General features: G+C 68.4%; 115 protein-coding genes and 2 tRNA genes (2 of these 117 running past the window's edge). 55 read left to right on the top strand and 62 right to left on the bottom strand.

Features of this window, described 5'->3' with window-relative positions; genetic code table 11:
* A protein-coding gene (locus tag LT972_RS00885) for a GNAT family N-acetyltransferase (protein ID WP_232571309.1) crosses the window boundary here: on the top strand, positions 1–357 show its 3' portion. 120 nt of this gene lie to the left of the window's left edge; 357 of the gene's 477 nt are visible here — the last part of the coding sequence; its start codon lies beyond the left edge, outside the window; its stop codon occupies positions 355–357.
* Between the two features lie 221 nt (positions 358–578).
* On the opposite strand, the gene LT972_RS00880 is transcribed toward LT972_RS00885, so the two are convergent.
* Positions 579–1,124 (bottom strand): CDP-2,3-bis-(O-geranylgeranyl)-sn-glycerol synthase, encoded by a 546-nt coding sequence (locus tag LT972_RS00880; protein ID WP_232571308.1) that lies wholly within the window; start codon positions 1,122–1,124, stop codon positions 579–581.
* A gap of 86 nt (positions 1,125–1,210) precedes the next feature.
* Between LT972_RS00880 and LT972_RS00875 the strand changes: the two genes are divergently transcribed.
* The 3 genes from LT972_RS00875 (at position 1,211) to LT972_RS00865 (ending at position 4,305) form a co-directional block, all read left to right on the top strand.
* The gene (locus LT972_RS00875) at positions 1,211–2,050 is read left to right on the top strand and encodes a proline dehydrogenase family protein (protein WP_232571307.1); all 840 of its coding nucleotides are present in this window, start codon (positions 1,211–1,213) and stop codon (positions 2,048–2,050) included.
* Positions 2,051–2,097: 47 nt separating this feature from the next.
* Complete coding sequence (locus LT972_RS00870) at positions 2,098–2,694, top strand: DUF502 domain-containing protein (RefSeq protein WP_232571306.1); 597 nt, start codon at positions 2,098–2,100, stop codon at positions 2,692–2,694.
* A 270-nt stretch (positions 2,695–2,964) separates the two neighbouring features.
* Positions 2,965–4,305 (top strand): glycerate kinase type-2 family protein, encoded by a 1,341-nt coding sequence (locus tag LT972_RS00865; RefSeq protein ID WP_232571305.1) that lies wholly within the window; start codon positions 2,965–2,967, stop codon positions 4,303–4,305.
* On the opposite strand, the gene LT972_RS00860 is transcribed toward LT972_RS00865, so the two are convergent.
* Positions 4,302–5,663 (bottom strand): GntP family permease, encoded by a 1,362-nt coding sequence (locus LT972_RS00860; protein WP_232571304.1) that lies wholly within the window; start codon positions 5,661–5,663, stop codon positions 4,302–4,304. The genes LT972_RS00865 and LT972_RS00860 overlap by 4 nt on opposite strands.
* A gap of 174 nt (positions 5,664–5,837) precedes the next feature.
* Entirely contained in the window at positions 5,838–6,764 is a 927-nt protein-coding gene (locus LT972_RS00855; protein WP_232571303.1) for a branched-chain amino acid transaminase, read from the bottom strand.
* 95 nt (positions 6,765–6,859) lie between these two features.
* Between LT972_RS00855 and LT972_RS00850 the strand changes: the two genes are divergently transcribed.
* Positions 6,860–7,282, top strand: a complete 423-nt coding sequence (locus tag LT972_RS00850) for an OsmC family protein (RefSeq protein WP_232571302.1) — start codon at positions 6,860–6,862, stop codon at positions 7,280–7,282.
* Between the two features lie 109 nt (positions 7,283–7,391).
* Positions 7,392–8,846: an arginine/ornithine antiporter ArcD gene (gene arcD, locus LT972_RS00845; RefSeq protein ID WP_232571301.1), complete on the top strand. Its 1,455-nt coding sequence runs from the start codon at positions 7,392–7,394 to the stop codon at positions 8,844–8,846.
* A 3-nt stretch (positions 8,847–8,849) separates the two neighbouring features.
* Here arcD and LT972_RS00840 read toward each other — a convergent pair whose 3' ends face one another.
* From LT972_RS00840 to LT972_RS00820, 5 genes are all read right to left on the bottom strand, one after another.
* Positions 8,850–9,752, bottom strand: a complete 903-nt coding sequence (locus tag LT972_RS00840; RefSeq protein WP_232571300.1) for a nuclear transport factor 2 family protein — start codon at positions 9,750–9,752, stop codon at positions 8,850–8,852.
* 65 nt (positions 9,753–9,817) lie between these two features.
* On the bottom strand, positions 9,818–10,480 hold the full coding sequence (ribB, locus tag LT972_RS00835) for a 3,4-dihydroxy-2-butanone-4-phosphate synthase (protein WP_232571299.1): 663 nt from the start codon (positions 10,478–10,480) through the stop codon (positions 9,818–9,820).
* Positions 10,464–11,168, bottom strand: coding sequence for a CTP-dependent riboflavin kinase (locus tag LT972_RS00830; RefSeq protein ID WP_232571298.1), 705 nt, complete (start codon positions 11,166–11,168; stop codon positions 10,464–10,466). The genes ribB and LT972_RS00830 overlap by 17 nt, the downstream gene beginning before the upstream one ends.
* Positions 11,169–11,235: 67 nt before the next feature.
* Positions 11,236–12,210 carry a 4-demethylwyosine synthase TYW1 gene (twy1, locus tag LT972_RS00825; RefSeq protein ID WP_232571297.1) on the bottom strand — a complete coding sequence of 325 codons (975 nt, stop codon included), beginning with the start codon at positions 12,208–12,210 and terminating at the stop codon, positions 11,236–11,238.
* 49 nt (positions 12,211–12,259) lie between these two features.
* Positions 12,260–13,318, bottom strand: coding sequence for a GNAT family N-acetyltransferase (locus LT972_RS00820; protein WP_232571296.1), 1,059 nt, complete (start codon positions 13,316–13,318; stop codon positions 12,260–12,262).
* Between the two features lie 229 nt (positions 13,319–13,547).
* On the opposite strand from LT972_RS00820, the gene argS reads away from it, so the two are divergent.
* Positions 13,548–15,296: an arginine--tRNA ligase gene (gene argS, locus LT972_RS00815; protein ID WP_232571295.1), complete on the top strand. Its 1,749-nt coding sequence runs from the start codon at positions 13,548–13,550 to the stop codon at positions 15,294–15,296.
* A 129-nt stretch (positions 15,297–15,425) separates the two neighbouring features.
* Here the strand turns inward: argS and minD are convergent, their stop codons facing one another.
* Positions 15,426–16,283: a cell division ATPase MinD gene (gene minD, locus LT972_RS00810; protein ID WP_232571294.1), complete on the bottom strand. Its 858-nt coding sequence runs from the start codon at positions 16,281–16,283 to the stop codon at positions 15,426–15,428.
* Between the two features lie 154 nt (positions 16,284–16,437).
* Here minD and prf1 point away from each other — a divergent pair, with 154 nt between their 5' ends.
* Positions 16,438–17,688: a peptide chain release factor aRF-1 gene (gene prf1, locus LT972_RS00805; RefSeq protein ID WP_232571293.1), complete on the top strand. Its 1,251-nt coding sequence runs from the start codon at positions 16,438–16,440 to the stop codon at positions 17,686–17,688.
* Positions 17,689–17,869: 181 nt separating this feature from the next.
* On the opposite strand, the gene LT972_RS00800 is transcribed toward prf1, so the two are convergent.
* The 16 genes from LT972_RS00800 to ahaH form a co-directional block, all read right to left on the bottom strand.
* Positions 17,870–18,634: a pirin family protein gene (locus LT972_RS00800; RefSeq protein ID WP_232571292.1), complete on the bottom strand. Its 765-nt coding sequence runs from the start codon at positions 18,632–18,634 to the stop codon at positions 17,870–17,872.
* Between the two features lie 82 nt (positions 18,635–18,716).
* Positions 18,717–19,373 carry a ferredoxin Fer gene (gene fer, locus LT972_RS00795; RefSeq protein WP_232571291.1) on the bottom strand — a complete coding sequence of 219 codons (657 nt, stop codon included), beginning with the start codon at positions 19,371–19,373 and terminating at the stop codon, positions 18,717–18,719.
* A 41-nt stretch (positions 19,374–19,414) separates the two neighbouring features.
* On the bottom strand, positions 19,415–20,488 hold the full coding sequence (locus tag LT972_RS00790) for an SDR family oxidoreductase (protein ID WP_232571290.1): 1,074 nt from the start codon (positions 20,486–20,488) through the stop codon (positions 19,415–19,417).
* On the bottom strand, positions 20,485–22,041 hold the full coding sequence (locus LT972_RS00785; protein WP_232571289.1) for a succinic semialdehyde dehydrogenase: 1,557 nt from the start codon (positions 22,039–22,041) through the stop codon (positions 20,485–20,487). The genes LT972_RS00790 and LT972_RS00785 overlap by 4 nt, the downstream gene beginning before the upstream one ends.
* A gap of 37 nt (positions 22,042–22,078) precedes the next feature.
* Positions 22,079–22,471, bottom strand: a complete 393-nt coding sequence (locus tag LT972_RS00780; RefSeq protein WP_232571288.1) for a DUF6276 family protein — start codon at positions 22,469–22,471, stop codon at positions 22,079–22,081.
* A 38-nt stretch (positions 22,472–22,509) separates the two neighbouring features.
* Positions 22,510–23,208: a V-type ATP synthase subunit D gene (locus tag LT972_RS00775; RefSeq protein ID WP_232571287.1), complete on the bottom strand. Its 699-nt coding sequence runs from the start codon at positions 23,206–23,208 to the stop codon at positions 22,510–22,512.
* A gap of 62 nt (positions 23,209–23,270) precedes the next feature.
* Positions 23,271–24,278, bottom strand: coding sequence for a Brp/Blh family beta-carotene 15,15'-dioxygenase (locus LT972_RS00770; protein WP_232571286.1), 1,008 nt, complete (start codon positions 24,276–24,278; stop codon positions 23,271–23,273).
* The gene (locus LT972_RS00765; protein ID WP_232571285.1) at positions 24,269–24,982 is read right to left on the bottom strand and encodes a lycopene cyclase domain-containing protein; all 714 of its coding nucleotides are present in this window, start codon (positions 24,980–24,982) and stop codon (positions 24,269–24,271) included. Before LT972_RS00765 ends, LT972_RS00770 begins: the two co-directional genes overlap by 10 nt.
* Positions 24,983–25,161: 179 nt before the next feature.
* Entirely contained in the window at positions 25,162–26,577 is a 1,416-nt protein-coding gene (locus LT972_RS00760) for an ATP synthase subunit B (RefSeq protein ID WP_232571284.1), read from the bottom strand.
* Positions 26,577–28,328 (bottom strand): ATP synthase subunit A, encoded by a 1,752-nt coding sequence (locus tag LT972_RS00755; protein ID WP_232571283.1) that lies wholly within the window; start codon positions 28,326–28,328, stop codon positions 26,577–26,579. Before LT972_RS00755 ends, LT972_RS00760 begins: the two co-directional genes overlap by 1 nt.
* Positions 28,325–28,672: a V-type ATP synthase subunit F gene (locus LT972_RS00750; RefSeq protein ID WP_232571282.1), complete on the bottom strand. Its 348-nt coding sequence runs from the start codon at positions 28,670–28,672 to the stop codon at positions 28,325–28,327. The genes LT972_RS00755 and LT972_RS00750 overlap by 4 nt, the downstream gene beginning before the upstream one ends.
* Positions 28,669–29,721 carry a V-type ATP synthase subunit C gene (locus tag LT972_RS00745; protein WP_232571281.1) on the bottom strand — a complete coding sequence of 351 codons (1,053 nt, stop codon included), beginning with the start codon at positions 29,719–29,721 and terminating at the stop codon, positions 28,669–28,671. Before LT972_RS00745 ends, LT972_RS00750 begins: the two co-directional genes overlap by 4 nt.
* Positions 29,718–30,305: a V-type ATP synthase subunit E gene (locus tag LT972_RS00740; RefSeq protein WP_232571280.1), complete on the bottom strand. Its 588-nt coding sequence runs from the start codon at positions 30,303–30,305 to the stop codon at positions 29,718–29,720. The genes LT972_RS00745 and LT972_RS00740 overlap by 4 nt, the downstream gene beginning before the upstream one ends.
* Positions 30,306–30,328: 23 nt before the next feature.
* Positions 30,329–30,601: a F0F1 ATP synthase subunit C gene (locus LT972_RS00735; protein ID WP_232571279.1), complete on the bottom strand. Its 273-nt coding sequence runs from the start codon at positions 30,599–30,601 to the stop codon at positions 30,329–30,331.
* Positions 30,602–30,606: 5 nt separating this feature from the next.
* Entirely contained in the window at positions 30,607–32,778 is a 2,172-nt protein-coding gene (locus LT972_RS00730) for a V-type ATP synthase subunit I (RefSeq protein WP_232571278.1), read from the bottom strand.
* Positions 32,765–33,097, bottom strand: a complete 333-nt coding sequence (gene ahaH / locus LT972_RS00725; RefSeq protein ID WP_232571277.1) for an ATP synthase archaeal subunit H — start codon at positions 33,095–33,097, stop codon at positions 32,765–32,767. The genes LT972_RS00730 and ahaH overlap by 14 nt, the downstream gene beginning before the upstream one ends.
* Positions 33,098–33,199: 102 nt before the next feature.
* Between ahaH and LT972_RS00720 the strand changes: the two genes are divergently transcribed.
* Complete coding sequence (locus tag LT972_RS00720; RefSeq protein WP_232571276.1) at positions 33,200–33,838, top strand: methyltransferase domain-containing protein; 639 nt, start codon at positions 33,200–33,202, stop codon at positions 33,836–33,838.
* 47 nt (positions 33,839–33,885) lie between these two features.
* Here the strand turns inward: LT972_RS00720 and LT972_RS00715 are convergent, their stop codons facing one another.
* Entirely contained in the window at positions 33,886–34,353 is a 468-nt protein-coding gene (locus tag LT972_RS00715) for a type IV pilin (protein WP_232571275.1), read from the bottom strand.
* A gap of 43 nt (positions 34,354–34,396) precedes the next feature.
* Entirely contained in the window at positions 34,397–35,599 is a 1,203-nt protein-coding gene (locus LT972_RS00710) for a DUF7096 domain-containing protein (RefSeq protein ID WP_232571274.1), read from the bottom strand.
* Positions 35,600–35,709: 110 nt separating this feature from the next.
* Here LT972_RS00710 and LT972_RS00705 point away from each other — a divergent pair, with 110 nt between their 5' ends.
* The 3 genes from LT972_RS00705 (at position 35,710) to LT972_RS00695 (ending at position 38,663) form a co-directional block, all read left to right on the top strand.
* On the top strand, positions 35,710–36,831 hold the full coding sequence (locus LT972_RS00705; RefSeq protein WP_232571273.1) for a helix-turn-helix transcriptional regulator: 1,122 nt from the start codon (positions 35,710–35,712) through the stop codon (positions 36,829–36,831).
* Between the two features lie 66 nt (positions 36,832–36,897).
* Positions 36,898–37,698, top strand: coding sequence for an electron transfer flavoprotein subunit beta/FixA family protein (locus LT972_RS00700; RefSeq protein WP_232571272.1), 801 nt, complete (start codon positions 36,898–36,900; stop codon positions 37,696–37,698).
* Positions 37,695–38,663, top strand: coding sequence for an electron transfer flavoprotein subunit alpha/FixB family protein (locus LT972_RS00695; RefSeq protein WP_232571271.1), 969 nt, complete (start codon positions 37,695–37,697; stop codon positions 38,661–38,663). Before LT972_RS00700 ends, LT972_RS00695 begins: the two co-directional genes overlap by 4 nt.
* Before the next feature lie 95 nt (positions 38,664–38,758).
* Here the strand turns inward: LT972_RS00695 and LT972_RS00690 are convergent, their stop codons facing one another.
* Positions 38,759–39,559: a DNA polymerase sliding clamp gene (locus tag LT972_RS00690; RefSeq protein ID WP_232571270.1), complete on the bottom strand. Its 801-nt coding sequence runs from the start codon at positions 39,557–39,559 to the stop codon at positions 38,759–38,761.
* A 179-nt stretch (positions 39,560–39,738) separates the two neighbouring features.
* Between LT972_RS00690 and LT972_RS00685 the strand changes: the two genes are divergently transcribed.
* Together LT972_RS00685 and LT972_RS00680 are read left to right on the top strand one after the other, a co-directional pair.
* Entirely contained in the window at positions 39,739–40,305 is a 567-nt protein-coding gene (locus tag LT972_RS00685; RefSeq protein ID WP_232571269.1) for a hypothetical protein, read from the top strand.
* A gap of 88 nt (positions 40,306–40,393) precedes the next feature.
* Positions 40,394–41,293: a polyprenyl synthetase family protein gene (locus LT972_RS00680; RefSeq protein ID WP_232571268.1), complete on the top strand. Its 900-nt coding sequence runs from the start codon at positions 40,394–40,396 to the stop codon at positions 41,291–41,293.
* Here LT972_RS00680 and LT972_RS00675 read toward each other — a convergent pair.
* Positions 41,290–42,375, bottom strand: a complete 1,086-nt coding sequence (locus LT972_RS00675; protein ID WP_232571267.1) for a DUF373 family protein — start codon at positions 42,373–42,375, stop codon at positions 41,290–41,292. The genes LT972_RS00680 and LT972_RS00675 overlap by 4 nt on opposite strands.
* 78 nt (positions 42,376–42,453) lie before the next feature.
* Entirely contained in the window at positions 42,454–43,758 is a 1,305-nt protein-coding gene (locus tag LT972_RS00670) for an MFS transporter (protein WP_232571266.1), read from the bottom strand.
* Positions 43,759–44,196: 438 nt separating this feature from the next.
* On the opposite strand from LT972_RS00670, the gene LT972_RS00665 reads away from it, so the two are divergent.
* Positions 44,197–45,192, top strand: coding sequence for a radical SAM protein (locus tag LT972_RS00665; RefSeq protein ID WP_232571265.1), 996 nt, complete (start codon positions 44,197–44,199; stop codon positions 45,190–45,192).
* 70 nt (positions 45,193–45,262) lie between these two features.
* Here LT972_RS00665 and LT972_RS00660 read toward each other — a convergent pair whose 3' ends face one another.
* The 3 genes from LT972_RS00660 to LT972_RS00650 all read right to left on the bottom strand — a co-directional run bounded on the left by LT972_RS00660 (position 45,263) and on the right by LT972_RS00650 (position 48,129).
* Entirely contained in the window at positions 45,263–45,454 is a 192-nt protein-coding gene (locus LT972_RS00660) for a hypothetical protein (RefSeq protein ID WP_232571264.1), read from the bottom strand.
* 30 nt (positions 45,455–45,484) lie between these two features.
* Positions 45,485–45,748, bottom strand: coding sequence for a hypothetical protein (locus tag LT972_RS00655; protein ID WP_232571263.1), 264 nt, complete (start codon positions 45,746–45,748; stop codon positions 45,485–45,487).
* An 89-nt stretch (positions 45,749–45,837) separates the two neighbouring features.
* Positions 45,838–48,129 carry a DUF2298 domain-containing protein gene (locus LT972_RS00650; RefSeq protein WP_232571262.1) on the bottom strand — a complete coding sequence of 764 codons (2,292 nt, stop codon included), beginning with the start codon at positions 48,127–48,129 and terminating at the stop codon, positions 45,838–45,840.
* A 141-nt stretch (positions 48,130–48,270) separates the two neighbouring features.
* Here LT972_RS00650 and LT972_RS00645 point away from each other — a divergent pair, with 141 nt between their 5' ends.
* Entirely contained in the window at positions 48,271–48,726 is a 456-nt protein-coding gene (locus tag LT972_RS00645) for a TRAM domain-containing protein (protein WP_232571261.1), read from the top strand.
* On the opposite strand, the gene LT972_RS00640 is transcribed toward LT972_RS00645, so the two are convergent.
* On the bottom strand, positions 48,723–50,783 hold the full coding sequence (locus LT972_RS00640) for a hypothetical protein (protein ID WP_232571260.1): 2,061 nt from the start codon (positions 50,781–50,783) through the stop codon (positions 48,723–48,725). The genes LT972_RS00645 and LT972_RS00640 overlap by 4 nt on opposite strands.
* Before the next feature lie 120 nt (positions 50,784–50,903).
* On the opposite strand from LT972_RS00640, the gene LT972_RS00635 reads away from it, so the two are divergent.
* Positions 50,904–51,380, top strand: coding sequence for a Tfx family DNA-binding protein (locus tag LT972_RS00635; RefSeq protein WP_232571259.1), 477 nt, complete (start codon positions 50,904–50,906; stop codon positions 51,378–51,380).
* Positions 51,377–52,036, top strand: coding sequence for a Dph6-related ATP pyrophosphatase (locus LT972_RS00630; RefSeq protein WP_232571258.1), 660 nt, complete (start codon positions 51,377–51,379; stop codon positions 52,034–52,036). The genes LT972_RS00635 and LT972_RS00630 overlap by 4 nt, the downstream gene beginning before the upstream one ends.
* Here LT972_RS00630 and LT972_RS00625 read toward each other — a convergent pair.
* Positions 52,028–53,020, bottom strand: coding sequence for a mannose-1-phosphate guanylyltransferase (locus LT972_RS00625; protein ID WP_232571257.1), 993 nt, complete (start codon positions 53,018–53,020; stop codon positions 52,028–52,030). The genes LT972_RS00630 and LT972_RS00625 overlap by 9 nt on opposite strands.
* Positions 53,021–53,191: 171 nt before the next feature.
* Between LT972_RS00625 and LT972_RS00620 the strand changes: the two genes are divergently transcribed.
* The 4 genes from LT972_RS00620 (at position 53,192) to LT972_RS00605 (ending at position 56,626) form a co-directional block, all read left to right on the top strand.
* Entirely contained in the window at positions 53,192–54,121 is a 930-nt protein-coding gene (locus LT972_RS00620) for a replication factor A (protein ID WP_232571256.1), read from the top strand.
* Position 54,122: 1 nt separating this feature from the next.
* A complete protein-coding gene (locus tag LT972_RS00615; RefSeq protein ID WP_232571255.1) occupies positions 54,123–54,716 on the top strand; it encodes an RPA family protein in 594 nt (197 codons plus the stop codon).
* A 50-nt stretch (positions 54,717–54,766) separates the two neighbouring features.
* Positions 54,767–55,171, top strand: a complete 405-nt coding sequence (locus tag LT972_RS00610) for a CopG family transcriptional regulator (protein WP_232571254.1) — start codon at positions 54,767–54,769, stop codon at positions 55,169–55,171.
* A 186-nt stretch (positions 55,172–55,357) separates the two neighbouring features.
* Complete coding sequence (locus LT972_RS00605; protein WP_232571253.1) at positions 55,358–56,626, top strand: aminoacyl--tRNA ligase-related protein; 1,269 nt, start codon at positions 55,358–55,360, stop codon at positions 56,624–56,626.
* On the opposite strand, the gene LT972_RS00600 is transcribed toward LT972_RS00605, so the two are convergent.
* The 4 genes from LT972_RS00600 to LT972_RS00585 form a co-directional block, all read right to left on the bottom strand.
* Positions 56,616–57,068 (bottom strand): DUF5814 domain-containing protein, encoded by a 453-nt coding sequence (locus LT972_RS00600; RefSeq protein ID WP_232571252.1) that lies wholly within the window; start codon positions 57,066–57,068, stop codon positions 56,616–56,618. The two genes, LT972_RS00605 and LT972_RS00600, sit on opposite strands and share 11 nt — an antisense overlap.
* Before the next feature lie 42 nt (positions 57,069–57,110).
* The gene (locus LT972_RS00595) at positions 57,111–57,518 is read right to left on the bottom strand and encodes an arsenate-mycothiol transferase ArsC (protein WP_232571251.1); all 408 of its coding nucleotides are present in this window, start codon (positions 57,516–57,518) and stop codon (positions 57,111–57,113) included.
* Between the two features lie 137 nt (positions 57,519–57,655).
* Entirely contained in the window at positions 57,656–58,708 is a 1,053-nt protein-coding gene (gene arsB / locus LT972_RS00590) for an ACR3 family arsenite efflux transporter (protein ID WP_232571250.1), read from the bottom strand.
* Positions 58,705–59,094: an ArsR/SmtB family transcription factor gene (locus LT972_RS00585; RefSeq protein ID WP_232571249.1), complete on the bottom strand. Its 390-nt coding sequence runs from the start codon at positions 59,092–59,094 to the stop codon at positions 58,705–58,707. The genes arsB and LT972_RS00585 overlap by 4 nt, the downstream gene beginning before the upstream one ends.
* A 122-nt stretch (positions 59,095–59,216) precedes the next feature.
* Between LT972_RS00585 and LT972_RS00580 the strand changes: the two genes are divergently transcribed.
* Together LT972_RS00580 and LT972_RS00575 are read left to right on the top strand one after the other, a co-directional pair.
* Positions 59,217–59,289 (top strand) — tRNA-His (locus LT972_RS00580).
* Positions 59,290–59,665: 376 nt separating this feature from the next.
* Complete coding sequence (locus tag LT972_RS00575) at positions 59,666–60,418, top strand: DUF4097 family beta strand repeat-containing protein (RefSeq protein ID WP_232571248.1); 753 nt, start codon at positions 59,666–59,668, stop codon at positions 60,416–60,418.
* Here LT972_RS00575 and LT972_RS00570 read toward each other — a convergent pair.
* Positions 60,415–61,455, bottom strand: a complete 1,041-nt coding sequence (locus LT972_RS00570) for a saccharopine dehydrogenase family protein (RefSeq protein ID WP_232571247.1) — start codon at positions 61,453–61,455, stop codon at positions 60,415–60,417. The two genes, LT972_RS00575 and LT972_RS00570, sit on opposite strands and share 4 nt — an antisense overlap.
* A 25-nt stretch (positions 61,456–61,480) precedes the next feature.
* Positions 61,481–63,730, bottom strand: coding sequence for an AAA domain-containing protein (locus LT972_RS00565; protein ID WP_232571246.1), 2,250 nt, complete (start codon positions 63,728–63,730; stop codon positions 61,481–61,483).
* A gap of 102 nt (positions 63,731–63,832) precedes the next feature.
* On the opposite strand from LT972_RS00565, the gene LT972_RS00560 reads away from it, so the two are divergent.
* Positions 63,833–65,863, top strand: a complete 2,031-nt coding sequence (locus LT972_RS00560; protein WP_232571245.1) for a hypothetical protein — start codon at positions 63,833–63,835, stop codon at positions 65,861–65,863.
* A 25-nt stretch (positions 65,864–65,888) separates the two neighbouring features.
* On the opposite strand, the gene LT972_RS00555 is transcribed toward LT972_RS00560, so the two are convergent.
* Together LT972_RS00555 and LT972_RS00550 are read right to left on the bottom strand one after the other, a co-directional pair.
* Entirely contained in the window at positions 65,889–67,058 is a 1,170-nt protein-coding gene (locus tag LT972_RS00555) for a site-2 protease family protein (RefSeq protein ID WP_232571244.1), read from the bottom strand.
* Positions 67,059–67,117: 59 nt separating this feature from the next.
* Entirely contained in the window at positions 67,118–68,077 is a 960-nt protein-coding gene (locus LT972_RS00550) for a ring-cleaving dioxygenase (RefSeq protein WP_232571243.1), read from the bottom strand.
* A gap of 125 nt (positions 68,078–68,202) precedes the next feature.
* Between LT972_RS00550 and LT972_RS00545 the strand changes: the two genes are divergently transcribed.
* The 4 genes from LT972_RS00545 to LT972_RS00530 all read left to right on the top strand — a co-directional run bounded on the left by LT972_RS00545 (position 68,203) and on the right by LT972_RS00530 (position 71,845).
* Positions 68,203–68,391 (top strand): hypothetical protein, encoded by a 189-nt coding sequence (locus LT972_RS00545; RefSeq protein ID WP_232571242.1) that lies wholly within the window; start codon positions 68,203–68,205, stop codon positions 68,389–68,391.
* Positions 68,388–69,245, top strand: a complete 858-nt coding sequence (locus tag LT972_RS00540; RefSeq protein WP_232571241.1) for a BKACE family enzyme — start codon at positions 68,388–68,390, stop codon at positions 69,243–69,245. The genes LT972_RS00545 and LT972_RS00540 overlap by 4 nt, the downstream gene beginning before the upstream one ends.
* A 31-nt stretch (positions 69,246–69,276) precedes the next feature.
* On the top strand, positions 69,277–69,642 hold the full coding sequence (locus LT972_RS00535; protein WP_232571240.1) for a cupin domain-containing protein: 366 nt from the start codon (positions 69,277–69,279) through the stop codon (positions 69,640–69,642).
* 148 nt (positions 69,643–69,790) lie between these two features.
* Positions 69,791–71,845 carry a DEAD/DEAH box helicase gene (locus LT972_RS00530; protein WP_232571239.1) on the top strand — a complete coding sequence of 685 codons (2,055 nt, stop codon included), beginning with the start codon at positions 69,791–69,793 and terminating at the stop codon, positions 71,843–71,845.
* Here LT972_RS00530 and LT972_RS00525 read toward each other — a convergent pair.
* Positions 71,842–72,111 carry a pro-sigmaK processing inhibitor BofA family protein gene (locus LT972_RS00525; protein WP_232571238.1) on the bottom strand — a complete coding sequence of 90 codons (270 nt, stop codon included), beginning with the start codon at positions 72,109–72,111 and terminating at the stop codon, positions 71,842–71,844. The two genes, LT972_RS00530 and LT972_RS00525, sit on opposite strands and share 4 nt — an antisense overlap.
* Positions 72,112–72,197: 86 nt before the next feature.
* Between LT972_RS00525 and LT972_RS00520 the strand changes: the two genes are divergently transcribed.
* Both LT972_RS00520 and LT972_RS00515 read left to right on the top strand, forming a co-directional pair.
* Positions 72,198–72,270, top strand: a tRNA-Pro gene (locus LT972_RS00520).
* A gap of 192 nt (positions 72,271–72,462) precedes the next feature.
* Positions 72,463–73,470: an ATP-binding protein gene (locus LT972_RS00515; protein ID WP_232571237.1), complete on the top strand. Its 1,008-nt coding sequence runs from the start codon at positions 72,463–72,465 to the stop codon at positions 73,468–73,470.
* A 54-nt stretch (positions 73,471–73,524) separates the two neighbouring features.
* Here LT972_RS00515 and LT972_RS00510 read toward each other — a convergent pair whose 3' ends face one another.
* Together LT972_RS00510 and LT972_RS00505 are read right to left on the bottom strand one after the other, a co-directional pair.
* Positions 73,525–75,270 (bottom strand): PGF-CTERM sorting domain-containing protein, encoded by a 1,746-nt coding sequence (locus LT972_RS00510; protein WP_232571236.1) that lies wholly within the window; start codon positions 75,268–75,270, stop codon positions 73,525–73,527.
* Positions 75,271–75,347: 77 nt separating this feature from the next.
* A complete protein-coding gene (locus tag LT972_RS00505) occupies positions 75,348–75,959 on the bottom strand; it encodes a cupredoxin domain-containing protein (RefSeq protein WP_232571235.1) in 612 nt (203 codons plus the stop codon).
* Between the two features lie 111 nt (positions 75,960–76,070).
* Here LT972_RS00505 and LT972_RS00500 point away from each other — a divergent pair, with 111 nt between their 5' ends.
* Entirely contained in the window at positions 76,071–76,451 is a 381-nt protein-coding gene (locus LT972_RS00500) for an archaellin/type IV pilin N-terminal domain-containing protein (RefSeq protein WP_232571234.1), read from the top strand.
* On the opposite strand, the gene LT972_RS00495 is transcribed toward LT972_RS00500, so the two are convergent.
* Together LT972_RS00495 and LT972_RS00490 are read right to left on the bottom strand one after the other, a co-directional pair.
* Entirely contained in the window at positions 76,452–76,745 is a 294-nt protein-coding gene (locus LT972_RS00495) for a DUF7526 family protein (protein WP_232571233.1), read from the bottom strand.
* A gap of 112 nt (positions 76,746–76,857) precedes the next feature.
* Complete coding sequence (locus tag LT972_RS00490; RefSeq protein ID WP_232571232.1) at positions 76,858–77,265, bottom strand: DUF7522 family protein; 408 nt, start codon at positions 77,263–77,265, stop codon at positions 76,858–76,860.
* A 120-nt stretch (positions 77,266–77,385) separates the two neighbouring features.
* Between LT972_RS00490 and LT972_RS00485 the strand changes: the two genes are divergently transcribed.
* Genes LT972_RS00485 through LT972_RS00460 form a run of 6 tightly spaced genes read left to right on the top strand, consistent with a single transcriptional unit; the run spans position 77,386 to position 83,734 of the window.
* Entirely contained in the window at positions 77,386–81,066 is a 3,681-nt protein-coding gene (locus LT972_RS00485) for an LAGLIDADG family homing endonuclease (protein ID WP_232571231.1), read from the top strand.
* Positions 81,066–81,344 carry a DUF7854 family protein gene (locus LT972_RS00480; protein ID WP_232571230.1) on the top strand — a complete coding sequence of 93 codons (279 nt, stop codon included), beginning with the start codon at positions 81,066–81,068 and terminating at the stop codon, positions 81,342–81,344. Before LT972_RS00485 ends, LT972_RS00480 begins: the two co-directional genes overlap by 1 nt.
* A gap of 47 nt (positions 81,345–81,391) precedes the next feature.
* The gene (locus LT972_RS00475) at positions 81,392–81,730 is read left to right on the top strand and encodes a DUF7855 family protein (RefSeq protein WP_232571229.1); all 339 of its coding nucleotides are present in this window, start codon (positions 81,392–81,394) and stop codon (positions 81,728–81,730) included.
* On the top strand, positions 81,727–82,554 hold the full coding sequence (locus tag LT972_RS00470; protein ID WP_232571228.1) for a DUF7856 family protein: 828 nt from the start codon (positions 81,727–81,729) through the stop codon (positions 82,552–82,554). The genes LT972_RS00475 and LT972_RS00470 overlap by 4 nt, the downstream gene beginning before the upstream one ends.
* 26 nt (positions 82,555–82,580) lie before the next feature.
* On the top strand, positions 82,581–83,081 hold the full coding sequence (locus LT972_RS00465; protein WP_232571227.1) for a DUF7857 domain-containing protein: 501 nt from the start codon (positions 82,581–82,583) through the stop codon (positions 83,079–83,081).
* The gene (locus tag LT972_RS00460; RefSeq protein WP_232571226.1) at positions 83,078–83,734 is read left to right on the top strand and encodes a MinD/ParA family ATP-binding protein; all 657 of its coding nucleotides are present in this window, start codon (positions 83,078–83,080) and stop codon (positions 83,732–83,734) included. Before LT972_RS00465 ends, LT972_RS00460 begins: the two co-directional genes overlap by 4 nt.
* Here LT972_RS00460 and LT972_RS00455 read toward each other — a convergent pair.
* Complete coding sequence (locus LT972_RS00455; RefSeq protein WP_390226288.1) at positions 83,716–84,444, bottom strand: transcription initiation factor IIB; 729 nt, start codon at positions 84,442–84,444, stop codon at positions 83,716–83,718. The two genes, LT972_RS00460 and LT972_RS00455, sit on opposite strands and share 19 nt — an antisense overlap.
* 183 nt (positions 84,445–84,627) lie before the next feature.
* On the opposite strand from LT972_RS00455, the gene LT972_RS00450 reads away from it, so the two are divergent.
* Positions 84,628–85,644, top strand: a complete 1,017-nt coding sequence (locus LT972_RS00450; protein WP_232571224.1) for a tyrosine-type recombinase/integrase — start codon at positions 84,628–84,630, stop codon at positions 85,642–85,644.
* Positions 85,645–85,715: 71 nt separating this feature from the next.
* Positions 85,716–85,949: a hypothetical protein gene (locus LT972_RS00445; RefSeq protein ID WP_232571223.1), complete on the top strand. Its 234-nt coding sequence runs from the start codon at positions 85,716–85,718 to the stop codon at positions 85,947–85,949.
* A gap of 4 nt (positions 85,950–85,953) precedes the next feature.
* Here the strand turns inward: LT972_RS00445 and LT972_RS00440 are convergent, their stop codons facing one another.
* Positions 85,954–86,508 carry a hypothetical protein gene (locus LT972_RS00440; RefSeq protein WP_232571222.1) on the bottom strand — a complete coding sequence of 185 codons (555 nt, stop codon included), beginning with the start codon at positions 86,506–86,508 and terminating at the stop codon, positions 85,954–85,956.
* Positions 86,509–86,851: 343 nt separating this feature from the next.
* Positions 86,852–87,553 (bottom strand): hypothetical protein, encoded by a 702-nt coding sequence (locus LT972_RS00435; protein WP_232571221.1) that lies wholly within the window; start codon positions 87,551–87,553, stop codon positions 86,852–86,854.
* 559 nt (positions 87,554–88,112) lie between these two features.
* Between LT972_RS00435 and LT972_RS00430 the strand changes: the two genes are divergently transcribed.
* The 6 genes from LT972_RS00430 (at position 88,113) to LT972_RS00405 (ending at position 90,719) form a co-directional block, all read left to right on the top strand.
* Positions 88,113–88,334: a helix-turn-helix domain-containing protein gene (locus LT972_RS00430; protein ID WP_232571220.1), complete on the top strand. Its 222-nt coding sequence runs from the start codon at positions 88,113–88,115 to the stop codon at positions 88,332–88,334.
* Positions 88,334–88,624 (top strand): hypothetical protein, encoded by a 291-nt coding sequence (locus LT972_RS00425; protein WP_232571219.1) that lies wholly within the window; start codon positions 88,334–88,336, stop codon positions 88,622–88,624. Before LT972_RS00430 ends, LT972_RS00425 begins: the two co-directional genes overlap by 1 nt.
* Positions 88,621–88,872: a hypothetical protein gene (locus LT972_RS00420; protein WP_232571218.1), complete on the top strand. Its 252-nt coding sequence runs from the start codon at positions 88,621–88,623 to the stop codon at positions 88,870–88,872. The genes LT972_RS00425 and LT972_RS00420 overlap by 4 nt, the downstream gene beginning before the upstream one ends.
* Before the next feature lie 2 nt (positions 88,873–88,874).
* Entirely contained in the window at positions 88,875–89,591 is a 717-nt protein-coding gene (locus LT972_RS00415) for a hypothetical protein (RefSeq protein WP_232571217.1), read from the top strand.
* An 86-nt stretch (positions 89,592–89,677) separates the two neighbouring features.
* Positions 89,678–90,406, top strand: coding sequence for a hypothetical protein (locus LT972_RS00410; RefSeq protein ID WP_232571216.1), 729 nt, complete (start codon positions 89,678–89,680; stop codon positions 90,404–90,406).
* Positions 90,399–90,719 carry a MarR family transcriptional regulator gene (locus LT972_RS00405; protein WP_232571215.1) on the top strand — a complete coding sequence of 107 codons (321 nt, stop codon included), beginning with the start codon at positions 90,399–90,401 and terminating at the stop codon, positions 90,717–90,719. The genes LT972_RS00410 and LT972_RS00405 overlap by 8 nt, the downstream gene beginning before the upstream one ends.
* A gap of 400 nt (positions 90,720–91,119) precedes the next feature.
* Here the strand turns inward: LT972_RS00405 and LT972_RS00400 are convergent, their stop codons facing one another.
* Together LT972_RS00400 and LT972_RS00395 are read right to left on the bottom strand one after the other, a co-directional pair.
* Complete coding sequence (locus tag LT972_RS00400; protein WP_232571214.1) at positions 91,120–91,920, bottom strand: HEPN domain-containing protein; 801 nt, start codon at positions 91,918–91,920, stop codon at positions 91,120–91,122.
* 293 nt (positions 91,921–92,213) lie between these two features.
* A complete protein-coding gene (locus LT972_RS00395; RefSeq protein WP_232571213.1) occupies positions 92,214–92,507 on the bottom strand; it encodes a TFIIB-type zinc ribbon-containing protein in 294 nt (97 codons plus the stop codon).
* A 172-nt stretch (positions 92,508–92,679) separates the two neighbouring features.
* Between LT972_RS00395 and LT972_RS00390 the strand changes: the two genes are divergently transcribed.
* Complete coding sequence (locus tag LT972_RS00390; RefSeq protein ID WP_232571212.1) at positions 92,680–93,186, top strand: DUF7858 family protein; 507 nt, start codon at positions 92,680–92,682, stop codon at positions 93,184–93,186.
* Here the strand turns inward: LT972_RS00390 and LT972_RS00385 are convergent.
* From LT972_RS00385 to LT972_RS00365, 5 genes are all read right to left on the bottom strand, one after another.
* Entirely contained in the window at positions 93,183–93,923 is a 741-nt protein-coding gene (locus LT972_RS00385; RefSeq protein ID WP_232571211.1) for a ParA family protein, read from the bottom strand. The two genes, LT972_RS00390 and LT972_RS00385, sit on opposite strands and share 4 nt — an antisense overlap.
* A gap of 33 nt (positions 93,924–93,956) precedes the next feature.
* Positions 93,957–95,606 carry a sensor histidine kinase gene (locus tag LT972_RS00380; RefSeq protein WP_232571210.1) on the bottom strand — a complete coding sequence of 550 codons (1,650 nt, stop codon included), beginning with the start codon at positions 95,604–95,606 and terminating at the stop codon, positions 93,957–93,959.
* Positions 95,607–95,704: 98 nt separating this feature from the next.
* Positions 95,705–96,133 carry an HIT family protein gene (locus tag LT972_RS00375; protein ID WP_232571209.1) on the bottom strand — a complete coding sequence of 143 codons (429 nt, stop codon included), beginning with the start codon at positions 96,131–96,133 and terminating at the stop codon, positions 95,705–95,707.
* 31 nt (positions 96,134–96,164) lie between these two features.
* A complete protein-coding gene (locus tag LT972_RS00370) occupies positions 96,165–96,623 on the bottom strand; it encodes a thioesterase family protein (protein ID WP_232571208.1) in 459 nt (152 codons plus the stop codon).
* Positions 96,624–96,677: 54 nt separating this feature from the next.
* A complete protein-coding gene (locus LT972_RS00365; protein ID WP_232571207.1) occupies positions 96,678–96,896 on the bottom strand; it encodes a DUF7860 family protein in 219 nt (72 codons plus the stop codon).
* Positions 96,897–96,975: 79 nt separating this feature from the next.
* On the opposite strand from LT972_RS00365, the gene LT972_RS00360 reads away from it, so the two are divergent.
* Together LT972_RS00360 and ileS are read left to right on the top strand one after the other, a co-directional pair.
* Positions 96,976–97,203 carry a hypothetical protein gene (locus LT972_RS00360; RefSeq protein WP_232571206.1) on the top strand — a complete coding sequence of 76 codons (228 nt, stop codon included), beginning with the start codon at positions 96,976–96,978 and terminating at the stop codon, positions 97,201–97,203.
* A gap of 79 nt (positions 97,204–97,282) precedes the next feature.
* Positions 97,283–100,477: an isoleucine--tRNA ligase gene (gene ileS, locus LT972_RS00355; protein WP_232571205.1), complete on the top strand. Its 3,195-nt coding sequence runs from the start codon at positions 97,283–97,285 to the stop codon at positions 100,475–100,477.
* A gap of 49 nt (positions 100,478–100,526) precedes the next feature.
* Here ileS and prs read toward each other — a convergent pair whose 3' ends face one another.
* Both prs and LT972_RS00345 read right to left on the bottom strand, forming a co-directional pair.
* A complete protein-coding gene (gene prs, locus LT972_RS00350; protein WP_232571204.1) occupies positions 100,527–101,366 on the bottom strand; it encodes a ribose-phosphate diphosphokinase in 840 nt (279 codons plus the stop codon).
* Between the two features lie 365 nt (positions 101,367–101,731).
* Complete coding sequence (locus tag LT972_RS00345) at positions 101,732–102,556, bottom strand: HVO_0234 family beta-propeller protein (protein WP_232571203.1); 825 nt, start codon at positions 102,554–102,556, stop codon at positions 101,732–101,734.
* Between the two features lie 80 nt (positions 102,557–102,636).
* Between LT972_RS00345 and LT972_RS00340 the strand changes: the two genes are divergently transcribed.
* Positions 102,637–103,062 carry a hypothetical protein gene (locus LT972_RS00340; RefSeq protein WP_232571202.1) on the top strand — a complete coding sequence of 142 codons (426 nt, stop codon included), beginning with the start codon at positions 102,637–102,639 and terminating at the stop codon, positions 103,060–103,062.
* Positions 103,059–104,423 carry a phosphoglucosamine mutase gene (glmM, locus tag LT972_RS00335; RefSeq protein WP_232571201.1) on the top strand — a complete coding sequence of 455 codons (1,365 nt, stop codon included), beginning with the start codon at positions 103,059–103,061 and terminating at the stop codon, positions 104,421–104,423. The genes LT972_RS00340 and glmM overlap by 4 nt, the downstream gene beginning before the upstream one ends.
* Here the strand turns inward: glmM and LT972_RS00330 are convergent.
* A complete protein-coding gene (locus tag LT972_RS00330; RefSeq protein WP_232571200.1) occupies positions 104,420–105,541 on the bottom strand; it encodes a DUF7118 family protein in 1,122 nt (373 codons plus the stop codon). The genes glmM and LT972_RS00330 overlap by 4 nt on opposite strands.
* Positions 105,542–105,604: 63 nt before the next feature.
* Positions 105,605–105,964 (bottom strand): phosphoribosyl-AMP cyclohydrolase, encoded by a 360-nt coding sequence (gene hisI, locus LT972_RS00325; protein ID WP_232571199.1) that lies wholly within the window; start codon positions 105,962–105,964, stop codon positions 105,605–105,607.
* A gap of 261 nt (positions 105,965–106,225) precedes the next feature.
* Here hisI and LT972_RS00320 point away from each other — a divergent pair, with 261 nt between their 5' ends.
* The 4 genes in view from LT972_RS00320 to LT972_RS00305 are tightly spaced (at most 3 nt apart) and all read left to right on the top strand, a layout consistent with a single transcriptional unit that may run on beyond the window.
* Positions 106,226–106,768: a CoxG family protein gene (locus LT972_RS00320; protein ID WP_232571198.1), complete on the top strand. Its 543-nt coding sequence runs from the start codon at positions 106,226–106,228 to the stop codon at positions 106,766–106,768.
* The gene (locus LT972_RS00315) at positions 106,765–107,679 is read left to right on the top strand and encodes an FAD binding domain-containing protein (RefSeq protein ID WP_232571197.1); all 915 of its coding nucleotides are present in this window, start codon (positions 106,765–106,767) and stop codon (positions 107,677–107,679) included. The genes LT972_RS00320 and LT972_RS00315 overlap by 4 nt, the downstream gene beginning before the upstream one ends.
* Positions 107,680–107,682: 3 nt before the next feature.
* Positions 107,683–108,321, top strand: a complete 639-nt coding sequence (locus tag LT972_RS00310; RefSeq protein ID WP_269780536.1) for a (2Fe-2S)-binding protein — start codon at positions 107,683–107,685, stop codon at positions 108,319–108,321.
* Positions 108,314–110,663, top strand: the 5' portion of a protein-coding gene (locus LT972_RS00305; RefSeq protein ID WP_232571196.1) for an aerobic carbon-monoxide dehydrogenase large subunit. The gene runs 146 nt beyond the window's last position; only the first 2,350 of its 2,496 coding nucleotides appear in the window; it begins with the start codon at positions 108,314–108,316; its stop codon lies off the right edge, out of view. The genes LT972_RS00310 and LT972_RS00305 overlap by 8 nt, the downstream gene beginning before the upstream one ends.

Genomic DNA, 110,663 nt, shown 5'->3' with positions numbered 1-110,663 from the left:
ACGTACTACGACCCCGAGGACCTCCGCGAGCGATTCGGTACCGGCGACAGCGTGACGTTCGTCGCCGAGGACGACGATGTGGTCGCGTACGCCAGCGGCGTCCCGAGCGACGACGGCTACACGCTCGGGTCGCTGTACGTCCACCCCGACCGGCAGGGCGAGGGCGTCGGGAGCCGACTGCTCGCGCGCGTCGAGGACGCGGCCCGCGACGCCGGCTACGACGCACTCGACCTCGTGGTGATGGCCGAGAACGACGACACCATCGCGTTCTACGAGGCGAAGGGCTACGAGCGGGCCGGCGACCACCACGACGAACTGCTCGACGTGGACGGCTACGTGTACGAGAAACCACTCTGAGACCTCGAATTTCGGCTTTCCGCGTGTCTCGTAAAAGGTGAGATTCTATCGCGAGCATCCGCAAGCGAGCGGCTTGAAAAGCCCGAGCGAAGCAGTTCACTGCGCGAGCGTAGCGAGCGCAGGCGGCGAGGACCCCCGATAGGGGGTCCGATGCCGCTTTTTCCCCAAGTTTTTGCCGAATCGGGGGCGCTGTGCGCCCCCGATGCAGCGCAAAAAGTGGGCTAGTATGGCTCGTTTTTCAGGCCGAGGAGGTACGCAGCCACGTTGGTGGCGACGTGGAGGACGGGGGTGAGGACGAGGACGGCGAGGAGGACGTCGAGAGTGAAGGTGTCGCCGAACCACGCGGGGGCGGCGAGCGCGGCGAGCGTGAGGGAGACGACGACGAAGTCGAGTTGGTCGACGAGGGGGAAGGCGGCGCCGCGTTCGCGGCCCGTCCGTCGCTTCAGGAAGGACGCGAGGATGTCGCCGAGCATCGCGCCGAACGCGAGCGCGACCATGGCGGCGGGCGGGAACTCGGGGAGCGCGACGCCGAGTGCGTCGCTTGCGGCGGGTTCGACGGCGTTGAGGGCGACGGCGAGCGCGACGCCGGCGAGCGTGCCGACGAGCGTGCCGCGCCACGTCTTGCCGTCGCCGAGGACGCGTCGGCCGCCGAGCGTGCGGCCGCCGTCGATGGGGCGGCCGCCGCCGGCGAGCACCGCGGCGTTGTTCGGGACGTACGCGGGGAGCATCGCCCAGAACGCGACGGCGACGGTGGCTGCGAGGTTCATGGGCGTCGGTGCACGCGGGCGACGCAAATAAGCCGCGGATTCCCGGGAGCGGGTCGTTTAAGGGAAGTCGCACCTCAGTCTGAGGTATGATTCCCCCCATCGCGAGCCGGTTCGTGGCCGGCGAGTCGCCGGCGGAGGCCCTCGAACACGTCGAGGACTTGAACGACCGGGACGTGAACGCGATTCTGAATCTGCTCGGCGAGCACTACGAGCAGCGCCCGCCGGCCGACGACGACGCGAAGGCGTACCGCGACCTCGTGGCCGACATCGGGCACAGCGGTGTGGACGCCTGCATCTCGGTGAAGCCGTCCCAAATCGGGCTGGACGTGGGCGACGAGGTGTTCGCCGAGAACCTCGAAGGCATCGTGGAGGTCGCCGACGAGCACGGCGTGTTCACGTGGATAGACATGGAGGACCACGAGACGACGGACGCCACGCTGGACGCGTTCGAGGACCTCACGACGGAGTACGGGGGCGGCGTCGGCGTGTGCATTCAGGCGAATCTCAAGCGCACCGAGGACGACCTCGAACGCCTCGCGGACCTTCCGGGGAAGGTCCGCCTCGTGAAGGGCGCGTACGACGAACCGAAGGACATCGCGTACAAGCAAAAGGAGCGCGTGAACGAGGCGTACCGCGACTACCTCGAGTACATGTTCCGGGAGTTCGAGGACGGCGTGGCGGTGGGGAGTCACGACCCCGAGATGATTTCGTACGCCGAGGAACTCCACGACGAGTACGGCACCGACTACGAGGTCCAGATGCTGATGGGGGTGCGCGACGACGCGCAGTACAACCTCGCGGCGGAGGGCGTGGAGGTCTGGCAGTACGTGCCCTACGGCGGGAAGTGGTTCTCGTACTTCTACCGGCGCGCGATGGAGCGAAAGGAGAACATGCTGTTCGCGCTGCGGGCGGTTCTCGGGCGGTAGCGCGAGACCTCGAAATCCCTATACGTTCTGCGTCAGTGGGTGAGCGTATGACTTCGTGGAAGCGGGACTTCGCGAGCGGGCTCGTCGTGCTCGTGCCGATTCTGGTCACGCTGTACGTCATCTACTGGCTGTTCGGGTTCGTCGCGGAGTTCGCGTTGCTCGCGACGAACATCGACGACCCCGCGGTCGCGGTCGCGCTGTCGCTTCTGGTGTTCGTGTTGCTGGTGTTCTCGGTGGGCTACCTGATGCGGACCGCGGTCGGCGGCATCGTCGAGGGCCTCATCGACGACCTCATCAACCGCCTGCCGATTCTGCGCGTCATCTACAACGCCTCGAAGATGGCCGTCGAGACCGTCCTGTCGAGTAGCACCGAGGAGTTCCAGAAGCCGGTGAAAATCGAGCCGTGGGAGGGGATGCGGATGACGGCGTTCAAGACCGGGAAGACGACCGACGACGGCCGCGAGGTCGTGTTCATGCCGACCGCGCCGAACATCACCACCGGGTTCGTCATCGAACTCGAACCCGAGGACATCGTCGACGAGGACGAGAGCGTGGAGAGCGCGCTCACGCGAGTGTTGAGCGCCGGGTTCGGGAAGGAGGAGACAGACATGGACGACATCGACGAGTACGTCGGCGACGAGTGAGGCGTCGGCACCGCGTGTCGTACGCGATTTCGTCGCCGTTCGCGCATCCCCCGTGGGCGCTGTGAAACCGCTCACGTCTCGTGTCGATTCGGCGAGACCGTGCCTATTACTAGTTCCAGCGGATAGTTCGGCTATGGACGTGACAGGGCACCGCGGCCGAACTGTCGGCTCGATTGCGACCGGGTTAGTGACGCGAGGCCGGGTGTCTGTCTCCGGCCAGAGTGTCGCCAGTGACGCTACGGAAACGCCCGACTCGGTGGGGGCGGACGCGTGATCGAGGACGACGACCGCCTCGCCTCGAGCGAGGCGCGCGAAACCGCACTCGCGTGCGTCGAAGCCGGCATCGAGGCGGGGCACCCTCGGACGGTGGTCCGGGACGCCGTCGCACTCGACGGGGACACGCTCCGAATCGACGGCGCGACCTACGACCTCGGGGAGTACGAGGAACTGGTCGTTCTCGGCGGCGGCAACGCCGCGGCGCACGTCGCCGCCGCGCTCGAGGGGGTCCTCGGCGACAGGCTCGACGGCGGCGTCGTCGTCACGGACGACCCCGCGGACACGGAGCGCGTGACGGTCCGCGAGGGGGACCATCCGGTGCCGAGCGAGCGCGGCGTCGACGGGACCCGAGCGTTGCTCGCGGCGGCGGACGCGGCGGACGAGAACACGCTCGTCCTCGCGGCGATTACCGGCGGCGGCAGCGCGCTCATGGCTGCGCCGGCGGGGGACGTCTCGCTCGCCGACCTCCAGGACGCGACCGACGCCTTGCTCGCGAGCGGGGCCGACATCCACGAAATCAACGCGGTCCGTAAACACCTCTCTGCGCTGAAGGGCGGCCAGTTGGCTCGTCGCGCCGCCCCCGCGACGGTCGTCTCCCTCGTCCTCAGCGACGTCGTCGGGAACGACCTGAGCGTAATCGCGAGCGGACCCGTCGCTCCCGACGAGTCGACGTTCGACGACGCCCTCGCGGTCCTCAGTCGCTATGGAATCGACGCGCCCGACGCCGTCACGGCCCGCCTCGAGCGCGGCGCCGCCGGCGAAATCGACGAGACGCCGAGCGCGGACGACGCGGCGCTCGCGGCCGCCTCGAACCACGTCGTCGCCGACGGGATGACCGTACTCGAGGCGGCGCGGGAGACGGCGGCCGAGCGCGGCTACGAGACGCTCGTGCTCTCCTCGCGGGTTCGCGGTGAGGCCCGCGAAGCGGCGACGACACACGTCGCCGTCGCGGAGGAAATGCGGGCGACCGGCACGCCGGTTTCGCCGCCGGCTGTACTGCTGTCCGGCGGTGAGACGACGGTGACGATTCGCGGGGACGGGTCGGGCGGCCCGAACCAGGAGTTCGCGACGAGCGCGGCGCTCGGTCTCCGTGACAGCGGCGAGGACAGCGACGTCGAAGTCACGGTCGCGGCCGTCGACACCGACGGAATCGACGGTGCGACCGACGCGGCGGGCGCACTGGTCGACGGGACGACCGTCGAGGACCCCGAGGTGGCACGGGATGCGCTCGCGGCGAACGACGTGTATCCGTACCTCGAATCTCGGGACGCGCTCGTGCTGACGGGCCCGACCGGCACGAATCTGAACGACCTGCGGGTGCTGGTCGTCGCCTAGAAGACCAGGCCCGCCGCGTTCCGGAGGACGACGATCCAGAGGATACTCGAGACGCCGAGCACCAGCGTCGCGAGCGTCCAGACCTGGTAGGCCGTCGCCGTCTCCATGTCGGAGAACTCCGTGATGATCCAGAAGTAGGAGTCGTTGGCGTGGCTGACGGTCATGCTACCCGCACCGATTGCGAGGACGGCGAACACTTGGCCGAGTTCGGTGTTCAGGCCGAGCGACCCGAGCAGCGGCGCGACGAGGCTGGCCGTGGTCAGAATCGCGACCGTCGAGGAGCCGAGTGCGGACTTCATCGCGGCGGCGATGACGAACGCGGCGAACAGCCCGATTCCGAGGCCGCCCAGCGTGTCGGTGATGAAACTCTCGAGTGGCAGCGCGGCGAGCACTTCGCCGAACGCGCCGCCCGCGCCGGTCACCGCGAGGATGACTGCGGCGTTCTCGATGCCGTCGGAGACCCACTCGTCCGTGACGCTGCTGTCGAAGTCGGGCACGATACCGAAGGCGACGAACGCGCCGACGAGCAGCGCGACCGCGGGGTCACCGAGGAACAGCAGCCAGCGCTGGAGCGTCCCGGTGATGATTTCGGGGTTCTGCGCTTCGGGGTAGGCGGCGACGGAGCCGAGCGCGATGAGCGCAATCGGGACGACCAGCGGAGCGAACGACGCGGCGCGCGACGGCATCGTCCCGTACTCGTCTTTGATTTCGTCGATCGTCATCTCCGGATTGGGGTCGATGTGGTAGTTCGACGCGACTCTGTCGGCCCAGATTGCGGCGACGAAGACGATCGGTGCGCTGACGATGATGCCCGCGAGCATGACGAGGCCGATGTCCGCGCCGATGATCCCGGCAGCGGCGATGGGACCGGGCGTCGGCGGGACGAACACGTGCGTGACGTAGAGTCCGCCGGCGAGCGCGACGGCGAGCGTCGACAGCGAGAGCCCGGAGCGCTCGGCGAGCGACCGGTTCAGTCCGGAGAGAATGACGAACCCGGAGTCACAGAACACCGGGATGGAGACGAAACTCCCCGTAATAGCCATCACTTTCGTCGTGTGCTCTTCGCCGACGTAGTCGAGAATCGTCTCCGCGATGACGATCGCGGCGCCGGAGCGTTCGAGACAGGTGCCGATGATCGTCCCGGCGATGATGACGATGCCGATGTAGCCGAGGATGCCGCCGAATCCGTCTGTCACCAGCGTGGCTGCCCGCGCCGGGTCGAGTCCCGCGGCGAGCCCGGTCACGTAGGCGGCGATGAGAAGTGCGAGAAATGCGTGCAGATCCAGTTTCGCAGTGGCGACGATGATGAACGCCACCGCTGCGACGAGTAGCAGTACTAGTGGGAGTCCTTGTAGCATGCAAACGGAACACAACCATGCCAGTAAATGGCCTTTACGGCACTGTCCAGTTCTGCGCCGTCTCGGCTGGCGTTTCCACCGAGAGCGCGGCGCGACTGGCAGAGAAGAACAGACCGCGAGAGCGAACAATCCGGAACTACCGGCCGGCGCTGAGCCGGCGTCGAGACCGCCGTCTCAGACGTAGTGGAACCACTCTTCGCGGTCGCCGGCTTCCACCATGTCGAAGAACGCGGACTGGAGTTCCTCGGTGACCGGGCCGCGGGTGCCGGAGCCGATTTCGACGTTGTCGACCTTGCGGATGGGCGTGACTTCGGCGGCGGAGCCGGTGAAGAACAGTTCGTCGGCGGTGTGGAGTTCGCCCCGCGAGATGGAGACGTCGTCGTGGACGGTGTAGCCGCGCTCCTCGGCGAGCGTGATGACGGTGTCGCGGGTGATGCCGTCGAGGATGCTCTCGGAGAGGCCGGGCGTGTAAATCTCGTCGTCGCGCACGAGGAAGATGTTCTCGCCGGGGCCTTCCGCGACGTTGCCTTCCTTGTTGAGGACGATGGCCTCGGTGAAGCCGTTGCGGCGGGCTTCCTCGCCGGCGAGCATGCTGTTGACGTAGAGGCCGGTGGTCTTGGCGTTCGTGGGAATCTGGCTGGAGGCGTGCTTGCGCCACGAGGACACCATCACTTCGACGCCGTTCTGGAGGGCGTCCTCGCCGAGGTAGGCGCCCCACGGCCACGCGGCGATGGTGACGTCGGTCGGGCAGTCGCCGGGGGAGACGCCGAGGCTCTCGTAGCCGTAGTACGCGATGGGGCGGATGTAACAGGACGCGAGGTCCTGGCGGTCGAGGAGTTCCTCGGTGGCCTCGGTGAGTTCCTCGGGCGTGTACTCGATTTCGAGGTCGTAGGGCTTGCAGGACTCGTAGAGGCGGTCGAGGTGTTCCTCCCAGCGGAAGATGGCGGGGCCGTTGTCGGTGTCGTACGCGCGGACGCCCTCGAAGACGCCGCTGCCGTAGTGGAGCGCGTGAGTGAGTACGTGGACTTGGGCGTCCTCCCAGTCGCGGAATTCGCCGTCCATCCAGATGGTGTCGACGTCCATCTCGCTGAAGCTAGCCATGTGGGGGGCAATGCGGGCCCGGTTAATCAGTTTTCCCAGTCCGACCCGAACACCGATGTGGTTAGACAGCCAACAGTAAACCGGTGTGTCCACCGATGGTCGAACGAACGGCACGAGCGACGTGGAACGGCGCGCTCCCGTCCGGCGACGGGAGTCTGGCACTCGGTAGCGGCGCGTTCGAGGGCCCCTACGACTTCCGGTCGCGGTTCGAGGAGGGCGAGGCGACGAACCCCGAGGAACTGTTGGGCGCGGCCCACGCGGGCTGTTTCTCGATGGCGCTGGCCGGGGAGTTGGACCGCGCGGACTACGACCCCGACTCGGTCGAGACGGAGGCGACGGTCCACCTCGAAGAGGGCGAGGACGGCTGGACGATTACGCGCAGTCACCTCGATACGGTCGTCGAGGTCGAGGGAATCGACGACGAGGAGTTCCAATCTCTCGCCGAGGAGGCCAAGGAGAACTGTCCGGTGTCGCGAGCGCTCGGCGTGGAGAAGACGCTGGACGCGGAACTGCGCTGAGCGCGCGCCGAAACTGGCGAGCGTCGCCGGTATCTCCAACACCCGGCGAAAATTCCCTGCGATAATCTAACCGAGTGGCTTAATTACTAGAGAGAATTAGCAGGCGTCGATGAGCGAGTTCACGCCTCTCACCTACGACGACATCGACGACGCCCACCGGCCGAGTCTGCGGGAAGCGCTCGCGCCGGTGCTCGCCGTCGTCGTCTTCCTCGGCGTCGGCTCCGGCTACCTCGGGCTGGCGCCCCACGGACCGCTGCTGTGGAGCATCGCGTTCGCCGGGCTGTTCGCGCGCTACCGCCTCGGCTACGACTGGGACTCGGTGTACGACGCCGCGGCCAGCGGCCTCCGCATGGGCTTACAGGCGATTCTCATCCTGTTCGTCATCTACGGCCTCATCGCGACGTGGACCAGCGCCGGCACCATCCCCGGCCTGATGTACTACGGCCTCGGCGCGCTCACGCCCGCCACCTTCCTCCCCGTCACCGCCGTCCTCTCCGCAATCGTCGCGTTCGCCATCGGCTCCTCGTGGACCACCGTCGGCACGCTCGGCGTCGCGTTCGTCGGCATCGGCAACGGCCTCGGCGTCCCGCTGGCGATGACCGCCGGCGCCATCGTCTCCGGCGCGTACGCCGGCGACAAACAGAGTCCGCTCTCGGACACCACGAACCTCGCGGCCGCCGTCACCAACGCCGACCTCTACGACCACATCAACGGCATGCGCCTCGGCACCGCCATCGCGTTCGGGCTCTCGGTCGTCGCGTACGCCGTCCTCGGCGTCCTCGCCGTCGACGGCGGCGCCACGAACGTCGCCGCCGTCAGCGGCCCGCTCGCCGACACGTACGCGCTCGGCCCGCTCGTGTTCCTGCCGCTGGTCGTCACGTTCGGCCTCGCAATCCGGGGCTACCCCGCGCTCCCCGCGCTCCTCGCCGGCGTCTTCGCCGGCGCGTTCACGTCCGTCCTCGCGCAGGGCGTCTCCTTCACCGCGTCGTGGAACGCCTTCCTCAACGGCACCAGCCCCGCGACCGGGAGCGAACTCGTCAACGGCCTCCTGACCACGGGCGGCGTCTCCGGCTCCGCGTGGACCATCGCCGTCGTCGTCGCCGCGCTCGCCCTCGGCGGCCTGCTCGAACGCACCGGCGTCCTCCCGACGCTCGCCCACCACCTCACCGAGGCCGTCTGGTCGCCCGGCTCGCTCGTCGCCGGCACCGGCCTCGCCGCCGTCACCACGAACGCCTTCTCCGCCCAGCAGTACATGAGCATCGTCGTCCCCGGCGTCAGCCTCCGGAACCTCTACGACGAGTACGGCCTCGACGAGCGCGACCTCTCGCGGGCCGTCGAAGCCGCCGGCACCCCCACCGGGCCGTTCTTCCCGTGGCACGCCGGCGCCGTCTTCATGACCGGCGTCCTCTACACCAGCCAGTCGGCCGCCATCTCGTGGTGGTGGGCGCCGTACTACTTCTTCGGCATTCTCTCCCCGCTCGTGCTGTTCGCGATGGCGCTGTCCGGCCACGGCTACAATCAGGACCGCCAGAGCGCCGACTCGGCAGTTGTCGCGGACGACTGACGGCTACACCGCCAGCATCCGCCACTCGCCGTTCTCGTTCTTCTGTAGGTCGACCACGGCCTCCTCGGTGTACCGACCGTTCACGCGAATCGTTATCCGGAACTTCGCGGTGTCCGCGCGGTCGGTCTCCACGCGCTCCAGAGAGACGATTTCGACGCTCGTCTCCCGGATGTTCGCGGCGTCGATGGACTCGCCGTCCTCGTGAATCAGTTCGCGGGCCCGCGCCACGTTACCGGCGTCGACGGCACCGTAGAACGCCCGGACCACGTCCGCGGGACCGTCGATGCCGGAGTCGAAAACCCGGTCGTAGACGAACCAGCCGCCCGCCGCGAGCGCCGCGACGCCGCCGAGTTTCAAGGCGTCCCGGCGCCCCCACTCGGCGTCTCGGTCGGTCACGTCGGTGGCAGCGCCCGCCGCGCGCTGCGCTCGCTCGCGGCCCGCGTCCGCTTCGCCGTCGCTCTCGTCGGTCCACTGGAAGCCGGCCTCGTCGCTGCTGTCGTCGGCCGTCCCGCCCGCGCCGGCGGTCGCGTCGTCCCCGGCAGCGTCGTCGCTCGAATCGGCGGCAGACGCCTCGACCGGCTCGAACGGGACGTCGTCGCGGTCGACGACCGGGACGCCGTACTCGTCGGCGAGCGCGGACGCGGCGTCCGTGAGTCCGGCGGGCGCCGTCACGAACACCTCGTCGGGCCGTCGGTCGCTCGCGGTCGAGAGCAGGTACTTCACGTGCGGTTCGGCGACTCGGGCGCCGTCGCCGGTGACGACGACGCCGAGGAGCGTGTCGGTGCCGTCCGCCGTCTCGCGGCGTCCGGTGACGACTACCGTGTCCTCGCGGACGCGACTCGTCGCGGCCTCCCAACCGCGGTCGGCGACGTACGTCGCGACTGCGTCCGGATACGCGTCCCCCATGACGTGAGGGACGAGTCACCAAACCTACTTATCAATTTCTCTGAAAATGGTGGCGGGCGGAGCCGTCACTCCGCGAGCGCCGCCACCAACTCGCTGCCTTCGACGTAGACGAGGTCGTGGCGGTCGGCGTACGCCTTCGCGTCGGCGACCGAGCGCGCGTCCCCGGTCTCGTCGTCGAGCATCTCGCAGACGACGGCGGCGGGCGCGACGCCGGCTTCGTCGGCGAGCGCGACGCCGAGTTCGGTGTGGCCGAGGCGGTCGGCGAGCGACGGCGCGGCGCGCAGGACGTGGACGTGGCCGGGCGCGCGGAACGTCTCCGCGAAGTCCACGCTGTCGGGGTCGGCGGCGGCGCGCCCGAGTTCGGAGATGGTGAGCGCGCGGTCGGCGTCCGTGATGCCGGTGAAGGTGTCGCGGTGGTTCACGGGCAGGGAGAACGACGACCGGTCGTCGTACCCGAGGTGGCCGTGGTCGGCGGCGGGGTGGTCGAGTTCGTCGGCGAGGAACGGGAGGTCGAAGGCGTCGGCGGCCTCGGACCCGAGCGCGACGCAGACGAGGCCGCCCGCGTCGTTGCGGAGGCGCGCCACGTCGTCGGGCGCGACGGCCTCGGCGGGGTAAATCAGGTCGACTTCGCCCTCGCGGTCGGCGGCGTCGTGGACGAGCACGGGGTCGCCGTCGGCGAACGCGTCGACGGCGCGCTCGACGCCGGTGGCGTTACTGCTCTTCGACACGGACAGTCACCTCGTCGTCGTCCAGGAGGCCGAGTTCGTCGCGGAGTTTCTCGGGCGCGATGAGTTCGATCTGGTCCTCGTCGTGGTGGGTACGGTCGGGGACGATGACGTGGACCGGCGAGAACTCGCCGTCGGCGGCGGCGACCGTACACGGGTAGCAGGTCGCGGAGCCGTAGGTGCGGTCCTCGTCCTCCCAGCCCTCGATGGGGACGCCGTCCATCGCGTCCATCGCGGCGCGGGCGCGCTTGCTCTCGCCGTCGAGTTCGACGTTCAGCGTGCCGGGGTAGGGGTCGTAGCCGAGTTTCTCGACGAACTGGCGGTTGTAGCCGGGGAGGCTGATGTAGTGGCGGCCCTCGCCCATGCCGGAGGTGACGACGCCGACGAGGTCGAGTTCGCCGGGGTCCTCGAAGATGCGGCGGTAGTCCTCGTACTCGCGTTCGAGCGCTCGCTCGCCGGCCTCGGTGGCGGCGACCCACTGGCCGTCGCTGACGAGGTCGCGTTCCACGAGCGCGGCGTCCTCCAGGGCTTGCAGGCGGCGCGAGGCCGTCTGATTGGAGGCGTCGAGTCGGTCGGCGAGGTCGCCACAGGAGACTTTGACCTCGCCGCGGAGCGCGCCGTCGAGCGCGAGGAGTTTCAGCACGGCGAGTTCGTCGTACCCGACCTCGCCCGCGCCGGTGGCTTGTGACATACCCGTTCGTTCACTCGCGCGCCGCATAAGAATACCGGATGTGGAACGCGTCTCGAAACTGTGGGCGTCAGTCGGCGGCGGTCGAGCCCTCGTCCCAGAACGCCGAGTCGTGTCGGAGTTTCGGCACCCACGTGTCCTCCTCGCGGGCCAACAGGGCGATTCGCGACGACTCGTCGGTCTTCAACACCGGCAAGTCGAGATGTTCCTGCACGTCCTCGGCGAACTCGGTGACGGCCTCGGGACTCGGCATCGCCGACCGGTCGAGGCGGTCCCGCGAGTTCCCGACGTGCATGTAGGCTTTCAGTTCCACGAAGTCCGGGTCGGCGCGCTCGAAGAAGCCCGCGTACCAGTCCGGATTCGCCATGTTCTCGCCCTCCACGAGCGTCGTCCGCAGGACGGTTCGCGTGTTGTCTTTCTCGTGGAGCACGTCCATCGTGTCCACGAGTTTCTCCCACGCGTCGTCCTCCGTCGCCCCCACCACGTCGTCGAACGTCGCGCGCTCCGGCGCGTCAACCGAGACGTACAGTTGCGTCGGGTCGCACTCCCGGAGCACCTCGGGGCGCGTCCCGTTCGACACGAGGAACGTCGTCAGCCCGCGGTCGTGGAACGCCTCGATGAGTTCCGGGAGGTGGGGGTAGAGGGTGGGTTCGCCGTCCAGCGAGATGGCGACGTGCCGGGGCTCCATCGCCTCCTCGAAGCGCTCTCTGGGGACCTCGTCGTTCCCGCCGAACCCCGACAGCAGGCGCTTCTGGAGGCGAATCGAGGCGTCCACCACGGCCTCCGGGTCGTCCCACTCCACGCCGTCGAGTTCGTACGTGTGCCCGGAGTGGTCCCGCCAGCAGAACACGCAGCGCTCGTTACACCGCACGACCGGCGTCATCTGGATGCACCGGTGCGAGCGGATGCCGTAGAACGCGTGCTTGTAACACGTCCCCTCGCCGCGCAGGGAGTTCGCGGTCCACCCGCAGGTCTGGGCCGCGGTATGGTTCTCGCTGTGATAGTCCGGGTCGCTCACCTGCTTGGGACCGTCGGACTCGCTCATTGGTCAACGCCAGACGGTCCAGACGTAAAACGTCACTCGCTTCGCTCGGTCAGTACGTCGTCTTCCGGTAGAAACTGCGCGCCGCCCGGAACGCCGGCCACCCGACCCGGGAGAGCCCCTTCTGCCACTGGCAGGTCGGAATCGCCTCGCCGCCGTAGCCGTCCTTGTGCCGGAACACGCCGTCCCGGTAGTCGGCGCCCGTCCCGCCGAAGTCGTAGTACCGGTAGCCCCGCGCTTGGGCCCACTGGATGGCGTGGGCGTGCAGCAGTTCGGAGGGGTTGTCCTCGAAGTGCGCCTCGTCGCCGATGGCGGCGAAGTAGTAGTGGACGGTGGACTGCTCGTCGTCCAGGAGGTAGAGGTAGCGTCCGACCTCCCGTCCGTCCACCGCGACGCCGAACACCTTCACGCGGTCGCCGAGTCGGTCGACCAGCCCCTCGAAGAAGTCGAAGTCGAACGTCTCGCCGCCCGCGCGCTCGATGTTCCGGCAGTACGCCTCGTAGGTCTCCCGGAGCGGTTCGGGTTCGAGGGGCACGTCGCGGTAGGTCACGTCGCGGTCGTCCATCTGCCGGAGCGCGCGGCGCCGGTCGGCGTCCATGTCCGCGCGGATGTCGTCCCAGTCGCGTTCTAGGTGGACGCGGAACCGACAGTTCACGTTGACGGGGCGGTAGCCGCGCTTCGCGAACGGCTTGCCGTACCGCACGTACCCGAGGTCGTTCGTCCGCACCGTGTGGTGGAGCGTCCCGAACCCGGAGATTCGCTCCAGGCCGTCGAACAGCGCGTCCAAGCAGTCGTCCTCGCTGCCCGTCACCACCGGCCCGCCGAACCCCGGGTCGACGGACACCAACTCTCGCACCGGGAGAGACGTCGACACCTTCGTCCACCCCGGCACGTAGATGGGCGAGACGAAGTTCGGGAACACCCCGACCGGATTCCCGCCCTTCTCCGCGACGACGTGTTTCGGCTCCAGGTCCAGCGTCGCCTCCGCGAGCGCCAGCCACTCGTGGCGCTGGAAGACGCTCCCGAGGGCGGACTGCTCGACGACGTTGTTCCACTGGTTCGGGTCGGCGTCGGTTATCGAATCGAGGACTGAGACGGCGATATCTGCCATGCGTCGGAATTGACGGGCCGAGAGTTGCACTCGGAGTTCGGCCGTGGAACGGCCGCGTGTTGCGAATTACACTACCCGTCCGGTAAGGTACACTTTCCCGACGACCCGCATTGTATTTCACAGCCTACTCGCGAGTAGGCGACGCGTACCGTCGGTTCGCGGGCCGACGGACACGCCGCCGCGTAGCCCATTCAGAACACCTTTTGCCGGCGACGCCCACCGCACGGGTATGTTCATCGCCTTCCGCCGGGAAGTCGAAGCGGCCCTCGAGGCCGCGCTCGACGACCTCGGCTACCCGACCGGGGACCTCGGCATCGAGGAACCGCCAGCGGACGTGCCCGCAGTGTTGGCGTCCAGCGCGGCGTTCCGCCTCGCGAGCGAAGCGGGCGCGCCGCCGCCGCAGGTCGCCGGCGAACTCGCCGACGCAATCGACCTCTCGGACGCCGAGTACGTCGCGGCCGCCACCCCGCAGGGCCCGTACGTGAACTTCTCGCCGAGCGACGCCTACTTCGAGGGGACGCTGGAAGCCGCCCAAACCGAGGACTGGGGACGGCTCCCCGACACCGGCGAGTCCGTCGTCGTCGAGCACACGAGCGCGAACCCGACCGGGCCCGTCCACGTCGGTCGCGCCCGCAACCCCATTCTCGGGGACGCCGTCGCGCGCGTCATGGACTACGCCGGCCACGACGTCACCCGCGAGTACTACGTGAACGACGCCGGCCGCCAGATGGCGGTGTTCACGTGGGCGTACGAGACGTTCGACGAGAGCGACCTCGACGAACCGCCGGAGCGCGACCGCATCGAGTACGACCTCGTGCGCTACTACCGGAAGGGCAACGAAGTCCTCGAAGACGGCGACCCCGAGGAAGTCGAGGCCGCCGAGGCCGAGGTGCAGGAGATTCTGCAGGGCCTAGAGGCGGGCGACGAGGCGACCTACGAGCGCGTCGAGGAGGTCGTCGACCAGGTGCTCGGCGGGATGCGTGAGTGCCTCGAACGCCTGCCCGCGGAGTTCGACCAGTTCGTCAAGGAGACGCGGTTCATGTTCGACGGCGCGACCGACGACGTGGCCGAGCGCCTGAAATCGATGGACAACGCGGTTCTCGAAGAGGGTGCGTGGCAACTCGACCTCGAAGAGTTCGAGAAGAAACTCGTCTTCCTGCGCTCGGACGGCACCAGCCTCTACACCACCCGCGACCTCGCGCACCACGAGTGGAAGTTCGCGGAGTTCGACCGCGCCGTCACCGTCCTCGGCGAGGACCACAAACTGCAGGCCGGCCAACTGCGCGCCGCCCTCGACCTGCTCGGGAACGACGTGAGCCAACTGGACGACCTCATCTACTCGTACGTGAACCTCCCCGAGGGGAAGATGAGCACGCGCGCCGGCACCGGCGTCGACCTCGACGACCTGCTCGACGAAGCCGTCGACCGCGCCGAGGACGCCGTTCGCTCCCGGCTGGACGACCGCATCCGCGACGACGACCTCACAGAGGAGGACGTCGACCGCATCGCCCGGCAGGTCGGCATCGGCGCTGTTCGCTACGACATCGTCTCGAAACAGCCGACGAAGGCGATTACGTTCAAGTGGGACGACGCGCTCGACTTCGAGGGGCAGAGCGCGCCGTACATCCAGTACGCGCACGCCCGGACCTGCGGGATTCTGGACGAAGCCGACGGCGCGGCCCACGCGCTCGACGCCAGCGAACTGGACACGAACGAGGAGCGCGCGCTGCTGAAAGCCATCGCGCGGTTCCCCGGCGTCGTCGAGGAGGCCGCGACCGACCTCGAACCCCACCAGGTCGCGACGTACGCCCGCGAGTTCGTGGACGCGTTCAACGCCTTCTACCGGTCGTGTCCCGTGCTCGCCGACGACGTGGACGACGACACCAAGGAAGCGCGCCTCGCGCTCGTCGCGGCGTCACAGCACACGCTCGCGAACGCACTCGACGTCCTCGGCATCGAAGCGCCCGACTCGATGTAGCCTAGATGGCGCCGACGAACGCCAGCGCGCCGTAGACGGTGCCGAGCGCCAACAGAACGTAGAAAATCAGCCAGCCGGTCGAAATCGAGTTGTCGGTGTCCATGTTCCACACTCGGACGTGCCGGTCGCTTATTTGTTCCCGTTCGAACCGAGCAAGCCGCCGGTCACGCGCGAGAGCAGCGACCGGCTGCCGCCGTCACCCGAATCGTCGACCATCTCGGAGAGCGCCGCGTTCGCCGCGGCCGACTCCTCGCCGTCCCCGTCCCGGAACGACACGGGCGGGGACTCCCCGAGCAGTTCGTAGCCGAGTTCCCGGTAGGACTGGCCGGCGGGGCTCTCGGGCGCGTACTCCAACAGCGGTTCGCCCGCCTCCTCGCTCGCCGCGACGGTGCTGTCCTCGGGCACCGTCCCGAGCACGTCCACGTCCATCGCGTCGACCGCCTCGTCGGTGTTCACGTCCGACGCGCCGACCCGCGTGAGCACGAGGCCCGCCACGCTCCCGCCGACGCGCTCGACGAGTTCGAGGGTCTTCTCCGTGTTCTCCAGCGCCGCGACCTGCGGTGTCGACACCAGTACGGTGTCGTCGGCGAGCCCCAGCGGCACCGTCGTGTCGTGGCTCAGACCGCCACCCGTGTCGACGATGACGACGTCGTACTTCTCGCGGAGTTCGCCCGCCACGTCCCGGAGTTTCGACGGGTCGGCGCGCCCGAAGTCCTCGATGTCCGTGCCGCCAACCATCACGTCGAAGCCGCCGGGCGCTTCCGCGACGGCGTCCATCGCGTCGGCCTCCCCCGCGAGCACGTCGTGGAGCGTCGCGTCGGCTTGCTCCACATCGAGGACGGCCCCCACGTTCGCCATCCCCAAGTCGTAGTCCACGAGCACCACCGACCGACCGGCTTCGGCCATCGCCGCCGCGGCGTTGACCGCGGTCGTCGTCTTGCCGACGCCGCCCTTCCCAGAAGCGACGGCGAACACGCGCCCTGTCATTGCCTACGCCTACGCACACTGCGACATAAAGCGTTTGGCGGGCGTCGACGAGCGCGCACGCAGGGAAGACACCGATAGAGCGCCCGCAACGCCACGCGAGTGGTCGTCTAGCAGGTCAAAGGTTACTTACCCGCTGGCCGGCTATTTCGCCGCAATGAGCGAACAGGACGAGGTACCGTCCGAGGACCGACGCAAGTACGAGTTCCAGAAAGTCATCGAGGAACTCAAAGACTACGAGGGGAGTGGCACGCAACTCGTCACCATCTACATCCCCCCGGACAAGCAGGTCTCGGACGTCGTCGCCCACGTCACCCAGGAACACTCCGAAGCCTCGAACATCAAGTCCAAGCAGACGCGGACGAACGTCCAGGACGCCCTCACGTCCATCAAGGACCGCCTCCGGTACTACGACACCTTCCCGCCGGACAACGGGATGGTCATCTTCTCCGGCGCGGTCGACTCCGGCGGCGGGCGCACCGACATGGTCACCGAAGTCCTCGAATCGCCGCCCCAGCCCATCGAGTCGTTCCGCTACCACTGCGACTCCGCGTTCCTCACGGAACCCCTCGAAGAGATGCTCGGGGACAAGGGCTTGTATGGCCTCATCGTCCTCGACCGCCGCGAAGCCAACGTCGGCTGGCTGAAGGGCAAACGCATCGAGGCCGTCAAGTCCGCGTCCAGCCTCGTCCCCGGCAAACAGCGGAAAGGTGGTCAGTCCGCACAGCGATTCGCCCGCCTCCGCCTCGAAGCCATCGACAACTTCTACCAGGAAATCGCGGAGATGGCAGACGACCTCTTCGTCGCCAAACGCCACGAACTCGACGGCATCCTCGTCGGCGGCCCCTCACCGACCAAAGACGAGTTCCTCGACGGCGACTACCTCCACCACGAACTCCAAGACAAAGTCCTCGGGAAGTTCGACGTCTCCTACACCGACGAATCCGGCCTGAAAGAACTCGTCGACCGCGCACAGGACACGCTCGCGGAAGCCGACCTGATGGACGACAAGGCGGACATGGAGGAGTTCTTCAAGGAACTCAACGGCGGCGACCTCGCCACCTACGGGTTCGAGCCGACGCGCAAGAACCTCGTCATGGGCTCCGTCGAAACGCTGCTCATCTCCGAGGACCTCCGGAAGGACGTCGTCACCTACGAGTGCCCCAACGAGCACGAAGAACGCGAACTCATCTCCCAGCGCAGCGACACCCCCGACCACGAGTGTAGCGACTGCGGCGAGGACGCCGAAGTCGTCGAACGCGAGGACGCCATCGACCACCTCATGGACATCGCCGACCAGCGCGGCACCGACACCCACTTCATCTCCACCGACTTCGAGAAAGGCGAACAACTGCTGACGGCGTTCGGCGGCTTTGCGGGTCTCCTGCGGTACGGCACGGGCGTCTAGAACCCACTTTTTGCGCTGCACGAGGGGCGCGCGGAGCGCGCCTCTCGTTCGGCAAAAACTTGGGGAAAAAGCGGCGTCAGACCCCCGTTGGGGGTCCTCGCCGCCAGCGCGCTTCGCGCGCTGTGAACCGCGAGCGCCGGTGGCGATCGCGGATGCTCGGCGTGTTTTTCGGGGTTGCGGCTTACCGCCCGATGGTCCCCTGTCGCGTGACGGGCGCGTCGGGGTCGATGGAGAACGCGACGAGCGTCGAGTCCTCGGTGGCGGTCACCGACACGTCGCCGTCGCCGGTGACGAGCGCGCTCTCCGTGTACCCGAGGCTGGTGTCTTCGAGTTCGACGGCGCCGTCGAACACGTAGAGGTAGGTGTCCCGGCCGGGTTTCGAGGGGAGCGAGACCGTCGCGTCCGCGTCGAGGCGGCAGTCGTAGAAGTCGACCTCGTTGCGGACGTACAGCGGCGCGTCGCCGCCCTCGGGGCCGAAGAGGTGGCGCCACGCGTTCGGCGTCGGGTCCGGAATCGGCTCGTGCTGGATGCCGGGTTCGAGACCGAGGCTGTGCGGGCGCACGAAAATCTGGAGCATGCGTAGCGGCGGGTCGTCGTCGAGCGTCTCCTCGGCGTGCCAGAACCCCTCGCCCGCGTTCATCACCATCAGGTGGTCGGGGTCGGTGACGAGTTCGTTGCCCTCGCCGTCGTCGTGGCGCATCACGCCCGCTGGCACCCACGAGATGATTTCCTCCTCGCGGTGCTGGTGCATGCGAATCAGCGTCCCCGGGTCCATGAACGACTCGACGACCGTCGCCAGCGGCCCGTAGCCGTGGTCGCCGTGGTCCGGGAGCGCGCGCCCGGGGAAGTTGAAGTGCGTCCGGAACTTCCCCTGGTTCCGAGAGACGTCGGTTCGCCCGAGGGCGTGGATTCGCGGTTTCGTTCGGCCCGACGCGGAATCCTCCATGCGTGAGGACTCGGGCCGAGCGAAGAAGTGGGTTCCGCGCGCGGCGAGACCGACCGCCTTCGCGGGAGTGGTCGGCGGCCGGTCAGTCGTCGGCGTGCGCGAGTTCGAAGGGGTACGGCGGCAGGCGGAGTTCGTCGAGCCCGGGGAGGTGTTTGACGTTGTAGACGACCTTCAGTTCGCCGGAGAGCGGGACGCCGTTACACGAGAGGCGGAAGTCCCGGTCGAGGAGGTCGTCGTCGAGGATGTGGTCGGTGGGCTGTGAGAGTTCGCCGTCGACGAGCGCGACGGCGCAGTTCGCACAGGCGCCGCCGCGACAGGCGTACGGCCACGCGTACCCGCGGCGCTCCGCGGCTTCCAGCAGCGACTCGCCGGGCTCCACGACGAACTCGCCGTGGTCGAGGGGGTCGAGGTCGGTGGTGTCGGCCTTCTCGAAGAGGTCGTCGTCGTCCAGCGTCCACTCGTAGTCCTCGATGGCGTCGTAGTTCAGGTACTCCACGGTGGTCTCGGCGGACGCCGGTTTCCGGTCGACGTTCTCGGGGTCGGTGTCCACAGCGGTCTCGTCGAACTCCCCGGTTTCGCCGGCCTCGATGGCGTCGTAGGCGGCGCGAACCAACTGGAACGCCTCGGTGGAGCCGCCCTGGTCGGGGTGGGTCTCCATCACCTTCCGGCGGTACGCCCGCTCGATCGCCTCGTCGTCCGCGTCGGGGGCGACGTCGAGAATCTCGTGCGGGGAGTCCACACCGGGGGTTACGGCCGAGACGGGATAAGTGCAACTGCCGCCTACGTCATCGCCGCGTCTCCGACCCCGGGGTGGTCGCGGGCGTACGCGACCAACGCATCGACGTAGGACTCGAAGGGCGGACAGGAGACGCCCGTGCCGGCGAGCGCGCGGGTGGCGTTCGGCGCGACGTACCGCGTCGGGTGCGTGAAGTAGTCCAGCGTCTCCGGCGGGATGCCCGCGACGCGCCGGCCCAATCCGGTACCGAGGACGCGCTTCGCGAGGGCGCGCGTCGTCGGCACCGGGAGGACGCGCGTGTCGGTCGCCTCGGCGAACAGGCGCGTGAGTTCGGGAATCGTCGGCGGGTTCGGGTCGCAGAGCTGGTAGACTGCGCACGCGTCGTCGCTCTCGCGCTCGCTGAGGCGGTCGATTGCGTCCACGACGTAGTTCCGCGGCACGACGTTGAGTTCGGTCGCGGCCATCCCCGGGAACGCCGGCAGTGGCGCGATTCCCGGGCACCGCTGGAGCCAGCGCAACACGAAGTACGGGCCGTCGTACTTCTGGGTCTCGCCGGTCTCGCTGTCCCCGACGGCGATGGCGGGCCGGTAGATAGTCGTCGGCAATTCCTCGCCCATCCGCTCCTGCACGTCGACTTCGGCTTCGAACTTCGTCGCCTCGTAGTGGTTGTTGAACGACTGGCCCACGTCGAGGTCGTCGGGGCCGAACACGCCGTCGTGGCGGCCGCTCACGTAACACGTGCTGACGTAGTGGAACCGTCGGAGGGCACAGCCCTCGGCGAAGTCGAGGACGTGACCGGTGCCGTCGACGTTGACGGCGTCGCCGACCGCGCGGTCGACGGCGAGGTCGTAGACGGCGGCGAGGTGGAACGCTTCGGTGACTTCCCGCTGGAGCGCGCCGTACTCGTCGCCGAGACCGAGGTCGGGGTCGGTGATGTCGCCGTCGTGGAGGACGATTCGGTTCCGCCAGTCGTCACCGGCCAGACTGCGGGCGCGCTCCTCGGCCGCGCCCCGGTACTTCGGTTGGACGAGACAGTGAACCGTCTCCGTTCGGTCGAGCAGGCGCTCGACGAGCGCGGACCCGAGGAACCCCGGGAAGCCGGTGAGGAAGACGCTCACCGCGCCCACCCCGGGAGCTTCGAGAGCAGGCGCGTGCCGGTCGTCATCGCGCGCGCCCACAGCCCGGTCGGGAGCGGCCCGGTGTCGATGCGGGGGCCGCGCTGGACCGCGACGGTCTGGGACTCGGTGTACTTCAGGAGGCCGTCGTCGCCGTGCCGTCGCCCGATGCCGGAGTCGCCGACGCCGCCCATCGGCGCGTCGAGCGACGCCCACGTCGCGACGTACCCCTCGTTGACGTTGACGGTGCCACACTGAACGCGGCGCGCGACGCGCTCCCCGCGGTCGGTGTCTTCGGTCCACACCGACGCGTTCAGGCCGTAGTCGGAGTCGTTCGCGCGCGCGACGGCCTCGTCCGCGCTTTCGACCCGGTAGAGACTCACCACCGGCCCGAACGTCTCCTCGTCGTGGACCGCCATCTCGGGGGTCACGTCCGCCAGAATCGTGGGTTCGTGGAAGTACGGCCCGAGGTCCGAGCGCTCCCGGCCGCCCGCCAGCACGGACGCGCCGCGCTCGACGGCGTCGGTGACGTGCCGGGCCGTCTTCCGGAGTTGCGCGGCGGACTGGAGCGACCCCACGTCGGCCGCGTAGTCGAACCCCGCGCCGAGTCGGCGGTCACGGACCTCGCCGACGAACGCGTCCCGGAAGTCCTCGTAGACGGCGTCGTGGACGTAGAGGCGTTCCGTACTGACGCAGAGCTGGCCGGCGTTCGCGAAGCACGCGCGGGCCGCACCCTCCGCGGCCGCCTCGGGGTCGGCGTCGTCCAGCACGAGCAGGGGGTTCTTCCCGCCGAGTTCCAGCGAGCAGTCCACGAGATTCCGCCCCGCCTGCGCCGCCACCTCTCGGCCCGCGGCGGTCGACCCCGTGAAGCAGACGTAGTCGGCGCGGTCCACGACGGCCGCCCCTGCGCGTGCACCCTCGCCGGGGACGACGCAGAGCAAGTCCGGGGGGAGGCCGGCGTCCACGAGCAGGCGGCGCGCGAGCAACGCGGTGTGCGTGGTCTGCTCGGCGGGCTTCAGGACGACGGCGTTCCCCGCCGCGAGCGCCGGGAGAGCGTCCGAGACGGCGAGCGTGATGGGGTAGTTCCACGGCGAGACGACGCCGACGACGCCCACCGGGTGACGGTGGACCGTCGTCTTCGTCAGGCCGGGGACCGCGCCGCCGCGGCGCTCGCTTTCGAGGAGGTCGGGCGCGACGTTCGCGTAGTGACTCGCCGTCGCCGCCACGTCCAACACCTCCTCGACGGCGTCACGGCGGGACTTCCCGGTCTCCAGTTGCGCGAGGTCCAGAAGCGAGTCTCGGGCGTCCAGCACGCGCTCGGCGTACCGGTCGAGGACGGCGACGCGCTCCGCGACCGGGCGCTCGGCCCACTCGGCTTGCGCGTCGCGAGCGCGCTCGTAGGCGGCGGCCGCGTCGGCCTCGGTGCCGTCGGGAATCGAGGCAATCTGCTCGCCCGTGTACGGCGCTTCGACGGCGACGCTCGCGCGGTCCCCCGCGACGACGAGCGCCTCGCGAAGGTCGGCCAACCGGTCGGCGTCCGCCCACTCCGTGTTCATACGTCGCGTTCGGACGCCGGCGTGTTAACTGCGTGGCTCAGATGAGCTGTTCGAGTTGCTCGCGGCGCCGGGTCACGTCCAGTTCGGGGTCCAGACCCGAGTCGGCGGCGAGCCGGTCGAGGAACAACAGCACGTCCACGCCCCGGCGCTCCGCGATGGCGGCGACGGCGTCCGCGTCCTCCCGGTGCAAGACGAGGCGGTCGAGCAGCGCGAGCAGGCACGCGAGCACCGCGCCCGTCTCGCCGTCCTCGGGGAACGCGTCGCTCACGGTCGAGAAGTCGGGGTAGTCGTCGGGCACGCTGTCGCTCGGGGAGACGCGGAGACACGTGTCACAGAGCGTCGCGCCCGCGCGGTCGTCCGGCAGGTGCTCGCGGACGGAATCGGGAACGCGAAAAGCGAGTTCGTCGCCGCCGCAGTTCGGACAACTCATGGCTCGACGTACGTCGGCGGCGACTTAGGCGACCCGGCTCAGTCGTCCGACGGCGTGCGCGTCTCCGCGCGGCCGGCCTCTTCGAGCGCCTGCTCTTCTTCCTCGTCTTCCTCCTCCTCTTTCTTCGCCTTCACCTTCTTCATGCGGAAGATCTCCTCGCGTTCCTGCTCTTCGAGTTTCTGCTCGATGTACTCCTGGCCCTCGTAGAGGTCCGGCAGGAGTTTGAACTCCAGGGCGTTCACGCGGCGCTTGGTCGTCTCGATTTCCGTCAGCATCTTCTTCATCGCCGTCTCGACCTCAGCCGCGAGCACGATGGATTCGAGCAGTTCCTCGTAGGCCTCGGCGGCCTCGTCGATGCGCGCGCTCGTGCCGAGAATGCCGTAGCCGCGCTCGTCGAGGCTCTTTTTCACCTTCGAGGACTCGATTTGCGGGACGACGACGCCCATGATGTTCCGGGATTCGACCGTGATTTCGGGGTGTTCTTCGAGCGCCGCGGCCGCGCCGCGCACCGCGATGTCGCCCTCCATCGCGCGCGCCATGTTGATCTTCTTCTGGGCGGTGTCGTAGTCCGATTCGAGGCCCTCGCGGACGTCCTGTGCCTGGTCGAGGATGTCCATGAACTCCATGATGAGGCCGTCTCGCTTCTGTTCGAGCGTGTCGTGGCCTCGCTCGGAGAGTTCGATGCGGTCCTCGATCTCCATCAAATTCTTCCGGGTCGGCTTGATGTCCTGAGCCATGCGGTCTCTTGGACGGGGCTAATTCCCGCGGGGAGGTAAACGTTTTCAGTCCCGTCCGCCGCTCACGCGCCCTGCGCGCGGTCCATCCACGTCACCACCGCGACGTGCGGGAGCGTGAGTATCGCGACGAACGCGAGGTAGAGGCCCGACCACCCCGAGAGCGTCGTCGGCGGGTCCGGAACGACGACGGCGAGACCACCTAGCAGGGCGAGCGCGGCCGCCGTGAGCGGCGCGGCTTCGACGGCGAACCGGCGGAGCGGCCCGAGGAGGTCGCCGCGCGCGAGCGCCGGCCGAGACCGGTCGTCGAGTTCGACGGCGCGCGCGACGTGGCGGACCGAGTGCCAGAGACAGAAGTAGACGCCCACCGCGAACACGGGCGGAGCGACGAGGAAGAACGCCCACAGGCCGAGGGTCTCGCCGGCGTCCACGCGCCACGCGCGCCGGTTCTCGGCGGCCAGTCGGCCCGCCGCGAGCGTCCCCACAGTGAGCGCGGCGAACGCGACGCCGAGCGCGAATCGGACTTCGGAGTCGAAGATGGCGAGGTCGCCGACGCGCCCGCCGAACGGCGCGGCGAACGCGGCCACCACGTCGCGGTACGTCTCGGGGTGGCCGAGCAGAGGAACGAGCATCGGGAGGCCGCCGCGCACGAGGAGCGTGCCGGCGCGCACGCCCCGCGAGTCGAGGTGGTCCGCGCCCGCGAACGCTCGCAGGGGGTAGATGTCGCCCTGCCCCCAGTGGAACCACGTCAGCGCGACGAACGCGAGCGCCGCCGGGACCGGCCACAGGAACCAGACCGCGGCGTACGCGCCGCCCAACAGGAGGTAGAGCGCGCCGACCACGGGGAGCCATCGGGCGGTGAATTTCCCGGTGACTGCCCGGGGAAGCGCCACCCAGTCGATGGCGCCGTGCGGGAGGCCGAAGACGACGACGCTCGCGGCGAGTGGCGCGTACCGCGCGGTCGGCGACAGCGAGACGCCGAGAATCGAGGGCAGCGCGGCCACCGCGACGCCAACCCAGCCGGCGGCGAGTGCGGGCGTCGCGAGCGCGCGCCGGGCGTCGGCTACCCCCATCTCGCGACCACCCAGTCGTACAGCACTAGGCCCTGCGCGACGAAGAGGTTGGTGACGAGGAAGAACGCGCCCTCCTCGACTGGGAGGCCGAGCACGCCGATTTCCGTCGTGTACCGGTTCGAGAGCGACCACACGTCGGCGGCGATGGCGATTCGGTCGACGCCGGCGAGGTAGAGCGTCGGCACGGCGACGGCGAGCGCGAACCGGCGACGGCGCGCCCACAGGTACCGCCAGCCGACGGCCCACTGGAGCGCGAACACGGGCGCCGCCCACGCGAGGATGGCGCCGAGGTAGAACGTCGCGTCCCGAGCGAGGAACGCGACGCCGACGACGCCGACGACGCCGCCCGCGAGCAGACCGGCTACAGCGTGGCGGAAGGACGGCAGGAACTCCGGGTCCGGCGTTCCGGCGAGCCGTTGCACCCAGAGCCCGGTCGCGACGGTCTGGAGCGCGATAAACGCGTACTCCTCGATTGGCGCGTGCCAGACGCGCGCGAGCACGGTGCCGTCGCCGTACCACCAGACGCCGCGCGCGACGAGGTAGTTGTCCCACGGCGTCGTGTACGCGAGCGCGAGGACGAGCAGGACGCCGACGCCGCCCGTACGAACCAGCGACTCGCGGCGGCGCGCGCGGCCGACCGCGAGCGCGGCGACGACGGGCGCGACGAAGACGACGAGAAACTGCGCGTACGTGAGACCGGTCACGGTCGCCTCCGAGCGCGGGGTCTGCCACCCGCGGCCAGCGAACGACTGCAGGCGGCGTGTCGTGTCACTGCACGGCGGTTGCGCGCGCACCTCGAAAAGCGTGGCGAGTGCGGCCGGACTCGCGGCGAATCGGCGCGGCCGCTGTCCGGCGAGAGCGACGGGAAAGAGAGCGGTTGTCGCTAGTCCGCCGCCGCGGCTTCCTCGGCCTCGGCGTCGTCCTCGACGTAGTGCTCCTCGATGAGTTCCTCGTCGATGCGGTTGAGCGCGTCCTTCGGGAAGATGGACAGCAGGTCCCAACCGAGGTCGAGGGTCTCCTCCACGGAGCGGTCCGTGTGGAAGCCCTGGTCGACGAACTCGTCCTCGAAGCGGTCCGCGAAGTCCAGATAGAGGTTGTCCCGCTCGCTGAGCGCCTCGCGACCGACGATGTTCACGAGGTCGCGGAGGTCCTCACCTTCCGCGTACGCCGCGTACAGCTGGTCGGAGACGTCGCCGTGGTCCTCGCGCGTGAGGCCCTCGCCGATACCGTCGTCCATCAGCCGCGACAGGCTCGGCAGGACGTTCACCGGCGGCGTGACGCCCTGGCTGTTCAGGTCGCGGTTCATCATGATCTGGCCCTCGGTGATGTACCCGGTGAGGTCCGGAATCGGGTGCGTGTCGTCGTCGCCCGGCATCGTCAGGATGGGAATCTGGGTGACAGACCCCTCCTGGCCCTCGATGCGGCCGGCGCGCTCGTAGAGCTGCGCCAGGTCCGTGTACATGTACCCGGGGTAGCCACGCCGACCCGGCACCTCCTCGCGAGCCGCGCCGATCTCGCGGAGCGCCTCGCAGTAGTTCGTCATGTCCGTCAGGATGACGAGGACGTGGTAGTCCTTGTCGAACGCGAGGTACTCCGCCGTGGTCAGCGCCATCCGCGGCGTGACCGTCCGCTCGACGGCGGGGTCGTCCGCGAGGTTCATGAAGACCACGGAGCGCTCCAGTGCGCCGGTGCGCTCGAAGTCCTCCATGAACTCGTTGGCTTCCTCGGCGGTGATACCCATCGCGCCGAAGACCACTGCGAACTCGCTCTCCTCGCCCTCGTCTTCTTCCTCCGGCACGGACGCCTGCCGCGCAATCTGGAGTGCGAGGTCGCTGTGGGGCAGACCGGACGCCGAGAAAATCGGCAGCTTCTGGCCGCGCACCAGCGTGTTCATCCCGTCGATGGCGGAGACGCCGGTCTGGATGAACTCCTCGGGGTACTCGCGGGCGTGAGGGTTGATTGCTTCGCCGACGATGTCGCGTCGTTCGTCGGGCACGATGTCCGGCCCCCCGTCGATGGGGTTGCCGGACCCGTCGAGCACGCGACCGAGGAGGTCCTCGGTCACCGGCATCTTCAGGGTCTCGCCGAGGAACCGCACCGAGGCGTCCTGCCCGATGCCCTCGGTGCCCTCGAAGATCTGGATGGCGACGAACTCGTCGCTGGACTCGAGCACCTGACCGCGCTTGATTTCGCCGTCAGGCGTCTCGACCTCGACCATCTCGTCGTACGCGACCGGCTCGTCGATCTCGACGTACACCAGCGGACCGCTGACTTCGGTGATTGTCTGGTACTCTTTCATTAGTAGAGGTCCCGTAGTTGCTCGGCCAGGTCGTCTTTCAGCTCCTCGATGTACGCGTCCCAGTCCTCCTGGACGCCCATCCGGTTGAGCTTCGGCGCCGCGTCGACGTCCTGAATCTCCTCGACCGGGACGCCGGCGTCGAGCGCGTCGAACGCCTCGTCGTTGAACGTCTTGATGGCCGTGAGCATCTTGTACGTCTTCTTCGGCTCACAGTTGGTGTCGACGTCGTGGAGCGCGTTCTGCTGGAGCCACGCCTCCCGGATGTAGCGAGCGACCTCGAGGGTCAGCTGCTGGTCCTCCGGGAGCGCGTCCTTGCCGACGAGCTGGACAATCTCTTCGAGTTCCGTCTCCTCGTCGAGGACGTCGACGGCCCACTGCCGGACCTCCGGGAAGTCCTCGGAGACGTTCTCGCGCCACCACGGGTCGAGCTGTTCCTTGTACAGGCTGTAGGACTCGTCCCAGTTGATGGCGGGGAAGTGCCGGCGCTCGGCGAGGTCCGCGTCCAGCGCCCAGAACGTCTTCACGATGCGCAGCGTGTTCTGGGTGACCGGCTCGGAGAAGTCGCCGCCCGGCGGGCTGACCGCACCGACCACGGACACCGACCCCTCTTCGTCGTTCAGGGTGGTGTAGAGACCGGCGCGCTCGTAGAACTGCGCGAGGCGAGCGGCGAGGTACGCGGGGTACCCCTCCTCGCCCGGCATCTCCTCCAGTCGGGAGGAAATCTCGCGCATGGCCTCGGCCCACCGCGAGGTGGAGTCGGCCATCAGCGCCACGTCGTACCCCATGTCGCGGTAGTACTCCGCGATGGTGATACCCGTGTAGATACAGGACTCGCGGGCCGCGACGGGCATGTTGGACGTGTTCGCGATGAGGCACGTCCGCGCCATCAGCGGGTTCCCGGTCTGCGGGTCCTCGAGTTCGGGGAAGTCCTCGATGACTTCCGTCATCTCGTTCCCGCGCTCGCCGCAACCGATGTACACGACGATGTCCGCGTCGGACCACTTCGCGAGCTGCTGCTGGGTGACGGTCTTCCCGGACCCGAACGGACCCGGAATCGCCGCCGTGCCACCCTTCGCGAGCGGGAACAGGCCGTCCTGAATGCGCTGGCCCGTGACGAGCGGCGTCCGCGGCGTGTGCTTGTCCTCGGTCGGACGCGCGCGGCGGACCGGCCACTCCTGTCGCATCGCGATTTCCTCGCCGGACTCGAGCACGACGACCGCTTCGTCGACCGTGTGCTCGCCGGCGTTCACCTCGGCGACCTCGCCGCCGTCGCTGCGCGGCGGGACGAGGACCTTGTGCTCGATGCTGACGGTCTCGGAGACCGTGCCCAGCACGTCGCCGGCCTCGACCTCGTCGCCCTCCTCGACGGACGGCTCGAAGTCCCACTCCTTCTCGAGGTCGATGCCGGGCGCGTCGACACCGCGGTCGAGGAACGCCCCCATCTCGTCCTCGAGGACGTCGAGCGGGCGCTGGACGCCGTCGTAGATGGAGTCCAGCATGCCCGGCCCGAGGTCCACGGTCAGGGGTTCGCCGGTGTTGTCGACGGGTTCGCCCGGCCCGATGCCGGACGTCTCCTCGTACACCTGGATGGTTGTTACGTCGTCTTCGATTTCGATGACCTCGCCCATCAGACCCTCGTCGCCCACGTAGACGACGTCGTTCATCTGGGCTTCGAGGCCCGTGGCGGTCACGACCGGACCGCTCACGCTCTCGATTTCGCCGGAGTCAGTGATTTCTTCTGCTTGGCTCATTCGTTCTCACTCTCACCTTCGTCCTCGGCCATCAGGTCGATACCGATGGCGCGCTTGATCTGGTCGCGGAGTCCACTGCCGCCGGCGGAGCCGCCGCCAATGGTGACGAACGTCGGTTCGACGCTCGTCTCCACCTGTTCGCGGACGCGCCGCGAGAGGTGGTCGAGGTCCTCGTCGTGCATCACCGCGATGCCGACGTCGCCGTCGCCGAGGACCGCTTCGACCGCGTCGTCGAGGTCCTCGTCTTTCTCGTCCTGGGGGACGTTCTCGAATTTTCGCACGCCGGCCAGCCGGAACCCGGTGGTGAACTCCGGGCTACCGATGACTGCGATTTCCTGGCTCATAGGATGACGAGTTCCTCCTCGATTTCGTCCTCGCTCAAGCCGGCCTCGCGGCCGCGAGCGATGGCACGGATGTTGTCCACTTCGCGTTCCTTCGCGAGCACGTACGCCAGCACCGGACAGACCGACAGCGGGTAGACGTGGGACAGGTGGTCGGAGAACTCGAGCAGCGCGCGGTCGAGTGCGTGCTCGAACCCGATGAGGCTGTCCGCCCGCTCCAGTTCGTCCAGCGCCGCCGACAGCTCGTCGCCGTACCGGCTCTCGCGGATGCGAGTGACGAGCTCCGAGCGGTTCCCGACGAGCTGCGCGAGTTCGGACGCCGAGAACAGCGTGCCGCCCTCGATGAAGTACTCCTCGGGGTCGACGTCCGCGCCGGAGCGCGCGAGACGGAGCGCGTTCCGGACGTTCCGGAAGTCGATTTCCGCGTGCAGGAACTCGGCGTACAGCGCCTGCGGGCTGTCCCTGTTCCCGACGGAGTCGGGGACGAGGTTCTCGTAGTACGCGCGGTCGACGGCGTTCTCGAGGGGGACGAGCGTACCGGTCTGCTCGTAGTCCTCGAACGCCGGTTCGAGGTACGCACCGAACATCGTGTCGTCGAGCAACTCGACGACCTGCTCGATGCTCTCGGCGGCGACGAGCCGGTCGAGGAGTTCCTCGTCCAGTTCGCCGGCGTCGATGAGGTCGGTGCGAATCTCGTCGGCCGTCGACTCCGAGTACAGCCCCCGGAGCACGGTCTTGACGTTCCACGCGTCGAACTTCCGCAGGTAGCGAGCGACCTGCTCGTAGAGCCGGCCCTCGCTCCAGCGCAACAGCGCGTCGAAGTCGGCGGCGAGCGTCTCGTTGAGCGCGTACTCCACGAGGTCGACGCCGCTGTACCGGGAGCCGAGGTTGTTGACCGCGTCCTCGTACTCCGTCTCCTCCATGAAGCGCGCGATTTCGCCGGTGCCCATGCGGAGGAGCTTGCGGTACTCGTCGTCGCTGAACAGGCTGGCGCGGCGGTGGCGAACGCGGGCGACCACGTACTCGTAGTTTGCCGTGCCGGACGCGCTCATTGCTCCTCGTCGAACAGTCGGGCGCTGATCGCTTTCAGGTTGTTCTCCCAGACGTCCTCGAGGACCGAGTCGAACGTGTTGTTCACGCGGACCCTGGACGTCTCGCTCTCGACAACGACGCCGCCGAGACAGTCGTACTCGCCGGCGTACTCGTAGCCGTCGTAGTCGTCGAGGATATCCGAGATGAGTGCTTCGTCGTCGGCGCGACCGTACACGCTGACGTCGGCGTCGCTCTCGAACTCGTCGGCGGCGGCGTCGAGGAGCTCGCGGGTGAGCTCCTCGCGCTCGTCGCCGTCGATGGCCGCGATGCGGTCGGCGACCTGCTCGCGGACGGATTCGAGGGCGTCGCGGCGCGCTTCGAGGCGCATCTGTTTCGCCTCGAGTTTCGCGCTGGAGAGCTTCTGCTCTCGCTCCCGCTCGACCTCTCGTTCGGCCTCGGCCTCGGCCGCCTCGATGGTGGCTTCGGCGTCGGCTTCGGCTTCCGCGACGAGGTCGTCGGCGCGCTCTTCGGCGTCTGCGCGAATCTCCTTCGCGCGCTCGCGGGCTTCGTCTCGGATGTCCTCAACTACTGTTTCCAGACTCATTGATGGGGGGAGAAGGGCGGTTTTCAGAACGCGGACGGGACGACGAAGACGACGACCAGCGCGAGGATGACCAGCGTCTCCGGGAGGACCGTCAGGATGAGGCCCGTACCGAAGAGGTCCTGGTCTTCCGCGATGGCACCGACTGCGGCGCTACCGATACCGCGTTCCGCGTAGCCTGCTGCGAGTGCGGCGAGACCGACGGCGAGCGCTGCCGCGGACTTCGGGGTGATTGCGGGGCTGCTGCTGCCAGCCGATTGCGTTGCGATCGTAGCGAACTCTGTGAGACTCTCAATCATTTTACTTAGTCCTCAGTGGTGTAGTTTCGCGTGTAACCGAACGGGTTGTACTTCGCTCCACCGCCCTCATAAAACTTGTTAAAGAACTCCACGTATTCGAGGCGTAGCGTCTGTAAGCCGGCGGATGTGACCCCGAGCGCCAGCACCAATAGGTGCCCGAGGACCAGCACGATGACGCCGGCGATGACGCCACCCCAGCCCATGTGAATGAGACCGGGGAACAGTGTCTCGTAGCCGTGTGAGCCACTGAACACCATGAAGTGGGTCTCGTGTTCGATGGTCGTCGAGAACAGCCCGAACATGTAGTCGATGGTCTCGGGCTCCTTGAGGTGGACCTCGTAGGCCCCGAACACGAGGAGGTTCACGACGTACGCCATGCCCGCCTTCGCGAGCAGGACGGCCGCAATCCGCGTGTACGAGACCGTGTTGACGAGGGCGTACGTCGGGCTCTCGAGGAACCCGGCGGCGCCTTCGCCGATGGTGACGAGGACGAGCCCGACCAGCGCGAGGCCGAGCCCGACGATACCCACGATCGGCGGGAGTTCGAGTGCGCGATACAGCAACTCGGGGCGCGGACCGCCGCCGGACTGCATGTGCGTGCTGAACAGCCACGCGGCGACGCCGGCCATCAACAGGAGCGGACCGCCGCTCTCGGTGACGGCCGCCTTCAGGCCGTGCGAACGGGACTCGTTGACGAGCCCGAACATGTAGCCGACCGCGAGGTGGGCGACGCCGAACAGGAGACTCGCTGCAAGCCAGAGTTCGGCGAACGCGCCGACGTGAAGCCCCTTCTTCAGGGGTGCGTCTGCGAGGCCGACGACCCCGTGCCACAGGTACTCCGTGACGAGGTGGAGGCCGAATATTTCGCCGTACAGGACGCCGAAGAGGGCCGTGAATCCGCCGGCCCACATCGCGACGCCGCCGAGCTTCGAAATCATCTCGCTCTCGAAGCCGGCGTAGAGCCAGTAGCCGAGCGCGGCGTACAGGATGCCGTACCCGAGGTCCCCGATCATGAACCCGTAGAACGCGGGGAACGTCAGGAACAACACGATACTCGGGTCGAGTTCCGTGTACTTCGGCCGGTTGATGACCTCGGTGAGCGCCTCGAACGGCTTCACCGGGCCGGGGTTGTCCTGGATGACCGGCGGACTGTCGTCCTCGTCGAACTCCGCGGACGTCCCGCCGTCGGTCGCGGCTTCCGCGCTCGCCTCGTCGGCGGGCGCGTGGTGGCCGTGACCGGACGGCTCGTAGTCCGCGACTTCCAGTTCCTCGACGGCGGCGTGCTCGCCGACCGCGTTCTGGACGTGCTCGACGAACGTGGAGTACTCGCCGCTCGGAATCCAGCCCTCGGCGACGAACGCGTGTTCGGTCGTCGCGAACTGGAGTGGCACTTCCGTCTTCTGGACGTCGATGGCGAGTTTCTCCTCGGCCGCGAGGAGGAAGCCGGCGTGTTCGAGTCGGAGGTTCTCGAGTTCGTTCTCGACGTTCTCCAACTTGGATTCGAGGGTCTGTCGCTCGTGGCGCAGCTCCTCGACGTAGGACTCCGGGCTCCCCTCCGCGTCGGGGATTTCGAGGCGCGCGAAGTCCACGCCGACGAGCGCGTCGTCGAGCGCCGCGGGGTCGTCGCCGCGCGGGCGAACGAACACGCCGACGGTCCCGTCGCCCGTGAACAGTTCGAAGGCCGCGACGGCCTCCGACTCCTGGAGCGCGGACCGAATCGCGTCGGCGTTCCCCTCACCGACTTCGACCTGCAGGCTGTCGTAGCCCGACAGCAAGTCGAGGTCGATGCCGAGGTCGGCGAACGGCTCCGCGGCGTCGATTCGCTCTTCGATGGCGCGGAGTTCGTCCTCGAGTTCGCTCTGCCGGTCGTCGAGTTCGTTGACCTCGACGCGAATCTCCTCCAGTTCCGTCTCCAGGGCCTCGTCGGTGACGATGCGCGTCGGGCCCGCGTCCTCCTCGGAGACGCCGAGGGTGGACTTGAGCGAGCGCACCGTGACGAGTTTGTCGGAGGCTTCGTCGGCGCCCTCCAGCGGGTCGCCGTTCTCGAAGCCCTCGATGGAGCCGTCGTAGTCCGAGAGGTGGACCAAGTCGAGGTCGTGAATCGCCTCGATGACGTCCCCCAGCACGCGCCGGGAGCCCGCCACCGAGACCTTGCTCATTCGCTCAGGTCTGAGCATGTACCGCCTCCTTGAACTGTTCGAGCGCGAACTCGACGGCGTCGTCCTCGTTGGACTCGGCCTGCGAGGCGAGTTCCTCGCGTTCCGCCTCGCCCTCCTCGAGGATGCGTTCGCGCTCGGATTCGATGTCGTCGCGTGCTTCTTCGAGCCGTTCGTCTTTCAGTTCGCGAGCCTCCTCCTCCGCTTCGGCACGGATTTCATCGGCTCGCGTCCGGGCCTCGGAGAGCCGCTGTTCGCGGTCCTCCTCGGCCTCGGCCACGATGTCGTCGGCGTCCGATTCTGCCGATTTGATTTCGTCGAGAACCTCTGGCCTTGGCATACGCTCTTACCGGGCGAATCTTGGAACACAGCCTATATGGTAGTTGCGAAGTCCTCGGGCGCAACGCAAGGTATAATGCCGATTCGGGCGCAAATTCGGTCAATGGGAGTCCTCGAGAACAAGGCGCGGGCCCGAACGTTCTACAAGTACCTCTCGAAGGTGTACGACCGCGTCAACACGTTCGTCTGGACCGAGGAGATGCGCGCGGAAGCCCTCGAAATGCTGGACGTGGACGCCGACGACCGCGTCCTCGACGTCGGCTGTGGCACCGGCTTCGGCACCGAGGGGCTGCTCCAGCACACCGATAACGTCTACGGCCTCGACCAGAGCCCCCACCAACTGGAGAAGGCGTGGGCGAAGTTCGGGAAACACGACCCCGTGCAGTTTCACTTCGGGGACGCCGAACGCCTCCCGTTCAAGGACGGGAGTTTCGACGCGGTGTGGTCCTCGGGCTCCATCGAGTACTGGCCGAACCCCGTGGAGGGCCTCCGAGAGATGCGCCGCGTCGTGAAACCCGGCGGGACGGTGCTCGTCGTCGGTCCGGACTACCCCGAGTCGACGGTGTTCCAGAAGCTCGCGGACGCCATCATGCTGTTCTACGACGCCGAGGAGGCCGACCGGATGTTCCACGAGGCCGGCTTCGAGGACGTCGAGCACGTCGTCCAGCAGGCCAAGCCCGGGAGTCCGAAGGCCATCGTGAGCGTGGCCCGAGCCCCCGAGCGAAGCGAGGGTGCGGACTGAAGAGACGGCGAGCACTGCGAACCGTCGACCGCGCGCCCGAGTCAGCGTCACGCCGTTCCTTCGGTTACCTCCGTTCGCGCAGTCGCGACGACGGTCCCGCGCACGACGAGTCGCACTTCGACGGCGTCGCCGGCTTCGACGGTCGGCGCGTTCGTCCCCGCGATGCGGACGCTCGCCGATTCGCCGACGCGCCACGTCGGGTCGTCTGCGACGTTGAACGGGCCGGTCGGCCCGCTCACGAACCCCGTCGCCGAGAAGAACGGCACCGGCGGCTGGTGGTCGAGCGCGGCGCCGTCGACGGAAATCGCCACGTCGACGTCGCGGACGTCCAGTTCGGGGCCGGCGACGAGCGTCAGCGTCACGCGGCCGTCCGCGGTCGCGTCGACGGCGACGCCGCGCTGGTCGGCTGGCGGGCGCTCCGTCACGGACGGCAGGATGGTAAGCACGCTCGCCGCGGCGACGACGGTGACTGCGAGCAGGAGGACGACCGCGACTGGTGCGTACCCACGGGCCACGTCGCGTGGTGGCCGCGGCTTCGGTGAAGAACCTTCGCGACGGTCAGGGCGCGGGGCGCGCCGTCACGTTCACGTCGAGCGATGTGCCGTCGTGAGTGACGGAGACGGGGTACTCGCTGGCGGGGCTGAGCGTCCACAGTTGGCCGTCCTCGCCGGTGCGTCCGACACCCGTCCCGTTCAACGCGACTGTCGCGTCGACCGGCGCGCCGGACGCGTTCTCGACGCGAATCTGGACCGGGCCGCCGGCGTACGTCCGGGAGACGAGCAGCGTCGTGTTATCCGCGGACGACCGCGCCTCGTACGGGGCGTCGACCTGCAGGAGCGACTTCCACTGGCGTTCGACGTACACCTGCTCGGTCGTCATGTCGACGAACGCCACGACACGACCCTGATTGTGGTCGGCGCTCCACTGGAACGCGTACCCTTCGAGGAGCGTCGTGGACGGGCCGCCCGAGTTGTTCCAGACCCACGGGTAGTGGGACGTGACGATGTCGCGAGTGGGCGGCACCTGACTCGTGACGTCCTCGTCGAGGTTGTCCGGTCGGAACGACTCCCGGACGTACTGGGACCCGCGGAGCGTCGACAGCATCACGCCGTTTCCGACCGAGACGTGGACGCGCGTCGCGGGACGGTCGCCGACGACGACGCCAGCGAGTTGTTCGCGGACCGGTCCCTGGAGGGTCGCGAGTTGGGCTCGCAGCCGGCTGATTCGGGACCGCGTGCCGCCGCCGGGTCGGGCGTACGTGTACAGCGTCCCTTCGCTCGACGGACGTCCGAGGTAGGTTTCGAGCGTCTCGGCTTCGGCGTGGAGCGTGCCGAGCGTCACGAGGTACTGTCGAGCGGTGAGTTGTCCGTTCGCGAATTCGGCGCGGGCGTCACGTTCCTGCTCGCGGAGTTGCGCCACGCGTCGGGCGACGTCGTCTGTCGCGTTCTCCAGGATTTCACCGCGTGCTTCGGGCGTGTCGGCCGCGTCGAGGCGCGCCTCGATGCGGTGTCGCTGGAAGGACGTGTCGAGGTTGGCGTGGCCGGCTTCGAGGGCGTTCGTGACTGTCGGTGTGGCGGTGTCGAACTGCGCCGCGTCTGCCCGCGTCAGCAGGAGGACCCGAGACGTGTTCTCACTGGTGCCGACGACGGGGTCGTCCGCGGGTTGAACGGGCGCCGTAACCGCGCCGCCGGCTGCGAGGCCGACGGCCACCGTGGCGACGGTGAGGAGGAGGACAGCGAGCGCGGGGCGGGCGCGAGACATGGAGCGTGCTTCGGGGGGCCGCGTAAAAAACGATGCGGAGATTCGCCCGCGCCGCGAGAACGTGTGTGGATGGAAAATACTTTGCCCGAGCGGGCTGGACGGAAGGATGTATGCGGCAGGCCGCCCTCCTCGTCGCCGTCTGTCTTGTCGTCGCGCCGCTGGCTGGAGCCGTCGGAGCCACCGATAGCACGGCGCAGTCGACACAGGACGCACTCGAGAAGGAGGGCGTCCACATCACGGTGGAACTCCAGCCGGACGGGGACGCACACTGGAACGTGTCCGCGCGGTACGCGCTGGAGGACGAGAACGACACGGCGGCGTTCGACGACCTCGCGCGCGAGTTCAAGTCCGGCGACCGGAACAGCGGCTTCTCGATCGACGTGTTCCGCGCCGTCGCGCCGGACGTGAGCGACGAGGTCGGCCGGGAGATGGCGATTCGAAACGAGGAGTACACGGCGACGACCGTCGAGAGCGCGAACAACTCCACGGGCGTGCTCTCACTGCGGTTCACGTGGACGAACTTCTCGCAGGTGACAAACGAGACGCTGACCGTCGACGGCTTCTCCGGGTCGTGGTTCGGCGACCTGAAGGCGGGACAGACGCTCACGGTGCGGCCGCCCGAGGGGTACGAGCAGAACACCATCAGCCCGGACACGAGCGTGACCGACGGCGCGTATCAGTGGCGTGGTCCGCAGGCGTTCGAGGAGGACGACCCGACGCTGGTGTTCACCGAGTCGGCGTCCGGGAGCGGACCGGGCGGCGTCGGTGCGGGCGTGTTGTTGGTCGTCGGACTGGGCGGTCTGGCGCTCGTGGTCGGTGGCGTGTTCGCGTGGATGTACGCCCGGAACGGGTCCGACGCGTGGTTCGAGCGCGACGGGAGCGACGAGTCGGCGGGCGGTGACGGACAGGCGGCGACCGACGGGAGTGTGGCGACTGCCGACGCCGGCGCGGCCGGTAGCGCGACCGCCGACGGGCCGAGCGACGCGGACTCTGGCGACGGCGGGGGCGGCGTCGACCCCGAGTTGTTGAGCGACGAGGAGCGCGTCGAGCGGTTGTTGCGCGAGCACGACGGCCGGATGAAGCAGTCGAAGATCGTGGAGGAGACGCGGTGGTCGACGGCGAAGGTCTCGCAACTGCTGTCCTCGATGGACGACGAGGGTCGCATCGAGAAGCTCCGCATCGGGCGCGAGAACCTCATCTCGCTGCCGGGCGAGGGCGTCGGCGACGAGTAGAAACTCCGCGCGTCGCTCCAGCGGTTCCGAAAACGTTTACCTCCGGCGCACGCGATTCACGGAGTGATGAAGGTTCTCGTCACCGTCAAGGAGGTGGCCACCGTCGAGGACGACTTCGAGATTTCCGGAACCGAAATCGAGGAGACGTATCTCGACTACGACCTCAACGAGTGGGACGACTACGCCGTCGAGGAGGGCGTCCAGTTGGCCGAGGCCGGCGACGACGTGGAAGTCGTCGCGGTCACCATCGGCCCGGAGCGCGCCGACGAGACGATTCGGATGGCGCTCGCGAAGGGCGCGGACCGCGCGGTCCGCGTGTGGGACGACGCCATCGAGGACGTCGAACTGCTCGACGTGGAGACGAAGGCCGAACTGCTCGGCGCGGTCGTGGAAGCCGAGGACCCCGACCTCGTGCTGTCGGGCGTGCAGGCCAACGACGACTCCTTCGGCGCGACGGGCGTCGCGCTCGCCGAGGAAATCGGCTTCCAGTGGGCGGCGGTCGTGAACGCGCTCGACACCGAGAAGGTGCTCGACGAGGGCGTCGCGTCCGTGCGCCGCGAACTGGAGGGCGGCGTCGAGGAACTCACCGACGTCGACCTCCCGGCGGTGCTCACCATCCAGACGGGTATCAACGAGCCGCGGTACGCGAGCCTGCGCGGTATCCGGCAGGCCCAGTCGAAGGAAATCAAGCCCCAGAGCCTCGACGACCTCGGGCTCGACGCGTCGGTCGTCGAGTCCAGTCTGGACGTGACCGCGATGTACGAGCCGGAGACCGAAAGCGACGCGCAGTTCCTCGACGGCGACGCCGACGAGCAGGCGTCGAAGTTGGCTGACGTGCTCCGCGAGAAGGGGGTGGTCGGCGAATGACGGTTCTCACGATCGCCGACCACCGGCGCGGCGACCTGCGGGACGTGTCCTTCGAGTTGCTGACCGCGGGCCGCGAACTCGCGGACGCCGTCGGCACCGACCTGCACGCGGCCGTCATCTCCGGGAACGTCGAGGAGTTCGCGGACGACCTGAACCGCGAGGGCGTCGACCAGATTCACACCGTCGAGTACGGCGAGGAGTTCAACCACGACGTGTACGCGCAGGCCGTCACCGCGCTCACCGAGGACCTCGGCGCGGAGTTCCTGCTCGTCCCGAACAGCGTGAACGGCCTCGACTACGCGCCCGCCGTGGCGACGCGACTCGGGCGCTCGTACGCTTCTGACGCGGTCGGTCTGGACTACGACGGCACGCTCGAAGTCACCCGCGAGATGTACGGGTCGAAGGTCGAGACGACCGTCGAGGTCACCGAGGGCCCGTTCGTGGCGTCCGTGCGCAGCGGCGAGTGGCCGGCCGCCGAAGGCGTCGGCGACGCCGACGTCTCGGCGTTCGACTTCGACGTCGACGAGGACGCAGTCGGCTCCACCGTGAAGGGCTTCGAGGAGGTCGGCGGCGGCGACGTCGACATCAGCGAGGCGAACTTCCTCGTGTCCATCGGTCGCGGCATCGAGGAAGAGGAGAACCTCGAACTCGTCGAGGCGCTCGTCGAGGCGACGGGCGCGACGCTCTCCTCGTCGCGACCCATCGTCGACAACGGCTGGCTCCCGAAGAACCGGCAGGTCGGCCAGTCCGGCAAACAGGTGACGCCGGACGTCTACCTCGCCATCGGTATCTCGGGCGCGGTCCAGCACGTCGCCGGGATGAAGGGCGCGGACACCATCATCGCGGTGAACACGGACCCGAACGCGCCCATCTTCGACATCGCGGACTACGGCGTCGTCGGCGACCTGTTCGACGTGGTGCCCGCGCTCATCGAGGAGTTCGGCGGCGAACCCCCGAGCGTCTAAACCGGTAACGTCCGCGGCCGCAGGCCGCGGTTCGCAGATTCGATTTTTGTTTTTCGCGCCGAACAGCGACGGCTACGAGACGGTCACGCGAATCGCTAATTCACCGTCATTCTCGGGGAGACGACGAACGTGACGTGGCCGTCGCCCTCCGCGATGTCGAAACCGGCCTCGATGGGCGCTTCCTCGCCGAATCGGAGGTCGACGTCGCGGTCGGACGGGAGCGCGTCGGCGACGGACGCGAGGTACTGGAGGGAGAACAGCGAGTGGGCGGGGCCGGGGTCGATGGCGGCGCAGTCCTCGCCGGGGAAGTCGACTTCGACCGAGTCGGTGTCGCCGTCGGCGCGGACGTAGAGGGCGTCGGCGTCGGTGCCGAGCGCGAGGTGGTCGGCGACCATGTCGGCGGCGTCGACGGCGCGCGCGAACCCGGCGCCGTCGAGGGTGGCCGAGGCGGTGTACTGTTCCGCGAGGTCGATGCGGTCCGGCGGGGAGCGGACGGCGTCGGGGTCGATGCAGGCGAGCGTGTACGCGAGTTCGCCGACGCGCACGTGGAGCATCCGGCTTTCGGCGTCGAACGCGAGGCGGACCGGTTGGCCGGCGTCGGCGATACCGACCACGTCCCGGAGGCGGTCGAGGGGGATGCCGAGGCGGAGGCCGGCGTCGGGGGCGTCGTAGGCGTCGAAGGCGTCGGCGCCGAGCGAGAGCGAGACCATGCCGACGGTGGCGGGGTCCATCGCGTCGACGGCGAGGCCGTCGGGTTCGACGCGCACGACGCACTCGTCGACGAGCACGGCGAGCGCGTCCAGGGCGGTGGCGAGCGTGTCGCTGTCGGCGATGGCGTCGAACGCGGGGTCGGTCGGTGACTGGGCGTCGGTCGCGGGGTGGGTCGTCTCTGTCATGGGTGGTGACGCGGCCGCCGCGAGCGCGAGCGAGCGCCGCGGCGGGGCGGCGCGTGTCACCGGACAGTTCCGACCGCTCCTTAAGCGTTGTTCAGGTAATCAGACACGAGACGCAGTAGATAATTCAGTTTAAGTTATTTTTATATCCATGTTCCGTTTTACGTAACTCGAAAGCGATTATGTCTGATTCGGACAAGCGGGACCGCGGCGTGCTCACCGAGGCCGACCGCGCGTTTCTCCGCGGCGACCGAGAACTGGGAAGCGTACAGTCCGAGCGGAACGCCCGCGCTCGCATCAGAGACCGCGTCTACGACGCGCTGCTCGACTTCGAGGTGCTCGTCGAACACCTCGAAGACCGGGACGCCGAGTTGGTGTTCGGGAAGCGCGCGAGCGAGAGCGACGGCACCGAGGCCTTCGACGCGTTCGTCTCCCACCTCGCCTTCCTCTACTCGGGGCTGGAGCACACGGACCTCGACTTCGAGACGGTGCTCCGCGAGGGCGTGAACCTCGCCGAGGCCGCCAACGACCGCGCGGCGGCCGTCGACTACGACGTGACGTTCCACGCGCTCGACGCCGACCACCTCCGCGAGAAAGTCGAAGACGGCGAGTCGCTGTCGCTGACGGAAATCGCGTTCCTCTACGAGAGCGACGACGTGAGCCGGGACGAACTCGCGGACCTGCTCGGGGAGTCCCGCGCGAGCGACGTGGACGACGGGCGCGTCCAGTCGAAGGTCACGGAGTTCTGACCCGAGAACGGCGCGCTGGCGGGCCGGCGGCGCCCCTCGCCGCGGAGTCCCGTCACATATATCCACGCGAATCCCCGAGTCGGGGGTAATGGAGTACGTGGAGGCGCGTCGCGCCGCAATCGAGGACCGCATCGCGGAGACCGTCGGCGCGGTCGAGCCCGCGGAACTCGGCGAGGAACTCGAACACGTCGTGCTCGCGGGCGGGAAGCGCGTGCGGCCGACGCTCACCGTCCTCGTCTGCGAGGCCGCCGGCGGCGACGTCTGGGAGACGCCGGCGGCGTCCACGGCCCGCCAGCAGGTGGCACTCTCCGAGGATGGTGAGGACGCCCTCGACTTCGCGGTCGGCGTCGAACTCGTACACAACGCCTCCCTCGTCGTCGACGACATCATCGACCAGTCGGAGGTGCGTCGGGGGACGCCGTCGGCGTGGGCGGAGTTCGACTACGGGCCCGCCATCGTCGCCTCGAACGGCCTGCTCGGCGAGGCGTTCGCGCTGTTCTCGCGGGAACCGCGGGCGATGGAGTGTGTCACCGACGCGCTCGTCGACCTCGGGGAGGGCGAGGCCATCGAGTTGGTCGACCGCCCCGAGACCGAAGCGGAGTACATGGAGTTGGCGCGCCGGAAGACGGGCGCGCTGTTCCGCGCGGCCGCCGAGCTCGGCGCGGTCGCGGCGGACGCCGACGGCCGCACCGTGGAGACGCTCGGCGAGTACGCCGAGCGCGTCGGCGTCGCGTTCCAGATTCGGGACGACGTGCTGGACGCCACCGCGGACAGCGAGGCGTTGGGGAAGCCGGCGGGCATCGACGAGGAGATGGACCGCCCGAGCATCGTGCGCGTCACCGACCAGTCGCCCGAGGAACTGAACGACCTCGCGGTCGCGGAGTCAGACCGGGCGCTGGAAGCGCTGGACAGCCTGAATCTCCCAGAGGGCGAGGCCCGGGACTACCTCGAATATCTCGCGGAGTTCGTCGTCTCGCGGGAGCGCTAGGCGGCCTCCGCCTGCCCGCGGTAGGACTCGACGACGGCGAACGTCAGCGTCGACAGCACGCTCACCAGCGTCCCGACTGTCAGCACCGCCGCGAGTTCGGTGAGCGTCACGTAGTCGAGGAAGAACCCCGAGAGCGTGTGGAGCACGGCGGCGATGGAGAGCACGTAGAACGGCGCGTTCAGGTACCGCCACCGGAACCGGTCGGCGAGATACTCGTCGGTCACCTGTCCGAGACTCGTCGTGAGGCCGGCGGCGGCGAACCACCGGACGGCGCCGAAGATGAGCGCCGCGACGACTGTCGACGGCGCGAGCGCGCCGTCGGTCGCGTCCCGCACCGCCTGGAGTTCGGTGACGCCCTCGACGCCGCCGATGACGAGCAGCGCGGCGGCGACGACGTACGTGATGAGCGTCACGCGGCCCGTGTAGAGACTGGAGCGCACGCGCTCGACGGTCTCGTCGACGACGCGTTCGAGGCCGAGCCCGCGGAACAGCGCGTACAGTCCGACCGCTGCGGAGGACACGCCCAGCACCGCGCCCGGCAGCCCGAAGAAGTCCGCGAGCACCGCCAGCGGGTAGATGAGCAGCAGAATCCCGAGTGGGACCAGAATCGTGCCCCGCGTCTCGGGGTCGTTCATCACCTGCTTGAGCGTGTAGTACATCGACTCGAGGTCCTGGGCCTGCCTGACGACGACGCGCTTGACGGCGTCGATGGGCACCCGCGACCGGATGACCGGGACGACGGACTCGTCCTGCGCGCCGTCGGTGACGACGACGGCGCGGACGGGGTCGTCGGTGCGAATGGACGCGAGCACCTCGTCGACCTCCCGGCCGACCTTGCGGTTCGCGGCGACGTCGCCGCGCTCGACCCCGGTGACGGCGGCGACCTCGACGTCCTCGTCGCTGCTGTACTTGTCGTGGAGGTGGACGCCCTCGAAGAGGACGTTCACGTCGCTGTCCTCGGGGTCGGCCTCCGCGAGCGAGACGGCGGCGTGTTCGACCTCGTTGCGGCCGACCACGGGCGTCGGGACGCCGGTCTTGCGCCCGAGGTCGTCGTCGAGGTCCACGCACAGCACCAGCAGCATCTACTCGACCTAGGCGGGCGGGCTATTTTTGTTTTCGGGCGCGGCGACGGAACCGGACGAACGCCCACCGCGACCGAATCACCTGACGTGGCCGGGGTCCGTGAGTCGGTAGTCGGCGTCGTCGCGGGCGAGGCGGCGCGTGATGGCGACGACGGGCAGGAGGGTGAGCGCGCCGAGCGCGAACGGCGCCCAGTAGCCGACGGTGGCGTACGCGCCGCCCATGACGACGGGCCCGACGGTACGGGCGAGACTGCCCGCCGACTGCGTGACGCCGAACGCGGAGCCCTGCAGGTCGGCGCTCGCGCGCCGGGAGACGAGCGCGACGAGCGTGACGTTCAACACGCCGTTGCCGAGCGCGAGCGCGACGAGCACGGCGAGCAGGGCGGCGAGTTCGGGGCCGAGCGCGCCGGCAGTGACGAACGGGAGGAGCGCACGCCCGAGTTCGGGGGCGACGGGAAGCGCGGCGACGGCGGCGACGAGGACGGACACCCCGAAGACGGTGGCGCGCGCCTCGCCGACGCGGTCGGTGAACCGCCCGACGAAGACGCCCTGTACGAGCACGGAGAGCACGCCGATGTACGCGAGCAACAGCGCGCTCTGCGTGGTGCCGTAGTCGTAGACGTCGGCGACGAACGGGATGAACATGATTTGGACGCCGGAGAACGCGAACGACAGCGCGAAGAAGGCGACGAGCAGGCCCCTGAGCGCGGGCGCACTCGCCGCGGCGCGGAGGTCCGCGAGCGGCGTCGTCTCGGCGACGCCGGCGGTGGCGACGCGGCGCGTCTCGGGGAGGTAGCGGTAGGCGAGCGCGAGGTTCGCGAGCGCGAGGACGGCGGCGCCGAACGCGGGCAGCGAGAACCGCGAAATCGGGAGCCAGTCGGGCGCGAGGCGGGCGACGGCGGCGACCACGGGGTCAAACGAGAGCACCGCGCCGAGCGACGGCCCGACGATGAAGCCGAGGCCGAACGCCGCGCCGACGAGGCCGAGCGCGCGCGTCCGGTCGTCCTCGGGCGTGATGTCGGCGACGTAGGCCTGCGCGGCGGCGACGTTCCCGCCCATCGCGCCGGCGAGCAGGCGGGACGCGAACAGCCACGCGAGGCCGGTGGCGAATCCGAACACCGTCCACGCGAGCGCGCTCCCGGCGACGGAGACGAGGATGACGGGGCGGCGGCCGCGGCGGTCCGACAGCGTGCCGAGGACGGGCGCGCCGACGAACTGCATCAGCGAGTACGACGCCGCGAGCAGGCCGATGACGAGTTCGTCGCCGCCGAAGAACCGCGTGTAAAAGGGGAGGACGGGGATGACGACGCCGAACCCGACGAGGTCCACGAACACGACCGCGAGCACGGCGAACAGCGCGCGGCGTCGGCTCGCGTCGTCCATACCGGTACGTCCACGCGCCGCCCGATAAAGGTCAGTCGCCAGTAGATGATACGCCCATAGTTCGAGGTGATGGAACTGTCACTACCACCTCGAAAGCCCCTGCTCGCTCGCGGTCGCTCGCTGGCATATCGCTCACTGCGTTCGCGATAGCGGCCACCGAGACGACCACACAAGCGCGAGCGAGCAGCCCCTTTCAGTCCCACCCGATGCCGGCTGACCAACCGGTCGAGGGTGGGACTGAAAGGGGCGAGGTGCTGCGGAAAGCCGGGCGACGCAAGCACGCGAACAAGGTGAGCGCGCGCAGCGAGCCCCGCGACCGCAGCACCTCGGGGCTTTCGAGGTGGTATCCGAAGCGGGACGCCACGAATCCGAACACTATCGACACGGACGCCGTTTCGCACGCTTTTTGAGGCTTCGAGCAGTACGAATTGGCCACGAATGATTTCCAAGGGCTGTGAGCAGTGCGCGAAAGGAGGGAAGATGGTCCTCTTCGTCTACGGTTACTGCGACCAGCGCGACTGCTTTTACTGCCCGCTCGGCGAGAACCGGAAGAACGTCCAGCAGGTGTACGCCAACGAGCGTCCGGTCGAGGAGGACTCGGACATCGTCGAGGAGGCGAAACTGATGGACGCGCTCGGCACCTCCATCACGGGCGGGGAGCCACAGGAAGTGATGGACAAGACCTGTCGGTACCTCCGCCTGCTCAAAGACGAGTTCGGCGAGGACCACCACACGCACCTCTACACCGGAATTACGGGCGGCCGCGAGAACATGCGCCGCCTGTCGGAGGCAGGTCTGGACGAGATTCGGTTCCACCCGCCCTACGAGCAGTGGGGCGACCTCCACGGCACCGAGTGGGAGGACATCCTCTACATCGCGCGAGAGGAGGGCCTGACGCCCGCCTTCGAGATTCCGGGCATCCGCGCCGAGCAGGAGTTCCTCGACTTCCTCGACGAGGGCGCCGCCGACTTCTGTAACGTCAACGAGTTCGAGATGAGTCAGGGGAACTACGAGCGCATGCAGGAGGCCGGCTACGAACTCCAGGAGAACCACATGAGCGCGGTGGACGGCTCGAAGGACGCGATTCTGGAAGAGATGGCCGACCACGAGAAGGTGTACTTCTGCACGTCCGTGTTCAAGGACGCCGCCCAGCACCGCTCCCGATTGAAGCGGATGGCGCGGAACGTCCGCCGGGAGTTCGACGAGGTCACGGACGACGGCACGCTCGTCTACGGGAAGACGACGGTCAGCCCCGAGCGCATCCGCGAACTCGGCGTCCCCGAGGAGTTCTACACCGTGAAGTCCGACCACGTCGAGGTCGCGTGGTGGCTCCTCGAAGAGATGATAGAGGACGGCGACGTGAGTCAGGGCGAAATCGTGGAGCAGTACCCGACCTACGACGGCCAAGTCGTCGAGCGAACGCCGCTGGCGTAGCTGTTTTTTAGCGTAGATTTTTGCGGCGCGAACGGCGAGCACCACGAGCCAGACCCCGAGCAGGCAGCCCTCACAGCGAGAGCAACAGCATCGCGAACGCGTACAGCCCCCCGGAGAGCAACAAAAGCGACACGAGGATGGCGAACCACTTGCGGCCGCTCCCCGGAATGCTGGGGGTGTTAGACGGGGAGAGCGCGGACAGCGGGTCGTCCGGGTCGGGTTCGCCGTCGGTCACGGTCGGAGCGTCGTCGTCGTGGTTCATCACGGTTGCGGGGGTTCGCAGGGCGCGCGACTACGCCTCTATCTTCCGGAGTATCTCCTCGGCCTGCTCGCGGGCCTTCGACTCGCCGACGTGCTTGTCGACGAGAATCGACTGGACGACCCAGTCGTCGCCGCGTCGCCCCATCCGGACTTCGCTCCCTTTCGAGACGGAGTCGGAGACGCGGTCGGCCCACTCCGGGGTGCGTATCTGGTCGAACTGGTCGGGGTCGCGAAAGCGCACGTGGATGTACTCGCCCTCGGTCTCGACAACGCTCGGGGACGGGAGGTTCGCCATGCGCGTTCGTACGCGAGCGACGGTGTTGGGCGTAGGGACAACGTAGTTCGGCGTACGGACAGCGTGGCCGCGGAGTGGTTACCGCGCTGTCAGTCGTCGTAGCAATCGAGGTCGGTGGCGGCGCAGGCCTCGTCGGCGTCGACGCGGTAGACGGTGACCGCGTCGTTCGCGTAGACCTCGCGGACGCCGGGGCCGCCGAACTCGGCGTCCGGGTAGCGCTCGCGCTCGACCGGCCCGTAGTAGACGTACTCGACGTCGTACTTGTCGTAGAGCAGCGCTCGCGTGGCGCGGTCGCCCCGGTAGATGAACTCGACGTCGGTCGCGCGGTCGCGGAACGCGTCGGTCCCCCGGTAGCCGGCCTCGTGTTCCCACCCGACGACGGTGGGGAGACCGGTGAACACCGACGGCGCGCTCACCCACTGGTAGATGGGGTCGCCGACGGCGGTGACCATCGTCGGCTGGCCGTCGGTGTTCGTTCGGAGCCACTGGAAGGCGTCGGCTTCCTCGGGGTGCCACGTCTCCACGAACTGGGTGGCGTCCGTCGTCGCGCGCTTCGGTTCGACCACGGGGTCGCCGAAGTGCCCGGTGAGCGCGACGGCGGGGAAGGTGAGGGAGGCGGTAACGACGAGGACGGCGACGAGCGCGCTCGCAGCGTCGGTGGTCGAGAAGCGCACGGCGCCGTCACCGACGAGCGCGCGCAGGCGCTCGCGGAGCGGTTCGAGGAGGCTGGCGGCAGCGACGCCAGCGCCGACGCCCCACAGCACACTCGCCTGCATCGACACCTTGTAGACGGTGTTCCACCGGATTGCGTCGGGGTCGTACGGCCACACCTTGGCGTACGCGAGTTCGACGGCGACGAGCAGGCCGGCGCCGGCGACGGCGAGCAGGGCGGCGAACCCGGCGCGGTTCCTGCGTCGCAGGTACCACCCGACGGCGATGACGGGCAACAGGAGCGCGAGCGACCCGGCGTCGAGGAGCGTGCTGGCGGCGAGCGCGACGCCCCACGCGAGCAGGACGCCGGCAGTCCGGAGGGCGCCGAGGCCGACTCTGCGAGCGAAGTGCGCGGCGAACGCGGCGACAAACCCACCCCAGACGAGGAGGTAGGCGGGGAACGGACTGCGCGGCGGGAGGAAGCCGACGCCGCCGTTGTCGGGCGCGTAGAACAGCACGAACGGCGCGGCAAAGGCGAGGCCGGCGAGCGCGACGAACGCGCCGACGGCGACTGCGAGGCCGTACCGGGAGAGTTCGCCGAGCGCGCCGCGTCTCGGGACGCGCCCCCGGAGTCGTTCGGGGAGCGAGGCGGCGGGGTGGGCGTCGGCGAGCGCGACGGCGAGGAAGCCGACGCCGGCGACGGTGGGGAGACTCCACGTGCTCGTGATGGCGAGCGCGCCGGCGACGACGGGGAGCGCGCCGAACAGGAGCGCGAGGCGGCGACGGCGGTCGGTCGCGCGGTACGCGGCGAACGCGACGCCGACGCCCGGCAGGAGGAGCGTCGGCGCGAGGACGTGGGCGTGCAGGTCGCCGTTCAGGTACGCCCAGAACGGCGTCACGGTGATGGTCGAGGGGACGACGTATCGGCCGATCCAGTACGGCCACTCCGAGAGCGTGGTGGCGTGCGCGAACGGGTCGCCGATGCGGATGCCGGCCCACGCCCACGCGAAGTGCTCGCGGGCGAACGCCTCGGGCAGGAATCCGAGGAGCAGGCGGAACGGCGTCGCGACGAACCCGCCGAGGCAGACGAACGCGACGACGAGGGCGCCCGCCAGCACCGGGGAGCGCCCGCGGTGGTCGGCGATGGCGGCGCCCAGCGAGTACGCGCCCGACGCGAGGCCGGCGTAGAACGTCGCCAGTCCGAGGTTGTAGGCGTGGGCCGGCGCGACGCCCGTGAGTTCGGTGAACGCGGCGACCGAGAGGATGCCGCCGTAGTAGTAGCGCACGGGCTCCCCGGCGAACCAGATGTCCTCGGGCGGGAGGCTGTGGTCGAGCGTGAGCGCGCGCAACAGCCCGAAGTCGAGGAACTTCTCGCCGCCGCCGGGGTGGGCGGCGGGGTCGACGGCGCGCACCGCGACGAAGAACGCGAACGCGGCGAGGAAGACGGCGGTCGGTCCCGCGAGCGCTCGCGCGTCCGGGAGGTCGGCGTCGCGGCCGGCGAACACGCCGACGGCAACGACGAGGAACGCGCTGGCGACGGCGACGCTCCACCCCCAGTGGAGGCGGCCGAGCCAGTACGCGGCGAGCGCGAGCGCGGCGAACGCGACGCCGGGCGCGAGGCCCGCGCCGCTGTCGGGGAACCCGCTGAAGAGGCGCGCACACAGGGGGACGACGGCGGCGGCGAACGCGAGCGTCGCCACGAGCCAGTACGCGGCGAGCAGGTACTCCATTCGGCCACGAGTCCGCCGCCGGGAGGTATGTGTTTTCTGCATCAGGTTGGTGGCACGGTAGCGGCGTCCGCGGCGGGAACCGTCCGCGTTCCGGTGTGAGCGTGCCGCAAGGGTTTAGACCGCCGGCCAGTAACGGCCCGTATGGCCGACTGTCCACTCGCCGACGACTGCCCCAGCTTTCAGGAACAGATAGAGGGGATGGGGTGTCAGCACTACGGCGACCGCGGCGGGATGGAGTGGTGTAACCACTACAATCAGCCCATCGAGGACCTGAAGACCGCGCCCGTGGTGCCCGGCGAGGAGGTCGTTCTGGAGGTCGACGACATGCACGAGAGCGGCGCGGGCGTCGGCCGACAGGAGGAGAGTGGCTTCATCGTGATGGTCGACGGCGTCCTGCCGCCGGCCCGCGTGAAAGCCGAAGTGACGAAGGTGAAACCGAACTACGCGCGCGCCGACCTCATCGAGAAGTTGCCGGAGGAACCCGACGACGAGGAGGCCGCGGACGACGACGAGGAAGACGAGGACGAGGAGCAGGAAAGCGAGGGCAGCGAGACGTCCGAGCGCCTCGGCAGCCGCGAGAACTTCTGGGGGAACTAGGAGAAGTCGCCGAGGTCGATTTCGTCGCTGAGTTTGAGTGTCCCGTCGACGAGTGTCGGGAGCGGTGGATTCTTGAGTTCGTTCTCGATTGATTCGAGGAGAATCTCCTGTCGGTCCACGGCCGCGGAGTAGAGGCGATTCCCCGCTTCCGTAGGGTTCGTCGTCCAGAATCCGCCGAGGTTTGCGTCGTTGTCGGGGTACTCGTGGACGGTCACGGGGACGGCGTCGTCGCCCGTCGCCTGCGACGTGTCGAACTCGTACAGTTGCGGGCTACCGGACACCGCGCGTCTGAGTGCGAGTGTCGGGTCACCGAGGAGCGTGTAGCGTTCGGTGTCGACGCCGCTGTACCGGAGAGAGTCGAGCGTCGCGTACATCGGGAAGCCCGCGTCAAGGAGCATCGCGGCGTAGTGCCCGACGGCGCTGGCCGTCGCGTCGGCCACGTCGTCGACGGTGACGATGCCGGCGGCGCTCCCGGCCGTGAGGAGCGCGTGTCCCTGTTCGTAGGAGCGACAGCCGTTGAGAAAGAACGCGCCGACGCCCGTGCTGGCGAGCGTGCGCAGGTCGAGCGTGCCGTCCGGGCAGACCATGCCGTAGTCGGTGACGTGGCCGACGAAGTGCAGGAAGTCGGTGTCCTCGTGGAGGACGTCCCGGAGTTCGGTCGTGGTGAGCGACCGGGAGACGGTGACGTCCGTCTCGGACATCGGGTGGGAGTCGTAGGGCGTCTCGTCCGGGTCGTCGATGCGGGTGTCGTTGTAGACGACGTGTACGTCCAGCGGGCCGTCGCCCTGCGGCCAGTCGGCGGCCCGTTGGAACGACCCGACGGTGGGGGAAGCGGCGTCGACGGCGAACCCGTCGGCGACCCACGCGTGCCCCGGCGTGTCGGCGGGCGACGGGACGACGACTTCGGTCGGCGCGGTCGACTGGCTGGCGGTCGCGGTCTGGGCCGCGGAGCGCGAGAGCGCGTCCGGTTCCGGCGAGCGCGTCGCCGGGCGGGGAGTCGGCGGCGGACTCCGAATCAACGCGAGTTCGTCCACGAGGTACGGGAGCGTCGGCGCCGTCTGGGGTTCGTCGGCGACGTCGGCGGTGAGGTGCCAGTCGACGAGGCCGTCGGTCGCGTACCGCGGCACGTCGAGGTACGCCGCGGTGCGTTCGTCCAGCGGCAGGTCGAAGAGGTGTTCGTAGTCGACCTCGGTGCGGTCGTCGAAGGTCTCGGCCTGCTCGTGGCGGAACGGGTAGACGCCGACCGAGCGCACGACGCCGTCGAGCGCGAACAGGTGTCCGAGACAGGTCCGGACGTCGGCGGCGAGCGCGTCGGGGTCGAACTCGCGGACGGCGCCGGCCGCGCGGAGACGTGGCTTGGGGCCGGGTTCGACGGTCGCGCCGAGGTAGTACGCGAGCGGCGCGACGGTGTAGACGGCGCCGTACTCCGGCGGTACCTCGACGGTGACGCCGGTGTCCGGTGGTGCGACGGCGTCCGGCACGTCGAGTTCGTCGCCGCGCCGAACCGTCGGCGGGTGGCCGCGGAGCGTCGGCCACGACCGGTCTGGCGTGTGGGACTTGAGCGCGGACCCGAACGTCGAGACGGCGGCCATCAGGTCGCGGGGGTCGTCGGTGACGGTGACCGTCGCCTCCGGGCTCTCGTGGTGAGAGCGCACGCCGACGACGAGGCGCGTCGAGGGGTCGGCGTCGATGTAGACGTGGTCGTCGGCGTACCGGGCGGCGACCGTGCCGTCACACACTTTCACGAACACCTTGGCGGCGGGCGGCGACACGTCGACTTCGTAGGTGCCACGCGACAGGCGCTCGCTCGACTCGGCGTCCTCGGTCTGGTGGACGACGTCGCCGCCCTCCATGAATATCGCCGGGAGGAGTCCCGGGAAGTGAATTTCCCCGGCTTCGACGGCGACGGCGCTGTCCACGGGCATCGCGAACTCGTCGGGGGACGCCGGCTCGGGGTCGAGGGCGCGGTCGGCGCGGAGTTCGAACTGCTCTCCTTCGGTGGTGTCCCGAACCCTGAGTCCGTCGTCGCCGTCGAGTGGTTCGAACTCGACGGTCACGTCCCACCGCCCCCGACAGCGGGCCGTCGGTGCATAGAAAACCGTTCCCGCGGGCGAGCAAAAACGTTCTGTCGTCGGGTCGCCGGGAGGTTTTTGCCGGCCGGTGGCGTGGTCGCTGGCATGAACGGCGACGCGCCGGACGCGGACGCGCTCCTCTCGAAGGTCGGGTTCGACGCGGCGGAGAGCGTGCTGACGCGCCGGCAGGCGGAGGTGTTGGCGCTCCGGGAGCGCGACGTGCCACAGGCCGACATCGCGGACCGCCTCGGGACGTCCCGCGCGAACATCTCGAAGGTGGAGTCGAGCGCGCGAGCGAACGTGCGGAAGGCCCGCGAGACGGTCGCGTTCGCCGACGCGCTGCGAGCGCCCGTGCACGTGACCGTCGAGGCGGGCACCGACCTCTACGACGTGCCCGACGCCGTCTACGACGCCGCGGACGACGCGAACGTCGCGGTGTCGCTGTCGGCGCCCGAGGTGATGAAACGCGTGAGCGAGGTCGGCGAGGACGCGGTGGCCGACCGCGAGGTGTCGACGCGCCTGTTGCTCACCGTGGACGCGGACGGCGACCTCCGGGTGCGGGCGGCGCCCGACGACGAATGATTGCGGTGTCGTGGAGCGGCGGGAAGGACTGCGCGGTGGCGCTCCGGGAACTCCGGGCCGACCCCGACCGGGAGGTCGCCGAACTCCTGACGACCGTCAGGGAGGACGTCCAGCGGTCGTCGATGCACGGCGTGCGACGCGAACACCACGAGGCCCAAGCCGACGCGCTCGGGCTCGCGCTCCGGGTCGTGGAACTGCCCGCTGACGTTGGCAACGACGCCTACGAGCGACGGATGCGGGAGGCACACGAGGCGATGGCGAGCGAAGGCATCGACACAGTGGCGTTCGCGGACCTGTTTCTGGAGGACATTCGCGCGTACCGCGAGGCGAACCTCGACGGGGGCGCGCTGTCGGGCGCGTTCCCGCTGTGGGGCCGAGACACCGAGGCGTTGGCCCGCGAGTTCGCCGCCGACTTCGACGCTGTGGTAGTGTGCGTCGACGACGACGCGCTCGACGCGTCGTTCGCGGGCCGCGCGTTCGACGAATCGTTCCTCGACGACCTGCCCGACGGCGTCGACCCCTGCGGCGAGCACGGGGAGTTCCACACGTTCGTCAGGGACGGCCCCGGGTTCGACCAGCGCGTGGCCGTCGAACCCGCAGAGCGCGTGACGAAGACGGTCGGCGGCGGAACGTTCCACTACTGCGAGTTAGAATAGGCCCTGCTCCCGCAACTCGGCCACGAGTTCGCGGACGCGCTGGGCGTCGTCTTTCGGGACGACGAGCACGCGGTCGTCGAACGCCGCGACGACGAGGTCGTTCGCGCCGACGACCGAGACGTGTTTGTCGTCGCTGGCGAGCACATTCCCCGACGCGTCGACGGTCGCGGCGTCGCCGAGGACCGCGTTCTCGCCGTCGAGCAGGCGTTCGAGCGCGTCCCACGCGCCCACGTCGTCCCAGTCGAAGCCGGCGGGCACGACGCGCACGTCGCCGGCGCGCTCTAACACCGCGTAGTCCACGCTCACGGGGTCGGCGCGCGCGAACGCATCTGCGACGCCCCCGGTTTCGAGTGCGGACACCACGGGCGCCAGTGGGCCGGCGCGGGCGGCGTCGAGGAAGGCCTCGGGCGTCCACGTGAACATCCCCGCGTTCCACAGGCAGTCGCGTGCGAGCAGGCGCTCGGCCTCGCTCTCGTCGGGTTTCTCGCGGAACTGCGCGACCTCGAAGTGGTCGCCGCGGTCGGCGCCCGGTTCGACGTAGCCGTAGCCGGTGGCCGGGCGGTCGGGTTCGACGCCGAGTGTCACCAGCGCGCCGGTGCGTTCGGCCACGTCGACGGCGGTCTCGGCGGTCTCGCGGAAGCCGTCGCCGACCACGTGGTCGCTCGGGAGACAGAGCATCGTCGCGTCCGGCGCGTCGTCGGCCACGCGACTCGCGGCGTAGGCGAGCGCGGGCCCCGTGTCCTTCCCCTCGGGTTCGACGAGGACAGTCGCTTCCGGGACTTCATCGCGCACGCGGTCGGCGTACGCGTCCCGGGTGACGACGAACAGATCGTCCGCGAAGCCGGCGCGGTCTGCGGTGCGCCGGAGGAGGCTGCGGTCGTCGTCGCCGAGCGCGAGGAACTGCTTCGGGCGGTCTTCGCGACTCGCGGGGTAGAGTCGGGTGCCGGTGCCGCCGGCGAGCAGGACGGCCGCGGTGCGGGTCACGCGCCGCCACCTCGGATTCGGGTCACGCCGGAGCGTTCGACGCGGGCGCTCGTAAGGCTGTCTCCGACGGCGCCCAGTTTCACTTTCACTCCGGACGCGACAATTTAAATACGGTAGCGCACCAATCCCGATACGTCTCCCATCGAAACACACGCGGAGACGGATACGACCATGAGCGACCTTTCAGACACTGCTCAGGAGGTACACGACGACCTCTCGGAGCACGTCGACGCATCTGTCGACGACGTTGAAGCACGGCTCGAGAAACTAGTTACTGAGTACAAGGTCCCGGTAGACGAGGCGCAGCGCAGCGTCGAGAATCACTACCTCGACGAAGCCGGCCTCGACCGCGAGGACCTCGGCGGCGGCGGGAACGAGACCGTCGAAGTCGAGGACGTGGACGAACCCGAACAGTGGGTCGACATCACTGCGAAGGTCGTCGAACTCTGGGAGCCGCGCTCGGACTCCGTCGGGCAGGTCGGCCTGCTCGGCGACCCGACCGGCACCATCAAGTTCACGAAGTGGGCCAAATCCGACCTCGAGAATCTGGAGGAAGGCAAGACCTACCGCCTCGGGAACGTCGTCACCGACGAGTACCAGGGCCGGTACTCCGTGAAACTCAACAAGACGACCACCATCGAGGAGGTCGACGAAGAGTTCGACGTCGGCGACAACGAGGACGAAGTCGAGGGCGCGCTCGTGGACATCCAGTCCGGGAGCGGGCTCATCAAGCGCTGTCCCGAGGAGGACTGCACGCGCGTCCTCCAGAACGGCCGCTGCTCCGAGCACGGCGAGGTAGAGGGCGAGTTCGACCTCCGCATCAAGGGCGTGCTCGACGACGGCGAGGACGTCCACGAGGTCATCTTCGACGAGGAAGCCACCGAAGCCCTCACCGGTATCGGCCTGGAGGAAGCCAAGCAGATGGCCAAGGACGCCCTCGACACCACCGTCGTCGCGGACGAGATGCGCGCGACGGTCCTCGGGCGCTACTACCACGTCACCGGCCCGACGTTCGGGCGGTACGTGCTCGCGAACGAGACCGAACAACTCGACAGTCCGGCCGACCCGGAAGCCGTCCTCATCAAAGCGAGGTCGATGTGAAATGAGCAACGCACCCACCCGCGAGGTCGCTCGCCGCGTCTTCGCCAGCGAGTTCAACGACGCCGAGTTCACGTTCAAGGAGTCAGACGACGAGCGCGCGCCGCTGTACGCGCTGTTGCCGACCGGCGAGTCCGCGAACCGCGTGTTCGTCGCCGGCACGCTCACCGAGACCGAGGACATCGGCGACGACTCCGAGTACTGGCGGGGTCGCGTGGTCGACCCGACCGGGACGTTCTTCGTGTACGCCGGACAGTACCAGCCGGACGCCGCGTCGGCGCTCCGGGACGCCGAGACGCCCCAGTACGTCTCCGTGGTCGGAAAGCCGCGGACCTTCGAGACCGACGACGGGTCCGTGAACGTCTCCCTGCGGCCGGAGTCCATCACCGAAGTCGACGAGGCGACCCGCGACCGCTGGGTCGTGGAGACGGCCGAGCGCACGATGGAGCGCCTCGAGGCCTTCGACGAGGAGGGCAACGAGTACGCCGAGCGCGCCCGCGCCGAGTACGGCGAGGACGTGTCCGCGTACCGGCGGGCAGTCCTCGAAGCCTTAGAGGACTTCGACGTGGCGGACGCGCCGGACGCGCCGGACGCGTGACCGTCTGACAAACCCTTAATATTCTGCGTTCACGAGGGGCTAGCGAGCAGATGGGGAACAAGAACAAGACCATCTCGTTCCGCGTGAACGAGGACACGTTCGACGCGCTCCGGGACATCGCCGAGGAGCGCGACCTCTCGCTGTCGGCCGTCTTCCGGGACTACGTCGACTCGCTGGTCGCCCACGACGGGCGGGTGCGGGTCGTCCCCGAGAACGAGCCCGAGGCGACCGACGGCGAGGAGTTCCCGCCGAAGGTCGAGGTGCCCAAGAGTTTCGTGCGCGAGCACGAGCGCCTCGAACTGGAGGCCCAGCACCTCCGCGACCAACTGGAGGAGCACAAGGCGTACATCGACCACCTGCGGGACCAACTGGACGAGGATGCGGACGTCGAGGAGGTCATCCACCTCGAAGAACTGGACGGCGACGACGAGGACGAACCGTACCAACTCGGGTAGGCGTGGGAGTCCGTCCCGCACCTCGGGAACGCTTTTGTCGGAGAACCAGAAACGGGAGCGCGTGATGGTTCAGTCACACCGAGGGTCCACGGCGGCCCGTGGACGGGTTCCGAGCGGCGAATAGGCTCTTCTCGCGGCGAGTGCGAGCGACGACCAGCGGCGGCGCCGCGAACGGGGGTGAGTGCCGTGCGGCGTAGCGAGGCGTTCCTGCCCGCGACCCGGGAGACGCCCGGCGCGGGGACGGACGCGGCGAAACTGCTGGCTCGCGCCGGCCTGGTTCGCGCGTTCGGGAGCGGCCTCTGGGGCTTTACGCCCGCCGGCCAGCGCGTCCGCGAGAAACTCACCGACCGCGTGACCGCGGCGATGGACGATATCGGCGGGCAGCGCGTCAGCCTCCCCGGCCTCCAGTACGGCGAGCGCTGGCGCGAGAGCGGGCGCTGGCGGGACTTCGAGGACGAGATGTTCACCCTCGAGAACCGCGACGGGCAGGCGATGTGTCTCGCGCCCAGCCACGAGGAGGGGATGGTCCACCTCGTGGACGGCCGCGCGCGCTCCCACGACGACCTCCCCCTCCTGCTGTATCAGGTCGAGTCGAAGTTCCGGGACGACCGGGCGCGAAACGGCCTCGTCCGCACGAAGGAGTTCGCGATGAAAGACGCGTACAGTTTCCACGCCGACCGCGAGAGCCTCCGGGAGACGTACCACGAGGTGCGCGCGGCCTACGAGCGCGTCTTCGACAGCGTCGGTCTCGACGTGGCGGTGGTGGACGCCGACAACACCGTGATGGGCGGGTCGCGCTCCGAGGAGTTCCTCGCGCCCGTCGCGGAGGGCAGCGACCGCCTCGTGTACTGCACCGCGGACGGCTGTCGGTTCGGTGTCACCGACGAACACGACGCGTTCGCCGACTTCGAGGCGGGCGACGCGTGCCCCGACTGCGGCGGCGACCTCAGGGCGAGCGACGGCATCGAGGTCGGGCACGTCTTCGACCTCGGGACGCGGTACTCCGAGGCGATGGGGCTCACCGTCGACACCGCCGACGGCGGCGAGCGCGCCGTCGAGATGGGGAGTTACGGCCTCGGAATCGACCGCTTGCTCCAGACGCTCGTCCAGCAACGCGGCGACGAGGAGTCCTGTGCGTGGCCCGTCACCGACTGGGGCTGTGTCGCGCCCTACCGCGCCGCCGTGATTCCCGTCGGCGACGGCGAGGTCGCGGACGTGGCCGAGCGCATCTACGACGACTGCGGGCGCGAGGACGTGCTATTCTACGACGAACTGAGCGTGGGCGAGCGGTTCGCGGAGAGCGGGCTGCTCGGACTCCCCGCGAAAGTCGTCGTCGGCAACGAGTACCGCGACAGCGGCGTCGTGGACGTGGAGATGGCCGAAGAAACGGTGCAGGTCGCGCCCGAGGAGGTGGCGGACGTCGTCTCGCGGTTCGCGGCGGGCGCTACCGAGTGAGTTCGCGCTTGCGCTGACTCGCCGTGTCGGCGGCGTCCTGCCGGCCGTCGACCTCGGCGAGGTCCTCGACGGCTTCCAGCGTGCGCACGGCGTCGTCGAGGAACGAGTAGAGGTCGCCCGGGTAGCAGTAGACCATGTAGTCGTCGGTCATCACGTCCACCATCGACTCCGGGTCGAGACCCTGCGCGCGCAGGTCGAGCAGGTACCGGATGAACTTCCGCTCGGGGTGCCCGCAGTAGGGGTTGGACTGGCAGTTGCAGTCCATGAAGTCCTGTGCGAAGTCCAGGACCTTGTCCCGGGTGGCGTCGTTCAGCGCCGAGAGGTCGCCGCTGAACAGCACGTCGAGGGTGGCGCCGCTGAACGCGCCCTTCGGGAACCGGGTGTCCAGTTGGGACGCGATCTGGCGGTGGTTCTTCACGTAAATCTTGTCCGTGATGGCCACAGTCGGACCGTAGTACGCCGCTGGCGGCCAAAAGCGTGTCGTCTACGCGAGTTCGTCGAAGAACTCCGAGACTCGGCTCCGAATCTCGTCGCGGATGCGTGCGACCTCGTGGTCGGGGCGGCCGTCCGGGTCGTCCAGGTCCCAGTCACGGTTCTCGCCCGCCCAACCGGCGGGACAGACGTCCTCGGCGGCACACCCCATCGTAATCACGTAGTCGGCGTCCCGCACCTCCTCGAAGGTGACCTCGCGTGGCTTCCGGCCGGTGAGGTCGAAGCCCGCCTCGGCCATCGCGTCCACGACTTCCCCGTGGACGTGGTCGGCGGGGTCGGTGCCCCCGGTGACGAGTTCGACGTCGAGGTCGCGGTCGGCGGCCTCGCGCTGAGCGAAGGCGTACGCCATCTGGGAGCGGCCCGCGTTCTGGACACAGACGAAGGCGACGGTGGTGGTCACGCGACCACCCCGAGCCGGGTGTCCAGAGCACGGCACACCCATTGTGTGCCGACGTTCTGGACACAGACGAAGGCGACGGTGGTGGAATCGGTCATGGGTTGGTGGTGTGTTTGCGGTGGTGGGTATCGGTGTGTCGGTCAGTCGGTGGTGGCGTAGCCCGCGGTCGCCGGCGTCTCGTCGAACAGTCGGTCCCGTGTGGCGAGCGCGACGCGGACGAGCGCGAGCATCACGGGCACCTCGATGAGCGGGCCGACGACGGTTGCGAGCGCGACGTTACTGGAGATGCCGAAGACGGCGACGGCGACGGCGATGGCGAGTTCGAAGTTGTTCGAGGACGCGGTGAACGCGAGGCTCACACTCTCGGCGTAGTCGAAGCCGAGGGCGGCGCTGACGCCGTACGCGACGGCCCAGAGGCCCGCGAAGAAAATCAGCAGCGGGACCGCGATGAGCACGATTTCCTCGGGGTTGGAGACGATGTAGTCGCCCTTCAGCGCGAACATCACGACGACGGTGAACAGCAATCCGAGCAGTCCGAACGGCCCGATTCGTGGAGTTACGCGGTCGTAGTACGTCTCGCGGCCGACGGTGCGGAAGGCGACGCGCTGGACGAGGTAGCCCAAAATCAGGGGGAGCCCGAGGAAGACGCCGACCATCTGGGCGACGAGACTCATCGAGACGTCGACAGTGGTGTCCCGGAGGACCGAGAGGAAGACGAACGCGTACGGGACGAACAACGCGATTTGGAGGAGGCTGTTGACGCCGACGCAGACGGCGCACATCTCCTGGTTGCCGGCGGCGAGTTCGTTCCAGACGAGCACCATCGCGATGCAGGGCGCGATGCCGACGAGAATCAGGCCGGTGACGAACTCGGGGCGGCCGGCGAGGAAGGTGGTGGCGAGGCCGTACATCAGAATCGGGGCGACGAGCCAGTTGAACGCGAGCGTGACGCCGATTTCGCGGCGCGCGTTCCGCGTGACGGCGGGGATGCGCTCGTAGTCGATTTCGGCCATGATGGGGAAAATCATCACGAACAGGCCGGCGGCGATGGGGAGGCTGGTGCCGTGCCACTGGACGGCGTTGAGCGCGTCGGTGACGCCGGGCGCGAACCGTCCGAGCGCGACGCCGCCGGCCATCGCGAGCGCAATCCAGACCGTGAGGTAGCGGTCCAGCACCGAGAGGTCGTCGCTCATTCGGCCGTTTCCTCCTCTGCGGCGGCGAACACGCCGTCCGCGAGGTCGGTGCTCTCGTAGTACCGCCAGTTCCCGTCCTTGCGGCGGGCGACGAGGCCGGCGTCCACGAGGTCCGAGAGCGCGTGGCTGACGGCGCTCTCGCTGACGTCGACGAGCGCTTCGAGTTCGCAGACGCAGCGCTCGTCGTCGGCGACGGAGAGCGCGCGGGCGAGCCGATACCGGGTGTCGTTCCCGAGGACGGCGAACACGGACTGGATGCCGTCGTCGGCGAACGCGTCGTCGGCGAGCGATTCGAGGTCGGTGAGTCTCCGCTCCACGTCCTCCTCGCAGCACTCCCCGAGTTCGTCGGCGAGCAGGCGCCGGAGGCGCGCGGTCGACTTGCTCATCGAGCGCTGATTGAAACAGCGTTCAGATAGTCGTTTCGATGTGAACGACAGTTCAGATGGTCGCGCGGCGCCCCCATGTCGTAACGTATTTGAATTCCAGTCCGCTACGGACTGATGCAGTGTCCGGGGTAGGGTAGTGGACTATCCTTCAGCCTTGTGGAGGCTGAGACGCGGGTTCGATTCTCGCCCCTGGACCTCTAATCTTCGTTTACTACCGCGACGAGCGACCGCTCCGCGTGTCGCTCGTCCGGTATCGAATTGTAGAGCGTCCAAGAGAATCGAACCCTGCCAGACGCAGCGCGAACGCAGTGAGCGACCGTCTGGCTCCGGTTCGATTCTCGCCCCTGGACCTCCAATCCTCACGCCGATAGCCAACGAACACCTTGTGCGCTCGTCGCTATCGCAGTAGTTGTGGAGCGTCTGGCGAGAGCGAACCCTGTGAGTCGCGCGCAGCGAAGCGAGCACGTCTCACAACGGTTCGGTCCACTTGCCGCGTCCGGAATCGGGGGTTATTCTGCCGGGTGTCTGTAGAATGACAAGCGATTTGCCAGTTCGTGTGGTCGCTCCGTGTATGCGACGTAGAGCCCTCCTTGCCGGTGTTGCGGCTGCGACCGCCGCGGTGTCTGGGTGTGTCGGTGGATTGTTCGGGAGTCGAGTCGAGGAGACCCGGGAGCGCGAGTTCGGTGCGCCGGACGGCCGGCCGGTGCGCGTGAGTACCGAGAACGGGAACATCGCGGTGGAGACACACGACGGCGGGCAGGTGGCCGTCGAGGCCGTCGTGGCGGTGCCGAGCGAGTCCCGGTTCGAGGACGTGACCGTGACCAGTTCGGAGATAGAGGACGCGCTCGCGGTGACTCCCGAGGTGGTCGGGAACGCGAGTCGCGTGAGCGTGGACCTGTCGGTTCGCGTTCCCGAGGGAGCGGCGATGGCGGTGGTGCAAAGCGAGAACGGGGACGTGACGGTTCGGGACACCGCGTCGGTGGAGGCGGCGCGGTCGTCGAACGGCGACGTGACCGTTCGGGACGCCGGCCCGGTCGAGTCGGTGTCGACGGAGAACGGCGACATCGCGGCTGACGTGCCGGCGCCGCTGCCCGGCGACGTGCTGTTGCACTCCGAGAACGGCGACGTCGACGCGGCGCTGTCCCCGGACGCGGACGCCGCGCTGGACGCGCAGACGACGAACGGCGACGTGACGGTCGACGGGCTCGACTTGCGGGACGCGTCGACGACCGACACGCACGTCACGGGGACGCTCGGTGACGGAACGCACGAGGTGACCGCGGCGACGACGAACGGCGACGTGACAGTCGAGGCGCTGGATTAGTCGTCGGTCCGGGTGACGTCGTCGAGTTCGAGGACGAAGTCCGCGCCGTAGGCCGTCGACGGGGTCTGGTAGCCCGGCGGCGCGTCGCCGTCGAGCGCGCGTTCGGCGGCGGTCGTCGCGGCGTCGACGGTGAGCGCGTACGTCTCCGGCGTGACGAGGCGGGAAACCGCCGATTCGCCCGTCTCCTCGTTTCTGACTTCGCCCCAGACGTAGGCGCGGCCGGCGTCGCGTTCGGCCTCGTCCGGGCCCGAGACGAACCGCCGGGCGAGCGACTGGAGCGCGTCGCTCACCGGGTCAGCCGAGAGGACGGGGCCGAGGTAGCGTGCGGCCCGCATCGCGCGCCGGGCGTTCTTCGGCATCGGGACGTAGGCGTCCACGTTCGGGATGCCCGTCGAGCGGTACGCCGTCGAGACGTCGCCCCACGGGATGGTGACGGCACTGCGCTCGCCGTTCCCGAAGTCGATGCGGCGCTGGCGGTGGCCGGGCGGCACCGAGACGAGGCGGCCGTCGCGCCGAATCGCGCCGCCGTCGCCGAGTTGCCCGAGGACGGTGGCGGCGGTGCCGGGGGAGAGGCCGCCGTGCGGCTCGAACCCGAGCGAGAGGTGCGTGGCGTCCGGGAGGCGACCCGCGAGGTGTGCGGCGAGGCAGTCCGTCGGCACCACGTCGAAGCCGACGCCCGGGAGGACGGCGACGCCGGCCTCGGTGGCGTCGCCGTCGCGGCGCGCGAGCGACTCGAAGACCGGAATCTCGCCGGTCACGTCGAGGTAGTCCGCGCCAGCGTCGATGCACGCGTCGGCGAACGGTTCGGCCGTCTCCACGAACGGCCCGGCGCAGTTCAGAACGACGTCGACGTCGTCCAATTCACGGGCAGCGTCGGCCACCCGGAACGTCCGCGTCTCGCAGTCGAGTCGCGCGCCGACGCGGTCGAGTTTCGTCGCGTTCCGGCCGCCGAGCACGGGGTCGAGGCCGCGCTCGATTGCTTCCTCGGCGACCAGCTCGCCCGTGTAGCCGTACGCGCCGTAGACGAGTAGCGTCACACGACCGGGTACGGGCGGGGCGGTCTTACGCTTGCGTGTGTTCGACGTCCGGGCGTTCCGCGAGCGTCTCGAACAGCGCGGCGTACGTGTCCGCGCAACTGTCCTCGGGGTCGCGGTGGGTGGCTCGCGTCGTCAGCGTCTCCCGGTCGCCGACGAGCGCGAGGTGTTTGCGGGCGCGAGTGAGCGCGACGTTGAGGCGGCGCGGGCCCTCCTCGGGGTGTTCGAGGAAGCCGGCGTTCGCGGCGTCGTTGCTGCGCGCGAACGACACGACGATGGCGTCGCGCTCGCCGCCCTGGAAGGAGTCGACGGTGTCGACGGTGAGGCCGTGCGTCGAGCGGTCGAGGTCGCCGAGCCGGGACCGAATCTCACGGACCTGCCCGCTGTACGCCGCGATGACGCCCACGTCTGTCGGGTCGGCGCCCGCGTCGAGCAGGGCGTCGACGCGCTCGGCGACCGCGTCGGCTTCCGCGGCGTTGCGAACCGAGGAGCCGCGTTCCTCGCGGCGCTCGTCGCCCTCGACGTCGACGACCGAGACCGGCGGGAAGCCCGGAATCGTCCAGTCGGCGTTCGCGTCGGCGGTCTCCAGTCGCCCGCCGTAGAACGCCTCGTTCGGGAACGCCGCGATGGCGTCGTGCATCCGGTACTGGCGGCGCAGGAGGACGGCCACCTCGTCGCCGTAGCGGTCCACGAGCGTCTCGAACAGCGACGGGCGCATCTCCCCCTCGCCGGCCTCGGTGACGCTGTACGGCGGGAGTTGGCGGTGGTCGCCCGCCAGCACCAGTTTCTCGGCGGCGTTCAGCGCGATGGCGGTGGCGGCCCTGCTGGCCTGTGTCGCCTCGTCCACGACGGCCACGTCGAAGTCGTCCTGGTCGAAGGCGGCCGCACCGTTCGTCGTCGCCGCCACCACGTCGGCGTCGTCGATGGGCGTCTCGCGGTAGTGCTCGCCGACGACGCGATTCCGGGAGTGCCGGCCGTAGCGCGCGACTCGCACGTCCTCGCCGGCGACGGCGGCGTGCAGGGTGCCGTCCTCGCGCTCGTCGAGCGTGCTGTCGCCGACGAGGAGGTTGTCCACGGCCTGATTCGAGTGCGCGGTGACGAGCACGCGCTCCCCGCGGGCGACGGCGTGCGCGACGAACGCGGTGAGCGTCCGGGTCTTCCCGGTGCCGGGCGGTCCGTGGATGCACGCCACGTCGTCGGCGGCCACCGCCCACCCGAGCGCCCGGAGCTGGTAGTCGTTGAGTTCGACGCCGGAGCGCCGCGCGCTCGGGAGCGCGCCGAAGGAGAGGTCACGCTCCCCGGTGAGGAGGCGCCGTTTCGCGGGCGCCTCCCAGACGGCGTCGAGTGCCTCCCGCCGCCGGTCGTAGGGCACCGGATTCAGGAGCGTGCGGAGCCAGAACGGGTCCGCGTCCTCGGCGGCGTCCGCGACGCGGCTCGGGTCGTCGACGTTCTCCCACTCCGGCTGCAGTGTCACCACGGGGCCGTCGACGGACGCGATGCGCGCGGGCACCGGAAACGCCGAGTCGAACGCGTCCACCACGACGCGGTTGTCCGGGTAGAGGTCGAACCCCGCGACGAGGTCCACGTCCGCCGGCACGCCGTCGTCTGGCGCGTACTGCACGCGCAGTTCCGCCGGGCGCCCGGAGCCGTACGCGCCCTCGGTCGCCACCAGCACGAACGGCCCGTCCACGACACCCCGGCCGACCAAGCGCCCGAGGTCGGCGTCCGCGTGGTCGGCCCAGTTCGCGTCTCGCTCGGCGCGTCGCTCGTCCCTGACGACGCCGCGCAGGTCGTCGAAGAACGCCCGTCGGTCCGTCCCGGACAGGGGGTCACTCGCTTCGACCGCCGACGGCGGGTCGGCCACGTCCCCGAACGGGTCGTCGCCGGGCGCGTAGTCGGGGTGCCAGAAGCGCACTCGCCACGCCACCTCGGTCGCTATCACGTCGTCCACGTCGGCGTACCGGGCCGTGCCGCTGACGCCGAACTCCGGGTCGTGCCAGCCCACCGTCCCGGCATCGGGGTTCCAGCGCACGTACTCGACGGTCGGCGCGGCGTCGTCCTCGCGGTGGAGCGGGACGACGCGGCCGCGGCCGTCGGGCGCGTCCACGTCCACGACGCTCGCCGCGTGGTCCAGACACGCCCGGAGTTCGTCGGCGTCCGCGCCGTAGTACGCGCTCTTCGCGCGGAGCGCGTCCCCGGCCTCGGCGAACAAACTGGCGTCGTGGAGCGACCACTCCTCGTACAGGCGGGTCGTGTCGGGCGCGGACGCGTCGGGCATGGGGAGCGTTCGTAGCGCGCTTCCGGACAAATACTTGCTGTCTTCGGGAGAGAACCGCGGCCATCGACAGCCTGAAATCCGGAGAGAACGCCAGTGAGGGCTATGGAATCGGGAGCCGAGTTGGTGTCGTTCGACGGGGACGCGGCCGAGGGGACGGTTCGCGTCACCGACGAACTCGAATCCGTCGGTGTCACGCTCGGCGTGACCACCGGCGTGTCACTGCAGCCGGCCAACACGGCGCGGTTCGTCTTCCCCGTCGACGCCGCGGTGTCACTGACGACGACGCGACTCCGAATCGGCCCCGCGTCCGTGGTGTACGTGCGGGACGGCGACGGCGACCACCTCGGCGAACCCACCACGACCCCGCAGCGCTTCGACCGAGGAGACCACACCATCGACGTGCAGGGAGGCGTCCAGGCCTACATCCGAGTGGCGGACACCGCGTTCACGGTGGCCTACGAGTCCGAACCGATAGACGCGGCCGACGTCGTCGTCGAGTTCGACGACGAGGCGACGGTGTTCGTCGGCGCGCGGTCGCTGCACTCGCGCCCGCAGACGACCCTCGAAGTCCCCGACGACCCCGCCGCCGTCGCGGAAGCCGTCTCCTATCTCGGCTCCTCCATCAAGGAGTTCAGCAGCGAGCGCTCGTGGCCGACGCTCCGTGGCCACCCACCAGCGATTCGCCCCGGCGACGAACTCGATATTCCGTCGTGGCTCTCGGAACCCGACACCGGCATCACCGTCGAGGTGCCCGCCGAGTACGAGTACGTCTACCCCGTCGCACCGCTCGCGTTCTACCTCGGCGCGACCGTCGAAGTCGGCGACGACCCCGCGCTCCACCTCGACAACGGCTACAGCACGCCGCTCGAAACCCCCGCGCACTCCTTCGAGGAGCGCGTCGAGTCCGTACTGAGTCGAGCGCTGTTCCTCGATTCGCTCGTTCGGAACGACGGCTACTACTCGCTCCGACGCCGGGAGTACGACCTCGTCGCCGGCGACCTCCCGTTCTACCCGCCGAACCTCTACGGCGAACCGATTAGCGACCAACTCATCGAGTACCTCGAAGTCGAACCGGCCGTCCTCGACGGGCGGCGCCCGGCGTGGGCCGGTACGGCGACGCTCCGCCCGCGCGTCGAGGACGCCGCGTTGCTGTCGCCGCTGGCGCACGCGCTCGCGCCGATTCGCGTCACCGCCGACGGCGAGCCGACGGCCGAGACGGCGCCAATCGAGCCCGCGATTCCGGAGGTCGGAACCGCGACGACGGCCACCGACGTGCCGCCGGGCGCGACGCGGCTCGTCGGCGAGGCGTTCGCCGCGCAACGCGAGCGCGAGATGCCGACGCCAGCCGACGCCACGCTCGCGTTCGCTCTCGACGGCGAGGACCGGGCGGCCGCGCTCCGCGCGGCGCTCGAAGCCGCCAGCGAGTCCCGCGTCCACGAGGCGACGACTGTCGTCACCGGGTCGGCGGACGCACGCGAACGGGCGGTCGCCGCCGGCCCCAACTTCCTCTACTGCGAGGCGGCGCCGAGCGGCGACGAAAACCCCCTCTGGGACGCGAGCCCGACCGACTCGTGGCCGGCGGTCGTCGCGTTCGGGCGCCCGGTTTCGGCGGCCGTCCAGCGCTCGCTGGCCGACCGCGGGACGGTCGCGGGGTTGATTGCCGACGAACCGCTCGCGCCGACCGACCTCGCCCGCCTCGCGTCGCCGCTCCTCACCGGGCACACGCTCCCGTGGAGCGCGACGGTCGCCGAGGTCGACGCGACCCACCGGTTCTTCGGGAATCCGACGGCGACGCTCGTCACCCGCGCCGACGCGACCGGCGCCACCGTGACCGACGTGCAGTCGGTGTCGACAGACGAACACGTTCTCCACCGGCGCCTCCCCGCGACGGCGACCCACCGAATCGGGGGTGTCGGCCGCGTGAAAGACGAGTCCGTCGACAACGTCTACTACCTCCTCGGCACGAGCGCGCCCGAGGCGGGCGCCCACACCACCGGCGACGTGGTCGACGCCATCGCAGAGGACGGTCGCCACGTGCGACTCGACGGCGACACCTACCACGGCGACCCCGCGGACGCCGCGGGTGCCGTCCGGTGCGCCGCTCGCGAGTCACACGAGCGACGACAGGAGTGAGCGCGGCCGCGACGCGAAACCGGCGTCAGCGCCGGGACAGGTCGATGTTCGTCGAGGCCTCTCGGGGTCCCGTGGACTGGATGATGTTGAACGCGGTGACGAGGTCGGTGCGGGAGAGCAGACCGACCATCTCGCCGTTCGCGTCGACGACGAGCAGGCGACCGATGCCGTGCTGTTGAATCCTGTCGAGGGCGTCCATCGCGTCGCTGTACTGGGGGATGCTGTGGACCTCGTCGGTCATCACGTCGGCGACGCGGATGGCGTCGCGTTCGACGGGTTTCACGGAGCGCGCGTCGTCTAGCGTCACCATCCCGACGACGTCGCCGTTGCGCGTGACGGGGTAGCCGGTGTGGCGCTGTTCGAACATCCGGTCCATGAGGTCGGCGACCGAGGCGTCGGCGTCGACCGTGTGGACGTCCTCGGCGTGTGTCATCACGTCGGCGACGGTGACGCCCTCGAAGACCGCGTTCATGACGGTGCGCTGGGCTTCGCTGGACGCGCCGATGTAGATGAAGAAGGCGACGCCGATGAGGATGAGGTTGAACCCGAGCAGGCCGACGATGCCGAGGATGAGCGCGAACGCCTTCCCGACCTCCGCCGCGATCTGGGTGGCGCGGGCGAACGACCGGGTGCGAGCGAGGAGCGCGCGCAGGACGCGCCCGCCGTCCATCGGGAAGCCGGGGAGGAGGTTGAACGCGGCGAGCGCGAAGTTCATCAACGCGAGGTAGCCGAAGACGAACCGCGCGAGGTCCAGCGAACTCGGGAGGAACTGCATGGCGGCGTACGACCCGACGCCGAGTAAGATGCTCACAATCGGGCCGGCGATAGCGATGGAGAACTCCTGTTTCCACTCCTCGGGCTGTTCGGAGAGGCTGGCGATGCCGCCGAGAATCCAGAGCGTGATGGAGTCGATGGGGAAGCCGTACCGCATCGCGACCAGCGAGTGGCCGAGTTCGTGGAGGACGACGCCGACGAACAGCCCGATTGCGGCGATGGAGCCGAGATACCACTCGCGGTTCCCCTCGGTGAGCGTGGCGGCGTTCAGTCCGGCGTCGAACGGCGCGCCGTTCAGCGTGTTCACCCAGACGTCGACCTGCGTCCCGATGAGGTACGCGAACACCGGGAGAATCAACAGGAAGGTCACGTCCAGTTTGATGGGAATGCCGAACGCGCTCCCGACCTTGAAACTGCGCATGCTCCGGGATAGCGCGCGAACCCCGATAAAGGCGGGGGCGAGACCGGGTCCTCGCGGGGTTACGCGCTCTCGACGTTCGGGCCGGCGAAGTCGGGGAGCGCGGCCTCGATTTCGGCGCGTTCGCCCTCCAGCCACTCGGGGAGCGTCAGGCGCGACCCGAGTTCGTCGGCGTCCTCGTCGACGGTGAAGCCGGGGCCGTCGGTCGCGATTTCGAACAGCACGCCGCCGGGTTCGCGGCAGTACAGCGACTCGAAGTACTTGCGGTCGATTATCTCGCTGGGCGCGAGGCCGCGTTCGACGTACGCCTCCCGCCACGCTTTCTCCTGTTCGACGCTCTCGGCGACGAACGCGACGTGGTGGACGGTGCCGACGCCCATCCGGCCTCGCGGGGCGTCGGTCTCCACGAGGTCGAGGGCGGCGTGCGGCCCGCCGCCGTCGGCCTCGTAGCGCCGCCGGTCGTCGGATTCGGCGACCCGCTCGTAGCCGAGTACGTCCGTGAGGACGGCCTCGGTCGGGGCGTAGTCGGACACGGCGAGCGTGACGCTGTGGAACCCGCGGAGTTGGCGGTCGGCCGGCACCGGGCCGTCCGGCCACGGGACGGCGTCCGAGTCGGCGGCGCGGTCGCTCGCGACGAGTTCGAGGCCGATGCCGTCCGGGTCGGCAAAGCGGAGGACTGGCTCACCGAACCGCTCGGACTCGGTCACGTCGACGCCGCGTGATTCGAGGCGGTCGCGCCAGAAGTCAACGGCGTCGGGCGGAATCAGGTACGCGGTGTCCCGCGTCTGCCCGGCGCCGAACTCGCCGTCCCGCCCGCCGTCGGCCCACGGGAAGAACGTCACGTTCGTGCCCGGCGTCCCCTCGTTGTCCCCGAAGTAGAAGTGGTACGTCCCGGTGTCGTCGTGGTTCACGGTTCGCTTCACGAACCGCAGGCCCAGCGTCCCGACGTAGAAGTCGGCGTTCGCCTGCGGGTCGCCGGCGATGGCGGTGACGTGGTGGAGGCCGGGCGTCGTCGGTGGCATACCAGTCCGTAGGTACCCCACCACCCTATGTCTAGTCGGACGCCTCCGTCACCGGGTGACGGCCGGGTTACCGCCCGACGCGCGCGCCAGCGAATCGTTAACACGACCGGCGTCGAAGGAGCGGTATGACCTGCCCGCACCTGTCCTACCGGCGCGAGGCCGGCGACCAGTCCTTCGAGGAAGCGCGAGCGTACTGCGCCCTCGCCGACCAGTTCGTCCAGCCGATGCGGGCGGACGTCTGCAACGACCGGTACGACCTCCACCACGCCGAGCACTGCGAGATATTCCGCGAGCACGCCGAGGGAGAGTCGTGACGTACGCCGACTACCTCGCCGGCGAACCGGTCGTCGTGACGGCGGCGCTGACCGGCGGCGTCCACGGGAAGGAAGCGAACCCGAACCTCCCGGAGACCCCTGAAGAAATCGGGCGCGCGGCGGCCGCCGCCGAGGACGCGGGCGCCGCCGTCGTCCACGTCCACGCTCGGAAACCGAACGGCGAGCGGTCGTTCGCCACCGAGCGCTTCCAGGAGATAGACGACGCCATCCGCGAACACGCCGACAGCGTCGTCATCCAGCACTCGACGGGCGGCACCGGCGCGCCCGACGAGGCGCGCCACCGCCCGCTCCGCACCGACCCCGCGCCCGAGATGGCGAGCCTCGACATGGGGCCGCTGAACCGCTACGACCGCCTCACGAGCGAGAACACGCGCGCGCTCGTCGACTCGCTCTACGACGAGATGCGCGAGCGCGACATCAAGCCCGAACTGGAGGTGTTCAACGACGGCCACCTGAACGAAGTCCACCAGTTCCTCGACCGCCGCGACGTCGACGACCCGGTGTACGCGACGCTCGTCTTCGGGTCCGGGACGCTCACGCGCCCGACGCCAGAGAACTTCCTGAACGCCGTCTCGAATCTCCCCGAGGGCGCGGCGTTCAACACGCTCGGGTTCGGCCAGCACCAACTCCCGTTCGCGACGATGGGCGTGCTGTTCGGCGGGCACGTGCGCGTCGGCCTCGAAGACAACGTCTACTACGAGCGCGGCGAACTCGCCGAGAGCAACGCCCAACTGGTCGCACGCGTCGTCCGCGTCGCCGAGGAACTCGGCCGCCCGGTGGCGTCCCCTGACGAGGCCCGCGAGATACTGGGGTTGCGCGGGCGCGACGGCTAACCCTAAATCCCGGGCCGCCCAACGCTCGACCATGACCGAACACGTGGTGCGGGACGCCGAGAGCGCGACCTACGAGAGCGTGGACGCCGCCGACGGGATGCACAAGGGCGTCCTGCTGGACGAGTCGAGTGGCGCGCCGAACTTCGCGATGCGGCGGTTCGTCCTCGACCCCGGCGCGAGCGTCCCCGAGCACACCAACGAGGTCGAACACGAGCAGTACGTGCTCGCCGGCGAGTACACGGTCGGCATCGAGGGCGAGGAGTACACCGTCAGCGAGGGCGACAGCCTCCTGATTCCGGCAGGAGCCGTCCACTGGTACGAGAACGCCGGCGACGAGGAGGGGGCGTTCATCTGCGTCGTCCCCAACGGCGACGACGAGATTCGTCTCGTCGAATGAGTCGTCGCGAACGGCGTCCTCGCGAGGCGACGCCGAGCGAGCGCTCGACAGACGAGCACCGCGAGTCTGTCGGTGACGACGACATCCAGTTGGTGGAGTGAGTCGCGCAAGCGAACCGCTGAAATAGCGCGCTCTCCTACCCGGATTCGTGTCTGAGCAGGTACAGCGCGTGGACACCCTGTTCCTCCACGAGGCCGGCGACGACTACCTCGCCGTCGCCCAGCGTGGCGGGGACCGGCTGTTCCGCGCGAAACTCGAACTGATAGAGCGGGACGCCGGCCCCCGACCGGGGAAGTTCCGCATCAAGACCGGCGGCGGCGAGGAGCCGCGGAACCCCGACCAGTTCGTGGAGATAGCGCGGCGCGCCGACCGCATCCGCATCAGCCAGCAGACGACGCGAGCGGGCCGCGCGGAGCTGCGGGAGATGCTGGACGCCTACCAGCAGGACGCGAAGGTCGTGCGGACGTGCCGGTACTGCGCCGGCAAGGGCCGGTACTCGCCCATCACGGAGGACACCGCCATCGAGGCTGACGGCGAGCACATCTGCCGGGACTGCGCGGTGCGAGAACTGGAGCGCGAGCTATCCTTCAACGGGAACGTCTCCGGTGCGGCCCAAGAGCGACTGGAGGACCTCCTGTTCGAGGAACAGGACCTCGCGAAGATCACGGGCTTACTGGAGGGGAACCTCGATCCCGACCTCACGAAGTACGACGAGGTGTCCGCGACCACCGACGAAATCGAACCGGTGCCCGTCGACAGCCTCGACCTCCACCCCGACCTGCAGGGCTTACTGGAGGACCGCTTCGACGACCTCCTGCCCGTCCAGAGTCTCGCCGTGGAGAACGGCCTCGTGGACGGCGAGGACCAGCTCGTCGTCTCCGCGACGGCGACCGGGAAGACGCTCGTCGGCGAGATGGCGGGCCTGCACCGCCACCTCTCGGGCGACGGGAAGATGCTGTTCCTCGTCCCCCTCGTCGCGCTCGCGAACCAGAAACACGAGGACTTCGAGGACGAGTACGGCCACCTCGCGAACGTCACGATTCGCGTCGGCTCCTCCCGGATTCGGGACGACGGCCACGCCTTCGACCCCTCCGCGGACGTCATCGTCGGCACCTACGAGGGCATCGACCACGCGCTCCGCACGGGCAAGAACCTCGGCGACATCGGCACCGTCGTCATCGACGAGGTCCACACGCTCAAGGAAGACGAACGCGGCCACCGCCTCGACGGCCTGATTTCGCGTCTCAAGCACTACTGCGAGCAACGCGAGGAGCGCCGGAGCGACTACGGCGGCGCGCAGTGGATCTACCTCTCCGCGACGGTCGGCAACCCCGGCGAACTCGCCGACGGCATGCGCGCGAACCTCGTGGAGTTCGAGGAGCGCCCCGTCCCCATCGAGCGCCACGTCACGTTCGCCGACGGCAAGGAGAAGCCGGACATCGAGAACAAGCTCGTCAGGCGGGAGTTCGACCAGGAGTCCTCGAAAGGCTACCAGGGCCAGACCATCATCTTCACGAACTCCCGGCGGCGCTGCAACGAGATTTCCCGGAAACTCGACTACCCCTCGCGGCCCTACCACGCCGGCCTCGACTACGGCGAGCGCAAGTCCGTCGAGCGCAAATTCGGAAATCAGGACCTCGCGGCCGTCGTGACGACCGCCGCGCTCGCCGCCGGCGTCGACTTCCCCGCCTCGCAGGTCGTCTTCGACACGCTCGCGATGGGCATCGAGTGGCTCTCCGTCCAGGAGTTCGAGCAGATGCTCGGGCGCGCGGGCCGACCCGACTACCACGACCGCGGGAAGGTGTACATGCTCGTCGAACCGGACGCCTCCTACCACGGCTCGATGGAGGGCACCGAGGAGGAAATCGCGTTCAAACTCCTCAAAGGCGAGATGGAGGACGTCGTCACGCGCTACGACGAGACCGCCGCCATCGAGGAGACGCTCGCGAACGTCACCGTCGGCGGGAAGGCCGCCAAGCGCCTCAACGACCGCATGCTCGGCGACGTCCCCACCAAGCACGCGCTCGGCAAACTCATCGAGTACGAGTTCATCGACAGTTTCGACCCGACGCCGCTCGGGCGCGCCGTCACCACGCACTTCCTCGAACCCGGCGCCGCGTTCAAGATCCTCGACGGCGTCCGCAAGGGCACCGACCCCTACGACGTCGTCGCCGACCTCGAACTCCGCGGCGAAGACGACTAGACGAACAGGACGGCGGGCGCGAACGCCACCCCCGCGTACGCCAACAGAATCACCAACAGTGCGCCCGGGAACCCGCCGACGGCCACGATTAGCAACGCCAGCGGCGTCACCGCCACCTCCGCCCCGAAGAACTGCGCCACCAGAATCACCACCAGTCCCACGACGGCGTTCACCACGAACGGCTTCACCGCGCGAATCAACCGATACGCGCCGAACAGCGCCGCCAACACCGCCACCACGAGCGCGATTTCCAGTGTCGTCGCCATACGAGTGGGTCTGTCGTCCGCCGCGAAAACCGTTGTGGCAGGCCGAACGAAACCCTTACACGCGACGCCGCGGTACGTAGTTTTGCGGGACCGTAGGGTAGCTTGGTATCCTTCAGCGTTTGGGACGCTGTGACCCCGATTCAAATTCGGGCGGTCCCATACTATTTAAGCCAGAGGCGGCGTTCGCCGCCGTTTTTCGCCGCTTTCGAGTCGCCAGTCACCAGTTCGCCGAACCGCCGGTCGGCGCGAGGTCGGCCGCCGGTTCAACGCGTCTCGGCACGAACCGAGACGGGTGTAAACTACTTAAGTGTCCAGTGCAAGGAGTTTCCCGTCAACGAGGCCTAACAGACTGTGGAACAGCATTCACAGCGGTTCGACGCGCTCTTCGACGACCCCAATCTCCTCGTCGCGTTGCTCGACCCGGACGGGACGGTGCAACGGGTCAACGAGACGGCAGTCGCGTACGTCGACAAGTCTCACGACGAAATCGTCGGCATCCCGTTCTGGGAGGCACCGTGGTGGAGCGAGGACCACGAGGCCGACGTGAAGCAGTGGATTCGCGAGGCGACCGACGGGGACTACGTCGAGTACGAGGCCGAACACCCGGCCGGCGACGGGGAGACGGCCGTCGTCTCCGGCGTGTTCCGGCCGGTGACCGACGACAGCGGCGAGGTCACGACGGTGCTCGTCTCCGCGAAAGACATCACCGAGCGGCGCCAGCAGAAACGCGAACTCCAAGAGCAGAACAAGCGCTTCGACGAGTTCGCGAGTTTCATCTCACACGACCTCCAGAGCCCGATTTCCGCCGTCAACGGACGGCTCGAACTCGCGCTGGAGACCGGTGACGTGGAGCACGTGGAGCGCGCGAGCGAGGCGTTAGAACGAGTCGACGCCCTCCGCGAGGACTTGGTGACGACGCTCCGGTCGCGGGAAATCGTCACAAACCGCGAGTCAGTCGACGTCGCCGACGTCTTCGAGCGAGCGTGGCGGACCATCGACCCGCCCAGCACGACGACGTACACCGTAGTCGAGCCGGTGACCGTCGACGCGGACCGGGACGCCCTCCAGCGACTCCTAGAGAACCTCGTCGGGAACTCCGTGGAACACGGCTCCGAGCACGCCACGGTTCGCATCGGCGCACTCGGCGACGGGTTCTACTACGCGGACGACGGTCCGGGCATCGACCCGGACGCCCGCGGCCAAGTGTTCATCCCGGGGTTCTCCACGAAGCGCGGCGAGAAGGGCATCGGCATGGGGATGGCGAGCGTCCGCCAAATCGTCACCGCTCACGACTGGCGCATCGAAATCGACGACAGCGACGCACTCGGCGGCGTCCGCTTCGAACTCCACACCGAGTAGCGACACCTCGTTCTCGCGCGGCCCGCACCGGCTCTGTGCCCGCGACCGTACTCGTCATCGACGCCGCAGACCGACACCGACGAGGAGCGCGAGGAGCGCGCCGAGAACCCCGAACCCGGGCGTCTGCGTGTCGGTGGTGCGCGAAGTCGTCGGCGTCGATTCGGTGGGTTCGTCGGTCGTCTCCGTGGTCGTCGGCGTGGTCGTCTCGCGCTCGACGGCGTGTCGCCGGTAGCGCTCGTCGGCGTCCGTGAGCGTGCCGGAGTGGTCGGCGTCGTGGTAGAGGCGGACGGCACTCGCGTCGGCGCCCGCGGTCACGGAGAGCGTCACCGTCGAGTCGTTCGTGGCTTCGGGCGAGACGGAACGCGTGTCGAGGACGGTGCCGTTCGCGGCCGTCGTCGCGACGACGGTGGGGTGAGTAGCGTCAGACAGGTGGACCCAGAGTTCGTCCTCGTCCGGTTCGACGTGGAGCGTGGCAGTGGGGGCGGCGACGACGGCGGTGAGTCGGCTCTCGTCGAGGCGCGTGCCGCCGCGCTCGAAGGCCACCGAGAGCGTCGCACCGTCCGGGACGTCCGAGAGGTCGAGGGGTGCGACCACGACGTTCGCCGAGCCGTTGCGAGCGCGCACCGTGGCGTCGACGGTACGATTCGCGGCGCCGGAGACGCGGACAGTGACTTCAGTTCCCGCCGCGAGCGTCGTTCGCGCAACGAGACCGGCGTTCGCGGTCGGCGTCAGGGCGGTGCGGTCGCCGGCGGTCGCGGGCGTCGAGACCGTCGCGGCCACGAGTTCGAAGTCCGCGGCGACGGTGTCGGCGGGCCAGTCACCGTCAGCGCCCGACCCCTGCAACGAGAGGCGGGCGGCGAACCCCATGCCGTCCCGAGAGCCGACGTGGATGGTGCCGCCGTGAGTTCCGCCCCACTCCCCGCGGAGGTCGCGGGTGTCCACGACGAGGTAGTAGGTGTCGTTGGCGTGGTCGGGGAGGACGCGCGTCTCGGTGTTGTTCAACACGGGCGGCGTGAGCGGTTGCCGACTCGGGGGAGTACTCTCGGGCGTCTGGACGAGCGCGAAGTCGCCGCCGGTCTCGCGGAGCGCCGTCCGGAAGCGGGTTCGCGCGTCGCCGTCGGCGCCGGTCATCGCGCCCTCGATGCCGTCGGCGCGGAGCGCGACGACGAGCGTCTCGTTGGTGGCGACGGCGAGGGAGTCGCTGTCGTAGTCGTCGAGTCGGCGCCGGGAGTCCACCTGCGAGGCGGTGGCTCGCGACTCGCGGACGGCGGCGAGCGTCCGCAGGTCGGCGTCGGCGCCGAGCGGGGCGCGCCACAGCGTCACGTCGCGCGCGGTCGGCGCGTCGAGTTCGAAGGTGACCGTGTCGGCCACGTCGCCGCTCCCGTCGCGGACGGTGACGGTGTAGTTCCCGGGTTCGAACGCGCCGTCGCCGGTCGCGTTCATCGGTACGTCGTCGAGGGAGTCCGAGGTGACGCCGAAGGCGGCCGAGTCGTTCGCGTCGGTGTCGAGTTCGAGCGTCACGGTCCCCGACTTCTCGCCGTCGCCGAGCGTCACGTTCCCGGTGTAGCCGGGGCCGTCGACGGCGACCGACCCCTCGAAGCAGAGCAGCATCTCCAGTTCGACCGCGTCCCCGACGGCTTCGTCGCGCTCGACCGAGTCGACGCCGGGGAAACAGCCGTTCACCGCGCCGTTCGTTCGCGTCGGCGAGGCGGCTGCCGTCGCCGCTGTCGCTGCGCTAGCACAGACACAGAGTGCGACGAGGAGCGTCAGCGCTCTGCGACCGGGACGTGTGGAGGGCATCGACTACGTGTCACACTGTTCGCAGGTAAACGCTTTGTGGGGCGCCACGCGGCGCATCTCGGTCGGAGAGCGCGTCGCTACGCGTCTTCGAGCGAGAACTGCGCGGCGTACGCGACGATTGGTTCGTTGCCGGCGGGGTGGCCGCCAGCGTCGCCGTACGACCCCCAGACGTGGAACGCGTACATCCCCGGCGTGAGGCCACGGATGGTGGCCGTCGAGTCCCCCGACACGGCGTCGAGTGGCAGGTCCTCGGACGACCCCTGCGAGGGGAACGAGAGCGCCCACGTGTACGTGGTGCCGGGCGCGAGCGACGACGACTCGCCCATCGAGGAGCGCGTGGGGACGGCGAGACGCCACTCGCCGTCGACGCGCTTCTGCATCGTCCACGCGTGCGGGTCGATGTTGTAGTGTTCGTCGCGGCGGTTCGCGAACTCGAAGGTGACGGCGTCGCCCCCGAATGCCGTCGTTCGCGGCGTCGGCGCGAGTGCGCTCTCGTCGGTCGGCGCGTCGTCGCTCGCGGCGTCACAGACGACGCGCACGTCGCCGTCGTAGTCGGCGCGTTCGAAGCGCGGCACCGACTGCGGGCACGCTGGCGCGTCGTCGCCAGCGGACCCGGGACTGGACAGACAGCCGGCCGCGGCGGTAGAGAGGGCGACTCCGCTGGCGGCGAGGAATCGGCGGCGGTTCACGTCGTTTTCGTGACACGCGTTCCGCTTGGGCGTTGTGAATCGCGGCGACGACTATCACGAGCGATAGGCGGAGGGGTACGCATTTAACGCGGCCGCCGATACTGCCGGGTGATGCCACCGCTCCACGAGGACGAACGCGCCACGTCGCCCGTCGTGGGCGCCGTGTTGCTCCTCGTCGTCACTGTTCTCGTCGGGGCCGCGGTAGGCGCGGGCGTGTTCCTGAACAAGGACACGGTGAACGCGGACGTGGAAATCGCCGTGACGGGCGAAGAAGCGACCGTGCTGTGGACGGAGGAGGGGTCGGCCACCCACCTCGTGGTGTCCACCGGGAACTCGCTCAGCAACGCGACCATCGATTCGGTGAACGGCACCGTCAGGGTACCCGGCGACGTGGGGCAGGCGTCGGCGAACACGAAGATAATCGTGCGCGCCGTGAACAACGAGACGCGACGCATCATCGAGGAGCGGACCGTCGACCTCTCAGACCGGTAGTCAGGCGTCCGTCGCGACGGCCTCGTAGACGCCGGCGATGTCGGTCGCTTCGACGGTGGCGGTGAACTCCGCGCCCTCGGCGTAGTCGCGGTCCGTGACGACGGTCACGGCTTCGATGGGGCGCCGGCGGAGGAACGCGACGAGTCGCTCGACCCACGACGGCGACCCGCCCTTCCGGCAGACGACGACGTACCGGTCGTCGGCGAGGTCGCGGAGTTCGGGCTGGAGGTCGACGTCGTCGAGTTCGTCGGGCGGGACGACGTGGACGACTTCGGCGCGCAGCGTCTCGGTCACACCGGGAGGACGCGAGCGACGGGGATGAGTCTTGCCCGACGCGGCCGGGTGTCGTCCGGCCACGAGGACGACGAGCGTCCGGACCGCAACTCCGGTTCGGAGTGGTCGGCGCTCACCAGTCGGGCGCGTTCTCGACGACCTGCGGGGAGTCCCGGTAGAGGTGGCCGAGACACGACGACACGAACGTCGCGAGGTCGGACGCCGCCTCGGGGTCGAGACTCACGAGCGTCCCGACGCCCTCGCCCTGCGGGAAGTGAATGACGACGGCGCCGTCGTACAGGCGGACGGTGGCGTGGTGGTTCCCGACGTTCAGGAGGTGCGTACGCTCGACCTCGTCGAGTTCGGCGTGCCGGAACTGGTCGACGAACCGCTCCACGTCGGCCGTTTCGCTGGGCCCCCATCCGGCGTCCTCGCGTTCGTAGAGGAACCGGTAGTCGTCCTCGTGGTACCGCACTACGCCGCGGAGTCGGTCGGCGGCCGCGTCGCGAACGAACTCCACCAGGGCTTCGTCGTCGGTCATCCGATTCGAGGACGCGGCGTGCCGATATAAACGTACAGGCGCGTTCGACGACCAAGCGAACGTCTACTTCCACGTTTGCGAACCTTCATAGGCGAGCGCGCGTTACCCTATCTGGACAGAATGGCGCAGGCCGCAAATCAGGAGCTCGTCGACCGATTCGAGGAGTTCTACCGCCGGTACTACAGCGACGACGTCGCGGAACTCGCGCGCCAGTACCCGCGGGAGTCGAAGTCCCTCGACCTCGACTGGCGGGACCTCTACCAGATGGACCCGGACCTCGCCGACGACTTCATCAACCACCCCGACCAGCTCACCGAGGCCGCCGAGGAGGCGCTCCGCCTCTACGACCTCCCGGTGGACGTGAGCCTCGGGCAAGCCCACGTTCGCGTCCACGGCTTGGAGGAGTCGACCGAGATTCGGGACATCCGCGCGGAACACCTGAACACGCTCATCGGCGTGCAGGGGATGGTGCGGAAGGCGACGGACGTGATGCCGAAGATTCAGTCCGCGGTGTTCGTCTGCCAGCGCTGCGGCGCGGAGACCGAAGTCCCGCAGGGCGACGCGGGCTTCCAGGAGCCCTACCAGTGCGAGTCCTGCGAGCGACAGGGGCCGTTCAAACTCGACCCCGAGCGCTCGGAGTTCGTGGACTCCCAGAAACTCCGGATTCAGGAGTCCCCTGAGGGGCTCGCGGGCGGCGAGACGCCCCAGAGCATCGACATCCACATCGAGGACGACATCACGGGCGAAGTGAGCCCCGGCGACCACATCACCGCGACGGGCGTGCTCCGCCTCGACCAGAGCGAGGAGAGCACCGAGTCCCCCGTCTTCGACCTCTACATGGAGGGCTCCTCCATCGTCGTGGAGGACGAGGAGTTCGAGGAGATGGACATCACCGAGGAGGACAAGCAGAAAATCGTCGAAATCTCCGAGCGCGAGGACATCTACGAGCAGATGGTGGACTCCATGGCGCCCGCCATCTACGGCCACCGGCAGGCCAAGCTCGCGATGATGCTCCAGTTGTTCTCCGGCGTCACCAAACACCTCCCGGACGAGTCCCGCATCCGCGGCGACCTCCACATGCTCTTGATAGGTGATCCGGGTACGGGGAAGTGCGTCGACGGGGACACCCGTGTCACACTCGCGGACGGCACGGAGCGACCGATTCGAGACATCGTTGAGGAGAACCTTGACGACCCGAATCCCGTCGACGACGGCGTCTACGACGAGGTCGACATAGCGCTCCCGTCGATGGGCGAGGACGGCACGCTCACCGAGCGACGAGCGACAAAAGTGTGGAAACGCGAGGCGCCCGAGACGATGTACCGGATTCGCACGTCGAGCGGACGCGAACTCGAAGTGACGCCGAGCCATCCATTGTTCGTTCAACGCGACGGAGGCGTCACCGCCCGGCGTGCAGAGACACTCGACAGCGGCGAGTTCGTCGCGACACCGCGGACCCTCGACACTCGCGGTGACGACACCCTGAACGTCGAATACCGCCAATCCGAGTCGTGGAACGCAGTCTCGCTTGACCTCCCCGACGAGTGGACCACGTCGCTCGCGCGTCTCGTCGGGTACATCATCGCCGAAGGGCACGCCGTCCTCCGTGAGAACAACACCGGAGACGTTCGAGTAACGAACCAGGACGAGGAGATACTCAACGACGTCGCCGACGCGTTGGACGAACTCGGGCTCAACTACACCGTCGACGGTCCGCGAACCGGGACGTCCGCGAAGCGCGTTCGGTGTAACTCGGGCGAGTTCGCGAGTTTCCTCGCGAATCTCGAACCAGCGATTCTCGAACGGTCGGCGGAGCAACGCGTCCCTGACGCGATTCGCCGCGCGACGGTGGAGACGAAGCGAGCGTTCCTCCGGGCGTACGTCGACAGCGAGGGCCACGTCTCGGCGACACAGCGCGAGATTACGGTCGCCTCGATGAGTCGCGAACTCCTCGACGGCGTCCGTACGCTGTTGCTCGCGTTCGACATCACTGCGAGCATCGAATCCCGAGAAAACGGGAGTTACCGACTCCGAATCGGGGGTGACGACTTCGAACGGTACGTCGAACAGGTCGGGTTCGTTACCGAGCGAAAATCGACGGCGTCCCACGCGTTCGACGGCCAATCGTCGAACACGAACGTCGATGTCGTTCCCGGAATCGGGGCGGAACTTCATCGCGTCCGCGAGACGCTCGAACTCTCGCAGTCCGACTGCGGCGTCCCGAGGACTACGTACCAGCACTACGAGCGCGGCGACCGGAACCCGAGTCGAGACAGTCTCCGACAGGTCGTCGACGCATTCGAGAACCGCGTCGCGTGGCTCCGCGACGCGAAACAGAGCGTCGAGTCGGGAGATTGGAGCGACGTCACGTCGATTCGGAACGAATTGAACGTCTCGCAGTCAGCACTCGCGAGCGAGATGGGTGTCGAACAAACCGCGGTGAGTTACTACGAGCGAAACGACGTCGTTCCGGACGGCGGGAAGGTGATGGCGGCACAGAGTGGCCTCAAAGCGCACATCGACGAGGCACTCACCGCCGAGTTGGCCGTCGAACGCCTCCGCGAACTCGTCGGGAACGACGTTTCGTGGGACCGCATCGAGTCCATCGAGGCCGTGGAGCCCGCCGAAGAGTGGGTTTACGACCTCGAAGTCGAGGACACGCACACCTATCTCTCGAACGGTGTCGTCTCGCACAACTCCCAACTCATATCGTACGTCCAACATATAGCGCCGCGCTCCGTCTACACCTCCGGGAAGGGGTCGTCCTCGGCCGGTTTGACGGCGGCGGCTGTCAGAGACGACTTCGGCGACGGCCAGCAGTGGACGCTCGAAGCGGGCGCGCTCGTGCTCGCGGACCAGGGCGTCGCGGCGGTGGACGAACTGGACAAGATGGCGGCCGACGACCGGTCGGCGATGCACGAGGCCCTCGAACAGCAGAAGATTTCGGTGTCGAAGGCCGGCATCAACGCCACCCTCAAAGCGCGGTGTTCGCTGCTCGGGGCGGCGAACCCGAAGTACGGCCGGTTCGACCAGTACGAGCCCATCGGCGAGCAGATCGACCTGGAGCCGGCGCTCATCTCGCGGTTCGACCTCATCTTCACGGTGACCGACGAGCCGGACCCCGAGGAGGACGCCCAGCTCGCCCAGCACATCCTCCAGACGAACTACGCGGGCGAACTGAACACGCAAAACGAGCGGCTGGCGAACGCGAACCACGGCGAGGACGAAATCGCCGAGCAGACCGAGGACGTGGCGCCGGCCATCGAGGCGCCGCTGTTGCGGAAGTACATCGCGTACGCTCGCCGGAACTGCTTCCCGACGATGACGCCGGAGGCCAAGCAGGCCATCGAGGACTTCTACGTCGACCTCCGGTCGAAGGGGCAGGGCGAGGACTCGGCGATTCCGGTGACGGCGCGGCAACTGGAGGCCATCGTTCGGCTGGCGGAGGCGTCGGCGCGTCTGCGCCTCTCGGACACCGTCGAGGAGGAAGACGCGGAGCGCGTCATCACCATCGTGCGGTCGTGCCTGCAGGACATCGGCGTCGACCCGGAGACGGGCGAGTACGACGCCGACATGATAGAGACGGGGACGACGAAGACCCAGCGCGACCGAATCAAGAACGTCAAAGCCCTCATCAAGGACATCGAGGACGACTTCGACGAGGGCGCGCCCATCGAGGAGGTGCTCGACAGGGCCGAGGAGGTCGGAATGGACGCCCAGAAGGCCGAACACGAGATCGAGAAACTCAAGGAGAAGGGCGAACTCTACCAGCCGAACAAGGACCACCTCCGGAGCATCTGATGGACCGAATTTCCGCGCTCCGGAACGTCGAGGACGCGCTCGCGGACTTCGAGGACGGCGACGCCAGCCTCGGGGACGTGGAGGACCGCGTGCTCGGCGTGCTCCGGACGTACGCGACGGAGTTCGAGGGCGACGACGTGACGGCGTACCGCGCGACCGGCGACCCGGAAGTGGAAGGCGTCGTGGTCGTCGCGTCGTCGGCAGACGAAGCCGAGGAGCGCGTGGCGGCGCGCATCGACGGTGCCGTCCCGGAGTTCCGCGTCGAGCGCGCCGGTTGATTCCGTAGTTCGAAAGTAATTTTTAGCGCTACGATAACGCTCGATTAGTGCTGTTGGTCGTGACGTACTCGCGGGCGGCGAGACAGAGCCTGCGGAACGTCTGTCGAACCCACGAGGACTGCGTCGTGCGTCGGTTCGGGCGCGCCGCGTTGCTCGCCGAGACGGAGTTCGGGGCGTTCCACGCGCTCCGCCTGCGGGAGAAACACGCGGACGACGTGCAAGTCGAGCGCACGGCGCCGCTCAACGAGTTCGCGGACGTGCCCGACGGCGTGCGCGAGGCGGCGAGCGCGTACGAGAACCGGGACGCCGCGAGCACGCCGTACGCGAAGTTCGCAGCGGGCACCGACCATCCGGCGCCCGACGACCTGCGCGACGCCGAGTTATGAGAGTCGCGTTCGGGGCCGTCGACGCGACCGGCCAGTCCTTCGACCTGCGGAACACGGGGGTCGACGCCGGAACAGTTCTGGAAGCCGTCCGCGACCCGAGCGACGACCGCGTGGTGGGCGCGCCGCCCCGGGCCGTCCACGAGCGCGTCGGCTTCCTCCACCGCGGCGTCTCGGTTCGCGTCCCGGCGGCCGTCGCGGACGCCGCGCGGAGCAGGGGCGCGCGCACCGAGTACGACCGCGGTTTGGGGCGCGTGGAAGCAGAACTTGCGGCCCTCGACGCGCCGAGCGTGGACCTCGAAGCGGCGCGAGAGCGCGTCGCGGACGCGGCGGCGGACGTGGACGCGCTCCGCGAGCAGGTGGCGCGGGCGAGCGGGCGAGTCGAGGCGGCGCGGGACGCGGGACGCGACGCGTCCGGGGCCGAGGAGGCGCTTCGGGCGGTGAACCGCGAACTCGCGGACGCCGAGACCGACCACCACGCCGCTCTGGAGGCGCTGGCCGCGGCGCGCGACCGCGCCCGGAGCGCACGCGACACTCGGGAGCGCCGCCTCGCGCTCGAAGACCGCCGGGAGAATCTGCGGCGGGACGCGCGCCGCGCGCTCGTCGACGAGTACGGCGAGTCGTTCCGCCGTGCGTTGCGCGCGCTCCCCGTTCCCGGTTCTCCCGCCGCACCACGCGAGTTCGACGGGCCGGACGTGGCGGCGGCCTGTGCCGTCGCGCGACTCGCGCGACCCGGCGCGCCACTCGTCGTCGCCGGCGACGTGTTCGGCGACGCGTCCAGGGCGCGGGCCGCACTCGACGCGCCCGTGTTGCTGGTGGAGGTTTAAATCCGAGCGCGCGGCCACCTGGGGCCATGCGACTGGAGACGGAGGTCTACCGACGGGACGGCGTGACACTCGTCGCAGTGCTCGTCCACAACGACGACGACCACCCGGTCCGGGTGCGCGTCGCGAACCGGTGTGCTGGCGCGGTGTGGCCCCCGAGGGAGGGCGACCTGCCCGCGCCGGGGTGGGACGACGGCGGCTGGGAAGGGGTCGTCGAACCGGGCGGCCGCCGCGCGCTCGGGTACGCGACGCCCGGCGCGCCGGGGTCGCCTCCTGCCGAGGTTGCGTGGACGGAGCGCGCCGCCGACGGCGTGCCGACGACCGCCGAAGCCGTCGCCGACCTCGGCGACCCGCGTCCGCCCCGCGACGCGGTGACGCCGCCCGCCGAAGCGGTCCCCGAGGAGACGCGAGCGTGGCTGTCGGGCGTCTCCGAGCGCGCGACGGACGGCGACGCGACGGACGCCGACCGGGAGAGCGTGGCGGCGCTCGCGGCGCGCGCGACTCGGCTCCGGGAGGCGGTCGACGAGTGATTCTCGCGGTCTGCGGCGGGAAGGGCGGCGTCGGAAAGACGACGGTGTCGCTGAGCCTCGCGGGCGAACTCGGCGCCGTGCTCGTGGACGCCGACCTCGGAATGGCGGACGTGCCGGCGGGCCGCGGCCCGGACCTCCACGACGTGCTCGCTGGTCGCGCGAGCGCAGTCGAAGCCGTCCGCGAGACCGGTGCGGTGCGAATCCTCCCGTGCGGGCGGACGCTCGCCGGCGCCCGCGAGGGCGACCCGCGACGCCTCGTCGGTGCGCTCCGCGAGGCCGCCGACGCCTACGGCGACGTCGTCGTCGACTGTCCGGCGGGCCTGAGCGCTGACGTGGGCCTCCCCCTGCTGGCGGCGGACGCTGCGGTGGTTGTGACGACGCCGGACCGCGCGGCGCTCGCCGACGCGCTGCGGGCGCGGTCGCTCGCGGTCGAACTGGACGCGGGGCTGGCGGCGGTGGTGTTCAATCGCGCGAGCGACGCCGCGGACGCCGTGGCGGACGCGCTCGGCGCGCCGGTGGTCTCGGTGCCCGAGTCCGAGGCGCTGGCGGCGACGCTGGAGACCGGGCGGCCGGTTCGGGAAGCGGCGCCGGAGACGGCGGCGGCAGAACAGGTCGCTCGGCTCGCGGGTCGCGTTCAGTCCTGCAAGTCGTAGTACGTCGAGCGCAGCGTCACCGGCGTCACGTCGGCGACGGCGGCCGCATCGGCCTGCGTGACAGGCACGTCGGCGGCGTCGGCGGCGGTGTAGAGGCAGGCGGCGGCGACGCCGCTGGGGTTCTTCCCGGAGACGAGGTTGCGGTCCTCGGCGGTCTCGACGAGTTCGCGGGCGCGCCGTTCCACGTCGGTCGGGAGGTCGAGTTCGTCGGCGTACCGCGGGAGGTAGTCGCGGGGGTCGATGGGGCCGGTCGGCAGGCCGAGGTCGCGGTTCATCGCGTCGTAGGCGGCCGAGAGTTCGGCTTCGTCGCCGCGCGCGACGGCTTCGACTTCGGCGAGCGTGCGGGAGAGACCGTTCGTCCGGCAGACGGCGTAGACGGCGGCGGCGGCGAACCCCTCGATGGTGCGCCCGCGGAGCAGGTCCTCGCTCTGCGCGGAGTCGAACAGCGCGCAGGCCTGGTCGCGCACGCTCCGCGGGAGGCCGAGCGCGCCGACGAGGCGCCGAATCTCGGTGAAGCCGTACACCTGATTCCGTTCCGCCTTCGAGGAGATGTTCGCGCGCTTGTGCTGGCGGCGGAGGCGCGCGAACTTCCGTCGCTTGCGTCCCTTCAGCCGGGTGGAGCGACCGATTTCCGTGGAGAGGCCGCGGTCGTGTCGGGAGCGAGTGAGCGGCGAACCCATGCGGTTATGCGGGTTATGTTGCCGCTTCATGCAGATTAAACATCAAACGGAGCCTAATTATTACCAAGACTCACCCGTTACCGACGGGTACGGAATTGCTCCGTTGAGTACCCCAACCGATAGCCGTGACCATGACACCAGATGGCAAACACCCACGCCGCGAGAAACCAGACCGCGAATCGGCGCGCCTCACGGGCTTTGCAGAGTCAAACCATGTCGGACCTAAAGCCCATAGCGCCAGCAGAAGCGAAAGCCCAGTACCTTGAAGCAATCCGTACCGAGAAGGCCGAGAGTACGGTTCAAACCCGCGAGTACCAACTACGCCACTTCGTGCGGTGGTGCGGAGAGGAGGACATCGAGAACATGAACACCCTCGATGGCCGCGACTTGATGAACTATCGCAAGTGGCGGCGCGAGGACGGGGACTTGAATAACGTCACGCTCCGCTCGCAGATGTCCAACATCCGCCACTTCATCGACTTTTGCGGGCGGATTGATGCAGTCCCCTCGAACCTTCACGAGAAGGTCCTACTCCCGTCCCTCGATAAGTACGAGAATCGGCGGGATGAATCCCTCTCCGCCGAACGCGCCCGTTCCATCCTCGATTTCCTCGAACGGTTCGAGTACGCTTCACGCGACCACGTGGCGTTCCTCGTACTCTGGAAAACGGGGATGCGGACGGGCGGCCTCCGCGCCCTCGATGTTGAGGACTACTATCCACGGAAAGGAGCGTTAGAGTTGGTTCATCGGCCCGATACGGGGACCCCGCTCAAGAATAAGGAGGCGGGGGAGCGCATGATTGCCTTGGGTGATGCGGAGTGCGAGGTGATAGATGACTACCTCGAACGCAAGCGGGAGAACGCGACCGATGAGCATGGCCGCGACCCCCTCATCACGACCAAGAACGGACGGATGGGGAAGGTCACGATTCGGCGGACTGCATACCGCCTCACGCGGCCCTGCATCTACGCAGGGGAGTGCCCCCACGATAAGGACCCGATGGACTGCGAGGCGCGGACGGACTACGATAAGGCCTCTCAGTGCCCCGATGCGGTGAGCGCACACCCTATCCGTCGTGGGTCAATCACGCATCACCTGGATAACGACGTTCCGAAGGTCGCGGTGAGCGACCGCATGGACGTGTCCCCCGACGTGATTGATGCGCACTACGATGCCGCCTCAAAGGAGGGTAAAATGAACCGCCGTCGGGAGTACGTGGAGGACATCTAACCGCAGAAATCTCTCTCCTCACCGTTCAATTCCTCCGAAGGCTTATCGGATGCGGGACATTTTCGCAATACATGGGGCCGATTGAGAGAGCCATAGGCGTGGCGGGCGCTATTGGGGTCATCATAGCGGGCCTCATGCTTCTAACCTGCATCCCTCATCTTGGAGAGCCTGGATTCAATATGAAAGCGTGCGTCCTCCCCGTTATTCCGCAGATAGCCGTCCCCAACTTTCCCTTGATAATTCTACTCGCCCTGGTTTTCGGCGGGTTACTGGTTTGGTCGTGGGTTGATGACCAAGGATTCTGAGCCGCTATTTCACTCTAAACCAGTCCTCCAAGTGTCTCCGAGTGAAATAGCCGTCTCCAAGGTCTACTTCGAGCGTTGGGCTATTCACGATGAACTCGTTGACCCTGATGTCGCGTGCGAGTCGGTAATGAAGTTGGTCCTCATCGTCCAATAATGCGAGGTTGATGAGCACCGCTATACCCACCACTCCTATCGCGGGAAGGGAGCCGTCCCCGAGAATAGCAGAGAAAATCCACTCGATGTGAGGGTATAGAATAATCGCCCCAACGACGAGAGACGAATATAGGATATGTGATACTTGATAGTAGTCCCTACTGAGACTTTCCTGTTCCATGTAGTGGAGGAAACCCCAAGCCCCGAGGAGCAAACCAAGGTCAGCATATAGCCCAAGCCATAGCCCCGACTCTCCGACGGTCAGGAAATGAACGTTGAGGGCCAGCACGTTCGTGAAGCACGTCACACGGCTAACGTAGTGTTTCTCCACTACATACCCGATGAGGAGCAAGGAGAGTTCAGGAATGAGGGCCGCGAGCGACGTTGGGAGTAGGTCAATTAGCATACTGGGAACATTCACTATCCAAACACTACTAGATTACCCCCTGGATAGATTCGACTCACGTGGCGGGCGCGAATCCACCCCTACCCCACCCGCGTATGGGACCCGTCTGCTCACTAATCTTGACGGGGGGAGTAGGGTGGGGTGCGACCGAGTTCCGATGCAACTCGTTCGGTTACGCGGAGGATGTTGCCGCATCTGAGGCGTGTGCATTACCTTGAAGAATATCACCCACCTCGAATCGGCCCGTTCGTAGGTAGGTGAGTGAGCCGAACGCCACGCCGCTAATCGGGATTTTGGCCTTTTCGACCCCGCTAATCGAGATTCTGGCCCTTCATCGAGTATGCTATGCAACCACGTGATTTCGTTGGTCCTCTGCGGGGTTGATGTCGATGCCGAACACGTCTCGCAGTTGGTCGATGCCCTTCTTGGGGAGCGACACCACGCCCTCCCGTGCCGACGGGACGAAAAACGTCTCGCCGTCGCCCTCCGCGAGTCGCCCCGTCTGAATCCCGTAATCGTGAAAGAGCCGACGGAGGTGGTCCCCACTAACGCCCGTGTCCCTCGTATCGAGGTGGAGTGACGGGAGAATAGCGGAGCCGTGATAGCCGCCGTGGAACTCGATAAACCACGTCATGACGTTGGGGGTTAACTCCGTAACATCCTCCCCGCCCTCGTAGGCATCGAGGCGCGGATGCGGCATCGTGCGGAGCGCGTATAGGTCCGCACACTGCTCCGCCGTCACGTCCATGTCGGGGTACTTAGCCGCCAGGTGCTCCGCCTGCTCTGCCGCCGTCGCCTCAAGGCGGAGACTCGTAACCAGGTCCCCGAGACGGGCCGCCGCCGCTTTCAGAAACTCCACGTCGGTCGAGTAATGCGTAATCGAGTGGTGCGCGCCCTCCGTCTCGACCGTGGCCCCATCGAGGAGGAGAAACCGCACGGTATCGAGTTGGTCATCACTCAGGTCGGGGCGGTGGTCCTCGTTGAAAGCGTAGTGTTGCGCGATTCTCTCGTATTCCTCACCGCAGGTCGGGCATTTCGTCGTCATAGTTTGGTCAATAAGTGGGCTAAATCGCCGTTCTAACTGGGTATGAGAGTCGTTGCGGGCCGTTTTCGCCAGACGTTTGACCCCATCCGTCGTGCAACGAGTTTCGCCCGTCCCACCACGGACTGGGGAGTTGAATCTTGAGCGCGCCGATTTCGCTTATTCTCACGTGTAACGTCACGTCGATGACCACGGATAAGCGACTCAAGCCCGCATCAACGGTCCTCAGTCCCTCACACCGCCACGGCCCTATCTCCCCGCCGTCCCCAGGTATATGATATTACGTCAATTACCACACTTAAGCGAGTAAGGGGCGGCCCTCCCCGCCCGCCGTGCCGTCGCATCGAGGAACACGCGGGCGGCGGGCAAGTTTGATTGAACCTGGGGAAACCTGGCCGATTCTCTTTAAAAGGGACACTCTGACTACGCATTACGTGAAGGGAAAGCGTTGAACGCGAGTGGCATTAGGACCACTCCCCGAGACGCCCGAAATCGCCCGTCTCTCACTTTTATTACGCAGTAAGTGAGGAGACGCGGTGAACGCGCGTGGCACTTATAAGGCGTGTTCGACGTGACCCCAACTGAGAGGAGATTACTGCAAGTTATGACTCGTAAGAAGCGTGTCCGCCTTAGCGCAGATGAACTGGCGACGGCAAAGGCAACCCGTGATGCGGTTTTCGGGGATGAATCGGTAGCACTCGGCCACGTCATCGACGTGGCGTGCCGCAACCTCGTTGCGGAGGAGGTTGGCGAATCGCACGATGACGGCGGGGTGAATTTCTGATGAGTGAGATTCAGGCGGTCCCCATCGAGAACCCCGAGGAGGGCGACACGGTGGAACTCCCCAAGACGGTCGGGCGCGTTGACGCCTGGCACGACTATCGGGGGTCCGCGGGCGGTACTCGATTCGAGATGACCGTGGTCGGGAGTGGCGAACTCGCGGAGTACGTCCTACTGAGCACGGGCATCGGGGAAAGTGAAATCGAGGACGGCGCGCAGGTCCTTGCGACGGATGTGGAGCACGCGGCGGTTTGGTACGCCGTCCCACTCTCCGCATACGGAGGTGGAGCATGAAACGGAGTTTCTGGCCCGCGCAGAAAACGCACGTCACGATTCCGAAGGAAATCGAGGGCGTTGAAATCGTTGCACGGCGGTGGGGTGAGGACGGTGAGCCGCAAGAGGCTCGAATCGAGGTGCGCGGCTCCCGCCCCACCTCCGCCGTCGTGTACGAGGGGGAGCACGCCCCTGAGGACGCGCAGAAACTCCTCACGGACGATGAACGCGGCGTAACGTACCACGTCGTTTGGGACGGAGGTAACTGAGCATGACCACGCACATGGACACCACGGCAATCGAGGAGGCAAAGGCCAGCAATCGAGACGGCGGCCCGCGAGAGGACCGCCCCGAGGAGGTGGATGAGTTCCTTGAACCCGAGGAGGCGGTCGGATTCGAGGAGGGGCTACCCCTTCTTGACCGTCCGTATGAGGAGTACCCCGATGACCCCCTCACGCCCGATGCGGGGGCGGACGTGGCGGCCCTGGCGGGCCACGAACTCGTTGGGTCCGTGGAGGACCTTGCCGCGGAACTCGATACGACGGAGGGCAAGGTCCGCACCGCCCTCCACCTCCACGACGTGGAGGAACCGACCGCAGGCAGTTCGTTCGATTCGGTGGAGCGGGAGGGCGTCATCGAGGTGCCCCTTCACGGGGTCATCGACGTGGAGCACCTTCGGACCCCAGTGTACGCCGATGCGCGGCTCCTTGAGCACCTTTATATCCGATGCGGAGCGGGAATTTCCGAAATCAAGGAAATCCTTGAGGACGGCATGAACGCGGGACGGGGCGGGGATAAGCCCCGTTGGTCCGTCACGGAGGCGGAAATCCGTTCCGCGTTGGAGGATGTCGCCCTTATCAGTAGTGAGGACACCGAAGGGGGCGACTCCGAGAGGCTACGCCTGGGAGGGGCCACGCACGACTTTAGCGAGAGTGGCGATACCTCCCCGTCGAGTGGCCTCACGGTTTCGACTTCGGATTTCGAGTGAGGGTCTAACGACCACGGTATCGGTCGGGTGTGGCGGTGCGTCGCACGTCCCAAGCGCAACGCAATCAGCACCAACGCACTCAGACCATGAGTACGCAGACCCAACACACGAGCACCGAGGAGCATAGACTATCGAGGGACCCCGAGGACACCGACCGCGGTTGGTCGGATGGTCAGTGGGATGCGGAACGGTTCGACCTTCGAGCGGACGACCCCGAGGACGACGGATTAGGGGGTCAGATTGCCGCCAGCGATTGCGACTCCGCCAAGTGGGACCGTCTCCGCCGTCTCGATGAAGGCTGGATTTCCTACGACGGTCGGGAGTACGACCATGAGGAGGCACGAAAAATCCGCAATCGGGCGGTCGATTCGGACGGACGCACGGAGCACATTTTCAAGATGCACCGTGCGGACACCGTGTGCGACCGCCTCAACGTCCGTAGCGCAACCCGCAACGAGACACGGCAAATCGTTGCCCGAACGGATTGCACGGGCCACTCCCTGGAGAAGGTCATCACTGGCGCGGCAATCGTGGCCCGAGACGCACACGTGGCCACGCGGTTGGCGCAGGCGAGTGAGTCGGTCGATGAGCCGCTCAGTGGCGCGCTCCGCCGTCTCGATTCGCTCGATGACCGCGAGGGCGTGGGTCAAACGCTAGATAATCTGGCGGCCCTGGCGGACGATGACGGTCCCTTGGCGGCCCTCCTTGAGCGGCGGTTAGTCGATGACCCTGCCGTGGTCGAACTAGCGGAGGAGTACGGCTTTAGCATCGAGAACGCTCGCGCAGTCCACTGGGAAGGTGAGGACGATGCGTGAGCCATACACCAACGAGGACCACCACTGGAATATCCGCGTGGCTCACGATGAAATCCTCCGTCGCTTGGTGGAACTCGATAAGCCGTGGTGGGACCGCGGGGTGTTAGCGTTCCTCCACCACGAAAAGAAGATGTCGCAGGCGGAGATAGGTCGCGCCTTCGGAATTACTCAGCAATCGGTTCAGCAGGCGATGGATGAGTTAGAAATTACGGTGCGGACGGGCCGCGAGAAATCAACCGCCGTCGGGCGAAATCAGAAACTCCTTGCGGACTTCGAGGAGGAGGACCCCGCAGGACTTGAGGACTTCATCTGAGGGGCGGCCCGCCTCTTACTTCACTTAAGTATCATAGTAGACGTTAATTCATATACCTGGGGCGGCGGTGGAGTACGTCCGTGCGGAGGCGGAGCGGTGCGGGAGATTACTGCGGTGAGAGTGAGGGCCGTTGAAGGGCCACGAACGTGGCGGACTTTTTACGTATTCAAATCGGCATAGCCGTGGCTCCGTCGTGTTTGATGTACGAAAAACGAGTCGCAGAAAAGCGTGTGTGGGGCGGACGGAACCACCCAACTGCGGACTGCGGACGCAAACATGAGCGCAGGGACCCAACACCTGCGGATGCCGACCGACGGCATCGGACGGGGCGGTCATCGAGCACCAATCTCTCGCCCTCAGTGGTCAACACGTCGAGCACCACGTATAAACTGGGCCGCGCTTATTCGCCGTCCTCCTCCTCTAGGTACTCCCGATGTTCCTTGATTACCGATAAGAACTCCTCAGCCTCCTCCTCACCGAAATCAAATTCCCGCTCATCTACGTCGCCGCGGGGGTCAACGTAACTGGCGGAGAACCGATATTTACCCTTGAGTTGGTTGAAAACGTCGTATAGGTCAGGGTTCCCTATCCCCATGTCAACGAGGTCAGAATATCGGGCTTGCACGTCCCCATGTGTTTCCGCGGACCAACCCATGAAAATCACGTCAATCTTCATCATGCGCTCCGCCGCGTGGAAGGCGTTTTCCACGAATACCCGCCATTTCTCATTCTCCTTGGCGTATTCTGCCGTGTCGATAAACTCATCTGCGGCCTCAGTTAGCGGTCCCTGGTACGAGCGATTATATCTGAAATCGAAATTAAAGAACCACCCCAACTGACCCATGTCCGCGACGGTGACATGACCGTAGTCCTCTTGCTCCTCATCTAATATCACCTCCTCGAACCCCTCCACTTCGTATGCATAGATGGGGTCGCCCGCCTCGATGTCTCTATCCGTATCCAGTTCTGCTTGAACTCGCACCTCCGCATCATCGTTCACGTAAACCTCAACGTCTGAATCGTCCGCTTCTAAGTCCTCAAACTGAGAGAGGGCGAACGGGTTTTTCAAGAACACTTGACCCTTCTCGAAATCCTCACGCTCTAACCCTTTCTCCTCAAGCGCATCGTTAAACCAATACTCAAACACGTTATCGAGGAAATTCTCAACGAACTCATCTGAGAACTCGATTTCGTCGGACATGCCCGATTTTCATGTCCTATTCTTCATAAGATTATATGACTCATTAGTGTGTGAGTCGTTGGTGTGCCTACTGCTAATTGCCCCAGTTGCGATAGCACGGTGAATAAGACGCACCCTCATAGGGTGGATGTAGAAGGAATGGGAGAGGAAGCGCTATTGCTCATGTGTCCCGACTGCAACGCGGTACTCGGCGTTGGAGAAATGAATCCGTAGTTCTCGGTTCGGCCCCCAAGATATTTATCTAGCAGACTAGGATTAGTTATTGCAAAGCCCATGACGGCGCGCCCCCGCGTTCACGCCGCGACCGAACCCAGTTTTCCCGTTCGATACTTACCCGTATCTAGCGGTGAAAACTCCAAGACGGCGCGGCATCGGGGCGTGGTTACGAGCCGTTCTCTGCATGGTCGTATAAGCGGCGCGCCGGTTCGTTCGGGGTTGGTGCCGTCGTCGTCGGCGAAGGTGCGCCACTCGGGACCGCGGTCGATGCGGTCCTCGTCGACGACGAGCCCGCAGTCGGCGCAGACGCGTTCGGTGTTCTGTCGGCGGACGACGCCCTCGCATTCGGGGCAGTTCGCTGACTGACTCATCGTACTTCGAGATTGGCGCCGAAGTAGTATTTAAGCGTAGGACGAATCGAGGGAAATCGGCCGCCAGCCGCCGCGAGAGCGTACCGGTCACCGGTACGTTCGAGACGCGCGCGGCCGTCTATTCGCGTTTCGAGGTGGAAATTTTAAGTCGCGTACGCGAAAACGAACGCGCATGGGACTGTCGGACATCGCGGAGGGGGTGACGGTGACGACGCGCCAGCGCGACCGCGGGGTGGCGAGCGTCGACCGCACCGACGAACCGCTCGCGGACCGGCTCGCGGCGCTCGACGGCGACCTGCCGTGTGCGCCGTCGGCGGCGGCCGCAATCGCGGAGTCGTACACCAGCGGTGGGAGCGTCGGGGACGCCGCCGAAGCGGCCGGCGTCGCGCCGACGACGGCGACGAAGGCGCTCCATCGGCTCGGGTTCGCGGGCGTGACGCCGTTCTCGCCGCTCCAGCGGAACATCCTGAACGACTGGCTGGACGCGCGGCTGACGCGCGCCGAGGCAATCGAACTCACCGGCGCGTCGGAACGCGAGTTCGCACTCGCGGCGTACGTCGCGACCCACGACGAACTCGCGGGCGCGGCGGAGGCGGTGGAGAGCGCGCTGTCGTCGGCGTCGGACGCGATGGTCGACAAACGGGACGCGCTCGGGGCGACGCTCCCCGAGTCCGGTTAGGGGAGTTTCTCGCGGGCGGCGGCGACCAGCGACTCGTTCTCGAAGTCGGCGGCTATCTCGGCGACGAAGGCGGCTTCGGCGAGCGCCGCGACCGACGCCGCGAAGTCACCAGACTCCGATAGGGCGGCGGGGTCGTCGGGGACGCCGGTGTCGTCGTGTGCCGGAATCGCGAGGTCGGCGTCCGGCGGCGCCTCCGAGACGCGGTTGGCGACCGCGAGGTCGAACTCGGCGCCGACGTCGGCGAGGCGGCCGCGGGCGCGCTGGAGGCTGTCGACGCCGCGGTCGCCGGGCGGCGCGACGGCGAGGACGCGGTCGGAATCGGTGACAGCGGCGACGGCCTGGTTCGCGGCGACCGGCGGCGCGTCCACGAGCACGTAGTCGTGGGCGTCGGTCAGGTCGTCGAGCGCGCCGCCGAGGCGTTCGGCGGCGGCCGGCGTCTTCGCGTCGGCGAGGCGCGCGAACGGCGCGAACGCGGGGTACGCGGCGACCGTGCCGGGCGCGTCGGCGACGAGGTCGTGGCGCGCGTCGGCGGGGGCGGCGTCGCCCGCGAAGACGGCGGTGGCGTCGGTGTCGATGCGGCCGTCGACGTACTGGGAGAGACCTTGCGTGGCGAACGCGGCGTCGAAGACGCCGACGGACGCGCCGTCGCGGGCGAGCGCGGCGGCGGTCTCGACGGCGAGACGGGTGGTGCCGGCCCCGCCGGCGACGCCGACGAAGGCGGCAGTTCGTGGCTCCATGCCAGTAACTTCGCTCTGTTTTCGTACTAAAATTTAGTCGTTCGCGGTCGCGGGCTCGGCGACGGCGACGCCCCTGACTTCGAAGCGCGCGCCGCCGCCGTCGGCGTCGGTGACGCGAATCCGCCAGCCGTGAGCCTCGGCGATGCTCTTGACGATGGCGAGCCCGAACCCCGTGCCGTCCGGGTCGGTGGTGTGGCCCGCCTCGAAGACCGACTCCCGGTCGTCCTCGGGAACGCCGGGACCGTCGTCCGCGACGTAGAACCCGCCTGCGCCGTCGAGCGCGCCGACGGTGACGGTCACGTCCTCGCCGGCGTGTTCGACCGAATTCCGGAAGAGGTTCTCGAACAGTTGCCGGAGGCGGTCGGCGTCCGCCTCGAATCGGAGTTCGTCGGCGACGACGAGCGTCGCGTCGGGTGTCGCGACCGTCTCCCAGCTCTCCTCGGTGAGGGCGCGGAGGTCACAGGCGTCGGTGTCGCCGATGGTCTCGCCCTGTCGCGCGAGCGCGAGCACGTCGTCGATGAGCGCCTCCATGCGGTCGTGGGCGTTCGCGACGGCGTCGAGGTTCTCGTCGTCGCGTCCCTCGCGGGCGATTTCGAGGCGGCCCTTCGCGACGTTCAGGGGATTGCGGAGGTCGTGGCTGACGATGCTCGCGAACTGGCCGAGGCGTTCGTTCTGGCGTTCGAGTTCGCGGCGGTGGCGTTCGCTGCGCGTGACGTCCGAGAACAACAGCATCCGGCCGAGGCGCGTGGCGCCCACCGAGAACGGGTTCGCGGTGACGAGGAAGTACCGCGTGCGCCCGCCGTCTTCGAATTCGAGAACTTCGTCCTCGTCGCCGACGGCGTCCGCGACGGCGGGCGCCACCTCGGCGAGCGGTTCGCCGTCGGCGCCGTAGAGCGCCGGGAACAGTTCGCGGGCCTTCTCGTTGTAGTCCCTGATTCGGCCGTTCTCGTCGACGAAGACGACGGGGTCGTCGACTTCGCCGGCGAGCCGTATCGCCTGGAAGCGCTCCGTGAACACGTAGAGGACGCCGACCGCGAACGCCGCGACGCCGATGGGTTCGTACGTCATGTCGACGAGTCGCGGCGTGGCGTAGCCGACGACGTTGAACGCCACGGGGAGCGCGGTGAGCGCCGCGAGTCCCGTGAGCGGGCGGGTGTCGAGGCTCGTCTGGTCGAACAACTCGAACAGCATGAAGTAGCCGACGGCGGACAGCGCGTACGCCAGCCCCGACACCACCCAGTGGACGGCGTTGTTGTGGACGACGACGTGCGGGAACGGCGCGCTGGCGACCGAGGTGGTGAAGTAGACGTGGTGAACCGGGTTGGTGACTTTCACCGCGACGACGGCGAGGAACACCGCCATCGCGGCGCGCCGGTACCGCGGGTCGCGGTGGAGAGTACGACCGCTGTACGCCGAACAGAAGTAGAGCCACGCGCCGACGGTGCTGAAGCCGACGACGAGGCCGGCGATGTGGAACGCCGTCTTCGCCTCGGGGCCGGGCGCGAGCAGGAAGCCGACCTGTGCGATAGCCCAGCCGGCGCTCGTCAGGAGGAGCGCGACGAAGCCGCGCCGGGTGTCGGCGTGGTCGACGCGGCGGGCGCGCGGGACGCTGGCGACGCAGACGACGGCCGCGACGGTGAACGACGCGACGTACGCGGCCAGCAGCGGGTCGATACTCGACACGGATTAGGATGCCTCTGGTGGGATACCGGGCCGAGCCCTCTTGGATGTTCGGTCGGCGCGCGCGCCGTCGGGGCGACACCGGACGGCGCCCCGACCAGTCACTCGGCGTCGGCCGCGATGTCGTCGGCGATGGCGTCGAGTTCGTCGTCGGAGAGGTCGGGCCGGGAGCCGGCGACGGCGTGGACGGGGCGCCCGCCGTCGTCCTCGAACCGCGGGATGACGTGGCCGTGGACGTGCGGGACCTCCTGGCCGGCGGCCTCGCCGTTGTTGAACGCGACGTTGCTCCCGTCGGCGCCCACGGCGGCCTCGACGACGGGCGTGAGCCGGTGGAGCGCCGCGAACACGGCCTCGCCCTCGTCGGCGGGCAGGTCGCCGAGCGTCTCGTAGTGGTCCTTCGGGACGACGAGCGTGTGGCCGGGCGCGAGCGGGTTCGCGTCGAGGAACGCGAGCACGTCGTCGTCCTCGTAGACGACGCGCGCGGGGAGTTCGCCGTCGACGATGCGACAGAAGATACAGTCCTCGGACATGGGTCGGCAGACGGACCGGGCGACCAAAAGGTTACTCGCGTTGTCGCGCGACCTCGGCCCGGAACCGGTCGCGGTCGACCACCCGGAAGGTGAGGTCGCCGGTGGCGACGGCGGTACCGTCGTCGCGTTCGGCGCGGCACGCGAACGACAGGCCGGGGCGGTCGACGCCGACGAGCGTGGTGGAGAGTTCGACGCGGCCACCGACGGCGACCGGCGCGAGGTGGGAGACTGACGCGCCGCGCCCGACGACGCCCGTCCCCTCGGGGAGGCGACCGCGCAGGGACTCGCGGGCCGCGAACTCGAACCGGGAGAGAAGGTACGGCGTCCCGAGGACGCGCACGGCCTCCTCGGGGCTGGCGTCGGCTGCGGCGGGTTCGCCGGGCGGGTCGGTTTGCTCGCCGAACGCGACGGTGGCGTGGGCGTCGTCCACGACGAAGGCGTCGCTTCCGTGTACGTCGGCGTCGGCGAGCGCGTCGAACGCGTCGCTCATGCGGGGACGGACGCGGGAGGGCGTGTTAGTCCTGTCGGCGGCCCGGGAGCGGCGTCACTCGGTCAGCGGCATGAACACGCCGAACAGGAACGGGCACACCACCATTCCGACGACGCCCAGAATCTCGGCGTCGAGGAGGAGCGTGAGTTCCCAACCGGGGAGCGTGCCGGCGCCGAGGCGCGTGCCGAGGGCGCCGACAACGACGAGCGCGACGCTAGCGAGCGTTCCGTACTTCGCGAGTTTCGGGTAGTCGAGGTTCCCGTAACGGCCCATGGCGGGGGTCGCACGCAGGCCGTCGTAAATCTTCTGTGTGCAACAGAAGGACTACAAGCGCCGACTGGCTACCCCGGGTATGCTCGATTCACTGCCGGAACTGTTCGACGCGCTGGTGACACTCGGCTACGCCGTCCTCGGCGCGGGGCTGGTGGGCGGCGGCCTGCTCGCTGAACTGCGGAGCGTCGCGTCCGTCGGCGGCGGCGACCTAGTGTTCGGGACGTGGCTCGCGGGCATGGGCATCGTCGCCATCGCCGCCGGGACGATGCTGTACACGGACAAGGTACGGTCGCGGCTCGGCGCGTAAGCGGTCGACTCCCGGCCCGTCTCAGTGCGAGGACTGTACAACCGATTACCCTTTTAGGTGCGAGCGAGACGGCTACTCCATGAGTGGATTCGGCGACGTGCCCGACCAGTACGACCCCGAGGACGTCGAGGACCGGGTGTTCTCGTACTGGGACGACGTCGACGCGTACGAGAAAACGAAAGCGCACCGGGCGGACGGCGAGCCCTTCTTCTTCGTGGACGGCCCGCCGTACACGTCCGGCGCGGCCCACATGGGCCACGCGTGGAACAAGAGCCTGAAGGACGCCTACATCCGCTACCACCGGATGCAGGGCCACCGCGTCCCGGACCGGCCGGGCTACGACATGCACGGCCTCCCCATCGAGACGAAAGTCGAGGAGGAGATGGACTTCGCGAACAAGAAGGACATCGAGGCCTACGGCGTCCAGAATTTCCTCGACGCCTGCCGGGAGTTCGCGGAGGACAGCCTCCAGCAACTCCAGTCCGACTTCAAGTCCTTCGGCGTGTGGATGGACTGGGACGACCCCTACAAGACCGTCTCCCCGGAGTACATGGAGTCGACGTGGTGGGCGTTCAGCCAGGTGTACGACAACGACCTCGTGGAGCGCGGGAAGCGCTCCATCAGCCAGTGTCCGCGCTGCGAGACGGCCATCGCGAACAACGAGGTCGAGTACGAGGACGTCGAGGACCCCTCCATCTACGTCAAATTCGACCTCGACGACCGCGAGGGGAGTCTCGTCATCTGGACGACGACGCCGTGGACCATCCCCGCAAACGAGTTCGTCGCGGTGGACGAGGAGACCACCTACCAGAAGGTGCGCGCGACGAAGGACGGGAAAGAGGAAGTCCTCTACCTCGCGGAGGAGTGCGTCGACGACGTGCTGTCCGCCGGGCGCTACGACGACTACACCGTCGAGGAGGACTTGCTCGGCAGCGACCTAATCGGCTGGTCGTATACGCCGCCGCTCGCCGAGGAAGTCCCCGCGAACCCCGTGGACGCCGAGGGCACCCACGAGGTGTACCACGGAGACTGGGTGGAGGTCGACCGCACCGGCCTCGTCCACTCCGCGCCGGGGCACGGCGAGGAGGACTTCGAGCGCGGCGAGGAACTCGGCCTGCCCGTGTTCTGTCCGGTCGGCGAGGACGGCGTCTACACCAGCGAGGGCGGGAAGTACGAGGGCGAGTTCGTGCGCGACGCCAACGACGGCATCATCGCGGACCTCGAAGCCCACGGCGCGCTCCTCGCGGAGCAGACCGTCTCCCACAGCTACGGGCACTGCTGGCGGTGTGACACCGGCATCGTGCAAATCGTCACCGACCAGTGGTTCATCACCGTCACCGACGTCAAGGACGAACTGCTGGACAACATCGGCGACTCCCAGTGGTACCCCGAGTGGGCACAGGAGAGCCGGTTCCGTGACTTCGTGGAGGACGCGCCGGACTGGAACGTCAGCCGGCAGCGCTACTGGGGCATCCCCATCCCCATCTGGACGCCCGAGGACTGGAGCGGCGACGTCGACGACGTGGTCGTGGTCGGCGACCGCGAGGAACTCGCCGAGCGCGTCGACCAGGACGTCGACCCCGAGGCGGTCGACCTCCACAAGGACACGGTCGACGACCTCACCATCACCGAGGACGGCACGACGTACACGCGCGTCGCGGACGTCTTCGACGTGTGGATCGACTCCTCGGTGGCGTCGTGGGGCACCCTGAACTACCCGAGCGAGACCGAGGCCTACGACGAACTGTGGCCCGCCGACCTCATCATCGAGGCCCACGACCAGACCCGCGGGTGGTTCTGGTCTCAACTCGGGATGGGCACCGCGGCGGTCGGCGAATCGCCGTACAAGAACGTCCTGATGCACGGACACGCGCTGATGCCGGACGGCCGGTCGATGTCGAAGTCCCGAGACATCCGCATCGACCCCCACGAACTCATCGAGGAGTACGGCGCGGACCCGATGCGGATGTTCGTCCTGTCGGTGACGCCGCAGGGCGACGACATGCGCGTCTCGAAGGAGGAGGTCGCGAACATGCAAAGCGACCTCAACATCCTCTGGAACGTCTTCCGGTTCCCCCGGCCGTACATGGCCAAAGACGGCTTCGACGCGAACGTCCCCGAGGCCTTCGGCGGCGAGAACGCTGGCGTCGGCGTGGCGGACGCCGACCTCGAACGCGTCGACGAGTGGCTGCTCTCGACGCTCCAGCGCGTGAAGGCGGACGCCAACGAGTACTGGGAGGCCTACGAGCAGCACAAGGCCCTCGACGAACTGCTCGACTTCGTCGTGGAGGACCTCTCCCGGTACTACGTGCAGGTCGTCCGCGAGCGCATGTGGGAAGAGGAGGACTCGGCGTCGAAGACGGCGGCGTACGCGACGATGCAACGCGTCCTGCTGGAGGTCACCGCGCTGCTCGCGCCGTACGCGCCGTTCGTCTCCGAGCAACTCTACCAGCACCTCGCCGGCGACGCGGCCTACGAGACGGTCCACATGTGCGACTGGCCCGAGGTCGACGAGGCGTACCGGAACCCCGAACTGGAGGACGCCGTCGGCGTGCTCCGGCGCGTCGAGGAGGCGGGGAGTCACGCCCGCCAGCAGGCCGGCCGGAAACTCCGCTGGCCCGTCACGCGCATCGTCGTGGACGCCGACGACGAGGCCGTCGTGGACGCGCTCGACGCGCACGGCGACCTGCTCGCCGACCGCCTGAACGCCCGGTCTGTCGAAGTCGTTCAGCCGGGCGAGTCGTGGGGCGAACTCGCGTACAGCGCGCGCGCCGACATGAGCGAGCTCGGCCCGGCGTTCGGCGACGACGCGGGGCGCGTGATGAACGCGCTGAACGACGCCGAAGTCACGTCGAAGGACCTCGACGCGCTCGCCGACCAAGTGAGCGAAGCCCTCGGGATGGACGTGGAACTCACCGAGGAGATGGTGGAGTTCGTCGAGTCCACGCCCGAGCACGTCGCAGGCGCCGACTTCACAGGTGGCACCGTCTACGTCGACACCGAACTGAACGAGGACGTGGAGAGCGAGGGCTACGCCCGCGAGGTCATCCGGCGCGTCCAGGAGATGCGCAAGGACATGGACCTCGAGATGGACGCCGAGATTCGCCTCGACGTGCTCGTGTTCGACGAGCGCGTCGGCGAACTCGTCGCGCGCCACGAGGACCTCGTCAAGGAGGAGACCCGCGCCCGCGAACTCGCGGAAGTCGAGGACGGCTACCGCGAGGAGTGGGACGTCGACGGCACGAAGATAGCGCTCGAAGTCGAAGAACTGTAGGCGGAGTCGAGTCGGCCTCCTTTTTCGTCGGCGACGAGAACGCCGCGAGTCAGAGTTCCTCGGCGATGGCGGGCGCCGCGGACACCTCGGAGACGACGCGTTCGAGCGTGTCCGTGCCGTAGACCGCTTCCGCGCCGGCGTTCGCGAGTTTGAGACGGGCGTTCCCCGCGAGCAGGGGGTGGACGCAGGTGACGAACACGCGCGCCGGGTCGTCGAGCGCCGCGATGGCCTCGCTCATCGTGGAGCCAGTCGCGATGATGTCGTCGGTGACGACCACGTCGCGGCCAGACACGTCGATGTCGCTCGGGGTGACGGTCACGTCGCTCCCGGAGTGTCTGACTTTCTCGAAGTGGTCGGTGTCGCCCTCGCCGTAGGCGTCCCGCACCGACTCGGCGATGCCGATTGCGCCGTCGTCCGGCGCGAGAAACACCGGGTCGGCGAGCCCGTCGGGGAGCGGGTCCGCGAGCCGCGGCGCCGCGTCCACGCCCACCGCCGGCACGTCGAAGAAGTCCAGCACGGCGTCCTCGTGGGGGTTGACGGTGACCACGCGGTCGGCGCCCGTCGAGACGGCGCGCGCCACCGCCCGCGCCGACACCGGCTGCCCCGTCTCGAACGCCTCGTCCTGTCGCGCGTACCCCATGTACGGCAGCACGGTCACGACCTCGCTCGCGCCAGCCTCGCGCGCCGCGTCCTGCAACTGGAGCAGTTCCACGTGCGCGTCGCTGGAGACGGTCGACGCCACCACGACCGCCCGGCCCGCCACCTCGGGTACGGTCACCATCTGTTCGCCGTCCGGGAACGACTCGTAGTCGACCCGCCCGAGGTCGACCCCGAGGTCGGCGGCGAGCGACGCCGCCAGCGACTGCGTCGCGGACCCGCTGAGTATCATACGCGAGTCGAGTCGAGCCGACGGCTTACGCGTTTCCCTCGCTGTTTCGGGTGGGAGAGGGTCCCACGGCAGTTTCCGTCGTTTTCTCCTCGGAGTTCGCCACGGCGACCTGCATCAACACTTCGTCGAAAGCCCCCTCCCGCTCGCGCCGGCTGCGCGACATATCGCTCACTGCGTTCGCGATAGGGGTCGCGCACCGCGACGCGACCGGTCGTCCCCTTTCGAAGTCCCGGAAGACTCGCTTCGCTCGTCTTCCGACCCCCGCGGTCGCGCCGCGACCGCTCAGTCCACCCGGCACCGGGAAGTCAGTCGGCCGCCCGTTGTCAGGTGGTCGGTCGGCTGTGAGAACGTGAAACGCCGAGGGCTTACTCGCCGTCGTCGGCGACGACGGCGACTGCGCGCGCGTCGTGGAGGCCGAGGTTGCGGTGGCGGAAGCCGTCGCCCGCGTCGACGGCGAGCGTGCCGTCCTCGGTCAGCACGACGGGTGCGTCGGTGGCGTAGGCGACGTCGGCGACCACTTCTTCGACGGGGAGAGAGACGGTCGTCCAGTCGCCGTCGTCGTGGGCGTAGAGGGCCTCCGGGGTGGCGGCGTGGGCGCGCCCGAGTTCGCCCGGACTCGCGCTCACGGGGTCGCTGGCGACGACGCGGAAGTCGCCGTCGAGCGCGTCCATCCAGCCGTTTCCGAGCGCGTACAGGCCCGACGCGGTCGCGGCGTGCGGGACGCCCGCGGCCGCCACGTCCCGCGCGTCGTCGAGTCCGGCGGGCGCGAGACCGTCGTCGGTGACGCGGTGAACGCCGTCGCTCGCCGCGACGAGGTCCGCGTCCAGTGCGCGCACGTCGGCGTCGACGCTCCCGACGGTCGTCCAGTCGTCGCCGTCGTAGCGCGCGACGGTGCCGTCCGCGCCCGCCGCGAGCACGCCGTCGCCGACGCCCGCCACCGCGACCGCCGGCCCGAAGCCGGTTTCGGCGAAATCCTCGCCGTCGCCGAGCAGGACATCGTCGTCGGTCGCCGCCGCGACGCCGAGCGCGGTCGCCGCCACGTCGCGGGCGGTACAGCGCTCGACGAGGCTGAACTCCCCGATTTTGTCGCCGGAGACGCGCGCCACCGCGACGCCCAGTTCGGCGGCGACGTACGCCTCGACGGTCGCCGCGCGGTCGACGTAGACGCGTTTCTCTCGAATCTCGGGCATACGTGAATCCGCCGCGCGTGACGGCCAAAGTGTTGCGATTTCTCGAAAACCCTTTGGGATGGGGTTCGTACCACACCCCAATGCGACGACGGAGGGTACTCGCGTCGGTCGCCGCGCTGGCGGCGGGAAGCGGGTGTGCTCGCGTCCTCGGGAGCGACCCGGTCCGCGTTCGCGTGATGCGCGCGCCCGAGGACCGCGCCGACGGCGAGACTCGCCACTGCGCGCTCGAAGCCGACTTCGTCGCCGACCACCCGGTGCTCGAACGCGTCCTCGATTCGGCGTCGACGGCGCCCCGCGGCGAGTGGGTGACGACCGGCACGGCGCGGGACGTCGGCGACTCGCTCGCCGCGGACCTGCGCGCTCACTGCGACAACCCCGGCGGCCTCTATCACTTCGGCGAGGAGACGTACGCGGTTCGCGTCGAGGAAAACGGCGAGCGGCTCGTCGAACCGGCCTCGACCAGTTCGGAAGCGATTAGAGGGCGACAGCCGTCGGATTCGGTATGAAGGTGTTCGGGTCGAGTGGCACGCGGGGGGTGGCAAACGAGGAGTTGACGCCGGGGTTCGTCCAGCGCGTCGCGAAGGCCGCGGGGTCGGTGTGGCGCGCCGACCGCGTCGCCGTCGCGCGCGACACGCGGACGACGGGCCGGATGCTGGAGAACGCCGCGGTCGGCGGCCTCCAGAGCGTCGGCGCGGACGTGGACCGCCTCGGCGTGGTGCCAACGCCGGGGACCCAAGCGTACGCTGAACGCGAAGAGGTGCCCGCGGTGATGGTGACCGCGAGCCACAACCCCGGGGAGTACAACGGCGTGAAACTGGTCGGCGCGGACGGCGTGGAACTGTCCGTCGCCGACCTCGAGCGCATCGAGCGGAAGTTCTCCACCGAGCAGTTCGACGACGCGGCGTGGGACGAGGTGGGCGCGGACAGCGACGTCCCGTCGGCGCGCCGCCACTACGTCGAGCAGCTCCTCGAATCGGTGGACCGGGAGGCCATCGCGGACGCCGACCTGACGGTCGCACTCGACCCCGGACACGGCGCGGGCGCGCTCACCAGCCCCGAGTTCTACCGCGAGCTGGGCTGTGACGTAGTCACCGTGAACAGCCAGCCCGACGGCCACTTCCCGGGACGGGACCCCGAACCCGTGCGCGAGAACCTCGAAGACCTCGGCGGCCTCGTACGCGCCGCCGACGCCGACGTCGGCATCGCCCACGACGGCGACGCGGACCGCGCCATCTTCTTCGACGAGACCGGCGAGTACGTGGAGGGCGACGCGACGCTCGCCGCGCTCGCGGAGGCCGAACTCTCGGAGGGCGACACCACCGTCTCCGCGGTGAACGTCAGCCAGCGCCTCGTGGACGTCTGCGACCGCACCGGCGCGACGCTCGAACTCACGCCCATCGGCTCCACCCAAATCATGACTCGAATCCGAGAACTCACCGCCGAAGGCGAGTCAGTTCCGGTCGCGGGCGAGGGCAACGGCGGCATCATCTTCCCGAACTACCGGCTGACGCGGGACGGCGCGTACACCGGCGCGCGCTTCCTCGAACTGCTCGCCGACCGGCCAGCGAGCGAGGTCGTCGCGCCGTACGACGACTACCACAACGTCCGCATCAACGTCAGTTACGACGACGACGCCCAGCGCGAAGCCCTCTTGGGCGCCGCCGAGCAGCGCGCGCTCGACGCCGACGTGGACCGCACCACCATCGACGGCTACCGCCTCGACTACGGCGACGCGTGGGTGCTCGCGCGACCCTCGGGCACCGAGCCGGTCGTCCGCATCTACGCCGAGGCGGCCGACGAGGACCGCGCGTCCGAGCTCGCGGAGTCGTTCGCGGCCGCACTCCGCGCCGCGAAGGCCGACGTCTAGTACGTCTCCAGCGCGTCCCGCAGTTCGGCTTCCGCGTCGCGGGCGGCGGCCAACTCGGACTGGATACCGTCCTCGATGCGGCGTCGTTCCTCGTCCGTGAGTTCGTGTTCCGCAGCTGCGGCGGTGCGCAGGCGCTCGTAGTCGTCGGCGCGCACGCGCCGCCGGACCGCGTGGAGCGCTTCGAGGACGTCGTCGCCGGCGAACCGGTCGACGACGGAGACGAGTTCGTCGAGCCGGTACCGGAGTTCGTCGGCGCGCTCGGGCGGCCACCCGACAGTCAGCGGCGCGGCGTCGAGGCGGTCGAGGTACGTGCGGTTCCCGCCGACGACGCGCTTGAGCGTCCGGGGTTCGGCGACGAAGTGGTCGAGTTTCGACGGCGAGTAGTCGGCGTACTCCAGCAACTCGGGAATCGGCTCGTCGCCCGCGGGGTTGTCCGCGACGAAGTCGGCGAGGTCGTCGGGAACGGGGTCGAAGCCGACCAGCGGGTAGGATTCGGTCGTCTCCACGAACGCGAGTACGTCGCGGGCGGGCTCGTTCTCGCGGAAGTCGGCGAACGCCGAGCGCACCGCGTCGTCGTAGCGCTGGACGGGCTCGCGGAGTTCTTCCGTTGGCGCGTCGAGGTCGGCGTTCCCGAGGCGTTCGAGGCGTTCGAGGTCCTCGACCTCGGCGGCGTACTCGTCGGCGCGGGCCTGGACGCGCTTGCGAACCTCGCCGTACTCGGAGCGCGCGGCTTCGAGCGTGCCGAGGCGACCCGCGAGGTCGCGGGCGTCCGAGAGCCGCGAGCGCGCCTCCGCGAAGTCCGACTCGGAGAGGCGCTTCTTCTTGAACAACTCGAGCAGGGACTCGAAGGCGTCGCGCTCCGGGAGGTCGTCGTCGAACTCCTCGACGAGCGCCACGAGGTCGTCCTGGAACGAGATGTACGACTGGAAGTCGCCGGTGCCGGTGGCGTCGTCCTCGTACTGCGCGAACAGTCGGTCGAGGTCGTCGAGCGCGGCGTCGAGGGCGCGGAGTCGGGCCTCCCCCACGTCCTCGACGCTCGCTTCGGCGTCGGCGACGGCGTCGCTGGCGCGTTCGAGGTCGGCGACGAGGCCGTCGGGGGCGGCCTGCGCGTCGGGCATGACTGGAACGACGGCGGTCGCGCTGATAGGCTTTCTGTCACCCCGGGAGTGACGGCCGCGCAGTCAGTACGTCTCGTCGGGGTCGAACACTTTCTCGCCGACCACGTCGCCGTCGAGGGTGCGGTGGAAGCAGGACTCGTAGCCGGTGTGGCACGCGCCGCCCGTCTGGTCGACGACGTAGAGGAGGGCGTCGGCGTCGCAGTCGACGCGGACTTCCTCGATTTCCTGGGTGTGGCCGCTGGTCGCGCCCTTCTCCCAGAGTTCGTCGCGGGAGCGCGAGTAGTAGTGCGCGCGCCCCGTCTCGCGGGTGCGTTCGACGGCTTCGCGGTCGGCGTACGCGAGCATCAACACGTCGCCGGAGTCGGCGTCCTGCGCGACGACGGGGACGAGGCCGTCGTCGCCGAAGTCGAGGTCGACGTCCATATTCGAGCGTGGGCGCGCCGGCGGTTAGGGGTTGCGTCCGGGAGACGACGCGCGGGCGCCGACGGTCCGGTCCCGTCCGAGACGCCGGTTCGCGGGCCGTAGCCGCCACACATCGTATCCTTCATTATTGTTTACCTAGGTTTATGGTCGTCGCTGCCGACGTGACTAGTGGCGACAGACTCCGTTCGGGCGGAGGTACTCAACATGGATTTCAGTGGTTCATTCGAACTGGAGGGCGTTGCACCGGGCGATGCGTGGGTAATGTTATCAGACCCCGTGGCGGTACGGAACGCGCTGACGGGCTGTAAGTACATCACCCCCATCGAGGGAGACGACTTCGACTTCGACGCCTACGAACCCGAGGAGGGCCTGGAGACGCTCCCCGAAGCCGACCCGGAGGTGGTCGCAGCGCGCACCTTCGAGGAGGGACAGACGTACGCCGCCTTGCTGCAAATCGGCGTCGGCAGCGTCAAACCGAAATTCGAGTCCCGAATCACCATCGAGGAACGCGACGAGCAGGAACACCGAATGGTCGCGAGCGGGCGCGGGAACGCCAGCGACTCCACGTTCGAGATGGAGTCCTGGATGGACATCGACGAGACCGACGAGGGCTCCCGCATCGAGTGGGGCGCGGAGGCCGACGTGGCGGGCCGCATCGCGCAACTCGGCGGGCGCGTCATCAACCCCGTCGCCGAGCGCATCGTGAACAACTTCTTCGGGAACATCGAGGACCAGATGACCGAAGTCGAGGCCAGCGACGAGGGCGGCGTCACCGACCGACTCCGGAGGATGCTGGGGTCATGAAGGCCGCGCCGTTCGAACACCACGAGCCGTCGAGCGTCGAGGAGGCGGTGAGCCTCCTGGAGAGTCTGGACGAACCGCTCGTGCTCGCCGGCGGGCAGAGCCTCGTCCCGATGATGCGGTTCCGCCTCGCCGTCCCGGAGACGGTCGTCGACATCAACGCCATCGACGACCTCGACTACCTCCGAGAGACCGACGACCACCTCGAACTCGGAGCGCTCGCGCGCCACGCCGACGTGGAGCGCTCGGCGGCCGTCGCCGAGAACTACGGGAGTTTCGCGGACTGCGCGCCGCTCGTCGCGGACCCTCAGATTCGGAACCGCGGCACGGTCGCGGGTTCGATTGCGCAGTCGGACCCGAAGGGCGACTGGGGGTCGGTGCTGCTCGCCCACGACGGCGAAGTCGTCGCGCACGGTCCGGACGGGGAGCGCACGATTCCCGCAGAGGAGTTCTTCCTGCTGCCGTACGACAACAGCCTCGACGACGCCGAAATCATCACCGCGCTCCGCGTCCCCGCGTCGGGCGACGACGAGGGGAGCGCGTACCACAAACTCAAGCGCAAGGTCGGGGACTACGCGATGGTCGGCGTCGCCGCCCGCGTCCGACTGGACGGCGACGAAATCGCGGACGCCTCGCTCGCGTTGACCGCCGTGGACATCACGAACGTCTCGGTGCCGGACGCCGCCGACCACCTCGAAGGCGAAGTGCCGTCCGGGGACCTGTTCGAGCGCGCCGGCGAACTCGCCGCCGACCACTCGAACCCGGAGTCCGACGAGCACGGGAGCGCCGAGTACAAGGAGAACATGGTGCGGGTGCTCGCGCAGCGAGCGCTCGCCGACGCGGTGCGGCGCGCCCGCACCGACGACCCGGCGGGCGCCGTCGGAAGCGACCAGACCGCCGTAGGGGACGACTGACCGATGACCGAGAAAGAGATTACATTCACCGTCAACGGCACCGAGCGCGAACTACGGGTAGAGCCCCGGAAACTGCTCGTCCACGCCATCCGCGAGGACCTCGACTTGACCGGCACGCACATCGGCTGTGACACCGGGAACTGCGGCGCTTGTACCGTCTACAAGGACGGCGAGGCGGTGAAGTCGTGTCTCCAGTTCGCGCCGCAGGCCGACGGAAGCGAGATTACGACCGTCGAGGGGATGGAGGACCTCCCGGAGGCCGGCATGGGGGAGAGCGACCTCCACCCGGTCCAGGAGGGGTTCCACGAGATGCACGGCCTCCAGTGTGGCTTCTGCACGCCCGGCATGATGCTCGCTGGGAAGGCCCTGCTGGAGGAACACGACGACCCGAGCGAGACCGAAATCCGCCAGAACATCAGCGGGAACCTCTGTCGCTGCACGGGCTACCAGAACATCGTGAAGTCCATCGAGTACGCCGCCGACGTGCTGGCTGGCCGGGAACCGCCGGAGTCCCCGGTCGAGAACCCGAGTTCGGGCGTGGAAGCGACCGCCGACGGCGGGGAGCCGGACGGTGGGCGGACGGATGGGGGCAGGCCACTCGATTTGACGCGGGAGTACCCGCGGGGTGACGGCGATGAGTAGCGACCGCAGTCAGAAGCCCGACGAGCGGTTCCGGTTCGACGAGGACGGCGGCCCGGAACCCGAGAAGACGTGTGGACACGACCGCGGCGGGATGGGCGAGGACGTGCGCCGGAAGGAAGACCGCCGATTCGTGACGGGCGAGGGGACGTACGTCGACGACATCAAGAAAGACGGGATGCTCCACTGCGAAATCGTGCGGAGTCCGCACGGGCACGCTCGCGTGGTGGACATCGACGGCTCGCGGGCCGAATCGATGGACGACGTGGTCGCGGTCATCACCGCCGAGGACCTGGCGGCCCACGACCTCGCGACGATGCCGACGCTGATGGACGACACCCAAGAGGTGCTCGTCCGGGAGAAGGTGAAATTCCAGTCCCAAGAGGTCGCTGCCGTCATCGCGACCGACCGGTACGCCGCGAAGGACGGCGCCGAGCGCGTGGAAGTCGAGTACGACACGCTCGACGCCGTGGTGGACGCCGCGGACGCGAAGGCCGAGGACGCCCCCATCGTGCGCGAGGACTTGGAGGAGGACACGAACCACATCTTCACGTGGGAGGCCGGCGACGAGGAAGCGACCGAGCAGGCGTTCGCGGACGCCGACGTGACCGTCGAGCAGGACATGTACTACCAGCGGCTCCACCCCGCGCCCATCGAGACCTGCGGGTGTGTCGCCGACTGGGACGAGGACGACGAGCAGATGACCGTCCACATGACCTCGCAGGCGCCCCACGCCCACCGGACACTGTTCTCGATGGTGTCGGGCATCCCCGAGCACAAGGTCCGCATCGTGTCGCCGGACGTGGGCGGCGGGTTCGGGAACAAGGTCCCAATCTATCCGGGGTACGTCGTCGCGGCGGCAGCGTCGTACGTCCTCGAACAGCCCGTGAAGTGGGTCGAGGAGCGCTCCGAGAACGTGCAGACGACGTCGTTCGCGCGCGACTACGACATGACGGGTCGCATCGCGGCGACCGAGGACGGCGAGATTCTGGGCATCGACACCGAGGTGCTGGCGAACCACGGCGCGTACAACGCGGCGGCACAGCCCTCGAAGTTCCCGGCGGGGTTCTTCAAAATCTTCACCGGATCGTACGACGTGCCGGCGGCCCACGCGAGTCTGGACGCGTACTACACGAACACCGCGCCGGGCGGCATCGCGTACCGGTGTTCGTTCCGCGTGACCGAGGCCGTCTACCTCGTGGAGCGACTGGTGAAGGCGCTCGCGCAGGAACTCGACGCCGACCCCGCCGAGATTCGGCGGCAGAACTTCATCCCCGAGGACGCGTTCCCGTACGAGAGCGCGACCGGCTGGGAGTACGACTCCGGGAACTACGAGCGCGCGCTCGACAAGGCCCTCGAATCGGTGGACTACGACGGTCTCCGGGAGGAGCAGGCCGAGCGCATCGAGAACGACGACGACACACTGCTGGGCATCGGGCTGTCGACGTTCACGGAAATCGTGGGTGCCGGCCCGGGCAAGCAGTGCGACATCGCGGGCGTCGAGATGTTCGACTCCTGTGAGATTCGCGTCCACCCGACCGGCACGGCCACGGTCCGCATCGGCGTGCAGACCCAAGGGCAGGGCCACGAGACGACGTTCGCGCAAATCGTCGCGGAGGAACTCGGGCTCGACGTGGACAGCGTCGAGGTCGAACACGGCGACACGGACACCGAGCCCTACGGCCTCGGGACGTACGCGTCCCGGAGCACGCCGGTCGGCGGCGCGGCGACCGCGGTCGCGGCACGGAAGGTCCGCGAGAAGGCAAAGAGCGTCGCCGCGAACGAACTCGAAGCCGACGAGGAGGACGTGGTGTGGAGCCGGGAGAGCGGCGCGTTCAGCATCGAGGGCGCGCCAGAGCGCACCGTCACCATCGAGGAGGTGGCGGCCGCCTCCTACATGAACTCGCCAGCAGACGAGGAGCCCGGCCTGGAGGCCGTGGACTACTACGACCCGCCGAACATGACGTACCCGTTCGGCGCGTACGTCTGCGTCGTGGAGGTCGACCGGGAGACCGGCGAGGTGGACATCCGGCAGTTCTACGCGCTCGACGACTGCGGGAACCGCATCAACCCGATGATTATCGAGGGGCAGGTCCACGGCGGCGTCGCGCAGGGCATCGGCACGGCGATGCTCGAACACGTCACCTACGACGACGACGGCAACGTCACCGCCGGCGACTTCATGAACTACCTCCTGCCGACGGCGATGGAGATTCCGGAGATGGAGACGGACTACACCGTCACGCCGTCCCCGCACCACCCCATCGGCGCGAAGGGCGTCGGCGAGTCCCCGACGGTCGGGTCGCCGCCCGCCATCGTGAACGCCGTCGTGGACGCGATGGCCC

The sequence above is a fragment of the Halobacterium litoreum genome (genome assembly GCF_021233415.1).
Classification (GTDB): Archaea; Halobacteriota; Halobacteria; order Halobacteriales; family Halobacteriaceae; genus Halobacterium; species Halobacterium litoreum.
Note: the sequence above shows the minus strand (reverse complement) of the source record. Positions and strands in the feature narration are given on the sequence as shown.

Coding starts and splice junctions, on each gene's coding strand:
- LT972_RS00340 (WP_232571202.1), top strand. CDS start 102,637: ATGCGACGACGGAGGGTACTCGCGTCGGTCGCCGCGCTGGCGGCGGGA.
- LT972_RS00655 (WP_232571263.1), bottom strand. CDS start 45,748: ATGGCGAACCTCCCGTCCCCGAGCGTTGTCGAGACCGAGGGCGAGTAC.
- arcD (WP_232571301.1), top strand. CDS start 7,392: ATGAGCGAGTTCACGCCTCTCACCTACGACGACATCGACGACGCCCAC.
- LT972_RS00780 (WP_232571288.1), bottom strand. CDS start 22,471: ATGAGTTGTCCGAACTGCGGCGGCGACGAACTCGCTTTTCGCGTTCCC.
- argS (WP_232571295.1), top strand. CDS start 13,548: ATGTTCATCGCCTTCCGCCGGGAAGTCGAAGCGGCCCTCGAGGCCGCG.
- LT972_RS00365 (WP_232571207.1), bottom strand. CDS start 96,896: ATGGGCCGTTACGGGAACCTCGACTACCCGAAACTCGCGAAGTACGGA.
- LT972_RS00525 (WP_232571238.1), bottom strand. CDS start 72,111: ATGGCGACGACACTGGAAATCGCGCTCGTGGTGGCGGTGTTGGCGGCG.
- LT972_RS00500 (WP_232571234.1), top strand. CDS start 76,071: ATGCCACCGCTCCACGAGGACGAACGCGCCACGTCGCCCGTCGTGGGC.
- LT972_RS00740 (WP_232571280.1), bottom strand. CDS start 30,305: ATGAGTCTGGAAACAGTAGTTGAGGACATCCGAGACGAAGCCCGCGAG.
- LT972_RS00870 (WP_232571306.1), top strand. CDS start 2,098: ATGACTTCGTGGAAGCGGGACTTCGCGAGCGGGCTCGTCGTGCTCGTG.
- LT972_RS00710 (WP_232571274.1), bottom strand. CDS start 35,599: ATGTCTCGCGCCCGCCCCGCGCTCGCTGTCCTCCTCCTCACCGTCGCC.
- LT972_RS00820 (WP_232571296.1), bottom strand. CDS start 13,318: ATGGCAGATATCGCCGTCTCAGTCCTCGATTCGATAACCGACGCCGAC.
- LT972_RS00435 (WP_232571221.1), bottom strand. CDS start 87,553: ATGACGACGAAATGCCCGACCTGCGGTGAGGAATACGAGAGAATCGCG.
- LT972_RS00485 (WP_232571231.1), top strand. CDS start 77,386: ATGGCGCAGGCCGCAAATCAGGAGCTCGTCGACCGATTCGAGGAGTTC.
- LT972_RS00490 (WP_232571232.1), bottom strand. CDS start 77,265: ATGACCGACGACGAAGCCCTGGTGGAGTTCGTTCGCGACGCGGCCGCC.
- LT972_RS00510 (WP_232571236.1), bottom strand. CDS start 75,270: ATGCCCTCCACACGTCCCGGTCGCAGAGCGCTGACGCTCCTCGTCGCA.
- LT972_RS00385 (WP_232571211.1), bottom strand. CDS start 93,923: ATGGAGCCACGAACTGCCGCCTTCGTCGGCGTCGCCGGCGGGGCCGGC.
- ileS (WP_232571205.1), top strand. CDS start 97,283: ATGAGTGGATTCGGCGACGTGCCCGACCAGTACGACCCCGAGGACGTC.
- LT972_RS00745 (WP_232571281.1), bottom strand. CDS start 29,721: ATGAGCGCGTCCGGCACGGCAAACTACGAGTACGTGGTCGCCCGCGTT.
- LT972_RS00650 (WP_232571262.1), bottom strand. CDS start 48,129: ATGGAGTACCTGCTCGCCGCGTACTGGCTCGTGGCGACGCTCGCGTTC.
- LT972_RS00615 (WP_232571255.1), top strand. CDS start 54,123: ATGAGCAACGCACCCACCCGCGAGGTCGCTCGCCGCGTCTTCGCCAGC.
- LT972_RS00545 (WP_232571242.1), top strand. CDS start 68,203: ATGACCTGCCCGCACCTGTCCTACCGGCGCGAGGCCGGCGACCAGTCC.
- LT972_RS00405 (WP_232571215.1), top strand. CDS start 90,399: ATGCGTGAGCCATACACCAACGAGGACCACCACTGGAATATCCGCGTG.
- LT972_RS00375 (WP_232571209.1), bottom strand. CDS start 96,133: ATGTCCGAGGACTGTATCTTCTGTCGCATCGTCGACGGCGAACTCCCC.
- LT972_RS00760 (WP_232571284.1), bottom strand. CDS start 26,577: ATGAAAGAGTACCAGACAATCACCGAAGTCAGCGGTCCGCTGGTGTAC.
- LT972_RS00455 (WP_390226288.1), bottom strand. CDS start 84,444: ATGAAGCGGCAACATAACCCGCATAACCGCATGGGTTCGCCGCTCACT.
- LT972_RS00415 (WP_232571217.1), top strand. CDS start 88,875: ATGACCACGCACATGGACACCACGGCAATCGAGGAGGCAAAGGCCAGC.
- LT972_RS00330 (WP_232571200.1), bottom strand. CDS start 105,541: ATGCCCGACGCGCAGGCCGCCCCCGACGGCCTCGTCGCCGACCTCGAA.
- LT972_RS00735 (WP_232571279.1), bottom strand. CDS start 30,601: ATGATTGAGAGTCTCACAGAGTTCGCTACGATCGCAACGCAATCGGCT.
- LT972_RS00750 (WP_232571282.1), bottom strand. CDS start 28,672: ATGAGCCAGGAAATCGCAGTCATCGGTAGCCCGGAGTTCACCACCGGG.
- LT972_RS00635 (WP_232571259.1), top strand. CDS start 50,904: ATGAACGGCGACGCGCCGGACGCGGACGCGCTCCTCTCGAAGGTCGGG.
- LT972_RS00670 (WP_232571266.1), bottom strand. CDS start 43,758: ATGGACGACGCGAGCCGACGCCGCGCGCTGTTCGCCGTGCTCGCGGTC.
- arsB (WP_232571250.1), bottom strand. CDS start 58,708: ATGAGCGACGACCTCTCGGTGCTGGACCGCTACCTCACGGTCTGGATT.
- LT972_RS00370 (WP_232571208.1), bottom strand. CDS start 96,623: ATGAGCGACGCGTTCGACGCGCTCGCCGACGCCGACGTACACGGAAGC.
- glmM (WP_232571201.1), top strand. CDS start 103,059: ATGAAGGTGTTCGGGTCGAGTGGCACGCGGGGGGTGGCAAACGAGGAG.
- LT972_RS00770 (WP_232571286.1), bottom strand. CDS start 24,278: ATGGGGGTAGCCGACGCCCGGCGCGCGCTCGCGACGCCCGCACTCGCC.
- prf1 (WP_232571293.1), top strand. CDS start 16,438: ATGAGCGAACAGGACGAGGTACCGTCCGAGGACCGACGCAAGTACGAG.
- LT972_RS00665 (WP_232571265.1), top strand. CDS start 44,197: ATGATTTCCAAGGGCTGTGAGCAGTGCGCGAAAGGAGGGAAGATGGTC.
- LT972_RS00320 (WP_232571198.1), top strand. CDS start 106,226: ATGTTATCAGACCCCGTGGCGGTACGGAACGCGCTGACGGGCTGTAAG.
- LT972_RS00465 (WP_232571227.1), top strand. CDS start 82,581: ATGCGACTGGAGACGGAGGTCTACCGACGGGACGGCGTGACACTCGTC.
- LT972_RS00785 (WP_232571289.1), bottom strand. CDS start 22,041: ATGAACACGGAGTGGGCGGACGCCGACCGGTTGGCCGACCTTCGCGAG.
- LT972_RS00345 (WP_232571203.1), bottom strand. CDS start 102,556: ATGCCCGAGATTCGAGAGAAACGCGTCTACGTCGACCGCGCGGCGACC.
- LT972_RS00620 (WP_232571256.1), top strand. CDS start 53,192: ATGAGCGACCTTTCAGACACTGCTCAGGAGGTACACGACGACCTCTCG.
- LT972_RS00685 (WP_232571269.1), top strand. CDS start 39,739: ATGTCTGATTCGGACAAGCGGGACCGCGGCGTGCTCACCGAGGCCGAC.
- ahaH (WP_232571277.1), bottom strand. CDS start 33,097: ATGCCAAGGCCAGAGGTTCTCGACGAAATCAAATCGGCAGAATCGGAC.
- LT972_RS00445 (WP_232571223.1), top strand. CDS start 85,716: ATGGGGCCGATTGAGAGAGCCATAGGCGTGGCGGGCGCTATTGGGGTC.
- LT972_RS00440 (WP_232571222.1), bottom strand. CDS start 86,508: ATGCTAATTGACCTACTCCCAACGTCGCTCGCGGCCCTCATTCCTGAA.
- LT972_RS00730 (WP_232571278.1), bottom strand. CDS start 32,778: ATGCTCAGACCTGAGCGAATGAGCAAGGTCTCGGTGGCGGGCTCCCGG.
- LT972_RS00680 (WP_232571268.1), top strand. CDS start 40,394: ATGGAGTACGTGGAGGCGCGTCGCGCCGCAATCGAGGACCGCATCGCG.
- LT972_RS00400 (WP_232571214.1), bottom strand. CDS start 91,920: ATGTCCGACGAAATCGAGTTCTCAGATGAGTTCGTTGAGAATTTCCTC.
- LT972_RS00675 (WP_232571267.1), bottom strand. CDS start 42,375: ATGCTGCTGGTGCTGTGCGTGGACCTCGACGACGACCTCGGGCGCAAG.
- LT972_RS00610 (WP_232571254.1), top strand. CDS start 54,767: ATGGGGAACAAGAACAAGACCATCTCGTTCCGCGTGAACGAGGACACG.
- LT972_RS00395 (WP_232571213.1), bottom strand. CDS start 92,507: ATGAGTCAGTCAGCGAACTGCCCCGAATGCGAGGGCGTCGTCCGCCGA.
- LT972_RS00850 (WP_232571302.1), top strand. CDS start 6,860: ATGGTCGAACGAACGGCACGAGCGACGTGGAACGGCGCGCTCCCGTCC.
- hisI (WP_232571199.1), bottom strand. CDS start 105,964: ATGGACGTCGACCTCGACTTCGGCGACGACGGCCTCGTCCCCGTCGTC.
- LT972_RS00630 (WP_232571258.1), top strand. CDS start 51,377: ATGATTGCGGTGTCGTGGAGCGGCGGGAAGGACTGCGCGGTGGCGCTC.
- twy1 (WP_232571297.1), bottom strand. CDS start 12,210: ATGAGCGAGTCCGACGGTCCCAAGCAGGTGAGCGACCCGGACTATCAC.
- minD (WP_232571294.1), bottom strand. CDS start 16,283: ATGACAGGGCGCGTGTTCGCCGTCGCTTCTGGGAAGGGCGGCGTCGGC.
- LT972_RS00565 (WP_232571246.1), bottom strand. CDS start 63,730: ATGCCCGACGCGTCCGCGCCCGACACGACCCGCCTGTACGAGGAGTGG.
- LT972_RS00470 (WP_232571228.1), top strand. CDS start 81,727: ATGAGAGTCGCGTTCGGGGCCGTCGACGCGACCGGCCAGTCCTTCGAC.
- LT972_RS00585 (WP_232571249.1), bottom strand. CDS start 59,094: ATGAGCAAGTCGACCGCGCGCCTCCGGCGCCTGCTCGCCGACGAACTC.
- LT972_RS00425 (WP_232571219.1), top strand. CDS start 88,334: ATGAGTGAGATTCAGGCGGTCCCCATCGAGAACCCCGAGGAGGGCGAC.
- LT972_RS00875 (WP_232571307.1), top strand. CDS start 1,211: ATGATTCCCCCCATCGCGAGCCGGTTCGTGGCCGGCGAGTCGCCGGCG.
- LT972_RS00390 (WP_232571212.1), top strand. CDS start 92,680: ATGGGACTGTCGGACATCGCGGAGGGGGTGACGGTGACGACGCGCCAG.
- LT972_RS00480 (WP_232571230.1), top strand. CDS start 81,066: ATGGACCGAATTTCCGCGCTCCGGAACGTCGAGGACGCGCTCGCGGAC.
- LT972_RS00450 (WP_232571224.1), top strand. CDS start 84,628: ATGTCGGACCTAAAGCCCATAGCGCCAGCAGAAGCGAAAGCCCAGTAC.
- LT972_RS00705 (WP_232571273.1), top strand. CDS start 35,710: ATGCGGCAGGCCGCCCTCCTCGTCGCCGTCTGTCTTGTCGTCGCGCCG.
- LT972_RS00855 (WP_232571303.1), bottom strand. CDS start 6,764: ATGGCTAGCTTCAGCGAGATGGACGTCGACACCATCTGGATGGACGGC.
- LT972_RS00660 (WP_232571264.1), bottom strand. CDS start 45,454: ATGAACCACGACGACGACGCTCCGACCGTGACCGACGGCGAACCCGAC.
- LT972_RS00775 (WP_232571287.1), bottom strand. CDS start 23,208: ATGGCTCAGGACATCAAGCCGACCCGGAAGAATTTGATGGAGATCGAG.
- LT972_RS00535 (WP_232571240.1), top strand. CDS start 69,277: ATGACCGAACACGTGGTGCGGGACGCCGAGAGCGCGACCTACGAGAGC.
- LT972_RS00310 (WP_269780536.1), top strand. CDS start 107,683: ATGACCGAGAAAGAGATTACATTCACCGTCAACGGCACCGAGCGCGAA.
- LT972_RS00840 (WP_232571300.1), bottom strand. CDS start 9,752: ATGGGGGACGCGTATCCGGACGCAGTCGCGACGTACGTCGCCGACCGC.
- LT972_RS00720 (WP_232571276.1), top strand. CDS start 33,200: ATGGGAGTCCTCGAGAACAAGGCGCGGGCCCGAACGTTCTACAAGTAC.
- prs (WP_232571204.1), bottom strand. CDS start 101,366: ATGATACTCAGCGGGTCCGCGACGCAGTCGCTGGCGGCGTCGCTCGCC.
- LT972_RS00695 (WP_232571271.1), top strand. CDS start 37,695: ATGACGGTTCTCACGATCGCCGACCACCGGCGCGGCGACCTGCGGGAC.
- LT972_RS00645 (WP_232571261.1), top strand. CDS start 48,271: ATGGCCGACTGTCCACTCGCCGACGACTGCCCCAGCTTTCAGGAACAG.
- LT972_RS00550 (WP_232571243.1), bottom strand. CDS start 68,077: ATGCCACCGACGACGCCCGGCCTCCACCACGTCACCGCCATCGCCGGC.
- LT972_RS00420 (WP_232571218.1), top strand. CDS start 88,621: ATGAAACGGAGTTTCTGGCCCGCGCAGAAAACGCACGTCACGATTCCG.
- LT972_RS00690 (WP_232571270.1), bottom strand. CDS start 39,559: ATGACAGAGACGACCCACCCCGCGACCGACGCCCAGTCACCGACCGAC.
- LT972_RS00555 (WP_232571244.1), bottom strand. CDS start 67,058: ATGCGCAGTTTCAAGGTCGGGAGCGCGTTCGGCATTCCCATCAAACTG.
- LT972_RS00560 (WP_232571245.1), top strand. CDS start 63,833: ATGGAATCGGGAGCCGAGTTGGTGTCGTTCGACGGGGACGCGGCCGAG.
- LT972_RS00755 (WP_232571283.1), bottom strand. CDS start 28,328: ATGAGCCAAGCAGAAGAAATCACTGACTCCGGCGAAATCGAGAGCGTG.
- LT972_RS00410 (WP_232571216.1), top strand. CDS start 89,678: ATGAGTACGCAGACCCAACACACGAGCACCGAGGAGCATAGACTATCG.
- LT972_RS00575 (WP_232571248.1), top strand. CDS start 59,666: ATGCGACGTAGAGCCCTCCTTGCCGGTGTTGCGGCTGCGACCGCCGCG.
- LT972_RS00700 (WP_232571272.1), top strand. CDS start 36,898: ATGAAGGTTCTCGTCACCGTCAAGGAGGTGGCCACCGTCGAGGACGAC.
- LT972_RS00830 (WP_232571298.1), bottom strand. CDS start 11,168: ATGTCACAAGCCACCGGCGCGGGCGAGGTCGGGTACGACGAACTCGCC.
- LT972_RS00360 (WP_232571206.1), top strand. CDS start 96,976: ATGCTCGATTCACTGCCGGAACTGTTCGACGCGCTGGTGACACTCGGC.
- LT972_RS00880 (WP_232571308.1), bottom strand. CDS start 1,124: ATGAACCTCGCAGCCACCGTCGCCGTCGCGTTCTGGGCGATGCTCCCC.
- LT972_RS00315 (WP_232571197.1), top strand. CDS start 106,765: ATGAAGGCCGCGCCGTTCGAACACCACGAGCCGTCGAGCGTCGAGGAG.
- LT972_RS00860 (WP_232571304.1), bottom strand. CDS start 5,663: ATGCTACAAGGACTCCCACTAGTACTGCTACTCGTCGCAGCGGTGGCG.
- LT972_RS00800 (WP_232571292.1), bottom strand. CDS start 18,634: ATGGAGGATTCCGCGTCGGGCCGAACGAAACCGCGAATCCACGCCCTC.